We start from the raw sequence: 113,029 nt of genomic DNA, 5'->3' as shown, positions 1-113,029 counted from the left end.
TACTCGTCCGTGACCTGCTTGGCCTCCTGGCTGTTGCGGATGATGCGCGGCGTGATCAGCACGATGAGTTCGGTGCGGTCGCGGTTGCGATTGGTGCTGCCGAACAGGCGACCGATCAGCGGAATCCGGTTGAGGCCAGGTATGCCGGTATTGGTCACGCCCTCGTCCTGCTGGATCAAGCCGCCGAGCAGCACCGTCTGGCCACTCTGCACCGCCACCTGAGTGCTGAGCTGGCGCTGCGAGATCGACGGATTGCCGTTCACCAGCGGCTGCGACGAGTCGCGCTGACTCACCTGCTGGCTCACATCCATGTAGACCAGGCCACCGGGATTGATCCGCGGCCGCACGTTGAGGATGACGCCGGTGTTGAGGTAGTCGACCGAGTTGTACGTGTTGCCCGAGCCGAGGCCGGTACTCACCGAAGTCTGGTTGATCGGAATGCGGTCACCCACCTGGATGCTGCCGACCTGGTTGTTCATCACCACCATCGAAGGCGCGGACAGCGTCTTGGTATTGCCGCTGGTTTCCATCGCGCGGATGGCCACCTGCATGTTGTGATTGAGGAAGGAATAAAAGAACGGCTCACCGTTGAAGCCCGGACCACCCTTGCCAAGTGCGCCGTACTGGCTGGCGGTAGTGGAGCCGGGAATGAAGTTGCCGTTGTTGTCCACCGTGCTGCCGACAAGTCCCTTCAGGTACCACTGCACGCCAAACTGGAACTGGCCGGTGAGCTTGACCTCCAGGATGCGGGTCTCGATCTGCACCTGCAGTGGCACGTTGTCGAGCTTGTCGATGGCGTGCTTGATCTCCTCCCATTGCGACGGCCTCGCGCGCACCAGCAGCTGGTTGTTGCTGTCGACCGAGCTGATCCGCACGCTGCCATCGCTGGAGGCGTATTGCTGGCCACCAGCCTCGCCACCGCCCTGGTTGCTGCCGAAGGCCGAGCTCGTGCCGGTTGCCACGCTGCCGCCGATGCCGCTGCTGGTGCCACTGCTGCTGCCACTGCCGTCACGACTCTCGCCGCTGCTGCCGAGGCCGCCGTTCGAGCCACTGTTCAGCCCGCCGGAGCCGAACGAGCCTGCACCCGTGCCGGTGTTGCCGAAGCTGCCCGCGGTGCTGCCCATGCTCGCGGCATTCATGTTGTCGGCGCTGCCCAGCGTGCCGCTGCTGAGACCCGGCCCGACCTGGCCACCGCTGTCGCCGCCGCTGCCGGCGCCGTTGGTGTAGATCTGGGCCAGATACCTGGCGAGATCGGAGGCCTTCAGATTGCGCACGTCGTAGACGAACAGCTGGGGCTGGTTGCCGCCGCCGGCGTCGATCTTGCTGATCCACTCGCCTACCTCATGCAGGTAGTCGGGTTGGGTGCTGATCACCACCAGCGCATTGGTGCGCTCGATCGGGATGAAGCGCAGCATGCCCGCCAGCGGCGTGCTGCCGTGTTCGCCGAACAGGCCGTCCAACTTGGGCATCAGCTCGCCGACGCGTGCGTATTGCAGGTTGAACACGCCCACCGAGGTGCCGCGCAACCAGTCCACATCGAAGGTGCGCACCATGCGCTCGTCATCGGCCAGTTCCTGCGGCGTGCCGGCGAGCACGAGCAGGTTGCGCGCCGGATCGACCAGCAATACCGCATCCTTGCGCACGAACGGCTTGATCAGTTTCTGCATCTCGGTCGCCGAGATGTAACGCAGCGGAAACAGCCGAGCCTGCAGTCCACCCGCCGGCGCGGCGGCGCCGAGGCTGGGCACGAGGTTGCCCGACACCGCATCCTTTTCAGGCAATACGACGTAACCACCGGCGCGCTTGACCAGAGCGTTGTGGGTCCAGCTGAGCAGGGTTTCGAGAATCGGCAGCGCCTGCGCCTGATCCACCGGTTGGGAGGTTGAGAAGGAGATATTGCCCTCCACGCCCGGCACGATGGTGTAGTTCTCCTTCAACAGGTCGCCGAGGATGGCCTTGACCACCGCCTGCACCGGCTGGTTCTCGAAGTTGAAAGTCACCGCATCCTTGCCGCTGGCAGCCTTGTGCGGCGTGACCAGGGCGGTGGGCCGCACGAACTGGCCGCTGCCTTTGCTGATGGTGGCCTTGGCTGGCGCCGGCGTGGCCGTCTCCAGGCCCCGGTTCAGCGGCAGCGGCGCCGGCACCGGAGCGTGCGTGCCGGCCATGGCCTCGCGCTGCAACGCACCGTCATCGCGCGGCTGCGGCAGGCTGGCACAGCCTGCAAGCCACACGAAACCGGCAAGGGTGACGGTGCGCACGACGTGCGTGGTGAATAGACGGGCCATGGATCAATGATCTCCTTCGTGGGACGCGGCAGCGCGTTCTGCACGACGTTGCTGGACTGTGCGGCGAAGCCGTTCGAGCGCCGACTGGGGTTGCCGATCAAGCTCGGTTGGCCTCGCCGACTGGTCCCGACTCGGGGCCGGGCCCGTTTTGAATTCTTGCCCTGCCTGCCCGCCGCGCTGCACGCGCACCGAGGCGGCACCCGGAGTCGGCGGTGGTTGGTCGCGCCCCTCGCCGCCGCCGCGGGCCTGGTCGATCGGAGCGCCAGCCGGCAACTTCAGCTCGGTGCGGCCTGCCGACGAATCGAATACGGCCGAGCGTTGGTGCACCTCGACAAGAGTCACGCTGCCATCGGGCAAGGTGGCGCCCTCGCGCAGGCGTATTTCCGTGTTGGCATGCTTGTCGTGCAGCAAGGCCATGCGCATGGCGGGGGTAATGATGATGCCGGTCAGTTCCAGATCGCCCAGATTGCTGCCACCGGCGGCGGCATGCGCCATCGGCTTGCGATCGGGATTGAACAGCGGCTTTTGCCACACCATGCTGAACTGTTGCAGCGGTTTGGGCTGCGGCAGGTCGGCGCTGTTGCCCGGTGGCGGCAACGGCGGCAGGATGCGTGGCGACGACCAGTGCACATCGCGCCCCACTCCGCCCAGCAACAGCAGGAACAGCGCACCCAGCACCACGACGATACCGCCGAGCGCCGGAGTCAGTCGGCGTTGATGGGCCGCGTTCATGGCGACTCCCCGGTGTCGGCGTGCAGACTGGCAGGCGGCGGGTTGGCCGACGGACGCACATAGCCGGAGAGAGTGAATTGCACTTCCAGTGGCGCTCCCTGGTCGCGCTGCGCGGCAACCGGGTTGCGATAGATGCTGAGGTCATCGACGAACAGGTACGGCTTGCCCTGCTCCAGGGCCTGCAGCACCGCGGCCAACGGTTCGATGTCGCAGCTCAGGCTGATGCTCACGGCCGCCTTGCGGTACGGCTCGCCGGGCGGTGTCGGCGGGGCCGGCAGCGGCATTTTCTGACTCACCACACAGCGTCCACCCTGAGTGCTGCGCCCCACCACGTCGACCACCTGCTGCATCAGATCGGCCGCGGCGTTGTTCGGATCGTCGGCGGCAAGAAACGCGTCGCTGGCAGCCTGGCCAGCACCCAACGCGGCCAGGCGCTGCTCCAGCGCGGGCTTCTCCGCAATCGCGGCCGCATACCGGCTGTGAGTGTCCCGCAGCTGGGACATCTCGTCGCTGATCTGGTTGAGCGGCGCCACGAACCACCAGTGCACGAGCACGACATAGGCCAGCAGCACGGCGAGCAGAAGCAGGATGATCGCGGCAACGCGGCTCTCGCGCGGCTTGAGGGCGGCCATCTTCATGGCGCACCTGCCGTGTCGGCGGTAGCCGCGTTGGCCGGTGTGGTTCTCGATGCTGCCGGTTGCCTCACCTTGGCGGTCAGATAGAAACGCTCCTTGCCGGTGGTCGGATCGGGCTGGATGCTGCCCTGGAAGCCGGCATCGGTGATCAGTCGCGAATCCTTCAGCGAATCGAGCAGCTTTGCGGCTTGCTGGCTCTGGCCCTGCATGCCGATCTGGCCCGTGTTGTCGACGCTGAAACGTTCCAGCCAGGTGCCCTGCGGCAAGCGTGTGGTGGCGTCCTCCAGAAGGCTCAGCATGCTGACGGTATCTTTCTTGCGCTTGGCCAGGAAGCCGGCAGCTCCGGCATTGTCCTGCAGTTGCTGGCGCAGCGCAGCCACTTGCTGGGCATCGCCGCGCATGGCCGCTACCTCGGCCTGCATCCGCGCCAGTGCCGCGCCGCGGTTGTGCAGCCATTCGCCGGCGGTCAGCAGCAGCAACAGCAAAACCGCCGCACCCAGGATCAGGTTGAGGCGGCGCCGCGGGTGCGCACGCCGAGCCAGTTGTTCCGGTGGCAGCAGGTTCACGCCCAGGCGGTCGTCACCTTGCGCCACATCCACCGCATCGACTGCCAGGCCTTGCGCACGCAGCCGCGCCAGCAAGGGATCGAGGCTGGCGCGGGTGACCGCCACCAGTTCCACCTGGCAACGGCCGGCAGCCGCCGCCACGCCGAGTTCGCGCACGGCGTAATACACCTGACCCACGCTGAAAGGCGTCTGCCGGTCCATCTCGAAACCGACCACCTGCAGCAGGTTGTCGCGTGCAGCCAGCGGCAACTGCAAGCTGCGTCGCAGCGCCAGCGCGCCCGGCAGCAGCAGGGCCACACGCAGGTCCTCGCGATCAACCTTTTGCAACGCGGTCGCGAAAGCCAGTGTCGATGCCCCTTCGTCCGCCTCGTCCCAGCCTGCCAGCGGCTCGGCATGGCCGCGACGGCGCAGGGTCCAGCGCTCGCCAGCCACCTGCAACAGGTACCAGTCTGCGCCTGTACCAAACCAGCCGCGCCAGCGCAGCGGCAGCAGCGCACGCAACTCGCCGCCCCACCAGGCGAGGAAGGCGGGCATCGGCGAGCTCCGCCAACTGCGGCGTGCACGCTCCCACCACGGTCGCAGCGATTGCATCGCCGTGCTCATTCCTGCTTCCCCTCCTGCCAGCGCAATACGGCGTAAGGCTTCACCCCGGCCAGCCCCGGCTGCATGCGGATTGTCGCGCGCAGCACCGCGCGTGTCCCGTCGGCCAGGGTGGCCTGGGACTCGATACTATGCGTTGTTCCGTTGTTGAGAGCCAGACTCGGATCGTTCGCGTTCTTCTGGCGCGTGGCACGAATCATCGCCAGCTGCTGCGGTGTGATCCCCGGAATCGCCTGCAGCGCCAGCGGTGGCGCGGTGTTCGGGTTGGGGCTGGTGTTGCCGGCCCAGATCGTCAGTACCGGTGCGATCGTGCGATACAGCTCGGGGGTCATGCCAAGCACCATCTGCGCCTCCTCGATCGTGCCGAACGGACCGTGCCGGGGACCGTAATCGCGGCCAGCCGCGGCATAGGCCGCGCGCTGGTCATCTGCCTCGTTGGCGATGCTCGGGGTACTGCGCCAGTCGACCACGCGGTCGGCCAGTTGACTGGCCTTGTCCGGCGCCAGGCCGGCGGCCCGGAACAAACCCTGCAACGCCTCGGGTGTATCCGTGTTGAGGTCGACCTTGCCGCCCTCGTCGATCGCGCGCACCACTACGGTGGCCTGGTCGTAGGTGAAGGTATAGGGGCGGCCATCACCGATCCAGCGCTGCTTGATACGCGGATCCTGCAGACCGTAGATCGCCCGCATCAAGCCCGCTTCGGCGTCGTAGTGCGCCTGGGTCTGGGCGAATTGATAGCGTGCCTGCAGGCCCTCGGTGCGCGCCATGGCAGCATAACCACCCAGCAGGATCGCCAGCAACGTGCATGCCCAGAGCACCAGCAGCAGGGCAACCCCGCGCTGGCTGGCACGTTGCGGCAGCGTGCGGCAACTCATCGCTGCGCTCGCCGCGGCAGGCCCATGCGCAACAAGCCGGCGGCCTGCGCCGGGTTGACGCGCAGCAGCACATCGAGCCGCGGCCAGCTGCCACGCCCCTGCGGTTCCAATTCGATACGCACCAGCAGCGGGAGTACCCGGCCATCGGCCCACTGCGGCGACCACGGCACCGGTTGGCCCTGCGTATCGACGCCGCTATAGCTGAAACTGCCTTGCTTGATGTGATCGAACAATACCTGCGGTTCGCCCAGCGGCCGTGCCGGCTGGCCATCCGGCGGCAACAGCGCCAGCCGCAGCTCCAGCCGTTGGCCGCCCTGCCCGTCATCGACAAGCTGAAGCTGCTGCAATTGCGGCCCGAGTTTGCCCAGATAGCCCGGCAACGGTGCGACGTAGCGCATTTCCTGCGCGCTGCCGTGAAAATAGACCGGCTCGCCCCGATCCGTGTGTCCGATCGGTTCGGTCACGCTCTGCGCCAGCTCGCGGCGCAGGAATTGCTGCGCGGAGCGCATCTGGTCGGTCCGTTCAATCGCGGCGGTACCCGAGCGCACGCTGCGACTGGCGCTGGCAATCCCCGAGTACACGCCCACCAGCAGCAAGGCCAGCAGCACCAGGGCGGCCAGAACCTCCAGCAAGGTGAATCCGGCGGCGCGCTTCATGGCAAGCCCTGCCCGTTGCCGCCAGCGGGTCCTGCCGAAGCCAACCGCAAGGTGCGGAAATGTGCCGAGTGCGGATGCACCGGCGGACCCCACATCACCTCCAGGTCCAGTTGGTACAGCTGCAGCGGCGTGTTCGGCGGAGCGGCGGCGGGGCGCCATGGCGACACACTGAGTTGCCAGCGGAAACGCTGGTCGAACCGCCCCGACGTGCTGCCTGGCTGGATCGGCTCGGTGGTGAACGCCGTATCCAGCAGGCTGCGCGCCCACAACGCCGCCTCGCTGTGGTCACGTGCATTCTCGCTGAGCCGGATCGAGCCGCCCGCCACCCGCATCAATGCGGTGAAGGCAATCGCCAGCAGCATGATGGCGGCGATCACTTCGAGCAGGGTGAAGCCTTTTTGACGCCGGGATTCGGCAGACGGGATTGGGGATTTGCAAAAGCGAACAGCTGGCGGCGCCGCGCCCTGCCGCATCCCCAATCCCGTCTGCCGAATCCCGGGGTTCATCGAGAAGCCACCGTATCAACCACCCGCACCTGGCCGGTCAGCCACGAGACGTTGACGTGCCACTCGCGCTGGCCGGCCTTGAGCGTGATGCGCCCACCGGTGGAGCTGCCGTCGGGGAAAAAGCGGATGCGTCCGGTGTGGTTGTCGGGGCGGTCCTCCTTTGCGCTGGTGATACTCACCTTGAGGCCTTTGGGCAAGGCCACGTCGCGATGCTTCGCGCCGTCGTAGCTGTTGTTGCGGGTATCGACGTCGAACACCTTCTCCTCGCCTTGCACGATCGCCTGCGCGCGGGTGGCGCGCAGCGCGCCGGCCAGCTCGCTGCTGGCAGCCCGCACGCGCGCACTGGCCAGGCCATGCGTGACCGAAACCGATACAGCCACCGCCGCCAGTCCGATCAGGGCAATGACCACCAGCATTTCGAGGAGAGTGAAGCCGTTGGCGCGCGTAGCGCGCCGGGATGCGGGATTCGGGATTGGGGATTCGGAAGGACACGCAAGCGCGAAGGCTTGCAGGCCACTCGCCTTGGCTCGTGCGAATCCCGAATCCCGAATCCCGAATCCCGAATTCACTGCCAATTACCCGCATCCGCATTGAGCCCGTCACCGCCCGGCTTGCCGTCTTCGCCAAAGAAGATCAGGTCGTATTTGGCGTGCTGGCCAGGGTACTGGTAGCCGAAGTCATGGCCATAAGGGTCCTTGAGTTGCGATTCCTTGGCGTACGGCCCCTGCCAGTTCGCGGCGTTGGCCGGCTTCACCACCAGGTCCTGCAACTGCTGCGGCGGCGAGCCGTTGTCGAGCATGTAGTTGTCGATGTCCTGGCTCAGCGTGCTGAGCTGGATCTTGCCGGTCTTGTACTTGCCCTTGTCGAAACTCGGGATGACCTTGGTGATCACCGCCACGGCGACGATGCCGATCAGGGCGATCACCGCGAGCATTTCCAGCAGGGTGAAGCCGTTGGCGCGCATGGCGCGCCGGGAACGGGGAATGGGGAATCGGGAATGGTCAGAGCGCGCGCGCACTCGAATTCCCGGCCCCGACACTCCCGCTTCTGCGATTCCCGATTCCCGATTCCCGATTCCCGGCGTCATTTTCTCTCTCCATCCACAATCATTGAATACTGCTGGTCAAGGTCAGCAGCGGCAGCAGGATCGCCGCCATGATGATGCCCACCAGCACGGTCATCACGATGGTCAGCGTCGGCACCAGCGCGGCCAGCAGGCGATCGATCGAGCGGCGCGATTCCAGCTCGAAGGTGTCGGCTACTTTCAACAGCATGCCGTCGAGCAGGCCGGCCTCCTCGCCAACCTGCACCATTTGCAGGGCCAGGCGCGGGAACAGCTTCGACTGTCCCAAGGCCAGGCCCAGACCGGCGCCGCCCTTGACCTGTTCGTGCGCCGCGCTCAGCGCCGAATCCAGCGCGAGGTTGCCGGTGACCTGGCGTGCGATGGTCAGCGCGCTGAGCAGCGGCACGCCGTTCTTGAGCAGGGTGCCGAGCGTGCGCGCGATGCGCGCGGTCTCCACTTTCAGCAACAAGGGACCCACCACGCGCAACCCGAGCAAACGAGTGTGCCACGCAAGGCGCGCCTGGGGATCACGCAAGCGTGCACGCCAGACGAGGAAGCCGCCGATCATCAGCACCGCAATCAACCACCACCACCGCTGCATCACATTGCCCAGCGCCAGCACCGCCTCGGTGATCCACGGGATCGGCACCTGCATGTCCTGGAAAATCGGCACGAATTGCGGCACCACATAGGCCAGCAAAAGGATCAGCGAACCGAACACGCCAACCATCAGGAAGGCCGGGTAGATCAGCGCGTTGACGATGCTGCCGCGCAGCGCCTGGGCGCGCTCGAGATAATCGGCCAGCCGGTGCAAGGTGCCCTCGAGCGAACCGCCCGCTTCGCCAGCGCGCACCAGGCTGATGTAGAGCTTGGGAAACACGCCATGTTCCTCGTCCAGCGCCGAGGACAGCGTTGTGCCGCCGCGCACACGATCGCGCACGCGCTCGATCAGCTTCTTCGCGGACTCGCCCTCGGGCAGTTCGAGCAGGATGGTCAACGCCCGGTCCAGCGGCTGGCCGGCGCCGAGCAAGGTCGCCAGCTGATGGGTGAACTGGGCCAGCTGATCGCCGCTGAAGGGACCGCGCTCGAACAGCGCAGCCAGGCCGCGGCCACTTGCCGCGCCATCCGCCGGGCGCGCCTCCAGCGGCGTGTGACCCTGATCCTGCAACCGGCCGATCACTTCCTCGACGCTGGCCGCCTCCACCTGGCCCTGCATCGTCTCGCCGGCCTCGTTGACGGCTTTGTAGCTGAATTGGGTCATTGGGGAGCCGGGAATCGGGAATGGGGAATGGGGAATCGGAACAGCACGGGGGACCCGAAGCTGGCGGCAAGACCTGCTTTACGATTCCCGACTCCCCATTCCCGACTCTCAGCCTTCCTGCGTAACACGCAGCACCTCCTCCAGCGTGGTGATGCCGGCGACGGCTTTGGCGATGCCGTCTTCGTACATGGTGCGCATGCCTTCGCGGCGGGCCTGCTTCTCGATGTCACCTTCGTTGGCATGCTGCATCACCAGCCGGCGCAGCGGGTCGCTGATGGTGAGGAATTCCATGATCGCGCGGCGACCGTGATAGCCGCTGGGGTTGGCGGCGCTGCTGCCGGGCTTCCACAGCCTGATCGGGCGCTCGTCGGTGTACTTCTCCAGTTCGAACTGCGCGATGACCTCGGGCAGCGCCTCGTAGGGGATCGCGGTTTCCGGATCGAGCCGGCGCACCAGGCGTTGCGCCAGGATGCCATTGACAGTGGAGCCGAGCAGGTAGTCCTCCACCCCCATGTCGAGCAGGCGGGTGATGCCGCCGGCAGCGGAGTTGGTGTGCAGGGTGGACAACACCAGATGGCCGGTGAGCGCGGACTGGATCGCGATGCGGCAGGTCTCCAGATCGCGCATTTCGCCGATCATGATCACGTCCGGATCCTGGCGCACGATCGAGCGCAGGGCGCCGGCGAAATCCAGCCCGATCTGCGGTTTCACCTGGATCTGGTTGATGCCCTCGATCTGGTATTCGACCGGGTCTTCGACCGTGATGATCTTCACGTCCGGCGTGTTGATCTGTGACAACGCGGTGTACAGCGTGGTGGTCTTGCCCGAACCGGTGGGGCCGGTCACCAGCAGGATCCCGTGCGGCTTTTGCAACACGTCGATGAAGCGCTGCTTGAAGCTGTCGGTGAAACCCAGCGACTCGAAGTCGAACACGATCGATTCGCGGTCGAGGATGCGCATCACCACCGATTCGCCGAAGCTGGTCGGCACGGTGGACACGCGCAGGTCGAGTTCCTTGCCCTGCACACGCAGCTGGATGCGGCCATCCTGCGGCAGCCGGCGCTCGGCGATGTTGAGGCGGGCCATGATCTTCACGCGCGAGATCACCGCGGCGGTGGACGATGAAGGCGGCGCTTCCACTTCGTGCAACACGCCATCGATGCGGTAACGCACTTTCAGCCGGTTCTCGAACGGCTCGATGTGCACGTCCGACGCCCGCTGTTCGACCGCGCGCTGCAGGATCAGGTTGACCAGGCGAATGACCGGTGCCTCTGAGGCGAGATCGCGCAGGTGCTCTACATCGTCTTCCTCGGCGGCGCTGCCATCGAGGTTTTCCACGATGGTGCCCATCGCCGAACGGCCACTGCCGTAGTAACGCTCGATCAAGCCATCGATCTCCGAGCGCAGGCCCACGCGCAGCGCGACCGGCTGGCCGGCGGCCAGCTCGACGGCATGCAGCGGATAGGGGTCGGCCGGATCGGCGACCAGCAGCGCCAGCCCGTCCTTCTCGTCCTGCACCGGGACGACGTGCTGCTGCTTGAGGAAGCGCAGCGAAAGCTCGAGGTCGGCCGGCGGCAACTCCGGTGCATCGCGTGCCGACAGCAACGGCACCTGCAGCAATTCGGCCCAGCCTTCGGCCAGGTCACGCTCGGAAACCAGCCCGAGCCGCGCCATCAGCGTGGTCAGGGTACCCTCGGTCGACTCCTCATGCAGGCGCCGTGCACGGCCCAGGTCCGTGTCTTTCAGACGACCACGCGCAACCAGCCATGCGCAGACTTCCGCTTCACGGTTGTCCACGCCCATGCCCGCTCCACCGATCGCCGGCTCGATCGCTGCCGACATCCTCCACCCCGCTCAAAGTCATACTTGTGCCGCGTCGCCCCCCGACGTCGCGCGGCAATCACCATTGGTATCACATCCGGCCAGCGACAAGCGAGCATCGACCGCAACGAGGGCGTGCACCGTTCACGTTTCACGCAACATGTTGCGATGCGCGCTGAGGGTCAAGCCGCCATGAAACCGAGGTTGCGGGTGGAGAAGTTGGCGATCTGCGGCACGACGGTGGTGAGATCGGTGTCGGAAACACCCATCCAACTGCCCAGGGTGGCTGCCAGCTGATCGACGGCGGTAGTCGGCAGCAATCGACCCTGGCCGACGTCGTCCGGCCCGTTGACGCTCACATCGGGCAACTGGCCATAGAAGCGCCCGCCCTTGACCGCACCGCCCATCACCAGATGGTGACCGCCCCAGCCATGATCGGCGCCATCGCCGTTCGAGCTGAGCGTGCGGCCGAAATCGGAGGCGGTAAACGTGGTGACCTGATTGGCCACGCCCAGCTCCACCGTGGTGTCGTGGAAGCTCGCCATCGCATCGGCCAGCGCGGCCAGCAGGCCGGGGTGCTGGGCGACCAGGTTGTCGTGCAGGTCGAATCCGCCCATCGACACGAAGAATACCTGCCGGCCTGCACCCAGCGCGGTCCGTGCCGCGATCATCCGCGCCACCATCTGCAATTGCATGGCCAGGCGGTTCTGGGCGTCGTAGGGCGTCGTGAATGGCGGCACCGCGGCAAGTGCGGCGGACGACGATGCCTGTGCATCGATGGCGCGATTGGCGATCGCATTGAGGTCCTGCTCCAGCCACTGGCTGCGCGGACTGGTGATCAACGCACGCAGCGCCGAAGGCACGCTGCTGGAGTCGTAAATCGACTTGTTCAGGCCATTGATCGCGGTCGGCCCGGAACTCGACATCTGGTACGGGTTGACCTGCTTGCCCGCCATGAACACGGCATTGCTGGACACATTGACGCTGGAGAACGCGGGGTAGGTGTTCTGCCCCATCAGCAGATCGGCGATGCGCCCGCCCCAGCCGGTGTTCATGGTGTCGGGGCCACCGGTCTGCCATTCGGCCAGCTGGTTGGCGTGCGAGAACAACTTTGGCGGCAGGGGTACGTTCTTTGCCTTGTACTGCGCCAGCGTGGTCGGTTGCACCAGGTTGCCGATGTTGAGCATTACCGCCAGATGACCGGCATTGAAGATCGGCATCAATGGCGCCAGCTGCGGTGCGAGCGCCATGCTGCGCGAATCGGGCAGCGCCACCGACGGGTTCAGTGCGGTGGCGGCAAGCTGGTCGCGCGGCGTGGCCAGGCTGAGCCGGATCCTGGCGTAGGCGTCATAACTGGCCTGGTCATAGGGCACCACGGTATTGCCGTAGTCGTTGCCGCCAAACAGGAATACGCACACCAGTGCCTTGTAGTCCGAAGGCGCGCCAGCGGCAGACGCCGCGCCAACGAACCCGAGAGTGGAAACCAGCGGTGCCGCCAGGCCGTACGCGCTCAGCACCAGGCTGCGCCGCAGGAATTCGCGGCGTTGCATGTCGACGGATTTGTCCATGTGCATGATGGCCTCACTGCTGGATCAGGTAGTCGGGGGCGGCCATCACCAGAAAAATCGCCGCCCACACGCGATTGTTCAGGCCGGGATTGGGGTTGGCTGCATCTACCGTCACATTGCTCACGGCGTTGGTGATCGTGGCCACGGTGTCCGAACCCAGGCGCCCGCCGGCCAGCAACAGGTTGTAGCGGGCGACCAGGCTGTCCGGCTCGCTGGCAAAGGTCAGCTCGCCGCTGTAGACCGGCTTGCAGGTGCTCTTCGAGCCCATGGTGGTGCCGTAGGTGCCGCCGCCGAGGCCGTACTGGATCACGCTCTGCATGAAGTTGAGAAAGCCGGCCACCGTGGTTTCGTTGCAGATCTGGAACTCCGGTGCGGTGATGCCGTTGTCGCCCAGGGTCGAGTTGGACGGCACGAAGTCCGGCGCAAAGAAGTTGAACACCGACGGTGCCCGCAGCGGACTCTGTCCGAGTCGCCGGGCCGGGTCGGACTGGTCGCCGATCTCCCACGCGCCCGACGACGACGACAGGTTGAACGTGCGTGCCCACTGCACGAAACGCGCGATCGGCTCGCGCAACTTGCCGTTGGCCGGACCCGGTGGCGGGTTGCGCGCTTCGGTGTCCATCAGGATCGCGGTGATGACCGCCCGCAGGTCGCCGCGCACACCCTTGCCGTTGTTGTTGAACACCGCGGTAATGCGGCTCACATAGGCCGGGCTGGGATTGGAACTGACCAGCCGCTGGATCAACTGGCGACCGATGAACGGCCCATTGTTGGGATGGTTGCACAGCACGTCGAGTGCCATGCCCAGTGCGCTGGGCCCATCCGCACTCGCCGGGATGGTGGTGCCAAGCACATCCTTGTCGCCGTCGGAGAACTTCTTCGGGTCGTTGACCATGGGTCGGGTGGCGAAGGCCGGATCATCGGTCTGTTTCACGCCACTGGCCAGATCGAAGTTCCAGCCGGTCAGGACGGCGGCGAACGCGGTGACCTGCTCCTGCGTGTAGGTATAGATCTCCTGGCCGTTGGCATCCAGTTTCGAGCTGCCGTCGGGGTTGAGCTCGACCAGGCCAATGCTGAACAGCTGCATCACCTCGCGCGCGTAGTTCTCGTCCGGCTGACCGCCGGTTTTCGGATTGACCTTGACGCTGCCGCGCATGTTGAGGAACACGCCCATGCCGCAGGAAAGCGACACCGCCTCCAGCAGCTGGCGAAATGTACCGAAGGCGTTTTGCTCCAGCGTGTCCCAGTAAGCCGCCGCCACCGATCCCGAATCACTGACGCCGCTCAGCGACGACGCCGATATGACCATGATCTCCGACAGCGCCAGCACGACGCGCTGGCGCAACTGATCCGGCGAGGAAATCAATCGCCGCCAGAGGCTGAAATCCGGTCGTACCGTGTTGTCATTCACGCGCGGCTGGGACTGGATCCACGACCAGGCCGAAGGCTTCACCACCGGCATTGCGAACTGGTCATCCAGCCATCGCTGATACCCCAGGGTGGTGACCGTGCCCAGATCGGTCGAGCTTGCGGCGAAGCCGGCCTGGCCAAGGAAACGTGCCGCTTCCGCCTGCGTGGGCTTCGGCCCGGCTGGCGGCGGTGCTGGCGCGGGCGCGCCGCCGCCCCCGCCGGCTACCGGCGGTGGCGCCTCCGGGCCCGCACCGCCACCGCAGCCAGCCAGCGCGGCGAGGCCGAGCACGGCCGGCAACCGTGCGGCGCGACCAGTCGCCATCGGCAACGGCGCAGAACGTTCAGCGCTGCTGGCGGAGCCAGTCGGCACCACCTCCGGATCGAGCACTTCACTCATCGGTGTTCCCCTGCGCCAGCGCCGGCTGCACTGGTCTGTCGTGGCCGTTATCGATAGAACGGGAGCGTAGCCCGGTCGGTTGACCTCGGAACGTGCTGCACATAGCAGTTCAACCAGCCAGCAGGCGCCAAGGATACGGCTGTCCATTGGAAAATTCCCGGGGACCCGTCCACACTCCGCCACTGCCGTGCAACGACATCACCAACCTGAAAGGCAGACATGCAACTACTGGACATCGGCGCCAACCTCACCCACGAATCCTTCCGGCACGATCTCGACGCGGTGTTGCAGCGCGCACAGGCGCAGGGCGTGGATCGGATGATCGTCACCGGCGCCTCCGCCGAGGGAAGCCTCGATGCAGCGGCCCTGGCGCGCGACTACCCGGGCAAACTGTTTGCCACGGCAGGCGTACATCCGCATCACGCGGTGGACTACGACGACGACACCGATGCGCTGCTGCGCCAACTGGCTCGGGATCCACGGGTGCGTGCGGTTGGTGAAACCGGGCTCGATTACAACCGCAATTACTCGCCGCGCGAGGTGCAACTGCAGGTGTTCGAGCGCCAGTTGCAGATCGCCGTGGATCTGCAAAAGCCCTTGTTCCTGCACCAGCGCGATGCCCACGACGACTTCATCGCACTGTTGCGTCGCTACCGCGACAAGATTCCGGCGGCGGTGGTGCACTGCTTCACCGACAGCGGCGATGCACTGCGCGACTACCTGGCGCTGGATTGCCACATCGGCATCACCGGCTGGATCTGCGACGAGCGCCGCGGCACCCACCTGCGTGAGCTGGTGCGCGAGATTCCCGCCAACCGGCTGATGATCGAAACCGACGCACCCTACCTGCTGCCACGCACCGTGCGACCGCCACCACCACACCGACGCAACGAGCCGATGTACCTGAAACATATCTGCGAGGAAATTGCCCGCGACCGCGGCGAAAGCGCCGAAGTCACGGCGGCGAACAGTACCGCCACAGCCGAGAAGTTCTTCAAGATCCAAGATCGGGGACGGGGCACGTCAAGTTGCAACTTGACGTGCCCCGTCCCCTCCGTCCCCCAAGCAACTTGACGTGCCCCGTCCCCTACAAGACGCGTGACTCGCCGGGCGCCAGCCCATCCAGCGCGTGCTCGCCGATGCGCACGCGAACCAGGCGCAGCGTCGGGAAGCCCACCGCCGCGGTCATCCGGCGCACCTGCCGGTTGCGCCCTTCGCGCAGGGTGAGGCTGAGCCAGCTGGTGGGAATCGACTTGCGGAAGCGCACCGGCGGATCACGCGGCCACAACCATGCCGGCTCGGCGACGAGCTGCGCTTCAGCCGGCAAGGTGGGCCCGTCGTTCAGCACCACGCCGCGGCGAAGCACCTCCAACGCAGCCTGATCGATGCTGCCCTCCACCTGCGCAAGATAGGTCTTGGCCTGCTTGTGGCGCGGGTCGGTCAGTCGATGGGCCAACGCACCGTCGTCGGTCAGCAGCAACAAGCCCTCGCTGTCGCGATCCAGACGTCCAGCCGCATAGACGTCCTTTTGCTTGACGAAATCGGCCAGCGTGGCGCGGCCCTCGCGATCGGTGAACTGGCAGAGCACGCCATACGGCTTGTTGAGCGCAATGAGCATGGGAGACCGAGGATGGAGCACATCAAGCAGCTACTCAATGTGCTCCGTCTCCCGTCGAGGCCGCGCCCGCCGGCGCAGCCGGCTTGACGAAGCGCAGCGTCATCCGGTCCGACTCGCCGATCGCCTGATACTTCGCACGATCCTTGTCGCCCAGGGTAAGCGTGGGCGGCAAGGTCCACACCCCCTTGGGGTGATCGCGGCTGTCCTTCGGGTTGGCATTGATTTCGCTGCTGCCATCCAGCACGAAGCCGGCATCCGTGGCCAGCTTCACCACGTAGGGCGTGGGCAGGTAGCCGCTGCTCTTCACGGCCGCCAGGGTGGCATCATCCGCGGCCCGGTGATCGACCACGCCCAGCACGCCGCCGGGGCGCAAGACCGCGAAGAAGGCCTTGAACATCGCCGGCGCGGTGTCGGCCATGACCCAGTTGTGCACGTTGCGGAAGGTCAACACCATGTCGGCCGAAGCCGGTGCACCGAACACGGGCGCGCGCGGATCGAATTCGATGATCTTCGCGTGGTCGTAGTGCGCCGGATCGGCCGCAAACTTGCGATGCAGTGCGCTGTCATTGCGACTTGCCTCGTTGCCGGCCTTGGGCGCCGTCACGGCGGCGATGTAATGTCCGTTGTCATTGAGCAATGGCGCCAGTATCTCGCTGTACCAACCGCTGCCGGGAGTGATCTCGATCAGCGTCTGGTCCGGTCGCACGCCGAAAAACTGCAGGGTGGCCTTGGGGTGGCGATAGATGTCACGCGCACGATTGGCCTGCGAACGCCAGTCGCCGGCCAGCACGTCGTCCAGCTGCGACGCGGTGAAATCGCTGGCGCTGGTGGGCGGCACCAATTCGTCGGTCGGCTGATCCGGTGCCACCGAAGCGGTGGGTGCGGCCTGCCCGATCGCGACCGAAGGCAACGCCAGCGCGGCAACCAGCCACGCGGCCGCCAGCAAGCCCCGCGTACGGTGGGTTCGGGAACCGCCAACTTCGATCACAGGATTCATCGTTCGCTCCATGGCGCGCCGGCGATCCCGACGCAATGCAATATGGTGGAAAGAATGTGCAGGGTCGGTAGATGCGCGCGACGGACGGGCTCCAGCCGCAGCTGACGTCCATCGTTTCCTCAATCGCGTGCATTCTACGTCATGGCGTGTTGATGCAGAGGCATCGAGCAGTCACTTGATGTTCCGGGAGTGCTCAATAACGGATCACCGAACGAATCACCTTCCCCTGATGCATCAGGTCAAACGCGTCGTTGATGCGCTCCAGCGGCATGACTTCGGTGATCATTTCGTCGATCTTGATGTCGCCAGCCATGTAGCGCTCGACGTATCCGGGCAACTGCGAGCGACCCTTGACTCCACCGAACGCCGAACCGCGCCAGACCCGGCCGGTGACCAGCTGGAACGGCCGGGTGCTGATCTCCTGTCCGGCCCCGGCCACGCCGATGATGATCGACTCGCCCCAACCCTTGTGGCAACACTCCAGCGCCGAGCGCATCAGGTTGACGTTGCCGACGCACTCGAACGAGTAGTCGACGCCGCCGTCGGTGAGCTCGACGATCACCTGTTGGATCGGCGTGCCCGGATAGTCCTTCGGGTTGACGCAGTCGGTGGCACCCAGCAACCGCGCCATCTCGAATTTCGCCGGATTGGTGTCGATCGCGATGATGCGTCCGGCCTTGGCCATGACCGCACCCTGCAGCACCGACAAGCCGATGCCGCCCAGTCCGAACACCGCAACCGACGCGCCAGCCTCGACCTTCGCCGTATTCAGCACCGCGCCGATGCCGGTGGTGATGCCGCAGCCGAGCAGGCACACCTTCTCCAGCGGCGCGGCCTTGTTGATCTTCGCCAGCGAGATCTCCGGCACCACGGTGTATTCGCTGAAGGTGCTGGTACCCATGTAGTGCAGCAGCGGCTTGCCGTCGAACGAGAAACGCGAGGTGCCATCCGGCATCAGGCCCTGGCCCTGGGTCACGCGGATCTTCTGGCACAGGTTGGTCTTGCCGGAACGGCAGAACTTGCACTCGCCACATTCGGGCGTGTACAGCGGAATCACGTGGTCGCCCACTTCAAGCGAGGAGACGCCGTTACCCACTTCCTCGACGATGCCGCCACCTTCGTGACCCAGGATCACCGGAAACTGTCCCTCCGGATCGTCGCCGGACAAGGTAAACGCATCGGTGTGGCAGACGCCGGTGGCGACGATGCGCACCAGCACCTCGCCAGTCTTCGGGCCAGCGACATCCACTTCCTCGATGCTGAGCGGCTTGCCCGCTTCCCAGGCGACGGCGGCGCGTGACTTCATGATGTGGACTCCTCGGTGCGATGCGCAGGCATTGAATGATCCATGTTACCTCCCCGCGCCAGCCTCCTCGATCGCGCCGCACATCGCCATGCCTGGCAACTGTCGGCAATAGTCGTCGGCTTCGGCGAGCAGCCATTGGCGGAACACCTGGAATCCGCGATGTTCCAGTGAACGCGGCGGATAGACCAGCCAGTACGCCTCGTTCACCGGCAGGTAGTTTTCGCCCAGTACCTGCAGCCGGCCGGCATCGATCAGTGATTTCGAGGTGACCATCCGCCCGAGTATCACACCCAGCCCCTCCAATGCGGCATGGCGCAGCGCATCCATGCTGTCGAACTGGGCGACGTAGCGCTTCGGCCGTGTGCCACCGTAGCGGGCAAACCAGTCATCCCAACGCGTGGAAGGCGCCGGTTCGCCGATCACTGGCCAGCACGACAGGTCGCCTGGATCGACTGCGCCCATTCGCGCAACCAACCCGGGAGCCGCCACCGGCGCAATCCATTCGCCGAACAGACGCTCGCAGTGCAGGCCGACCCACTCACCGCGCCCGTAGCGCAAGCCGACGTCGACCGGTTCGCGCGCAAAGTTCACCAGGTTCGAACCCGACTGCAAGGTGAGTTCCAGCTCCGGATGCGTCGCCACCAGCCGCGGTAACCGGGGCACCAGCCAGCTCGACATGATGCCGGGGCTGGCGCTGAGCGTGAGCGCGTCATGATGGCGCGAGCGGTAGGCGTTCAAGGCGTATTCGATGCCGTCGAAATGCTCGCCCACCGCTTCCAGCAGGCTGCAACCGTCAACGGTCAGAGTCACACCGCGCGGGCCGCGCTCGAACAGGCGGCGCTCCAGCCGCTCCTCCAGTTGCTTCATCTGGTGGCTGAGCGCGCTCACGGTGAGATGGGCCTGCGCCGCGGCGCGCGACAAATTGCCCTGCCGGGCGACCAGCACGAACTGTTGCAGCAGGCCCAGCGGCAATCTGTTCATCTTGAATATTTCTCAAGTCAGGCTTGCGAATATATCGCTTTTTCAGGGTATCTGGCAGGCGTACCTTGAGCGCACCACAAACCAAACCCTCCCTGGAGGTTCCCATGGCATCGCTCTGGAAAGACTTGTTGTTCCTGCACGGTCATCTGCTGCACAAGGACGACCTGGACTGGCGCCGTGACGCGCAAGCGGCTCCCGCGCCACCCGAAAGCACTGGCACCGACGCACGTACCGCTCACGCCAAGGTCACCACCCTGGCCTGTTGTGCGAGCGTGTGGCCGCGCATCATGGCGCCGCGCTGAGCCGATCCCCGACTTGAATGCACGGGATCCGCGACCATCTAGATGGGATCACGCGCCGCCGTCGGGCAGCGCGTGATCTTTCGTCTTCGCCAAGCAGAGGTGTTTCATGCAACTGCGCCCACTCGGCAACTCGCCGCTCGCGATCGCGCCACTGGCCTTCGGTGGCAACGTATTCGGCTGGAGCGTCGATGAGAAGCGCTCGTTCGCACTGCTTGACGCCTTCGTCGACGCCGGCGGCAACCTGATCGACACCGCGGACATGTATTCGTCGTGGGCGCCCGGCAACCGCGGCGGCGAGTCCGAAACCATCATCGGCAAATGGCTCAAGCGCAGCGGCAAACGCGAGCAGGTGCTGATCGCCACCAAGGTGGCCAAGTGGGCAGAACATCCCGGCCTGTCGCCGGTGAACATCCGCCAGGCCGTGGATGGATCGCTGAAGCGCCTGCAGGTGGACTGCATCGACCTGTACTTCGCCCATCGGGATGATGCCAGCGTGCCGATGGCCGATACCCTGGGCGAGTTTGCGCGACTGATCGAGGCCGGCAAGGTTCGCGCGATCGGAGCATCCAACTTCAGCGCCCCTCGCCTGGCCGATGCGCTGGCCATTGCGAAACAGCACAACCTGCCGCGCTATGAATGCCTGCAGCCGGAATACAACCTGGTCAGTCGTGCGGGCTACGAGGCGGAACTGGAACCGCTGGCCCGCAGCGAGAATCTCGGCGTGATCAGCTACTACGGACTGGCCAGCGGCTTCCTCAGCGGCAAGTACCGCAGCGCGGCTGATCTGGCCAAGAGCACCGTCCGCGGCGCTGGCGTGAAGAAATACCTCGATCCGCACGGCCTGGGTGTGCTGGACGCGCTGGACGAAGTCGCGGCGGCGCACTCCGCCACGCCCGCCCAGGTGGCCCTCGCCTGGCTGATGGCGCGGCCCGGCATCAGCGCGCCGATCGCCAGTGCGACCAGCGTGGATCAGTTGCGGGAAACGTGGGCCGCCACCGCCTTGACCCTCAGCGCGGCGGATATCGCCGCGCTGGATCAGGCCAGCGCCTGAGGCTTGATTGTTGCCTGATTGCTTGCTGCCATGATGCAGACGAGGCGGCGGGCAGAGCCCGACCTACCGCCGCGCCGTAGGGCGGGCCCTGCCCGCCGCTTCTTGCGCCCGCCGCGCCCGATTACGCCGACAATAGCGCCAGCGCCGCGTTCAACGTGGCGCTGGGGCGCATCGCCTTGCTGACCTTGTCCAGGTCCGGATGGTAGTAGCCGCCGATCTCGACCGGCTTGCCCTGCACCTGGTTCAGCTCCTCGACGATCTTTGCCTCGCCCTGCGTCAGGGCCTCGGCCACCGGAGTGAATTTCGACTTCAACGCGGCGTCCTCGTCCTGCGCGGCCAACGCCTGCGCCCAGTACATTGCCAGGTAGAAATGGCTGCCGCGGTTGTCCAGTTCGCCGACCTTGCGCGAGGGCGACTTGTTGGTATCGAGGAACTTGCTGTTGGCCTGATCCAGGGTCTTCGCCAGTACCTCGATCTGCACGTTGTCATCGCGCTGCGCCAGGTGTTCCAGCGACGCGGCCAGCGCCAGGAACTCGCCCAGCGAATCCCAGCGCAGGTGGTTCTCCTCCAGGAACTGCTGCACGTGCTTGGGCGCCGAACCACCGGCGCCGGTCTCGAACAGGCCACCACCGGCCATCAGCGGCACGATCGACAGCATCTTCGCGCTGGTGCCCAGCTCCATGATCGGGAACAGGTCGGTAAGGTAATCGCGCAACACGTTGCCGGTCACCGAGATGGTGTCCAGTCCCTTGCGGATGCGCTCGAGCGAGAAGCGGGTCGCTGCGGTGGGATCCATGATCCGGATGTCCAGGCCACTGATGTCGTAGTCCTTCAGGTAACGCTCGACCTTCTTGATCACCTGCGCGTCATGCGCGCGCTGCGGATCGAGCCAGAACACTGCCGGCGTGTGGCGTGCGCGGCTCACCGCGAGCTTCACCCAGTCCTGGATCGGCGCGTCCTTGGTCTGGCACATGCGCCAGATGTCACCGGCCGCGACGTCGTGCTGCAGCAGCACCATGCCGGCTGCATCAACCACCTTGACCACGCCGTCGCCCGCGATCTGGAAGGTCTTGTCGTGCGAACCGTATTCCTCGGCTGCCTGCGCCATCAGACCCACGTTCGGCACGCTGCCCATGGTGGCCGGATCGAAGGCGCCATTGGCCTTGCAATCTTCGATGGTGGCTTGATAGACACCGGCGTAGCTACGGTCGGGGATCACCGCCTTGACGTCCTGCAGCTTGCCTTCGGCATTCCACATCTTGCCCGAGTCGCGGATCATCGCCGGCATCGAGGCGTCGATGATCACGTCGCTGGGCACGTGCAGGTTGGTGATGCCCTTGTCCGAATTGACCATCGCAAGCGCGGGACGCTTCGCATACTCCGCATCGAGATCCCGCTTGATCTCCGCCTGCTGCGTCTCGGGCAGCTGGCCCAGGCGGGCATACAGGTCGCCGATGCCGTTGTTCGGGTTGAAGCCGACCTGCTTCAGGGCGTCGGCGTGCTTCTCCAGCACGTCCTTGTAGAACTCGCTCACCGCCACGCCAAACATGATCGGGTCGGACACCTTCATCATGGTGGCCTTCAGGTGCAGCGAGAACAGCACGCCCTGCTGCCTGGCCTGTTCGACCTGCGCGTCGACGAACGCAGCCAGCGCCTTGCGGCTCATCACCGCGGCGTCGATGATTTCGCCGGCCTGCAAGGCGGTTTCCGGCTTCAACACGGTGTGGCTGCCGTCGTTGCCGAACCATTCGATGCTGACTTTGCCAGCCTGGTCGACCACCGTGGATTTTTCGCTGCCGTAGAAGTCGCCGCCGTCCATGTGTGCCACGTGGGTCTTCGAATCGGGACTCCACGCGCCCATCCGGTGCGGGTGCTTGCGGGCGTAATTCTTCACCGACACCGGCGCGCGACGATCGGAATTGCCCTCGCGCAACACCGGGTTCACCGCGCTGCCCTTGACCCGGTCGTAGCGCGCCTTGATGTCCTTCTCGTCAGCGTTCCCGGGTTCATCCGGATAGTCCGGCAGCGCGTAGCCCTGGCCCTGCAACTCCCTGATCGCGGCCTTGAGCTGCGGCATCGAGGCGCTGATGTTGGGCAGCTTGATGATGTTTGCTTCCGGCGTGGTCGCAAGCTTGCCCAATTCGGTCAGAGCGTCCGCGATGCGCTGGCTCTCCTGCAGCCGCTCGGGGAACAACGCGATGATGCGGCCAGCCAGCGAGATGTCGCGCGTCTCGACCTTGATCCCGGCCACACCGGTGAAGGAAGAAACGACGGGCAGCAACGACTGCGTGGCGAGAAACGGCGCTTCGTCGGTGAGCGTGTAGATGATCTTCAGCGTTTCGGACATGGTGGATACGAGCCTCTTTGGCGACAATATTGCGAAATGGGAATGGCGCCTTCCGCGCCGGACGTCCCGCCGCTGCCGCGCAAGCAGGAGGTCATTGGCCTCAGGCTTGCCACGTGGTGACCGGGGTGACGCTGCCTGCGTGGAGACGGCTGATGGACGCGCATGATTCCCGTCGTGGGTGACTTGTCGATCGCGACCCTGCCCCGAGGCGCGGCCGCCGATACATCCGGCCAAGTATATTTCGTCAGGCACGCCTTGTCTGGACGAGAAGTTCGCGTCGACGGCGCCGCATCACGTCGCTACAGTGACTCGCCGCCTCTGCGCGTACCGGCATGGCGGCATGCCGCGCAGTCCATCGCCCATGAGCGGCAGTGGGACATGTCTGCCCAACATCCGCATCGCCAGTCTCCGGAAATGGCAAGGGCGCGAATGAATCGCGCCCTTGCCAGGTCCCGCATCGCCGAATCGATTACTTGACGGAGAAGTCCTTGCTCGCGGCCGGGTGACCGTCGAGCGTGATCTCGACCTTGTAATTGCCAGCCGGGAACCCGTCGGGCTTGCTGATCATGAAGGCGGTGGTCTCCGCACCCATGGTGTCGAGCACCTTGCTGTCCTCGTGCACGGTCTGCTCGTGTGCAGCCTGGGTGCCGTCGTATGTCCATTTCGCAGCCAGGGTGGCGTGGCCGGTGCCGACGGTCTCGACCGACGCATAGATCTTGTCCTTCGGCGCGAAGGTGGTGCCTGTGGCGTGAATCTTGTTGTTCGCATCCACGCTGGAGCCGATCTCCACCGAACTGACGCTGACCGCCGCAGAGGAGTCAGCCGCCGGCATCGCGGTCGTGGAGGATGGCGGCGGGCTTACTGGCGGCGTCATTGGCGGCGCCATCGCGGTGGCGCTCGGCGGAGGCGCGGTCGGCACAGGAGAGGCAGGCTCGTTGCTCTTGCCACAGGCGCTCAACGCCAGTGCGGCGGCCAGTGCGGAAGCGAGTATCAGGGGTTGGCGTGTTGTTTTCATGGGGACGTCTCCTGCTTCAGGACTTGGGCGGGATTCTCAGGATCTGGCCGGGCTTGATGCGATCCGGGTCAGAAAGTTGATCGCGATTGGCTTCGAAGATCTGCCTCCATGCATTCGCGTTGCCATAAAAGTGCTTGGCGATCTTCGACAGGCTGTCGCCCGTCTCGACGATGTAGTTGGTAGCCCTGTCGACGGTGGAGCTCACCTGCGACTCCACGTTGCTGAAATCCGGCGAACCGGCCGGACTGGACGTCACCGTGCTCTGCACACTGGTGAAATCGGGCTTGTCAGTCTCTTTGCCCATCGCACGCATCTCCGCTTTCGGGAGGGCGCAGTGTTGCGCACGTTCGGGTTAACGACGCGTGAGTTGATGAATGTTCCGTTCAGCTGTCGCCATGACCTGCGCCGCGACGCGATTCGGCTCAGATCTGCACCAGCCGCTCTCGTTGGCGCAGCAGCCTGCGCTCGCGCCGTCGCGCGCTCCACGCCGCTCGGCGCTCGGCGAGGCAGGAGAAGATCACGTACAGCGCGGGCGTGCTGAGCAAAGTCAGGCTTTGCGAAATCAGCAGGCCGCCGATCAGGGCGATGCCGAGTGGACGGCGCAGCTCGCTGCCTTCGCCGAGGCCGATGGCAATCGGCAGCGCCGCCAGGATGGCCACCATCGTGGTCATCATGATCGGGCGGAAACGCACCAGGCAGGCCTCGCGAACGGCTTCGAGCGGGTTCTTGCCGTGCTCGCGCTGAGCGACCAGGGCGAAGTCGATCATCATGATCGCGTTTTTCTTGACGATGCCTATCAGCAACACCAGCGCGATCTGCGCCACCACCGACAGTTCCGTATTGGTCAACCACAACGCCAGCAGCGCGCCGACGCCGGCAGCCGGCAGGGTGGACAGGATGGTCACCGGATGGATCAGGCTCTCGTAGAGCATGCCGAGCACGATGTAGACAGTGATCACCGCCGCCAGCACCAGCCACAGCATGCCGCTCTGAGATTGCTGGAAGCGGCGGAAATCCCCACCGACGTTGAGTTTGATGTCGCCCGGCATGCGCATGTTGCCGACCGTGGACTGGATCACCTGCAACGCCTGGCCCATGCTTACGCCGGGCGCGAGATTGAAGCTCAGGTCCATCGTGGTGAACTGGTTCTGGTGGGTGATCTGCGACGGCGCCAGGCCCGGCTCCTGCCGGGTAAATGCGGTGATCGGCACCATCTGGCCCTTGTTCGATTTCACGTAGACGCGATTGAGCGCATCCGGCGTGGCAGTCTGCGAAGGCAGCGCGTTGACCACTACGCTGTACTGATTGATGTCGGAGTAGATGGTCGACACCTGGCGTTGGCCGAAGGCGTCGTACAGTGCGCCGTCGATCGCGCCGACGGTGACACCCATGCGCGCAGCCGTATCGCGGTCAATGACGATATTCTGGCGCAAACCGCCATCTTCCACGTCGCTGCCCACGTCGCGGAACATCGGGTTCTTCTTCAGCTCGGTCACCAGCCGCGGCAACCACAACTGCAGCGAGGCGAGATCGTTGCCCTGCAGCGAGATCTGGTATTGAGCGCCCTGACTGGTGCCGCCACCACCGCCACTGGGCAGATCCTGCACCGGGCGCAGGCGCAGATGGAGGTCGGGATACTTCGCGGCCTTCGCACTCAACCGGGCCAGTACCTCGAAGGTGTCGTCCTCGCGCCCCTGCGCGTGCGTTTTCAGGTCGATGTTGAACGAACCGCTGGTGCCGTGGCGGCTGCTGCCCAGGCGCGTGCCCACGGTGGCCACATCGGGATCGGCCAGCAGCATGGCGGTGAGCCGCTGCAGACGCTGCTTGCTCTCATCGAACGAGACGGTGGCACTGGACGTGGCGCGGCCCCAGATCAGGCCCGTGTCCTGCTGCGGAAACAGGCCAGCCTTGACCACCGTGAACAGGTAGAAAGTGATCCCGATCAGCGCCAGCGGGGTCAGCGCGAACAGCAGCGCGTGGCGCAGCGAAAAGTCCAGCGCGCGGCGATAGACACGCAACATGCCCGCGTGGAAGCGATCCAGCAGATGGGTTCTGGCGGGAAGGCTTCCCAGCTTCGCACGAGCCCGATGGCCGCTGAGGTAGCGCCCGCACAGTGCCGGCGTCAGTGTAAGCGACACCGCCGCCGACACCACGATGGCGGCCACCAGGGTCACCGCGAACTCATGCATGAACATGCCGGTGATGCCACCGGCAAACAACAGCGGAATGAACACGGCCACCAGCGACGCCGTGATCGAGACGATGGTGAAGCCGATCTCGCGCGCGCCGGCGAGGGTCGCCTGCATCCGGCTCATGCCTTCGTCGATGTGGCGGATGATGTTCTCGATCACCACGATCGCGTCGTCGACCACGAAGCCGATCGCGATCACCAGCGCGAGCAGGGTCAGGTTGTTCAAGGTGTAGCCCAGGATATACATCACCACGAACGCGCCCGCGAGCGACAGCGGCACCGCCACCGCGGCGATCAAGGTAGGCGCCAGCCGGCGCAGGAACAGCGCCATGGTCAGGATCACCATCGCCAGCGAGATCAGCAAGGTGGCCTGTACCTCGTGCAGCGATGCCCGGATGGTCGGCGTACCGTCGAAGAACGGCGTCAGCCTGGTCCCCGGCTCCAGGAATTCGCGCAGGGCCGGCAGTTGCGCCTTGACCAGGTCGACGGTGGAAATGACGTTGGCGTCAGCCTTCTTGTACACGTACATCAGAACCGCCGGCTTGCCACCGAACCAGGCCGCTTGATATGCGTCTTCGGTACCGGCATAGACATGCGCCACGTCAGACAGCCGCACCGGCGTGCCGCTGTGGCTGGCAATCACCAACTGCGCGAAATCCGAAGCGCTGTGCAGGGCGGTGGTCGCCGCGACCGCCATGCGGGTCTTGCCGTCACTGAGGAAGCCCTCGGGCGAGGTCACGTTGGCCGCGCGCAAAGCGTTGCGCAATTGATCCGGCGACAGGCCCATCGCATTGAGCGCACGCAGGTTCACGTCCACCCGGATCGCCGGGGTCGAGGCGCCGGCGATCTCCACTGAAGACACCCCCGGCAACTGGCGCAGGCGCTGCGCCAGCAGCGTGTCGGAGACGTTGTATAGATCGGCGGCGGACTGCGTGTCGGAGGTCAGCGCGAACGCGATCACCGGATCGTCATTGGGGTTCGCCTTCTGGTAGCTGGGCGCGCCATTCAGGCCGCTGGGCAGGTCGGGTGCCGCCGCGTTGATCGCCGCCTGCACGTCGCGTGCGGCGGAATCGAGATTGGTGCCGTTGCGAAACATCATGAAGACGAAGGTGCGCCCTTCGGAACTCGACGAACGCATCATGTCAATGCCGGGCACCTGGCCCAGATGACGTTCCAGCGGCGCGGCCACGGTGGAGGCCATCGTGCTGGCGTCGGCGCCGGCCTGACTGGCCTGCACGAAAATCGCCGGAAACTGCATGTTCGGCAGCGCCGCCACGCCGAGCAGGAAGTAGCAGATCATGCCTCCGACGAAGAGCCCCATGGCCAGCAGCGAGGTGCCGATCGGGCGGCGGATGAACGGGCCGGAGACATTCATGCAGCGAAGACAACCGTGATGCGGACGACAGCATGCCGTCCAGGACGTGAGCGGATCATCCCATCATCAACGCGCAAACTGCAAAACGGTTGATCGGCCAGCCGAATAACGCCACCTCCCCCGCAATCCCGGGAGAGGCGGAAGCAACTCAGAACGAAAGGATCACGCCGTACTGCCGATCCGCGCGTGGTTCAGGGCGCGCTGCTCGCGCCGCGCTGCCAGCCAGTCGGAGAAACGCTCCATGTAAAGGTAGATCACCGGCGTGGTGTACAGCGTCACCAGCTGCGACAACAACAGGCCGCCGACGATCGACACACCCAGCGGACGGCGCAGTTCCGATCCGATGCCGGTACCCAGCGCCAGCGGCAACGCGCCGAGCATTGCGGCAAAGGTGGTCATCATGATCGGGCGGAAACGCAGCAGGCAGGCACGACGGATCGCATCATGCGCATTGAGGCCGGCGCGACGCGCCTCGATCGCGAAGTCGATCATCATGATCGCGTTCTTCTTCACGATGCCGATCAGCAGCACGATGCCGACAATGCCGTCCACCGACAGGCTCATGCCGAACACCATCAGCGCCAGCAAGGCGCCCACACCGGCCGGCGGCAGGGTCGAGATGATCGTCAGCGGATGGATGTAGCTCTCGTAGAGCACGCCCAGCACGATGTAGATCACCACGATCGCCGCGAGCAGCAGCAGCACCTCGTCGCCCAGCGACGAATTGAATTCGGCCGCCTTGCCGATGAACTGGCCACGCACCTGCGGCGGGAAGTCCATCTCGTGCTCGACCTGGTGGATGGCATCCACTGCGTCGGACAGCGAATACCCCGGCGCCACGTTGAACGACAGCGTCACCGCCGGCAGCTGTTGCTGGTGGCTGACCACCAGCGGCGCGCTGGTCACCTCGGCGCTGGCCAGTGAAGACAGCGGAATGGTGCCGCCGCCGCCGAGGCTGATGCCGATATTGCCGGTGCTGCCGATGCCGGTGGGGGTGGCCGAATTGCTCGACTTGACCTGGCCGAAACTGGTCGCGTTGCTGCCGGTGAGCGCCCCCGAACCGTTGCCGCGCACGGTCAGCTTGTTGAGCAGGTCGGTGCTGTTGCGGAACTCCGGCGCTACTTCCAGCACCACGCGGTACTGGTTCAACTGGGTGAAGATGGTGGAGATCTGGCGCTGGCCAAAGGCGTCGTACAAGGTGTCGTCGATGGTCTGCACCGGCACGCCCATCCGGCTCGCCTTCTCGCGGTCGATGGTGAGCTTGAGTGCATTGCCGCGATCGGCCAGGTTGTTGTCCACATCGGCCAATTCCGGCCGCTGGCGCATCGCACGGGTCATCTGGTCGGCGAATTTGGCCAACTCGGCGGCGTTCACCTCCGACAGCGAATACTGGTATTCCGTGGCCGACACGGTGCTGTCCAGGGTCACGTCCTGCACCGGCTTCAGATACAGCGCCACGCCCGGAATATCCGCCACCGACTGCTGCAGTCGCGGCAACAACTTGGCCAGACCATCGCGGTCGCCGCGATCTTTCAGCACGATGCTGAGCTGACCCTGGTTCAAGGTGGGATTGATCGTGCCGGCGCCGATGAACGCGGCCACGCCGGCCACTGCCGGATCCTTGCGCAAGGCCTCGGCGACCGCCCGGGTGCGCTGCTCCATGGCCGGAAACGCAATATTGTCGTCGGCCTGGACCACGCCGGTGATCAAGCCGGTGTCCTGTTCGGGCAGCAGGCCCTTGGGAATGGCCATGTACAGGAACACGGTCAGCACCACCGCGGCACCGGCCACCACCATGGTCAGGCGCTGGTGATCGAGCACCCAGTCCAGCGAACGCTCGTACAGATTGACGGAGCGCGCCCACACCGTGCGCTTGCCGGCGGCCGCGCTGCGTTCGTGTGCGTCGTCCCCTTCGGGCAGTTGATCGGGCTTGAGCAGATAGGCGCACATCATCGGCGTCAGCGTCAGCGACACCAGCATCGAGATGCTCACCGCGATGGTCAGCACCCAGGCAAACTCGTGGAACAGGCGCCCGGTCACGCCGGGCATCAGCAGCAGCGGCAGGAACACCGCCACCAGCGACACGGTCAACGACAGCACGGTGAAGCCGATCTCCTTCGCACCGATTTCGGCCGCCTCCGGCCCGTCGTGGCCCTTTTCGATATAGCGCACGATGTTCTCGATCATCACGATCGCATCGTCGACCACGAATCCGGTGGCCACGGTCAGCGCCATCAACGACAGGTTGTCCAGCGACATCCCGGTGAACGACATCACCCCGAACGTGCCCAGCAGCGACAACGGCACCGCCGTGGCCGGAATGATGGTGGCCCACAACCGGCGCAGGAACACGAAGATCACGCCGATCACCAGGAACACGGTGAGGATCAGGGTGAACTCCACGTCGTGCACCGAGGCACGAATGGTGACGGTGCGGTCGGCGAACACGTCCAGGTGCACGTCGGCGGGCAGCGCACTGCGCAGCTCCGGCAGGATGCGGCGGATCTGTTCCACCGTGTCCACGATGTTGGCGCCAGGCTGGCGACGGACGTCCAGCAACACGGCGGGCTTGCCGTTGGCCCAGGCAGCGAGCTGGTCGTTCTCGACGCCGTCGACCACCTTGGCCACGTCGGACAGCCGCACCGGCGAGTTGTTCTTGTAGCTGATGATCGTGCTCTTGTACTGCTCGGCGTCGGCAAGCTGGTCGTTGGTGCCGATCGAATAGCTCTGCGTCTTGCCGTTGAGCGTGCCCTTGGGCGCGTTGACGTTGGCCTGGGTCAACGCCGAGCGCACGTCCTCCATGGTCAGGCCGAGGTTGGCCAGCTGCGCCGGGTTGACCTGGATGCGCACTGCCGGGCGCACGTTGCCGGCGATCGAGACCAGGCCCACGCCCTGCACCTGCGACAGCTTCTGCGCCAGGATCGAGTCGGCCAGGTCGTTGACATCGCGCAGCGGGCGGCTGTCCGACTGCAGCGCCAAAGTGAGGATCGGTGCATCGGCCGGATTGACCCGGTTGTACACCGGTGGGTACGGCAGGTTGCCCGGCAGCGTGCCCTTGGCCTGGTTGATCGCCGCCTGCACGTCCTGCGCGGCGACGTCGATGTCGCGACCCATGTTGAATTGCAGCACGATGGTCGACAGGCCGGCGGACGAGTCCGAGCTCATCATGCTCAGGCCGGAGATCTGCCCAAGGTTGCGCTCCAGCGGCGTGGTGATCAGGGTCGCCATGGTGGTGGCGCTGGCACCCGGATACTGGGTGGTCACCACCAGGCTGGGCGCCTCGATCTCCGGCAGCGCCGACACCGGCAGCTGGCGGAAACCGAGGATGCCGAGCAGCAGTACCGCCACCATCAGCAGCGAGGTGGCAATCGGTCGGCGAATGAAGAGCGTGGAGAATCCCATGGCTATCCGTGGAGAAGTGGAGCGGCTCGCACCGCGATCATGCTTCGCGTGGCTCCCCGGCAACGCGCCGGGGATGCGCGCTCATCAGTGACGACGACGGCCACCCGTGTTTTCCTTCTTCGCTTTCTGCAGATCCTCCGCCGTAGGCGCCGCCGGCACTTCACCGGGCTTGAGCGGAGTGACCTTGCTGCCGGGCTTGAGCCGGAACTGACCCTCGGTCACCACCTTCTCGCCGACCTTGAGCCCGCTGCCGACCATCACGTGGCTGTCGCCCACTTCGCCGGCGACCACGATGTTCTGCATCTTGACCGTGTTGTCGCCCTGCACCTGGTAGACATAGTCGCCGTCCGGCCCGCGCTGCACCGCCTGCGAGGGAATCACCAGGCCGCCATCGACCGTGTTCACCAGCAGTCGCACATTGACAAACTGGCCCGGCCACAACTCGTTGTGCTCGTTGCTGAACTCGGATTTCAGCCGGAACGTGCCGGTGCTGGTGTCAATCTGGTTGTCGATCACCTTGAGCACGCCGCCGCTGGCAATCGGGTGCGCGTCGACGCGATCGAGCGCCGTGACCTGCAGCGGCTGCGCGCCCTGGGCCGCGCGACGGACCATGTCCAGGTTCTGCTCGGGCAGGGTGAACATCACATTGATGGGATGCAGTTGGGTCAGCGTGACGATCGGCGTGGAGGTATTCACCACGTTGCCCGGGTCCACGGCGCGGATGCCGGCCAGGCCGTCGATCGGCGAGCGCACCTGGGTGTAATCCAGTTGCACCTTGGCATCACGCATCGCCGCCTCGTCGGCAGCCACCGCTGCCTCGTACTGGGCCACGGTGTTCTTCTGGGTCACCAGATCGCTCTTGGCCACGTACTGGCTGTATTTCGGATCCTGCGCGCGCGCGTAGTTGCTGCGCGCCGTGGCCAGCAGGGAGCGGTCCTGGTTGCGCCGGCTGACGGCCTGGTCATAGCTGGCCTGGAACGTGCGCGGGTCGATCTGGGCCAGCACCTGGCCTTTCTTCACCGGCTGCCCCTCGTCGAAATTGATGCTGAGCAGCTGGCCGCTCACCTGCGGGATCACCGTGACGGTATTGAGCGCCTGCACGGTACCCAGCGCGGTCAGGTAGACCGGCACATTCTGCTTGGCCACCGGCACCACCGTGACTGGCACAGGCTTGGCGCCATCCTTGCCGTTGCCACCGGCTTGGGCCGCGGCGCCGGCCGGCTTGTGCAACAGTCGGAAGCCGACTATGGCCAGGATGACCACAGCCAGTACGATCAACGCGATCTTCCAAAAACGCGACATGCAAAACTCCTGAATTGAACCCTGGCGTTCAAACCGCAACCAATCCGGCAAACCGGCGCGTGATCGTGGCAGCCACGACCACTCCATCCGCAACCGCGCAGACGAGCGCGCCCGCATGGTCGAAGCATAGGGGCACTTGAACAACTTTGAACAATGCCGGTTGACACGGGTAGGGCATGACCGATGGCAGGGTATGCGTCCCGTTTCAGCCCGAATGGAACCGGTCGGAGATCATTCCAGCCGGCAGGACAACAGAAACACCCGGCAGGCCTGAAACTTGCCGCACGCTTCGTTTATAATACCGGACTGGTTGTCTGGGCGCGCCGAGCGCGATCCGGCAGCCGACAACAGGGGTTGGGGACCATCGACGCGTTCGATCCTGGCCGCTGAGACGATTTCGCCAGACCGGCGTGACAGTGCAGTCAATCAGGCGGCCCAGCCCGCCCACTGAAAGGAGTACGTGCGTGAGCGGTTCCCTTAGCAATTCCGACAAGAGCTTCCTGCGCCAGTTTTCGGTGACGATCGGCAGCCTGATGGTACTCACCGTGATCCTTGTGCTGTCGGCCCTCGCGATCAACAACAGCGAGCCCAGGGAAACCAATCCCAACCAGCCGGCAAAAGTGGCCGAACGACTCGCCCCGGCCGGCGCTGTCTACGCTGGCGACACCGGTCGCGCCGCGATGCAGGCCGCCAAGGAAGCCGCGGCCAAGGCGGCAGCGTCGCAAGTTGCCTACGGTGGCACCACCGACGGCAAGGAGATCTACGACCATCTGTGCACCAGCTGCCACACCGCAGGCATCGCCGGCGCGCCGAAACTCGGCGACAAGGCCATGTGGGGGCCGCGCATCAAGGAAGGTATCGACACCCTGGTCAAGCACGCCATCGAGGGCTACCACGGCCCGGACGGCAACTTCATGCCACCCAAGGGCGGCAACCCGGCGCTCACCGACGAGCAGGTCAAGGCCGCCGTGCACTGGATCGTCGATCAGGCGAAATGATTTTCGCCTGATCCAACAAGCTTTCGCCAAATGCCGCCCACCGGGCGGCATTTTCGTTGGCTCCCTCCCCCGTTCACGGGGGAGGGTTGGGGTGGGGGGCCGCCCAGCCAGAACCTCTCCAGACCGCCACAAGCCAAACCGCACCAAACAACGCATCACGCACAGAAGCCACAGTGACCCCACAAGAGCGAAGCCAAAGCGCCCCCATCAGCCCTGCGGGCAGCTTCCCCCGCAAGCAGGGGAAGCGATCCGGGGACTCTGTGCACTCGAACAAGACCGATGCTGGGCGTTGTTCGCCTCAATAGAGCAAAGGCCAAAGCGCCGCCATCAGCCCTGCGGGCAGCTTCCCCCGCGAGCGGGGGAAGCGATCCGGGGACTCTGTGCGCTCGAACAAGACCGATGCTGGGCGTTGTTCGCCTCAATAGAGCAAAGGCCAAAACGCCCCCATCAGCCCTGCGGGCAGCTTCCCCCCGCGAGCAGGGGAAGCGATCCGGGGACTGTGCGCACTCGAACAAGACCGGTGCCGAGCGTTGTTCGCCTCAATAGGGCAAAGGCCAAAGCCCCCCATCAGCCCTGCGGGCAGCTTCCCCCGCTAGCGGGGGAAGCGATCCCTGGGGCCATCGACCTTCGTCTCTGAATTTCGGAGTCTCCCACAAGCACGGGGACTGGAATCTCAAGTCCGCCGAGACGCACCGCTTCAGCTCACCGATTTCCCGATCCACTCTCGCGCGAACTCTTGCACCTGCGGGAAGAATGCCTCGAACCGCTGCTGCAGCTCATCTTCATGCGCCACCAGTACCGGCAAGGCCGAATCGAGCGGGTTGGCCCGGCTGAGGCGCTGCCCGATCCCGGCCAGCGCCCGCCCCAGCACGGCACGGTCGGCGTAGCCGGCGGGCAGCTGGTTCGCGTCCATGTAGGTGCGAAACCGGCGCAGCTCTGGCGTCAGCAACGTGTCCCGCCGCCACAGCAGGAGGCGCAGCGCCTCGGAGTACGCGGACAATGGCTGCTTGCTCCAGCGGGAAAAATCCCGTGCCAGGCAGTGATCGAACCACATGTCCAGCAAGATCCCGGCATAACGTCGATACGGTGGCGGCAGTTGCGCCTTGGCCGCTCGCACCTCGGGATGGGCGTCGGTGTAAACGTCGATCGCGCGGTGCAGGCGCATGCCGGCGATCACCCGAGCCGACCATACGGCAGGGTCGGGCCGGCCACGCACGAAATCGCCAAGCATGCCGCCCAGGCGCAATGCCTCGTCGTCGCCAGCCAGCAAGGCGTGCGCCAGATGGTTCATCGGGCCATGCCGCCAAGCGGGCACGGGCGGCGAACGCGCATGGCGGTTATGATCCCTTGCATGAATCCCACCACACTCCCTGCCGACCCTGCCAGTTTTCCGGATGTCGCTGCCAGTTTCCTGCTCACCGGCCCGGTCGGCAAGCTCGAGGCGTCCAGCGACCTCGCCGAGCGCGCCGACGCCCGTCGCGGCGTGGCGGTGATCTGCCATCCGCTGACCAGCGAGGGTGGCACCATGCACAACAAGGTGGTGACCATGGCCGAGCGCGCATTGCGCGAGTCCGGGCTGGACACCGTGCGCTTCAATTTCCGTGAGGCGGGCAATTCCGAGGGCAGCTTCGACAAGGGTCGCGGCGAGCGCGAGGATCTCGCCGCCGTGGTGGCCTGGGTGCGCCGGGTACGCCCGGACGATGCCTTGTGGCTGGCCGGCTTCTCGTTTGGCAGCTTCGTGAGTATCGCCCAGGCGGTGCCGCTGCATGCCGATGCGCTGATCAGCATCGCGCCACCGGCAGGCCGCTATGAGTTCGGCACCATCGCGCTGCCGACCTGCCCCTGGCTGGTGGTGCAGGGCGAGGCCGACGAGGTGGTCGAGCCCCAGGCCGTGTTCGACTGGATCGACAGCCTGGAACACAAGCCCGAACTGGTCCGCATGCCCGACACCAGCCACTTCTTCCATCGTCGACTGATGGATCTGCGCGGCGCGATCAAGCATGCCGTCCGCGGCTGGCTGCCCCCGACACGCTTGGCCTGACTTGCTCCATGACTGAACCACCATTGCTCGCGCCGAGCGCGCGTTATGAGGAAGGTGTCGCCGCGCACCGCTGGGAATCGGATCCGACCCAACTGGCGCTGCTGCCCGAGTTCGACCGCATGCACGCCGCGTTGTGCGCCGAACCGGCCACCGGAAGCGGCCTGTTTGGCCGGCTGAAGTCGCTGCTGGGCGACGACCCGCCCGAGGCCGTGCCGGGACTCTACCTGTGGGGCACGGTGGGGCGCGGCAAGACGTTCCTGATGGACCTGTTCGCCGCCAGTCTGCCGCACGGCGTGGTCTTGCGGCGACACTTCCATCGCTTCATGGGCGAAGTGCATGCCCGCCTGCGCGAGCTGGGCGAACGACAGAACCCGCTGGTCGAGGTCGCCGCCGGCATCGCGGCGCGCTGCCGCGTGCTGTGCCTGGACGAATTCCTGGTCAACGACATCGGCGACGCGATGATCCTGTCCAACCTGCTCGATGCGCTTTTCGAGCACGGCGTGAGCCTGGTCACCACCTCCAACACCGCGCCCAAGGACCTGTATCGCGACGGCCTGCAACGCGCCCGCTTCCTGCCCGCCATCGCCCTGATCGAACAACGCTGCCATGTGGTCGAGATGGCTTCCTCGCGTGACTGGCGTCTGCGCGCGCTGACCCATGCACCGGTCTACCTCACGCCACCGGGTGTCGAGTCGCATCGCGCCCTGGAGCGCATCTTCACCAGCCAGGCCAGCGAGCCCGTTGAAGTCGATGGCACGCTGCACATCAACGGTCGCGACATCACGTTCCACAAGCGCGCCCCGAACGTCCTGTGGTTCGACTTCGCCGCGTTGTGCGAAGGCCCGCGCGCCGTCGCCGACTACATCGCGCTGGCCAAGGCCGGCCCGACCATCATCATCGCCAACGTGCCGCAGTTCACCATCTACAGCGAGGACGCAGCCAGGCGTTTCGTGCAGCTGGTGGATGAGTTCTACGACCGTCGAGTGAAGCTGGTGCTCACTGCGGCCGCACCGATCACCGAACTGTACGACGGTGAGCGCCTGCGCGCGGAATTCGGTCGCACCGAATCGCGGTTGATCGAGATGCAGAGCGAGGAATACCTGGCATTGCCGCACCTGCCGGAGTGATCGCGGCCAACGAGGCCCGGATGCGGCATGCAGCGTGCGGGTCTTCAGGCGCGCTGCAACTTCCGCCAGCGGCTTTCGAGCACCAGCATCGTGAACAGATAGATCACCACGATCACCGCCGGAATCACCACGAACCGCTGTGCCGGAAACAGATACCAGGCCGCCAGCACCGTCACCGTGCGCACCAGCGCATGCGCGACGCCGATCCAGTGCCGGATGATCCACGACACCGGCACCCACATCAGTCCCGCCAGGATTCCCACGCTGAGCGGCAGCGAGGTGTAGTCGCTCAGGAAAAACGGGATGGCGATCGCATAGACCAGCAGCGACATCAGCACGGTCAGCATGAACAATGCATCGAACGCGTTCTTCGGTCGCGACTTGTCGAGAAAGTTCTCGCCGGTGAAACGGGACAGAAACATGCCGAGATAGGCAATGGATCCGGTCGCGATGAACAGTGCCCACACGGCATACAGCGGTGCCAGGCATGCGCCGGCCACACCGGCGACCACCCATGCGATACAGCCGGCCAAGGGCATGGCCAGGAACCGCCGTCGCGCAAACTCTTCCCGCTGTTGGTCCAGCGAGCGGGGCGCAGCTGACACAGGCTGATTCATGTCTTCACCTTCCAGCTTATCGACGCCTCGGGCGTCATTCGACCTCGGAGGCCGTAGCGGCCGGATGCGACCGCACGAAACGCTGGTGATGAATCAGTACGCCGCTGTAGTAGACGATGTAATAGCCAATCAGCAGCCCGATCACCAACATGGTCAACGGACTCGAGGCGTAAGCCATCGGCTGCGCCTGCATGCCCGCCTGGGCGTGCTGCAGCTGCGGCCACGCCACCATCAACCGCCAGGCCAGCCGCCCCAGCAGCAACACGGTGAGCAAGGCACCGATCCACGGATTGGGCACATAGCAGTCACCCTTGATCGGATCCACCTCGAAGCGCGTCAGCTGCAGGCCGACCAGGCCGACCGCGCCGCCGACCAGCACGCCACCGAACAAGCCTTCGGCCAGCGCCAGATGATGGAAGCCGCTTAGCGCAAGCAGGCCGCCGATGACCGCGAAGATCGCGACACGGGCGATCATCCGCTTGCGCCTGATCCGCTGTCGACCGAAGGTGCGGCTGACCCGTCGCCACACGATCAGCGCAAGCACGGGCAACATGATCAGGTAACTGGTCAGATGGGCAGGCATGAGCGATCCACCGATGGCGAAGATGCGACCAGCTTAGCCGGCGACACGCGCGCTGACGACTGACGTTTGTCACCTCTTCGCCATGCCGCCCGGTTCAGACACCAGCAAGTTGCTGCGCTATCGTGCGGGTGCGGGCGGTGACCTGATGGCCACTGTGCAAGGTCGATTTGCGTTCAATCAGCAGGATCAGGCATTCGGCCGCGGCCACCGGGTTGTGGCGCACGCCTTTGGGCACCACGAACAACTCGCCTTCATCCAACTCCACCGCACCTGCTTCCAGCTCGATGCGCAAGTGGCCGGCGAGGATCATGAACAGCTCGTCCTCGTCGTCATGGCTGTGCCAACCGAACGTACCGAGCACCTTGGCGACCTTGAGATAGTTGTCGTCCAACTCGCCGATCACCCGCGGCGACCAGTACTCGGTCAGCGCCGCCGCCGCTTGCCGTGGCGCGATCGCCGTCGACATCAGCTACTTCGCCTTGCCCTGGTTGGCCACCGCCGCCATCTTGGCGGCGATCGCGTCCGCGTCGCCGAGATACTCGTGGCGCAGCGGCTTCATGGCATCGTCGAATTCGTACACCAGCGGCACGCCGTTGGGGATGTTCACGCCCACGATCTCTTCGTCGGAAATATCGTCGAGGTATTTCACCAGTGCACGCAGGGAATTGCCGTGCGCCACCACCATCACCCGCTGGCCGGCCTTGATCGCCGGTGCCAGCACCTCGTGCCAGTACGGCAGCACGCGGGCCACCGTATCCTTGAGGCATTCGGTGTCGGGGATGTCGTTCGGGTCGAGCGAGGCATAGCGCGGGTCGTGCACGGATTCATTCGCGCTGCGCTCCAGCGGCGGCGGCGGAATGTCGTAGCTGCGACGCCAGATCTTGACCTGTTCCTCGCCATATTCGGCTGCGGTCTCGGCCTTGTTGAGGCCGGTGAGCGCACCGTAGTGACGCTCGTTGAGGCGCCAGTCGGTCAGCACCGGCAGCCACATCAGGTCCATCGCGTCCTGCACGCCCCACAGCGTGCGCACCGCACGCTTGAGCACCGACGTATGCGCCACATCGAAGCTGAAACCCGCGGCCTGCAGCAGCCGTCCGGCCTCGCGCGCCTCGGCCATGCCATGCTCGGTGAGATCGACATCGGCCCAGCCGCTGAAGCGATTGTCGAGGTTCCACTGGGACTGGCCGTGGCGAATCAGTACGAGCTTGTGCATGGTGGTGTGCATCGTGGTGAGGTCAACTGCGCATGGTGAACGTCGGCTCCGCCAGCGTCAAATACCACCCCTGCCACAGGTCACGCTAAACCCCTTCGGCGTTTGGCGCATCCCAGATGGAGTCACCCAACCCGGGTTCACCAACCAAATGGAGACCACCATGCGTCGAATCCCGACCACATTCATGCTTGCCGCGCTGGCCTTGTGCCTGCCCGGCTTCGCCAGCGCCCATCAAGGCGACATCGACAAGGTCAACGGTTCCGTCCAGGTCGAAGCTGGCCAGCAGGCGGGCGACGTCAGCACCGTCAATGGCGCAGTACACGTCGGGAACGGTGCCACCGTGCAGAAAGCCGGTACCGTCAATGGCGCCATCGAGCTGGGCGACCATGCCCAGGCCGCCGCGCTGGACACGGTCAACGGCGCCATCACGCTGGGCAGCGCCAGCAAGGTCGGCGGCGACGTCAGTGCGGTCAACGGCAGCATCCGCCTGGACAAAGGGGCCGACGTCAGCGGCAAGCTCGGCAACGTCAATGGTGCGATCAGCCTGACCGAGGCGCACGTCGCCGGCGGCATCGAAACGGTGGGCGGCGACATCACGATCGGTGCGAATTCACGCGTCGAGGGCGGCATCCTGGTGAGCAAACCCGGCGGCTGGTTCCACTTCAACCGGCGTACACCGGTCGTGGTGATCGGCCCCCACGCCGTGGTGCAAGGCACGCTGGATTTCAGACGCGAGGTCGAACTGAAGGTCAGCGACAGCGCGCAGATCGGACCGGTCAAAGGGGCCACGGCGGTGAAGTTCAGCGGCGAAAACCCCTGACCGAACGTGTAGGAGCGCACCCTGTGGGCGAATGCTCTTCGAAACGTGACCAAGAGCATTCGCCCACAGGGTGCGCTCCTACAACCAGTCGCGGGGGCGCAGGTAGTCCGCCAGTCGAGCCTCTTCGGAACCGGGTTCGGGGGTGTAGGCGTACTCGAAACGCAACCGCGGCGGCAGGCTCATCAGGATCGACTCGGTGCGTCCGCCGGACTGCAGTCCGAACAAGGTGCCGCGGTCGTAGACCAGGTTGAACTCCACGTAGCGACCGCGCCGGTACAGCTGGAATTCCCGCTCGCGCTCGCCGTACGGAGCGTCCCTGCGACGCTCCACGATCGGCAGGTAGGCATCGAGAAAACCCTGTCCCACGTCGCGCGTGAAGGCAAAGCAGCGCTCGAAGCCGCCCTCGTTGAGATCGTCGTAGAACAGCCCGCCGACCCCGCGCGTCTCGTCGCGGTGCTTGAGATAGAAATACTCGTCGCACCATTTCTTGTAGCGCGGATAGACCTCGGCGCCGTATGGCTCGCACAGGTCGCGTGCCACGGTGTGCCAGTGGCGCACATCCTCGTCCTGCGGGTAGAACGGGGTCAGGTCGAAGCCGCCGCCGAACCACCAGACCGGCTCCACGCCTTCCTTGCTGGCCTCGAAATAGCGCACGTTGGCATGCGTGGTCGGCACATGCGGATTCTTCGGATGCAATACCAGTGAAACACCGGTCGCGATGAAACTGCCGCCGGCCAGCTCGGGGCGATGCGCAGTGGCGCTGGGCGGCAATTGGTTGCCGGACACGCGCGAGAAGTTGACGCCCGCCTGCTCGAACACGCCGCCATCGCGCAGCACGCGTGTGCGCCCGCCACCCCCAGCCGGCCGCGTCCACGCATCCTCGGTGAAACACGCGTCGCCATCGACCTGTTCAATGGCGGCACAGATGCGATCCTGCAATTCACGCAGGAAGGTTTCGGCGAGGTCGGCTTGCTGGCTCATCGTGGATTCCGTCAATGGGACAGCGCGAGCTTAGCAAGGCGCGCGCAGCGATTTGCTGCGACCCGGCGTCGCGGCGAGCTGAGCTGGATCAGGCGGCACCAGCTACACTGTCGGCGGCGCGTTGCCCCTCAGCTGATGCGCGCGGCCATGCGCCGGTGTCCGATCAGCTTGGCCCAGCGCATGCCCAGGTCGATCCACATCACGTAACTGGCCTCCATCAGCAGCCGGCCCAGGTAGCGCGGCTGCAGCGACAGGGCAACCTCGGCAGCCACCGGCACGCTGTCTAAACCCAATCGCTGCGCCAGCATCAGACAACGTGCCATGTGATAGCGACTGGTGACCAGCGCCACCGAGGGCAGCCCGGCGCCGACGGACGCCAGCTGCAGCAAGCAGCGCGCGTGACGCAGGTTCTCCAGCGAATCCATCGAATCCTGTTCCAACTCGACCCGGGTCCGTTGCGGCAGGCCGTTCTGCAGCAGCCACTCCAGGCCCGCCGCCGCTTCGCTGCGCTGGCCATCGCTGCAACCACCCAGCAGCAACAGATGGTCGGTCCGCGCGGCCTGCACCAGCGTCAGTGCGCGCCGCAGCCGTTGGCAGTAATCGTGCTGCGGCAGGCCGGCTTCCAGTCGACGTCCGAACACCAGCACCACCATGCGTCGCGGCGGCAGCAGCGGACTGCGCGCGGCGACCCGGCACACGTGGATCAGGTAGCCCAGCCATATCAGTCCGCCACTGAGCAGCAGCGCCAGCAAGCTCACCAATCCGGCGTGCAGCACGTCGAGATCGCGCAAATAGCGCCGATGGCGAGACGGAGCGAATGGCTGGCTGGACACGACGCGGCGGATCCTTGCAAGGGGCACCCAGCTTAACCGGCAAGCGCGCTGTTCGCGTCGCCTTCATGCCGCACTGGCCACGATGCCGTGACGTCCGACACGCCACGGCGGGGGGTCTGTCCCCACCCGGCCGAACATGCGGCGCGATCACCAAAGACTGACAGACTCCTAGGAGCCTGTCGGACTTTGGTGGTCGAGGCGAGAATTCGGCTGTGCGAGGATAGATTTTCGACGGTTCGCCGGCCCATGGTGGTTCCATGGGCCAAGAATCGGCGGAAATATAGACCGCGCAGGCGGATTCGCAGGCCGGCCAACCAACGTCCGACAGACTCCTAGGCAATGTCCGGCACCCCCGTTACGCTTTCCCGATGCCCATGCCCATGACACCACTCGCGGTCACCGCGTACACCGCCACCACCGCGCTCGGCCACGGCCTTGGCGCCCAGCATGACGCGCTGGCGCATGCGCGCACCGGCTTGCGCCCGAATGACTTCAGCAGCGAGGCGCTGGCGTGCTGGATCGGCCGGGTCGACGGCGTGGAAGCCGCACCGCTGCCCCCGGCCCTGATTGACTGGGAATGCCGCAACAACCGACTCGCGTGGATCGGTCTGCAGCAAGACGGCTTCATCGAGCAGGTGCGTGCAGCGCGCACGCGCTACGGCGCAGCCCGCATCGCCCTGCTGCTGGGCACCTCGACCGCCAGCATCGGTGCCACCGAGGAGGCCTATCGCCGGCTCGATGCCGATGGCGGATTTGCCGATGACATGCTGCGACCGGCCATCCACGCACCCCATTCGCTGGGAGCGTTCGTGGCCGCCGCACTCGAGTTGACCGGGCCGTGCCTGACCGTGTCCACTGCGTGCTCCTCCAGCGCCAAGGTGTTTGCCTGCGCCGAGCGGCTGATGCGGCTGGGCCTGGTCGATGCGGCGGTCGTCGGCGGCGTCGACACCTTGTGCGACAGCGTGCTGTTCGGCTTCAACGCGCTGGAGCTGGTGTCCACCACGCCATGCCGGCCATTCGATGTGGCGCGCGACGGCATCTCGATCGGCGAGGCGGCCGGCTTCGCCCTGCTTGAGCGCGTGGAGCGAGCCCCCGACACGCCCCGGTTGCTTGGCTACGGTGAAGCCAGCGACGCCCACCACATGTCCACCCCTCACCCGGAAGGTCTGGGCGCGGAACTGGCGCTGAAGGATGCGCTGGTCCGTGCCGGCCTGGAGGCGTCCCGGGTCGACTACATCAACCTGCATGGTACGGCGAGCCAGAAGAACGACGAAGTCGAGGCGGCGCTGGTCAACCGCAGTTTTCCTACCACGACGCGCGCCAGCTCGACCAAGGGCTACACCGGCCACACGCTGGGCGCCGCCGGCATCGTCGAGGCGGTGATCGCCTTGCTGGCGATCGAGCATGGGCTCGTCCCCGGCAATCTCGGCGGCGAATCGCCCGATCCGGATTGCGGCGGGTCGTTCGCCTGGCACAACGAGCAACGGCGCATCGATGTGGCGTTGAGCAACTCGTTCGGCTTCGGTGGCAACAACGCGTGCCTCGCCTTCGCTCGCGCGGGGTTCACCGCATGAGCACGTTGCGGGTATGGGTGGAAGGTGTGGGCTTGTGGTCGCCGGCGCTGGGCGATTTCGCCGCGCTGGGCAAGCTGCTTGACGGAGAATCCCCCGCGCCGCCGCCGAAGCGTCCGGCTGCCACCGTGTTGTCGCCCAACGAACGCCGCCGTGCGCCGGAGAGCGTGCTGCTGGCGGTCGAAGTGGCCGGCCAGGCGGTGGCCATGAGTGGACGCGATGCGGGCACCCTGCCCTGCGTGTTCGCCTCCTCCCACGGCGACCAGCCGATCACCGACTACATGTGCGCCACGCTCGCGCACGCGCCGGCTGAGCTTTCGCCGATCCGTTTCCACAATTCGGTGCACAACGCGCCGGTGGGTTACTGGACGATGGCCAGCGGCTGCCACGCGCCATCCACCGCCGTGGCCGCGCAGCGGGCCAGTTTCGGTGCCGGCCTGCTGGAAGCCGCAAGCCAGGTCTTGACCGGGCAGTGCCCCGTGCTGGTGGTGTGCAGCGACACCGCCGGCAGCGGGCCGCTCGGCGAAGTCACCCACTGCACCGAATCGTTCGCCATGGCGCTGGTGCTGGCGCCAACGGCCGGGCCCGCCAGCATCGCGACACTGGACCTGCAACTGCTTGCCGGCCACGCCGACACGTCGCTGCCCGAGCCGCTGGACGCATGGCGCCGCGGCAGCCCGTCGGCAACCAGCCTGGCTCTGCTGACGCTGTTGCACCAGGGCTCCGGTCGCTGCCAGCTCGCCGCGTCGACGGAGCTGAGCTTGCAAGTGGACCTGGCACGCACCGACCACCGGGGGCAGGCCGCATGAACACCGCTGCAGCACGCTGGTGCGTCCTTGTCCCCTGCCTCAACGAGGAGGCGGCGATCAAGTCGGTGCTCGAATCCATACTCGCCCTCGGCGCGCCGGTCATCGTGGTCGACGACGGCTCGGACGACCGCACCCCGGACATCGTCGCCACGCTGTCGGTGACCCTGCTGCGACACGCGCAGCGTCGCGGCAAGGGCGAGGCGCTGCGCTACGGCTTCCGCGAGGCCCTGCGCCAGGGTTACTCGGCGGTCCTCACGATGGACGGCGATGGCCAGCACCTGGCCAGCGACATCCCTCAAATCGTGGCTGCCGCCACGCGTCACCCGGATCACATCGTGATCGGCGCGCGCCTGCTGGACAAGGCGCAGCAGCCGAAGGGGCGCCGCCGCGCGAATGCGGTGGCCGACTGGGGCATTTCCTGGGCCTGCGCGCAGCCGGTGGCCGACACCCAGAGCGGCCAGCGCTGGTATCCACGCGCCGCGTTGGACCTGGTCGACCTGCCGGCCGAGAACTTCGTGTTCGAGGCCGCGATCCTGATCGCGGCCTCACGCGAGAAGAAGCTCGGCATCGTCTCGGTACCGATCGCCTCTCGCTACCATGGCCATTTCCGGGCCAGCCACCTCAGTCCGGTACGCGACGTCACCCGCATCACCACCTACACGATTGGCCGGGTCGTCCATTACGGCAACATCATCGCCAGCTACCGCCGCTCGCGCGCGCGGCCGCGCGTGATCGAGCCGGTGGCGTCCGTCGCCGTCGATTAGCGCCGAAGTGCAATACCTGCCCGGAACGTTGCACAATCGGAGCCTGACCAACGGAGCGCAGCGCTGATGAGCGGCACGACGCACGATGTGGTGATCCTGGGCGGTGGGCTGGCCGGGCTGACACTCGCGCTCCAATTGCGCGGTGAATGCCCCGAGCTGGACATCGTGGTGCTGGAACGACGCACCCATCCACTGCCAGTGGCCGCGCACAAGGTCGGCGAGTCGACGGTGGAGATCGGTGCGCATTACCTCGCCGACACGCTGGGCCTGCGCGATCACCTGGAAACCGCGCATATCCACAAATTCGGATTCCGCTTCTTCTTCTCCGACGGTTGCGATGACCTGGGCGCCGTCACCGAGCTTGGCGTCAGCAAGGTGCTGCCCACGCCGAGCTATCAGGTCGATCGCGGCATCCTGGAAAACTTCCTGTACGACGAAGCGCTTCGCCGCGGCATCGACGTGCGCGAGGGCACCCGCGTGCTCAGGTTCGAGCTTGGCCATGGCGGCGCGGCCCACCACACCGAGTGCGTGGACCAGGCAGGCGAAACCGCGCGGCTCACCGCGCGCTGGCTGCTCGATGCGTCCGGCCGCGCCGGCCTGATCCGGCGTCGCCTCGACCTCACCCGCGACAACGGCCATCATGCAAATGCGGTCTGGTTTCGCCTCGATGACCGCATCAAGATCGATGGCTGGTGCGGCGAGCCCGACTGGCAATCGCGATGCACTCCGCCGGAACGCTGGCGCTCGACCAACCACCTGTGCGGCCCGGGCTACTGGAGCTGGCTGATTCCGCTGGCCTCCGGCGCGCACTCGATCGGCATCGTGGCCGACGCCGCCATGCACCCGATCGCCTCGATGAACTCCTTCGAGCGTGCCTGCGACTGGCTGGCCACGCACCAGCCGGCGCTCGCCCGCCAGGTGCAGGGGCGCACGGACAAACTGCTCGATTTCGCCTTCTTCCGCGATTACTCCTACGCCAGCGCCCGCGTGTTCAGCGCCGACCGCTGGGCGCTCACCGGCGAGGCCGGCCCCTTCCTGGACCCGTTCTATTCACCCGGCACGGATTTCATCGCGATCGCCAACACCTACATCTGCCAGCTGGTGAAGCACGACCTCGCCGGCCGGCAACTCGCTCCGTACGTGCGCTTGTACGAGCGCCTGTTCGGGTCATTCTACGAAAGCACGCTGTGCCTGTTCCGCCATCAATATCCGCTGATGGGGAACGCGCAAGTGCTGCCGATCAAGGTGATCTGGGACTATGCCTACTACTGGGGCGTGCTGTGCCAGCTGGTGTTCCAGCAACGACTCACTGATGCACCGCTGTACGCCGACCTGGCCAGCGAACTGGGCCTGGCTCGGACCTTGAACGAACGCATGCAGGGTTTCTTCCGGCGCTGGCACGCACATTCGGCGAAACACAATCACCCGGTCATGCTCGACCAGCAGGACCTGCCCTGGTTCGCCGACATGAATGCCACGCTGCACGATCAACTGGACGACGCATCGCTACGCACGCGACTGCGCCAGAACGTGGCCTTGCTCGAGGGTCTTGCCGCCACCATCGTCGAGCGCGCCACCGCCGACGGCGGCAACGCGTTGCACGGCGACATGAGCGATCTTGCCCAGACACGGATGCGACCGCTGTTGTTTGCCGCCTGAACCTGCCCGCGGAAGCGAAGATCAGTCGGGCAGCAAGGCCTGCCCGGTCTGGCGCAACTTGACCGGGTCCAGCAGCTCCAGCTCGCGACCCTCGATGCGGATCAACTCCTGCGCGCGGAACCGACTCAACACCCGGCTCACCGTTTCCGCGGCCAGTCGCAGGTAGTTGGCAATATCGCCGCGCGACATGCTGAGGTGGAAACGGGTGGCGGAAAAACCACGCGCTGCGTAGCGACTGGCCAGATCCATCAGGAATGCGGCCACGCGTTCGTCCGCGCTGTGGTCGCCGGCCAGCAGGCTGGCGCTGCCCAGTTCCTTGCTCAGCATGCGGAACAGGTGTTTCTGCACGGCCGGCACACGCGACGCCAGCGCGCTCATGGCGGGGAACGAGAAGCGGCAGAAGAACGCGGTGTCCAATGCCACCGCGTCGCAAGGGAAATGCTCCGGGTAGATCGCGTTGAGGCCGATCACCTCGCCCGGCAGGTAAAAGCCGAGCACCTGCTCGCGCCCCTCCTTGTCGACCATGCGCGTTTTCACCGTGCCCGAGCGCACCGCGTAGATCGCCCGGAACGGATCGCCGGTACGGAAGATGTGTTCGCCTGCGCGGAACGGCCCCACGTGCTCGACCAGGCACTGCAGCTCGGCCAGCTCGGGCTTGCCATAGCCGGCAGCAAGGCACGCGCTGGAAAAGGCACAGGTGCCGCAGAAATGCGTCTCGTCGCCGTCGTCGGCAATCGGGTTGGGCGGCTCGGGCAGTCGGCCTGCCGGGTGCTTGGATTGCATGATGCTGGTTGCTTGCCTGGTCGGGGCTGCGGAAATCAGATCACGCGCGAGTAGCGCGCTGCCTGTGCCGCGTCGTCGAGATAGGCGTCGAAGCACATGGCGATGATACGCAACAGCAGCCTTCCCCGCGAGGTCACCTGGATCCGCCTGGCATCTTCGAGCACCAGACCGTCCTCGATCAGCGGCGCCAGCCGCTGCCGTGCCTGCACGAAATACTCGTCGAAGCGCAGCCGATGGCGTGCACCGAACTGTTGCTTGTCGACGGTGCCATGGCACATCAACTCGTTGATCAGCGCCCGCCGGATCAGGTCATCCTCGTCCAGCTCCAGTCCGCGCACGACGGGCAGGCGTCCCGCGTCGAGCGCCGCGTAGTAGCCGATCAGGTCACGCGCATTCTGGCTGTAGCTGTCGCCGACGCGGCCGATGGCGCTGACCCCAAGTCCCACGATGTCGCACTCGCCGTGGGTCGAATAGCCCTGAAAATTGCGCTGCAAGGTCCCGGCACGCTGCGCCAGCACCAATTCGTCGCTGGCCTTGGCGAAGTGGTCCATGCCGACATAGACGTAGCCCGCCGCCGACAGCTGCGCCACGGCGCAACCGAACAGCGCGAGCCGGGTCGCCGCATCAGGCAGGTCCGCTGCGGCGATTTGCCGCTGCGCCTTGAACATCTCCGGCAGGTGCGCGTAGCCATACACGGCCACACGATCGGGGTTGAGCGCCACCACCTGGTCCAGCGTGCGACTGAAGCCCTCGACGGTCTGGAACGGCAGACCGTAGATGAGGTCGACGCTGGCCGAGCCGAATCCCGATGCACTCGCCGCGTCCAGCACTTCGCGCGTCTGCTCGAAACTCTGGATGCGGTTGACCGCCTTCTGCACCACCGGGTCGAAATCCTGGATGCCCACCGAGATCCGGTTGAATCCCAGCTTGCCCAGGGCACGCACGTAGTCGCCGTCGGCGAAACGCGGATCGATTTCGATGCCGTATTCGCGCTCGGCCGCCTGGCTGAAACTGAAGTGTCGCGCCAGTGATTCCAGCAGCTCGCCCATCTGCGTGGCATCGAGGAAGTTCGGCGTGCCGCCGCCGAAGTGCAGCTGGCGTACCGGCCGGTCGCGGTCGAATTGCGGTGCGATCAGTTCGATCTCGCGATACAGGCGTTCGAGATAACGCTCGGCCTGGGTGAGGTCGCGGGTGATGATCCGGTTGCAGCCGCAGTAGAAGCACGGACTCATGCAGAACGGCACGTGCACGTACAGCGACAGCGGCCGCGGAATCGGCTCCTCGTTGGAGGCGCGGATGACGCCACGCAGGGCGGACTCATCGAACTCCGCGGTGAAGTGCGGCGCCGTGGGGTAGCTCGTGTATCGAGGCCCGGCGACGTCGTAGCGCGCGATCAGGGCCGCGTCGAATTCGGGGGGAGTGATGGCTTTGTTCATGGGGCGGAGTCTGTCGACTGCGCCTTGCGGCCGCCTTGATCCGTGTCAATTGCGGGATCACTAATTCGGCGTCTTGACCGGAAAGGCCGGCGGGCAGAGCCCGCCCTACGGCACAGCAATCGGGCGATGTACCTCCGACGATCGTAGGGCGGGCGCTGCCCGCCGATCTGCGCGGTCGACAGGTCAGGCGCGGTACGGCTCGACTTGCTGTTCGATCGAACCGAAAATGGACGCACCAGCCGCATCGGTGATGTCGATCTTCAGGTGGTCGCCAAATTTCAGGAACGGCGTGGTGGGCTTGCCGTCACGCAGGGTTTCGACCGTGCGCTGCTCGGCAAGGCAGGAGGCGCCCTTGCTGGTGTCCTCGTTGGCAATGGTGCCGGAGCCGACGATGGTGCCGGCGGTGAGCGGGCGGGTCTTGGCTACGTGGGCGACCAGCTCGGCGAACGAGAACTGCATGTCCACGCCGCATTCGGCTTCGCCGAACCACTTGCCGTTGAGCCAGGTGCGCATCGGCAGGTGCAATTTGTCGCCCTGCCACGCATCGCCCAGTTCGTCCGGTGTCACCAGCACCGGCGACAACGCCGAACGTGGCTTGGACTGCAGGAAGCCGAAGCCCTTGGCCAGCTCGCCGGGGATCAGGCCGCGCAGGCTGACGTCGTTGATCAGGCCGATCAGCTGGATGTGATCTGACGCCTGTGCCGGCGTCGCCGCCATCGGCACATCGTCGGTGACCACCACGACCTCGGCCTCAAGATCGATCCCGAAGTCCTCGCTCGGCACCACCACCGGATCGCGCGGACCGAGGAAGCCGGCGCTGGTGGCCTGGTACATCAGCGGATCCGTGTAGAACGATTTGGGCACCTCGGCACCGCGCGCGCGGCGCACGCGCTCCACGTGCGGCAGGTAGGCCGAACCGTCGACGAACTCGTAGGCGCGCGGCAGCGGCGACGCCAGTGCGGCCATGTCCAGCGCAAACGCACCGCGGGCCTTGCCGGCGTTGAGCTGCTCGGACAGCGCATTGAGTCGCGGCGCCGCGTTCGACCAGTCGTCCAGCGCCGCCTGCAGCGTCGGCGCAATGTCAGTGGCCTTCACCGCGTGGGTGAGCTCGCGATTGACGACGATCAGCGTGCCGTCGCGGCCGCCCTGTTTCAGTGATCCGAGTTTCATGGGGGAGTCCTCAGGTTGGTATCAGTTCGGCGACGTCGTCGTGCAGCGCCGCCAGGCCGCGGTCGAGCGTAACCAGGCGCCCGTGGTGTTTGCGCGCCAGGGCGGCGAGGTAGGCGTCGGTGACCTGCTTGTGGCCGAGCACGCCGTGCGGGCGAATATGCGCATACGACAGGTCGTCCGGCCAGAACCGATGGCGCGGATCGGCAGCAAGCTTGGCCAGTTCGCGCTGGGCATCACGCATGCCATCGTGTTCGCTGATGCGCACGATCCAGCGGGTCAGCGCACCCTCCACGACGGGACAGGTCGCGAATTCGCCGCGCAAGGCAACGAACCAGTTGCGCGCGATGGTGTGGTGCACGTGGTCGCCTGCGAACAGCGCGATCAATACATTGGCGTCCAGCAGACGTGTCACCATTCGTCGTCCAGCGCCCTGACCTCGTCGATGGTGACGGGTCGACCGGTGCGGAACACGCCGAGGCCGGTTTCGGGATCGACATCGTAATTGCCCGCCGCATCGCCCACGCTGGCCGGCGCCTTCAGTCCGCGCAGCGCCAACTCCACCACCAGCTTGCTGAAGCTGACGCCCTGCTGACGCGCCAGGCTCGTGAACAAGGCATGCTCGCGTTCGGGAATGTCCAGCGTGGTACGCATGAGGGCTTCCGGTCGATACGGTCGACTGCATCATGATGCGATCGCATCATGATGTCAATTTTCATCAAGGTTCCTTGAAATGCTTGCGCAGTCCCTGCCAGCACTGCTGGTAGTCGCCCTGCAACTGCGGCGCGTCCAGCGCCTGCCGGGTCGGACGGATCACCTTGCGGGTCTCGAACATGAAGGCCATGGTGCCGTCGATCACATCCGGTTTGGTCTGATCCGCGCTCGACGCCTTCTCGAAGGTGGCCGCATCCGGGCCGTGTGCGCTCATGCAGTTGTGCAGCGAGGCGCCGCCCGGCACGAAACCCTCGGCCTTCGCGTCGTACACGCCGGTGATCAGGCCCATGAATTCGCTGGCCACGTTGCGATGGAACCACGGCGGCCGGAACGTGTGCTGCGCCACCAGCCAGCGCGGCGGGAAGATCGCAAAGTCCATGTTCGCGGTGCCTGGCGTGTCGCTGGCCGAGGTCAGTACGGTGAAGATCGACGGATCGGGATGGTCGACGCTGATCGAGCCGATCGTGTTGAAGCGGCGCAGGTCGTATTTGTACGGCGCACAGTTGCCGTGCCAGGCGACCACGTCCAGCGGCGAGTGGCCGATCGATGCCGTCCACAGCCCGCCCTGGAATTTGGCGACCAGCTCGAAATCGCCTTCGACGTTCTCGAATGCCGCCACCGGCGTGAGGAAATCACGTGCGTTGGCCAGGCAGTTGGAACCGATCGGGCCGAGTTCGGGCAGGCGCAGCAGCGCACCGAAATTTTCGCAGATATAGCCGCGCGCCTCGCCATCGAGCAGGTCGACGCGAAAACGCACACCCCGTGGAATCACCGCGATCTCCTGCGGCTCGAGCTCGATCACGCCCAGCTCGGTGGCCAGACGCAGGCGACCCTGCTGCGGCACGACCAGCAGCTCGCCGTCGGCATCGTAGAAGAATCGACCCTGCATCGACCGGTTTGCCGCATACAGATGGATGCCGATGCCGCCCTGCTCGGCCGCGCCGCCATTGCCGGCCAGGGTCACCAGGCCCTCGATGAAGTCGGTCGGCGCCTCCGGCAGCGGCAACGGGTCCCAACGCAACTGGTTGGGCGTGGCTGGCGTTTCGTCGAAGCGATTGTGGAAGGTGGCGTGCGCCAACGGTTGGAACGGCTCGTGCACGGCCGCCGGGCGAATCCGGTACAGCCAACTGCGCCGGTTGAGATGGCGCGGCGCGGTAAACGCGGTGCCCGACAACTGCTCCGCATACAGACCATGCGCCACGCGTTGCGGCGAGTTCTGGCCGACCGGCAAGGTGCCGGCGATCACTTCCGTGGCAAATTCGTTGCCGAATCCCGACTGGTAACTGCGTACGTCCATCGCAGAAGCTCCTCAGAGGAAACCACGCTTCATCTGGTCGCGCTCGATCGATTCGAACAGCGCCTGGAAATTGCCTTCGCCGAAACCTTCGTTGCCCTTGCGCTGGATGATCTCGAAGAAGATCGGGCCGATGTTGTTCTGGGTGAAGATCTGCAGCAGCAGGCGCTTCTTCGTCTCCATGTCGGCATCGATCAGGATCTTGTTCTTTGCCAGCCGCGGTACGTCTTCGCCGTGGTTGGGAATGCGTTCGTCGATCACCTCGAAGTACGCATCCGGCGTGTCGAGGAACTCCACGCCCGCCGCGCGCATCTTTTCCACCGTGGCGTAGATGTCATCGGTGAAGCAGGCAATATGCTGGATGCCCTCGCCCTTGTACGCATCGAGATACTCGTTGATCTGGCTTTTCGGGTCGTTCGACTCGTTCAGCGGAATGCGCACGATGCCATCGGGCGCGGTCATCGCCTTGGACACCAGGCCGGTCTTGGCGCCCTTGATGTCGAAGTAGCGGATCTCACGGAAGTTGAACAGCTTCTCGTAGTAATCCGACCACTTCTGCATGTTGCCGAAGTGCAGGTTGTGGGTCAGGTGGTCGATGAAGGTGAGCCCGAAACCGGACGGATTCTGCTCGGCGCCTTCGACCGGCACGTAGTCACCGTCGTAGATGCTGCCGGCATCGCCATAGCGATCGACCAGGTAGAGCATGCAATCGCCAATGCCCTTGACCACCGGCGCGGACACGGCCTTGCTGGCCTCCTTGTGATCAACCGCCTCGCCGCCATTGCCCAACACCTTGGCCAGCACCTCGGCCGCGGGCTTGCGGAAGCGGATCGCGAAGCCACAGGCGCACGGACCATGCTTGTCGGCAAAGTCGGCGGCAAACGAATTGGGATCCTCGTTGACCAGGAAGTTGACACGGTTCTGGCGGTACACGGTGATCGGGCGCGACTTGTGCTTGAGCACCGCCGTGAACCCCATGCGTTTGAACAGATCATGCAACTCGCCGCCACGGCCTTTCGGCGCGGCAAACTCGACGAATTCGAAGCCGTCGATACCCATCGGGTTCTCGAACGTGGTGACCTGCATGCCAAGATTGGGCTGGGCGTTCATGGCGCTCTCCTGTGTGTCGGTGCACGTCGGCAGCTGCCAAGCGTGCCACCATCGAGGTAAGTCCCACGTTATAGTTACAAATGCAACTAATTGCAAGGAGTCCAGCCGCCATGCCTGCCACACGCAAGCCCGTTCCCGCCAGCGCCGAGCACGCGCCGCTGCAGCTGGAACACTTCCTGCCCTATCGTCTTTCGATCCTGTCCAACACGATCAGCCAGACCATCGCCAGCGACTACCAGAGCCGCTACGACATCTCCATGACCGAATGGCGGGTAATGGCCGTGCTGGCACGTTTCGAAGGCATGTCGGCACGCGAGGTGGCCGAACGCACCGCGATGGACAAGGTGGCCGTGAGCCGCGCGCTGGCACGCCTGGTGGAAGCCGGACGCGTGAACCGCGACACGCACGATGGCGACAAGCGCCGCTCGGTGCTCAGCCTCACCGACGCGGGCTGGGCCATGCACGACGAAGTCGCACCGATGGCTCGTGCGCGCGAACGCGAAGTGCTGGCCAAGCTGGATATCGAGGAGCGCGCATGGCTCACGCGCATCCTGGACAAGCTGCTGGAGCAGAAATGAGTGACCAGGAGTGAGCGGTGAGCAACAGCGGCTCTCTCTAACTCCTCACTCCTCTCCACTCACTCCTCGCTTCACCGCACCCCGTGCATCAGCCTGTTGATCAACGGCGCGATCAGGAACAACAGCACGCCGCCACCGAACAGGATCCAGAAGCCCATGGTGTAGCCGGACAGGGCCGAGGCCACGGTCATGCCTTCCTCCCCGCTGACGCTGGCGGCGAACAGGCCGGCCAGGTTGTTGCCGATGGCGGTGGACAGGAACCATCCGCCCATGCCCAGGCCGACCAGGCGCACCGGCGCCAGCTTGGTCACCATCGACAATCCGATCGGCGACAGGCACAGCTCGCCCGCCGTCTGCAGCACGTAGCACAGCACCAGCGTCCACAGCGGAATCAGGCCGTCGCTGCCAACCAGGCTGGACAGCGCATACATCAGCACCGCGAAGCCCAGCGCATTGCCGATCAGGCCCAGACCGAACTTGCGCGGAATCGATGGCTCCGCGCCGCGCTTGTCCAGCCAGCCCCAGATCAGGGCCACCAGCGGTGCCAACACCACGATCGCCACCGGGTTCACCGACTGGAACCACCCGACCGGGAACTCCCAGCCGCCCAGGATGTTCCTTTCCACGATGTTCTGCGCCAGGAAGTTGAACGAGCTGCCGGCCTGCTCGAAAAACATCCAGAACAACACGTTGAAGGCGAAGATGATCAGCATCGCGATCACCCGTTGGATCTGCACCCGGCCGGTGCGGATCGCCTCGATCACCAGCATCACGCCGACGCCGACGAACAGCAGCGTCAGCAACCACTGGATAACGACAGCGCCGGCGCGATCCATCAGCAGATAGACCAGCGGAACCGCCACCAGCACGCCGAGCGTCACGTAGACGACGCGCGCCTTGCTGGCAATCTCCGGCGCCGGTCGACCGACGTCTCCCAGTTGGCGTCGACCAAACCAGAACCAGACCAGGCTGATCAGCATGCCCACGCCCGACGCGGCGAACACCACGTGGTAGTTGTCCTGCTGCGGCGTGCCAAAAACCTGCTCGGCGAGGTAGCTGGTGAGGATCGGCGCAATCAGCGCGCCGGCATTGATGCCCATGTAGAACAGGGTGAAGCCGCGATCGCGACGTGAATCGCCCGGGGCATAGAGCTGCCCGACCATCGAGGAGATATTCGGCTTGAACAGGCCGTTGCCCACGATGATGGTGGCCAGGCCGAGCATGAAAATCTCCCGGTTAGGCACCATCACCATGAACAGGCCGGCGGCCATCACCACGGCGCCGAGCAGGATCGAGCGTTGGTAACCGATCACCTTGTCGGCGATGTAGCCGCCGAACACTGCGGTGGCATAGACCAGCGCCAGGTACGCGCCGTAGATGCGACTGGCATCGGCCTGCCCGGCATCATTGCCGCCGTGGAACTGCGCCACGATGTACAACGTGAGCGCCCAGCGCATGCCGTAGAACGCAAAGCGTTCCCAGAACTCCGACATGAACAGCATCCACAGCGGTTTCGGGTGACCGAGCAGCTGCGGGTATTCGGGTACCGGCCGACGGTCATCGGCGATGGTGGTATGGCTCATGCTGACCCCTGGTGTTTCGATTGATCGAAAGAAAATGCGACGCCAGATGTAACCGGAGCCCGCGCGATCGTCAAATGCGCTGCAGCAGCGTTCAGCTTCCCAGTACGGTGCGCACGTCCAGCAACTCCGGGAAAAACTCCAGGTCGAGGGCCTTCTTCAGGAAACTCACCCCGGACGAGCCGCCCGTTCCGCGGCGATGGCCAATGATCCGCTCCACCGTCTTCATGTGGCGGAAGCGCCACAGCTGGAAGCTCTCTTCGACATCCACCAGTTGCTCGCACATGTGGTACTCGGGCCAGAACGAGGCGCGCTCCTCGTAGATGCGCTTGAGCACAGGCAGCAGATGCTCGTTGCGCCGATACGCGCAGGTCCAGTCGCGTTCGAGCAGTTCGGCCGGCACCGCATGGCCGCGACGGGCCAGGTAGCGCAGAAACTCGTCGTACAGGCTGGGCGCTTCCAGCACCGCGCGCAGCTCGGCCTGCCCGGCCGGATCGTGGGCGAACACCTTGAGCATGTCGGCGTTCTTGTTGCCCAGCAGAAATTCGATCTTGCGGTATTGCAGCGACTGGAAGCCGGAAGACGGGCCCAGCACGCCACGAAATTCCAGGTATTCCGATGGTGTCAGTGTTTCCAGCACGGCCCATTGCTCAAACAGCTGGCGCTGCACCTGCTTCACCCGCGCCAGGATCTTCAGGCACGCATCCACGTCGTCGCGCTGCAAGTGCGCCAGTGCCGCGATCAGTTCGTGAATCAGCAGCTTCATCCACAACTCGGACACGTGATGCTGCACGATGAACAGCATCTCGTCGTGATGCGGTGGCTGGCTCAGCGGTTGCTGGGCCGACAACAACGTATCGAGCTGCAGATAACCGCCGTAGGTGATCTTTCCGTCGAGATCGGTCTGGATGCCTGCCTCGAGATCGCGCTGGTTGTCGCTCATGGGGTTCCGTCGCGTGGTTGGGAAACGCTGATGGTAGCGGCAGCCCGCCGCTCCGGGCCTTGATCCGTGACAATTGGATCGCTCCACCGCATTGAACGAGTTCGTCACCCGCGCGGCTGGACGGGTGGCGAAAGCTGCTGCGCCGCTTGATCGAGGACAGGGTGCCCGACGCACGGTTCAGTTACGATGGTGTCGTGAAAAGCCCACTGCAGCCGCGGGCTGGCGCGAATTTTCAGTGGCTGCGCGGCCCCCGCCGTACGCCTTCGAATGCTGCACTGTACCTTGCAGCGCAACATGCGCTCCTGTTATCAAGCGCGGTCTTGTGCAGTCGTTTGTGTCCCGCCGATCCGTGCGGGACACGCGCAACCAGGTTTCCCCTCTTGTCATCACCCCGGAGCGAGTCGTGACCATCGCCGCCAAATTCGAAATCGAATACCTGCAATACCTCGACACCGAGGGCAAGGAGGTCCGCAAGGACCTGCCCGCCTTCGCCAAGGATCTCGACCACATGGTCGAGCTGTACAAACTGATGATGTCGACCCGCGTGTTCGACGCCAAGTCGATCGCGCTGCAGCGCACCGGCAAGCTCGGCACCTATGCCAGCTGCCTGGGTCACGAAGCGGCCCATGTCGGCATCGGCAGCGCGATGAAGCCCGAAGACGTGCTGGCCGTCAGCTACCGCGAGTACGGCGCGCAGCTTTATCGCGGCGTGCAGCCACGCGAGGTCTACATGTACTGGGGCGGCGACGAGCGCGGCAATGATTACCAGACCGAGCCGGCGCGGCACGATTTCGCCTGGTCGGTACCGATCGGCACCCAGTGCCTGCATGCGGCCGGTTCCGCGCTGGCGTTCAAGATTCGCGGCGAGAAGCGCGTGGCGGTGTGCACCATCGGCGACGGCGGTTCGTCCAAGGGCGACTTCTACGGTGCGATCAACATCGCCGGCGCGCAGAACCTGCCGCTGGTGGCGGTCATCGTCAACAACCAGTGGGCGATCTCGGTGCCGCGCAAGATCCAGTCCGGCGCGCCGACGCTGGCCCAGAAAGGCATCGCGGCGGGCCTGTACTGCATCCAGGTCGACGGCAACGACATCATCGCCGTGCGCAAGGCGATGGAAGACGCGCTGGAGCGCGCGCGCAACGGTGAAGGCGGCAGCGTGATCGAGGCGGTGACCTACCGGCTCGGCGACCACACCACGGCCGACGACGCACGTCGCTACCGCGGCAAGGACGAAGTCGACGAAGCGTGGGCGAAGGAGCCGATGAAGCGCCTGCGCAACTGGCTGGTGAAGAAGAAAGTGTGGGATGACGCGAAGGAGGAAGCCTGGAAGGCCGAGTGCGACGAGTGGATGGACAACGAGGTCAACGCCTACCTGGAGACCAAGACCCAGCCGGTGACGGCGATGTTCGACTACATCTTCGCCGAGGTCCCGGCCGACCTCGCCAAGCAGCGCGACTACGTCCTGTCGCTTGAAAACCAGCCCGAATCCAACAAGGGTCACTGAGTCATGGCACAAATCACTCTCATCGAAGCAGTCACCCAGGCGCTGGCCTACGAGATGGCACACGACGAATCGGTCATGGTGCTGGGCGAGGACGTCGGCCTCAACGGCGGCGTGTTCCGCGCCACCCAGGGCCTGCAGGAAAAGTTCGGCGAACTGCGCGTACTCGACACGCCGCTGGACGAAACCACCATCGCCGGCGTCACCGTCGGTCTGGCCGTGCAAGGCATGAAGCCGGTCGCCGAAGCGCAGTTCGAAGGCTTCATCTACCCGATGATGGAGCAGATCGCCTGCCACGCCGCGCGCATGCGCAACCGCACCCGTGGTCGGCTGACGGTTCCGGCCGTATGGCGTGCGCCTTGGGGTGGCGGCATCCGTGCCCCGGAGCATCATTCCGAGGCGAACGAGCACCTTTTCACCAACATTCCCGGCCTGCGCGTGGTGCTTCCGTCATCCCCGGCGCGTGCCTACGGCCTGTTGCTGGCCGCGATCCGCGATCCGGATCCGGTGATCTTCTTCGAGCCCAAGCGCATCTACCGCCAGTACAAGGAAGATGTGCCGGACGACGGCGAGGCGCTGCCGATGGACGTGTGCTTCGTGCTGCGTGACGGTTCCGACGTGACCCTGGTGACGTGGGGCTCGCAGGTGAAGGAAACGCTGGAAGCTGCCGACGCGCTGGCCGAGCAAGGCATCAGCGCCGAAGTGATCGACGTGGCCACGCTGACCCCGCTGGACTTCGACACCATCGCCGAATCGGTGCAGAAGACCGGCCGCTGCGTGATCGTGCACGAAGCCCCCAAGACCGCCGGCTTCGGCGCCGAGATCGCGGCCCGCGTGGCCGAGGAATGCCTGTACGACCTGCTAGCGCCGGTCGAGCGCGTCACCGGTCCGGACACGCACATCCCGCTGTTCCGCCTGGAAATGAAATACCTGCCCAGCGTGGAACGCATCGTTGACGCGGCCAAGCGTACGCTGGCGGTCAGCTGAGCTGACCAACGGGATTCGGGATTGGGGATTCGGGATTTGTCAAAACAAAGCCCGCTCCGCACCTACCGAATCCCGAATCTCGAATCCCAAATCCCGGACAAAAAAATGGCTGACATCAAGACGTTCTACCTCCCCGACCTCGGCGAAGGCCTGCCCGATGCAACCGTGGTCGAGTGGCACGTGAAGGTGGGCGACACCATCAAGCTCGACGCCCCGTTGTGTTCGATGGAAACCGCCAAGGCGGTCGTCGACGTGCCCTCTCCGTACACCGGCAAGGTGACCAAGCTGCACGGTGCCGAGGGCGATGTGATCGAGACCGGCGCCGCGCTGGCGGAGTTCGAACCCGATCCGAACGCAAAACAGCGTGCCGAATCGCAGGACACCGGCCATCAGCATGGCCCCAAGAGAACCGAGGCCGCACCGGCCCCGGCACCCGCCCCCGCGCCGGCACCCGCTGCGACCAAGGCCGATCGCGAGGACGAAGGCACGGTGGTCGGCGCGATGGTCAGTGGCAACACCGTGCACGTGGAACAGGCGGCCAGCATCGGCGGCGTCAAGGCCGTGCCGGCCGTGCGAGCGCTGGCGAAGAAGCTCAAGGTCGACCTGACCCGCGTGCGCCCCAGCGGCGCCGATGGCGTGGTCACGATGAAGGACGTCAAGGAAGCCGCCGCGAATGGCACGGCTGCGCTGGGCGCCGCACCCGCGCGGGGCGTGCCGGCTTCCGCGGGTCGTCATCTCGCGCCGGAGCTGCCGCAGGCCGAACCGCAGCGCGGCCCGGTTTCGCTGGCCGGCAAGCCGGTGCGTACCGCGCCGCCGTCGCAGACCGCCAGTGGCCAGCCGGAACAGCTCAAGGGCGTACGCCGCAACATGGCCCGCGTGATGGCCGACGCCCACGCCCAAGTCGTGCCGACCACCCTGGTCGACGACGCCGACCTGCACGGCTGGATCGGCAAGCAGGACATCACCGCCCGGCTCATCCGCTCCATCGTCGCCGCCTGCAAGGCGGTGCCGGCGCTGAACGCCTGGTTCGACGGCAAGAACCTCAGCCGCACCATGCACCCGCAGGTGGACATCGGCATCGCGGTGGATACCGACGACGGCCTGTTCGTGCCCGCGCTGCGCAATGCCGACGTGCTCGATGCCGCCGGCATCCGCACCGCGATCAAGCGCCTGCGCACGCAAGTCGAGGATCGCACCATCCCCGCGTCGGAACTGTCCGGCTACACCATCAGCCTGAGCAACTTCGGCATGTTCGCCGGCCGCTACGCCACCCCGGTGGTGGTGCCGCCGACCGTCGCCATCATCGGCGCCGGCAAGCTCAGCCACGACGTGGTCGCCGTGATGGGCGGCATCGAAGTGCACCGGCGCATGCCGATCAGCCTCACCTTCGATCACCGCGCCGCCACCGGCGGCGAAGCGGCCCGTTTCCTCAAGGCGCTGCTGGACGATCTGTCGTTGCCGAACTGATGCGAACCATCGTGGTTCGATAGCATGGAGCGGGCGCCTTGCTGGCGCCCGTTCGTTTTGTGATCGAGCAAATTTGCGTGCACGGGCGCATTTCAATACCTGCAAGCACTTCGCATCCCGCAACTCGTCGTCTCTGCCCGCCTCTGGGCTACCTGAGACCGTCGCCCGTCGCCTGGCGTCTTCCGCGCTGATTCGCCGGAAACAACACTGTTCCGGAACGCACCCCGGAACAGGCCGCCATGACTCCTCCGCTCGACGCGACGACTCTCCCCACCGGCTCACGCCCCGCGGGCGCTCCGCGGGCGAGCCGACAACCGCCACTCACTGCCTCTCGGCGCAGTGTCTCGTCCAGCCGGGCAACCAAGGCGCTGAAATTCGCGGCCACAAGCTGGTTCGTGGTGGCCGCCGTGGGCCAGCTGATGTTTCTTGCCTACCTGTTCGGCTTCTACGGACGCACCGCGCTGCTGGGTCAGTTCGAAGCCTGGAACCAGGTGTTTCCACGCAGTCACATTGCAGGCGATCCCGTGCACAACGTCGTCGTGGCGATGCATCTGGCGTTCGCCGCGTTGATCACCGGCGGCGGATTGCTTCAGTTGACCACGGGAGTACGCCGCCTGTTTCCCCGCTTCCACCGCTTGAACGGCCGCGTGTATCTGGTCTCCGCTTTCGTGATGGGTCTCGGCGGCCTGGTCATGGTGTGGACGGGAACCCGCGTGGGCGATCTGTCCCAGCACATCGCAATCAGCATCAACGCCATCCTGATCATGTTGTGCGCCGTGATGGTCTTGCGTCATGCACTGGCCCGTCGCTTTGCGCTGCATCGGCGCTGGGCGCTGCGCCTGTTCCTGGTGGTGAGTGGTGTGTGGTTTTTCCGCATCGGGCTGACCTTCTGGATCATGCTGAACCAGGGGCCGGCGGGTTTCGACCCGCAGACGTTCACCGGACCGGCGCTGACCACCATCGCCTTCGCCCAGTACCTGCTGCCACTGGCCCTGCTCCAGCCCTACTTCCACGCGCAAGACCATGGCGGAACGCGCGGCCAGCTGGCCATGGCATCAGGCCTGCTTGCCTCGACGCTGGTCACTGCAGTGGGCATTTTCGCGGCAACGATGATGCTGTGGCTGCCGCATCTTCGCTAGGCGTCGCCCGTCGCTCGCAACCGCTGCAACGTGAACCTTTGCAGGGTCTCAATCGCAACGAAAAGCACGATCAGACTACAGGGAGACAAACACAATGCATCCGCTCGATCGAACGGCACGACTGGCGGGATTCCTGTACCTGCTGCTCGTGATCACCGGTTTCTACACACTCATGTATGTGCCCGGCAAGTTGTTCGTGCCCGGAGACTCAGCCGCGACGGCCAGCAACATTCTGGCGCACCAGTCGCTGTTTCGCGCCTATATCGCCATCGAATTCCTCTCGGAGCTGTTCTTCATAGCCACCGTCCTGGCACTGTCTCAACTGCTCAAATCGGCGGGCCCGCGGCTTGCCATCCTGATGGTGCTGCTGGTACTGCTCGACGCGCCACTCGCATTCGCGGGTGTCGCCAACGACATAGCCGCCCTCTCCTTCCTGCGCGGTGGCGATTTCCTCGCTGCATTCGACCCGGCGCAACAGCAGGCAGTGGCCATCCTGCTACTGAAGTTGAATGATCATGCGACTCTCGTATCCCAGATGTTCTGGGGGCTCTGGCTGTTGCCGCTCGGTTGGCTTGCCTGCCGCTCGGGCTTTGTACCCCGCCTGCTCGGCATCTGGCTGATCGTCAACGGCCTGACCTATGTCGTGCTGAGCGTCATGGGTTTGCTCTGGCCCGGCTACCCGGAGATAGTCTCCACGATTGCCACCCCGATACTCCTTGGCGAGGTGGCATTCACGCTATGGCTGTTGATCGCGGGCGTGCGTGTACCCGCGCCGGTCGCCGCCGTATCACCATAGCGCCGGCCCGACGCACCTCGGTCTGCGGAAGTGTGGCTCGGCGTGGCGCCAGATACGTCCTGCAACTCCTGCGGGCTTGCTATCGTTGCGCCATGACTGTCATGGACCTGCCACCCAAACCGAAGGGCTTCGCGCGCGTGCTCGGCTGGCGGCGCGTGCGCTATCCGCTCGGCGCGGCGGCGCTGCTCGGCTTGCTGCTGATGCCGGGGTGGGAGGACCACTACTGGGTCCTGTTCAGTCGCGTGTTCTTCATCGCCCTGTTCGGCACCCTCGCCTTCGGGCTGTTCGAGCAGTGGCCGGCGCACTTGCCGCGACGGATGGCGCGTTGGGTACTGCAGGTCGTCGCCGTGGCGATGGTGATTCCATTGGCGGCATGGGTGGCTTACTTCGCGACAACGCAAAGCGATCTCGTCCCCTTCTGGCACAACAATGATCGCCTGACGGGCTTCGGCTTCATGACCGTCATGGGCCTCCTGGTCGCCCCGTGGATGGCGGTGTCGGCACTGATCGGCCAGATCAACGGCGCGGCGCAGCGGCAGGCGCTCGCCTTCGAACTCGAGCGCAGCGAACTTGAACGCAAGGCGCTCGACGCGCGCATGCGCCTGCTGCAGGCGCAGGTCGAGCCGCACTTCCTGTTCAACACGCTGGCCAACGTGCGCGAACTGGTGGATTCCGGTTCACCGCAGGCCTCCCTGGTGCTGGGCAGCCTGATCGCCTACCTGCGCGCCGCCGTGCCGCGCCTGCACAACCCGGCTACCACGCTGGGGCAGGAACTTGAGCTGGTGCGTGCGTATCTCGAAGTGATGCACATGCGCATTCCCGACCGGCTGACCTACGTGCTGCATGTCGACGACGACGCCCTCGCGCTGTCCTTCCCACCGATGACGTTGCTGACCCTGGTCGAGAATGCCGTGCGTCACGGCATCGACCCCAGCGAGGATGGTGGCCGGATCGAGGTTCGTGTGGCACTGCGCAATGGCCGCTGCCTGGCACAAGTGGTCGATACCGGCGTCGGACTGCAGTCGGCGGGCAGCAGTCTCGGCACGGGGCTCGCGACACTCCGCGAACGCCTGCAGCTGGTTTTCGGACAGGATGCGCAGCTGCGACTGAGTGAGCTCGCGCCACACGGCGCATGCGCCGAGCTGGAATTCCCCGCCCGCAAGGACGTCGCATGAGCGCGCAACACCCGACCGCGCTGATTGCCGACGACGAACCGTTGCTGCGCAAGGCGTTGACGCGCCTGCTGGCGCAGGCATGGCCGAAGCTTGACGTCGTGGCGCAGGCGCGCAACGGCCGCGAGGCGGTCGAACAGTTCGAGGCCCGGCAGCCGGATGTCTGCTTCCTCGACGTGCAAATGCCCGGCATGTCGGGTGTGGAAGCCGCGCGCCACATCGGTCGGCGGGCCCACATCGTGTTCGTCACCGCCTTCGACCAGTATGCGGTGCAGGCCTTCGAGCACGGGGTGCTCGACTACCTGGTCAAGCCGGTGGAACCGGCGCGTCTGGCCGAAACAGTCACCCGCTTGCGCGAGCGGCTGCTCGCCGCGCAGCCCGCCCTCGACACCGAGGCGCTGATCGAACAGCTCGCGGTGCGTCTGCGCAAGGATAACGGCGCCGCCACGCTGCAATGGATTCGTGCGTCAGTCGGTCAGACCGTGCGCATGATCGCGGTCAACGACATCGACTTCCTGCGTTCCGACGAGAAGTACACGCGGATTGCCTGGCGTGACGAGGGCAAGCCCGCCGAGGCGCTGATCCGCACGCCGTTGAAGGAGCTGGTGGCACAGCTCGACACCACCCGCTTCGCACAGGTACACCGCGCCGTGGTGGTGAACCTGCGCGCGATCGACCACGTGGTACGAGGTGAGAACGAAACCGCCCAGATCCACCTGAAGGCGCGCAACGACGTCCTGCCGGTCAGCCGCAACTACCTGCACCTGTTTCGCCAGATGTGATCCGCACGTTCGCACGAAGTGCTTCATCGCGCGCGGACGGGGATGTCAGTAGTCGCGCACATCCAGCAGCATGAAACAGCGCGCGCTGTAGTCACCGGCCTGCGGCCAGGCGACCGCGTTCAATGCCAGCGTTCCGGCGGTCCACAGCTCGTTGTCGAGCAGCGCCTCGCAGCGCGAGTCACCCGCCGCGGCGTGGCTGTGCACCAGCCGCAGCCAATGCAGCTGCGGGGTCAGCGCCTCGCGTTTGAGCGCCGCCTCGATCGACTCCAGCGCATCGGCCGGCATGCTCGCCCCATGCGCCCCGCGCACGCTGAACGAGCCGATGAACACGTCCCAGGTATGCACGCCGATATCCCACGCGGCGATGCGCATCTTGCGGTCGTCCGTGACGTACCAGCACGCGGCCAGCAACGGATGGAACACGTGCTGCTCGAATGCGTGCAGCGCGTCGCGACAGCCGGCATCGCCGCCCCCGAAGCCGGCAAGGCTTTCCTCGATGCGACGCTCCTCGTCCAGCACCACGTCGATGTCGAGGCGGCCGGGATCGCCTGTCTTGCCCTCATGCCACTGCGCCCGGATCGCCGGGAATTCGTCGTCGGTGACCAGCCAGCCGTCCTCGTCGGGATCCAGCTCGACATCGTGGCGCGCGAACAACTGCATCAGGTATTTCTGGAGCGCGGCACTATCCATGATGATTTCCGGTGGCGGGTGTCGATGGCAGTTCGCGCCAGGTCAGATACATGCGCAGGTCGAATTCCCGCTGATGGTAGTCCGGCAGCATGTGGGTGCACAGCTGGTAGAACGCCTTGTTGTGCTGCAGCTCCTTCAAGTGCGCCAGCTCGTGCACCACGATCATCTGCAGGAACTCCGGCGCGGCAGCCTTGAACAGGCTGGCCACGCGGATTTCCTTCTTCGCTTTCAGCCGGCCGCCCTGCACCCGCGAAATCGCGGTGTGCAGACCCAGCGCGTTGCGCAGCACGTCGAGCTTGCTGTCGTACAGCACCTTGTCGATGGCAGGTGCATTTTTCATGTACTGCTGCTTCAGGTCGGCCACGTACGCATACAGCGACTTGTCGCTCTGCACGTCGTGGCGATCCGGATAACGGCTGGCCAGGTGCTCACCCAGGCGCTCTTGCGCGATCAGCTCGCGCACCTTGTTCTGCAAGGTGACGGGATAGGCCTGGAGGTACTTGAGCGGAAGCATCCGCGTATTCTCGCATTCCACCGGTCCGTGCGCGCAGCCGGGTTGAGGGAACGACGCATCACGGCAGCGGAACCACGGAAACTGAGTGCCTACATGTCGAAGCGATAGCTCAGCTTGATCAGCAATTGCTCGTCGTCGCGCAAGGCGAAGCTGTTGCCGAACACGTCCACACTGTGGCGCGCATAACCGTCCAGCGCATAGCCTCCGCGGCCATAGACCACATACAGATAAGACAATGGCGCGAGCTGGTAGCGGTAGCGGATCTGGAAGCCGAGGTTGCGCACGCTGAAGTCGTCGATCGGCTCGCCACTGACCATGGCGCGGCCGTTGCCGCCGACGCGGTAGCCGCCGCGCAAACGTGCCTGCAGGCCAATCGCCTGCAGCTTGACGCGCAGCTCCTGACGCGGATCGATGGCCCAGTCGAAACCGGCATCAAGCTGCAGCGTGTGCTCGTCGAAACGGCCGATCAGGTTGTCGTGCTGCCACACCAGCCAGTCGGGGATGTGCTCGTAATACGGGCCGGCATAAACGCTGAACGCATCGCTGATGAAATAGGTCGGCACGAACTTGATGTCGTAGCCAAGCCGCTGGTTGCCACCGAGGCCACCACTGAGCACTTCCGCCTCCAGCTTGAAGGCCCAGTTGCCATGTCGCGGGCTGACCCGCTCGTAAGTCATGTCCAGCGACGGCGGCAGGAACAGCGCACCGTGACCACGCGTCAGCAGGTCGTCCCAACCCGCACTGTTGACGTTGATCTGCACACGCTCGGTGGCGCCGTTGCGCAGGCCGCTCCTGCGACCGATCCGCAACTGGCGGCGCAGGCGCAGGCCGTGGTCGTTGTCCAGGCCATCGATGCGGAACTGCCAGTCGTGTGAGCTGTACGCCGAATCACCCGGCAGTGCGGTGTTGCGCTTGCGCACCTCCCAATGGACATAGTTGAAATTGTTGCGTGCCAGATAGCCGAAATCGTTGATCTGCAACTGATCGCCGAAATGCATGCCCAGCCATTGCTGGCGCCAGCCGCCGCCCATTTCGTAGTCGGCGACGACCGTGCCACCGCTGCCCCGCGTGCGCGTGCCCGACTGCAGGATATCGCTGCCGACCACGTTGCTGGCGATGGTCAACTGCGAGGTCGGTCGCCATTGATGATCGACGCCAACAACGGTGGCCTCGCGGTCAAGCCATGGCCGGTCAACCCGGGTCAGCAGCATGCCCAGGCTCTGTTCGCCGAAGTCATGAGTCAGCCGCGCAGCTCCGAAGAAGCGCCCGGCCTCGCCGTCTTCGTCTGCAGCGAGCACGCCATAGCTGGTCGTGCCGACGCTGCCGTTCAACTTGACCGCCGCATTGATGAGCGCGGCGCCCCTGCCATCATCGCCAAGTCCACCCACGCGACGGGTGTAGACCAATTGGCTGTTGTCGTCCAGAAGACTGAAATCGAAAATACCCTGGTTCTCGGTGAAGAACGGCCGCTTGTCACGGACATAGGTTTCGGTGGCGCCGAAGTTCACCACCAGGTCATCGCTCTCGACCTGGCCGAAATCCGGATTCAGCGCCGCGGTCAGCTGGAACTGGCCGTTCGGCTTCCACAGGATGTCGGCGCCCTGCTGGAAGTGGCTGCGGCCACGCACGTTGTCATACACGCCGGACACATACGGCGTGACCGCCAACAGTGACTGGCTGTACGGCGGCACCTCGATCGGCTCGAACTCGGACAGGAAGCGCGGGCGCTGGAAACTGGCCACCGGCCACGCCACGCGCTCGCCGGTCGAGCCGGTGACACGATCGAGGTAGATGCCGAGCATGCGCTTTCCGTCACTCGCCGCATGCATCGGCGCGGTGTACCAGGGAATCAGGATCTCCACACTCCAGCCGGCGGCATCCTCGCTCACCGCATGTTGCCAATTGCCATCCCAGTCCTTGTTGAAGGCCGTCTCGTTGGTGATGACGGCGTCGTTGATGCCACCGGTCGAGCTGACCACGAAGTCGTAGCCGGTACGCCCGTCGCCGTTGAAGTCGACCATCAGGTTGACCCGATCGACCTGGTCATCAAAGTCGCGTTGCACACGTTGGTGCGTGCGCGGCACGTCGGCCGGCTGCTCGCAACGGAACGCCACGGCCAGGCCCTTCGGCGTGGCCAGAATCCATGCTTCGGTGTGCAGCGACCCTGGCTTGCCGCTGAGCGGTTGCACCTGTCGGAAATCGGTGATGTGTCGTGCTCCCTTCCACTCGCCCGGCTGGATGTGGCCATCGATCTCGACGGCCTGCGCCACCGCCGGGGCGGTCGCCAGGGCGAACAACAACAGGCATGCCATGCGCATGTCGGATACTTCCTCGGGATTCGGCGCAGGATCGCGCCCGGGTGACATGTCTTCGTCACCGACGATAGATGCACAGCTTGCCGTCAACGCTTGAACGATTCGACGGCCATTGGTCACGCCATGACTTGTGCCAGCAGCGTGGGCCTGCATTCGCGAATCAGCAGCGCCGCCCCCATAGTGCATGCCGCAACAGCATCGCTGGCAGCAACACGAGAGTGAAGGCGCCATAGCCGTACAACGCGGGCAACACCTGCTGCCAGATGCCGCCGCTCACCTGCCCGAACTCGCCCACTTCAGGCACGGCGGCCGTGTCGAAACCGTCCAATGCCGCGAGCGTGGTCGCCACGGCCGCCAGGACCAGCACAAGCACATCGAAGGCGCGGCGACCCACGCTTCGCGGCAACGCTCTGGGGTAGGCCCAGTAGAGCCCGCACAGCACCAGCAACCACGGGGCCAGCAGCAGGATGGACAGATAGCGCACGAGTTTCTCCCTTCGATCTTTGCCGACGCGTCAATCCTGCGCAGCGAGTTGATCGAGCGCTTCTCGCAACTGCGTCAGTGCCTGTTCGCGCGCCGCTTCATCGCGGTACTGGGGTGTATTGGCTACCGCGTCGCCGTCGATTTCCAACGCCATGCCCAGCGCCCGTGTCTGCACCACGACACCGGTGGCCCCCAGGCTCTTGAGGCGTTTCTGCATGGCCCCGGCAGCCTTCGGATCGGCGAACGACACCGACAACAGCAACTCCTCGCCTTCGGCCGAAAACAACCGGAAACGGAAGTTGCCATCAGCATCGCGGAAACTGGCCAGGCGCGGCGAGCGGGCCTGCCTCGGTGAGGTACCCGCGTTGCCCGCCGACACCGGCGCCGTGCTCATCGGACGCAAACCCAGTACCTCGCGCAGCTCGGCCAGCTTCGGCGTCGCAATGGCGCGCGCCTTGGCGGCGCCGTCCCGCAGGATGGCCTCGATCGCCGCCGGATCTGCCATGAAAGCCTCGTAGCGTTCGCGCAGCGGTGCCACGTCCACTTCGATGCGGTCATACAGCACTTGCTTCGCCTCGCCCCAGCCCAGCCCGTCGAGCAGGCCCTTGCGAAACGCCGCGGTTTCCGCCTCGTTGGCAAACGCGCGGAAGATGGTGAACAGCGCGCAGTTGTCCGGGTCTTTCGGCTCGCCCGGCAGGCGCGAATCGGTCACGATGCGCATCACCGCCTCGCGCAGCCGCTTCTTGCCGCCGTCGAACAGCGGAATCGTGTTGTCGTAACTCTTCGACATCTTGCGTCCGTCGAGACCGGGCAGCGTCGCCACCTGCTCTTCGATCAACGCCTCCGGCAGCACGAAGAATTCGCGGCCATGCAGATGGTTGAACCGCTGGCCGAGATCGCGTGCCATCTCGATGTGCTGGATCTGGTCGCGCCCGACCGGCACCTTGTGCGCGTCGAACGCCAGGATGTCGGCCGCCATCAGCACCGGATACATGTACAAGCCAGCCGTGACGCCGGCATCGGGATCCTCCCCCGTCTCCGCATTGCGGTCCACCGCCGCCTTGTAGGCGTGCGCACGATTGAGCATGCCCTTGGACGCAACACAGGTGAGAAACCAGGTCAGCTCGGGAATCTCCGGGATATCCGACTGCCGGTAGAAGGTGACTCGCGCCGGATCGAGACCGGCAGCGAGCCAGCTCGCGGCAATCTCCAGTCGCGAACGCTCGATCCGCGCCGCATCATCGCTCTTGATCAGCGCGTGATAGTCGGCCATGAAGAAAAACGCATCGACATCGTCGCGCCGGCTGGCTTCGATGGCGGGGCGGATGGCGCCGACGTAATTGCCCAGATGTGGTGTACCGGTGGTGGTGATGCCGGTGAGAACTCGAGTCTGCATGTTGCGTCGCGCAAGTAAAAACCCAGTTTACGACATCGCCTGATCAAGGCAATCGCGCCCTTGTCCCGCACGATTCGTGATAACCCGCTTAAAGGGCCCACGGCCGATCTCACGGCGCGATCGACTCCGGCGCCGGACGAGACCGATTCACCGTCGCATCGGCTCGTGGCTTGCCGGCCCGTGGCACCCACGCCAGACGACATGTCTTGCTTCTGACAGCTTGCAAGGGTGCCAGCCGTCTGCCGATCAGGTCGCGCCGGCGGGGGAGTGCCCGGTGTCGGTGTATCCAGCCAGCGCGTGTTCGAGACTCACCTCAGGATTCGGCGTCGTGACATTCGTCGGTCCCTGCGCGCGAACCTTCTGCTGCTGCGCGTCAGTCAGTTGCTCGGTGCCACTGAGAGTATCGCGACTGTACTTTTCGTGGGCCGCGCCGGCTTGCGGAAGATTGGTGTTACCCATCGGTGCTCTCCTCGTGTCAGATCGCACTGTGCAGTATGGCCCAAATGTCGTATGTGACGCGTGGAAAGAAGGCAATCTTGCCGGGCCAACATCGGGCCCTGGATCAATTCCCGTTGGGCGAGGCTACCCACCAGGGACTGGTCCGGTCGCGGCGAAGCGTTCGCTCAACTCAACGCCGACGGTTCGTCAAACGGCAGTTGCGTGGCCCCGACATCGAGCAGAACGGCATCAACGCGATCAAGCAGATCGTCCTCGCCATCCACCGCCACGATGACCTTCCCGGCGCTGATTTCATCATGAAACTTGCGCCGCGCCGTGTCCGGGACCGAAGAGCCGGTAAGCATGCCCATCCAGCCACCCACCGCCGCGCCGGCTACCACCATGGCGGCAGCACCGGCGACGGGAATACTGATGGCCGGCACCAGCATGGCAACCAGGCCACATACGACGCCGGTGCCACCGCCCTGCAACAGGCCCTTCACGCCGCCACGACCGAAATCGCCGCTGGTGTCACGAAGATCATCCGGCACGGCCGTATGCTCGATATCGTCCCGCGCCATCACCCAGATATCGTCATCGGATACACCCAGCTCGCGCAGCGTACTGACCGCAGCGGCTGCCGTCTTGAGGTCGGGCGTGCTGAATACGTGCCGTGATTTCATGTCTGCTCCTGCTGTCGCGAACAAGTACCGCCTGATATTCGCGACCTCGCAGTGACCGGTGCGTGACGGAAAAACGTTGCGATTCATGCAGGATTTTCGCGAGTCGGCAGTCCTCAGCCACGGCATTCCGCCATCGCACAAGCCTCGTCACATTGTCTCAGTGGAGCAAGGTCAGCCGGCACGGTGCCGCGGGTGCCTCAGCGGATCAGAGTCGATTTGCCGAACAGCGATTCAAGCAGATCCACCGCGAGCTTGGCGGTGGCATTGCGCCGGTCATAGGCAGGATTGAGCTCGACCAGATCCAGCGAAGCCATGCGACCACTGTCCGAGATCATCTCCATGCACAGTTGCGCCTCACGATAGGTCGGCCCGCCGCGTACAGTCGTGCCGACGCCAGGCGCGATGCTGGGATCGAGGAAATCGACATCGAAGCTCACGTGCAGATGCGTGTTTTCGTCGACGCCGTCCAGCGCCTGCTCCATCACGCGTTTCATGCCGTCCTCATCGATCCGACGCATGTCGTAGATGCCCACGCGGGCTTCGCGTACCAGCACCTTCTCGCCATAGTCGACCGAGCGGATGCCGATCTGGCGGAACATGTCCGGCGTGGTGGCTGGCACGTGCCCGGCTAGTTCGACCAGAGCCTTGGGACCGCGGCCGCACAAGCACGCCACCGGCATGCCATGGATATTCCCCGATGGCGTCGCGTCGGCCGTGTTGAAATCCGAATGCGCATCCAGCCACAGCACCCGCAGCTGCTTGCCATTGGCACGGCAATGTTCCGCCACGGCATTGATCGAACCGATCGCCAGGCAATGGTCCCCACCGAGCATGATCGGCAGGTGTCCCGCCTTGAGCTCCTGCTTGACGGCTTGGTACACCGCCTTGTTCCAGGCCACTACCTGGTCAAGGTGGCGATAGCCGTCGGTGGGTGGCTGCCAGGGATTGAGCGGACCCTGCAGATTACCCTTGTCGATCACGGTCAATCCGCGCTGTTCCAGTTTGGCGCCGAGATTGGCAACCCGCAGCGCTTCGGGGCCCATCGAGGCGCCGCGATGCCCGGCGCCGATGTCGGTTGGCACGCCTATCAACGAAATGGTTTGCTTGCTCATGACTTGGATACCTGCTTTGACGTCCGGTCTGCACCAATCCAGGTCAATGCAGCGGCACGAAGATGGTGACGAAGCGCCTGCGGCTGTTGCCGGATTTCCCGCAATTTGCCGCGGTGGGCGCAAGAAAACGCACGCGACATCGTGATGCCGCGACCTTTCCAAGTCTAACGGATCGAGCCGAACGACTCTCTACGCAAGCTGTTCAAGAACTGAATGACGAAACGGCACGTGCGACATGCACGCCATGCCAAACCATGCTCCGCTGGCGGTTTGCGTCACGCTGCAGGCGTCACTCCAGCTGACGCCTGCGTTCCAGCTCGTCCTCCCGGCGCGAGCGCGCGCCAGAGCGCCATGACACCAGGTCACCCACCTGGGACAGCGCCGCTTCCGGCTTGGCCGGCTTGATGAACTTCCCCGTCAGCATCCCTGCAAACAGCAACAAACCCCGCCAGACGGCGGGGTGTGCAAAAGGCGTTTGCATATGATCACTCCCGGCTGCCCCCGTGCAGCCGTCGAGTCGATCGTAGCAAAATTTCACGCGGCATCCACACTGCGATGCCTGTCGCCAATCGACCTGGCCGCGAGAGGACCGCTGGACGGTCGGCGCTACCTCCGTACCGAGGGTGCCGCAGGGTCACGTCGACGCTTCGCACCCGGGGCAAAGCCGACATGCGACTTCCTGCGCAGCGAGGACCGGGCCCCTGCGTCCGCGCAGGTCACGACCCCTGACATTTCATCCGCTCAGGCGGCGCCCACCGCTCGGGACCTGCCGCTGTCAGCGTATTTCACCAAGGGGATGCTGAATTCGTTGCAGACCATCTCGACACACGCGGCGCTGCCCGAACCTTCATGCTCCTCGCGGGCAAGGCCCCGGCTCAGGCGGATTGCATGGGCGAAGTGCAGGCGGTCGAACAGAATCGTCGGGCCGCTGCAGATGCACCACAGACCATGGCTGCTTTCCTTGATCGTCAACACGACACCCATAACCGAACCCTCAACCGGAAGACACGGCCGGCCGCCTGCCCGCGCCTTCGGGGAGCGCATGCAGGCAACTCCGGATCATGCCCACTGTGAGACAAGCTGCGGCCCGCGTATGTCAGCGTTTGCCTACAACTCGTGTCCGTGGTTGCCATTGGTTGATCGCCAGAAGCCTGTCGGATTTCCGTGCAGCACCCGGCACTGAAGCCATCGCCGTCGCGAGTCGAACGACCCGATCCGAGCGTCACGGCGGACGCCCGACCCGAAGGACTTCGTGATCTTCTTTCGCCTGAACCACCACAACAAAAGGCCGCCAAAAAGACGGCCTGATCGCTTGTGGTTCATGGTGCCGGCAGCAGGAGTCGAACCCGCGACCTACTGATTACAAATCAGTTGCTCTACCAACTGAGCTATGCCGGCGAAGACCGGGGATTCTAGCAGGCACGCCTGCGGCTGTGCTCAGAAGCAACCCGTGCTGTGCGAGCCGATGCCGCTGTCGTTGACGTACTTGCGCCAGTCGAGGCGGCTGCCGTCGGCAATGACCAGGTCGAGCCAGTATTCGGGAACGCTGTCGCTGCGCTCGCCCAGGCGTGCGGGGAAGCCGGCCGCAAGGATCTGGTTCAGGCGCTTGCGCGCGTTGGCAGGGTCCCTGAACAGGCCCAGGGAAATGGTGTTGGCCTGGTCGCCCGAGCCGACCACGAAGTAGTCCTTGATGTCTTTCGCGCCGAGCTGCCGGGCTTGTTCCAGCGCCTGGGCCCGGTTGGCTGCGGCCGGCAGGTAGACCCACCAGCCGGTGGTCTGGCTGGTCTGCTCCTGGCGCGAGCGCGTGCGCGCGGCACGCGAAGCCAGCGCCTGGCGCGCATTGCGCAGGTCCTGGGGTGTATCGAATGGCCCCAACGTGATGCAGCTGTAGCTGCGTGCACCGTCAGCAGCCAGGCCACCTTCGGCATCGGGCTTCGCCGCGCTGGCGTCGGTTGCGGGCATTTCCGACAGGAGGCGCAGCTCCGGCACGCCGGGATCGGTCGGGCTGCCGACGTGTGTATAGGGCTGGCCCAGCAGCAGCCACGCCCCGACCGCGATATTCAGCGCCACCAGCAGGATGAACAGCAGACGCAGGAACATCAAACCCCCACCAACACGACCGGAGTCGTCATTCTAGACTGTCGGTGGCGACGCGGGCTGCGCGTCGACCCACACGGCCAGTCCTTGCAACACGCCGTCGCGAACCACCCGCGCGGGCAAGGACAGCATCGACGCCAGTTGTTCGGCGTCTCCGCCGTCCAAAATCAGGGTGGAGCCGGCGCCGAGACGGGCCAGCATCTGGCCGTGGAAACGTTCGATCAGGGCTGCGGCAGCCTGCCAGCAGCCCGAGGTCACCGCATCGGCGGTGTTGTCGGCCAACTCCAGGATGTCGCCCGCGCGCTGCGGCCGGACCTGCGCGGTCGAGTGCAGCAGCGATTGCTGCATCAACCGCACCCCGGGGGCGATCAGTCCGCCCAGATGCTGGCCCTCAGCGCTCAATGCATCCAGCGCCAGTGCGGTGCCGGCGCTGACCAGCACGCAGGGCGTGCGATGCACGGCATGGGCAGCGACCATAGCGAGAAACCGATCCACCCCGAGCCGCTGCGGTTCGGCATAGGCATTGCGCACGCCGCAAGCGCTGACCGGCGTGCGCAACCAGTGCGGCGCGGCACCGAATATCTGCTGCGTGATTTCGGCGATGCGATCCTCGCGCGCCCCATCGACGACCGACGCCGCGACTATCTGCGTCGGTCGCGGCAGACCCGCCCAGGCTTGCGCCAGGCTTCCGCCGATGTCGTCCTGCCAGTCCTGCGCACCACGCGCGAACCAGTCCGGGGACTGTGCCTGCAACGCCCACTTCAGCCGCGTGTTGCCCAGGTCGAGCAGAAGTTTCATGTGCGGCGCACCGTGACATCGGCGCTGTCGACGCTGCGCTGGCTGCCATCGGACAGCTGCACCTGCAACGCGCCGCGCGGGTCGACGCCCGCACCGATTCCCTCGAATGTGCCCAGCGCGCCGCTCAGCTGCAGGGGTTGGCCATGCAGCAAGTCGTGGCGCGCGTAATCGCTCAGAAAGCCGGTGAATCCCTCGCTCTCGAACTGGCGCAGTCCGTGCGCCAGGGCGCCGATCAACGCCGCCGCCACGCGATTGCGATCCGGCGGCTCTCCGGCGGCCAGGCTGGCCAGGTCGCAGGCGGGTTGTCCCGCCTGGCGACGCAGCGCCGGCGTCAGGCGCAAGTTGAGGCCGATGCCGATGACTGCCGCACACGGGCCTTGGTATTCGCCGTTCAGCTCCACCAGGATGCCGGCCAGTTTGCCGCGCACGCCTTCGCCGGCTGCGGCGAGCACGTCGTTGGGCCACTTCAACCCGGCGCCGGCGATACCCAGCTCATCCAGCGCGCGCAGCACCATCACGCCGACGGCCAGCGACAGTCCGCTCAGCGCGGCAAAGCCCAGCTCGAAGCGTTTCAGGCAGGACAGGTAGAGGTTCATCCCCGGCGGTGACAACCAGTCGCGACCCCGGCGCCCGCGCCCCGCACTCTGGCTTTCGGCCAGCACCATGCTGAGATCCGCCGCGGTGCCGATACGGCGCTGCAGTTCACTGGAAGTCGAGTCGAGCTCGCCATGCACCTCCAGCGCGCCCACTGATTGCACACGGGATGCCGGAAGCGCAGCGCGAATCTGCGCCGCATCGAGCATCTGCAACGGCCACGGCAGGCAATATCCGGCACTGCCGCGCGCCTCGATCGGCACCCCGCGCGCGCGCAGGGCCTCGACCTGCTTCCAGATGGCGGCGCGGGTCACTCCGGCCTGCGCGGCCAGCGTCGCGCCCGAAACCGGCTCGCCCGGGGCGAGCAAGGCCAGCAGTTGCAAGGGCCGCATCAGCGTTCCTTGCGCACTGTGGCGCGCGCAGGCGATGGGCCGCGACGCGGCGAAGCATGAAGATTGGACATGCGGCGATTCTAGCCCGCCAACGCTGCACTGCGACATGGGCAGCACTGGCACGCCCGTCCTGTTTCTGCGAGGATCAAGGTCTTCGCTTGCTGGTTCGGGGAGTTCGACTGCCATGCGTGCCACTCATCGGGTCATGGGTTGCGTCCTGTGCCTTGCCGTCATGGGCTCGGCGGCGGCGGCCAGCCTTGGCGCGCCTGGAGTGGACAATGCGCCGCACGCAGTGACCAGCCGAAGTTCGCAGAGCAGCACCAGCAGTGACAGCGACGCGATTGGCGTGAGCCGCGACACCACCACGACCGGCAGCGACGCGACCAACAGCACCTCAAGCAGCGGCAACGACCACTCCGGAGCCGCCTCGTCGGCGCCGACACCCACCCCCCGGCCGCATCTGGGCTGGCAATCCCTGCTGCCTGGATCCATCCAGTAAGCGTTCGAGGGCATGCCGGGCCACTGGTGGCAATCGCTGCGAGCACGATTTGAACCTGCGCCCATCGCGGACCCGCTGTGGCGACGCGCGCTGGTCGCCTGCCCGCTCGCACGTCGACTGGACCCTGCACGCCAGCAACAACTGCGGCGGCTGGCTGCCTTGTTTCTGGCGCGCAAGCGCCTCCATGCCCTCGCCGGCGCGGTGCTCGATGACTACTGGCGCTTGCTGATCGCCATGCAGGCCTGCCTGCCCGCCCTGCAGCAAGGGCCGGCGAGCCTGCGCGGGTGGCGCGACGTGCTGGTCTATCCGGGCGAATTCAAGGTGCGCCGCAACCACCATGACGATCACACGGGCGTGGTCACCGAAGGTGATCAGGTCCTGATCGGCGAAGCGTGGGAACACGGGCCACTGGTGTTGTCGCTGGCTGACGTGCAGCTGGACCTGGAGCAGCCCTGGGATGGCTACAACGTGGTCGTGCACGAGATGGCGCACAAGCTCGACATGCTCGACGGCCCGCCCGACGGCGTGCCGCCGCTGCGTGATATCCCGCGTCGCCGCTGGATCGAGCAGTTCCAGCTGGCGTTTGACCGGCTGGCCGGTGCCGCGCCTGGCCACGATTCGCCGATTGACTCGTACGCGAGTGAAAGCCCCGCCGAGTATTTAGCCGTGGTCAGCGAATTGCATTACTCGCAACCGGCGATGTTGCGGCGGGCCGAACCGGCGGTTGCCGAGCTGCTCGCTGCGTTTTACGGTCGCTCACCCGCCGACAACGAGGAATGTGCGGGAGCGCGCCGGCGCTGAGGCCCGGATCAGCTCGCCGCCAGTCGCACGCAGAACCGTGCGCCGCCGAGTTCGGGCGAGCGATCGACCACCAGTTCGCCCTGGTAGGCGTGCACGATGTCCTGCACGATCGACAGCCCAATGCCGTGACCCTGCACCCGCTCGTCGCCGCGCACACCGCGCTGCAACACTTTCTCGATCTTGTCCTCGGCAATACCGGCGCCATCGTCTTCCACGCAAAGCATCAGGCCGGGACGCTGGCGCCCTGCCTGCGGCTGCATCTTCACCACCAGCAGCACGCGGTGGCTGGCCCATTTGAAGGCGTTCTCCAGCAGGTTGCCGAGCAGTTCGAGCAGATCACCCTGCTCGCCGTAGAACATCGCGCCTTCCTCGATATCGAATTCGCACAGCACGTTTTTCGCGGCGTAGACCTTCTCCAGGCCCTGCACCAGGTCCTCCGCATGGGAGGCAATCGGCACGGCACTGGCAAAGGTCTGGCGACCCGACGTGGCCGCGCGCGCCAACTGGTAGGCGACCAATTCATTCATCCGGCGCACCTGGTCGAGCATGCTGGTGCGCCGTGCGGACTCGTCGGCGACGGTCGATTCCAGCTGCGAACGGATCACCGCCAGCGGCGTCTTCAGGCTGTGCGCGAGGTCGGCCAGGGTGTGCCGGTAGCGCGTGCGCTGCTCGCGCTCGTTGGTGATGAAGGCATTGATGCGCTCGGTCAGGCCAAGCAGCTCCAGCGGGTACTGGCCATCCAGTTGTTCGCTGTCGCCACGCTCGACCCGACTCATGTCGCTGGCCACCTTGCGCAATGGCGTGAGGCTCCAGCGCAGCAGCAGCAGTTGCAGCACGATCAGCATCACGCCGAGGATCGACAGCCACACCACCAGCGCGCGCCGATACGCCGCGTTGCCGCCTTCGAGCTGGTCCTCGGTCTGCGCCACCATGATAGTGAAGTGCACGGACTTGCCGCCACCGGTATCCCAGGCCACGCCATAGCTGTAGTAGTAGAGGCGGCCCATGCGCGTGTCGATCGGGCCGACGAAGCGACTGGCCCCCGGCTCCAGTGGTGCCAGGAAGCTGAAATCGCGCCCGATCGCGGAGGGCGACTCCCAATGGAAGCCCTTGTCGCCCACTGCCACCGCATACAGGCCGGAGCCGGGCCGCGAGAAATTCGGGTCCGGCGAGGTATCCGGCGGCAGGATCCTGCCGTAGCGGTTCACGTCGAAATTGGTGATGTAGGCGATCGCGAAATTCTGCAGGCGATCATGCAGCGCGCTCAGCGCGCGCTCCTTGTTGGCCTGTGACAGAGTCAGCCCGACCAGCCCCAGAAAGGCAGCCAGCACGAAGCCTGTCGCGACCGCCGCCCGTGCCGCCAGCGACAGCGGGCGGCGCGGCGGCGTCACCTCATTCGTCGTCGCCGTCGGTGCGCGGGATGGCAAAGCGGTATCCGCGTCCACGTACCGTCTCGATGGGTTTCAGGGTGCCTTCCGGATCGAGCTTGCGCCGCAACCGGCCGATGAACACTTCGAGCACGTTGGAATCGCGGTCGAAGTCCTGCTGGTAGATGTGTTCGGTGAGATCGGCCTTGGAGACCAGCTCGCCGGCATGCAGCATCAGGTATTCCAGCACCTTGTACTCATAGCTGGTGAGGTCGACCAGCTTGCCTTCCACGGTCACCGTCTGTGCGGTGGTGTCGAGCTTGATCACGCCACAGGCCAGGATCGGCTTGGACCAGCCGCTGGCACGGCGCACCAGTGCGTTGATCCGCGCCAGCAGCTCCTCGACATGGAACGGCTTGACCAGGTAGTCGTCGGCACCGTGCTTGAGTCCCTCGACCTTGTCCTGCCAGCTGCCGCGCGCGGTGAGGATCAGGATCGGATAGCGCTGGCCCGCCTCGCGCAGGGCCTGGACCAGGTCCATGCCCGACATCTTGGGCAGACCCAGGTCGATGATTGCCAGGTCGAACGGCACCTCGCGGCCGAGATAGATGCCCTCCTCGCCGTCCTGCGCCGCATCGACGGCAAAACCGTCGCGTTTCAGTCGCGCCGCCAGCGTCTCGCGCAACGGCGCCTCGTCCTCCACCAACAGGATGCGCATATCAATGTTTCTCCTTGTTGCCCGTATTCCGTCCGGGTGAATTCTTGGTTGACTGGGATGATGGTGGATTCTTGCTCGCCTCGGAGGAAATCGCCATCACCTTCACATGTCCGTCCGGGGTCAACACCTTGATGCGGTACTCCACTCGACGGCCGATGCCGCGTGACTCAGCCGAAAGCACCTTGCCGCCGGTCTCCTGCTGCACCTTGAGCACGGCCTGATCCAGCGTCACCGCCGGCTTGGGCGACTGCGCCGCAGCCGCGCCCGCGAGCGGGATCAGCGCGGCAAGCAACAAGCACTTGTACCTGATCATGCGTGAATATCCTGTCCGTCCGGGGTCTAAACGTCCAGACTAGGCGATCCGGCCTGAATACTGACCGGACAGCCGGCGCCTGTCACGCCGCCCGCCGACACGAAGCCTGCGCATGTTCCAGCAGGTCCCAGCCCGCGCCCGGCAGATGCGCGCCTTCGCTGATGGTACGGCGGAACGCGCGGGCGCCGGGTTCGCCCTGGTACAGCCCCAGCAGATGGCGACTGATGTGTTTCATCGCCGTGCCGCGCGCCAGCTCGGCCTCGACGTAGGGGCGCATCCGCGCCAGCACGTCCTCGCGCGTCGGCAGCGGTTCGCCGTACAACGCGTATTCGAGCTGGGCCAGCAGGTACGGATCGTGGTACGCCGCGCGCCCCAGCATCACCCCGTCGAGATGGGCCAGGTGCGTCTGCACCTGCCCGATCGTGGTGATGCCACCGTTGATCACCACCACCAGTTCGGGAAATTCGCGTTTCAGGCGGTACACCCGCGCGTAATCCAGCGGCGGGATGTCGCGGTTCTCCTTCGGCGACAGGCCCTGCAGCCAGGCCTTGCGCGCATGCACCGTCAGCACCTCGACACCGGCCGCCAGCATGGTCTCGGTGAAATGCTGCAGGCCGATGTAGTCGTCCTGGTCATCCACGCCGATACGGCACTTCACCGTCACCGGCACGCTCACCGCATCGCGCATGGCCTTGACGCAATCGCCGACCAGCGCCGGCTCGCGCATCAGGCAGGCGCCGAAGCGGCCGGACTGCACCCGGTCCGACGGACAGCCCACATTGAGGTTGATCTCGTCGTAGCCGGCCTCAGCACCGAAGCGTGCCGCCTGTGCCAGCTCCCGCGGGTCGCTGCCACCCAGCTGCAAGGCCACCGGATGCTCCTGCTGGCTATGCTCGAGCAGGCGCAGCTGACCACCGCGCACCAGCGCGGCACTGGTCACCATTTCGGTATACAGGCGCGCATGCGGCGACAGCAGCCGGTGGAAGTAACGGCAGTGCCGGTCGGTCCAGTCCATCATCGGCGCAACGCTGAGACGCCAAGGTGCGGCGGAAACACGATCGTTCATGGGCATAGTGTACGTGCTGTCGGCATCCGGCTCGCCGGATTGCAGGCATGCCGCCGCTTCAGAAGTCACCCAGGCAAGCGGCCGCGACCAGCATCGCCACGGCAAGCATCAAGCCCATCACCATCACCGTATTGCCGAGTCCGGGGGCGCGGCGTCGCCGGCTCAGAAGGCCGTGCGTTGCGTGGCCGAGCCAGAGAGCGGGCAGCAGCAGGGCCTCGATCAATGGCTGCACCGCGCCGTGCAACATGCAGAGCGGCAGCGCACCCAACGTCATGAAGCCCAGCCCGATCACCGAACGCATGTCGCGCAGGTGCAGCAACAGCAGCACCGCGACCAGGATGATGAAGGGCATCGGATTGACCGATGCGGGCCAGATCCAGCCCGTCACCAGTAACAACGCCGTTGCCGGAAGCGCCGTGCGCCAGCGCCGGTCCAGCGCACAGCGTTCGCGCAGGTCGTGCCAGCGCGCCAGCGTTTTCTGCAAGGGTCCCTGCTGCAACCCGCGCCATGCCAGCTGGATCACCTGCGGCAAGCCCACGAAAGCCACCACCGCCGCCCCGATCGTGGCCATGATGGCGACCGTCCCACTGAAGGCATCGACGGCGAAGCGCTGCCCCGGTTGGGTGGCGATCCAGGCCACGATCGCGCCCAGGATGACCCCGCTCACGACAAGCAGCATGCCAACCAGCAACGGGCGTACCGTGGCGATGAACCATTGCAGGCGACTCGGGCGCTGGCTGATCGCGCGCTCCCAGAACGCCATCACCTCAGTACCGAACACCTGCTCCACCGCGCGATATCCGTGGATCTGGATGATGTCGCGCAGAAGCTGCGGCACGGTGTACGGGGAACGCCGCACCAAGGCCAGCCACCACGCGCGCCAGCCCGTGCCGGCGCGGCGTATGGCATCGAGCCTGCATTCGTGCGGCGCTTTCCGTGCCACGCCTTTCGCCAGTTCCCGGCGCAGCTGGGCAGCCCGTACTTCAGTCAGTGCCGATTCAACCGGTACGCCGGCCTGCGCCAAACGGCGTTGCTCGACGCGATCGTCCCAGTGGAAGAACGCTTCGAGCTTGTCGAATGCCTCGGGCGCGGGAGTCTGGCCGCGCAGGATCCGCGCCAACACCAGGCGCGAGATCAGCGGCTTGCCATCAAGCAGCATCAACTCCGGATTCACCGCCAGCCATGCCGCGAAAGCCACGGTGGCGTCGTGACCCTGTGCCTGGCAGGCCCGTGTCAGCACCTCGGCTGCAACCTGTTGCGGCGCTCGTGACGCCGGCATCGGCATCGGCATCGGCATCGGCGGCGGCGCACTGGGTGGCGCGGCGGCGATCTCGATCGGCGCAACCGGCGAACCCGTCCCGGCGGGCGGCGACAGCTCGACGATGTTGGTGGTACCCGGCCTGCTGCTGCGTGACGCAGGGGCTGTGCCCAGATGGGCCAGCAGGAATTCATAGGCGCCGCGCAGCCGCGCGAAACCCTCCGCGTCGTCCTCCGGCCGGCAGCGCTTGAGGCACGCGGCATAGGCGCGCTTGAGCGCACGCAGGTCGTCGGTCGGCGCCAGGCCGAGGACTTGCCAGGCGTCCACGCTCAAAACGGCGATTCCGCCTCGATCTCGGCCAGCAGCTCCTGCATGCGCTTTTGCGCCGAGCGGATGCGCAAGGGTTCCTGCGATTCAAGCTCGTCGCGAAATGCCAGCAACCACTGCGCCAGCTGCTGGCGCAAGTCGCCGGAACGCTCCTCGTAAAGCCGCTCGGCGCGCGCGATGATCGCGATGTTGGCCTGGTCGTCGCGCGGATGCACTTTCAGGTATTGCAGGTCAGCCAGCCGCTGGGCAATCTGCTCCGGCGTCAACAGGCCGGGGTTCTGCTGGATGGTGAGTCGATGGCTGACCTTGTTGGCCAGCACCGTCGCCTCGACTTCGATCAGGCCATTGACGTCATAGGTGAAGCGCACCTCCACCGGCATGTCGACCGCCTTCGCCCGCGGCAGTGGGATCTCCAGCTCGCCCAGGAACACGTTGCTGGCCACCTGCATCGCTTCGCCCTGGTAGATACGCAGCTTGAGTACAGCCTGGAAGTCGGTCAGCGGGTTATACACGGCGCAGCGACTGGTCGGCACCACCGTGTTGCGTTCGATGATTGGCGAGTACAGACCTTCCTGCAAGTGTCCGGACGGCAGCGGCTCGGTGGTCTGGATACCCAGCGTATACGGGCAGACGTCGGTCATGACCACTTCGCCCAGGGCTTCCGCGCGTCCCTTCAATCCGGCCATCACGGCGGCCCCGCGTGCAATGGCCTCGTCCGGATTGATATGCCGCAACGGCAGCCGACCGAACATGCGGGTGACCAACCGGGTCACCATCGGCATGCGCGAGGCGCCGCCGACCAGGATGATCTCGTCGAGCTCGGATGCACCGAGCCGCGCATCGCGCAACGCCCGCTCGATCGGCGCGCGCATGCGCGCCAGCAGCAAGGTGGCCAGCTGCTCGAAGCGCGCCTCGTCGATCTGCCAGGCGTGGCGATGGCCGTCCAGGTTGACCTCGGTTGAGGCCTCGCCCTGACCCAGCTGGCACTTGAGTCGCTCCATCCGCGCACGCAGTTCCACCGTGTCGGCCAGACTCACGCGCGACTTCTTCACGCCGAGCTCGGCAAGGCATGCATCGACCAGCACGTCGACGAAATCCTCGCCGCCGAGGAAGTTGTCGCCGGCCGTGGCATGCACCTCCATCACCTGGTCGAACAGCTCGAGGATCGACACGTCGAAGGTGCCGCCACCGAGATCGATCACCAGGAAGCGCGACTCCGCATCACGCTGCTCCAGCCCGTAGGCCAGCGCCGCCGCGGTGGGTTCGTTGACCAGTCGTTCGACCGTGGTCCCCGCCAGCGTGCCGGCATTGCGCGTGGCCTTGCGCTGGGCATCGCTGAAGTACGCGGGCACACTGATCACCGCCTCGGTCACGCGCTCGCCCGTGACCGCCTCCACGTCGGCCAGCAGCGACTTCAGGACCAGCGCAGACAATTCCTCGGGCCGGAAACTGCGCTTGCCCAGCACGCTCTGCCGATCCGTGCCCATGTAGCGCTTGAACGCCGCCACCGCATGCTGCGGATGACTGCGCAGCCGCTCCTGCGCGGCAGCGCCCACCAGTACCTGACCGGCGTCATCGAGTGCGACTACCGAAGGCGTCAACACCGAACCGAGTGCATTGGGAATCAGGCGTGGGCCGTCCTCCCCCCAGACACCCACCAGCGAATGGGTAGTGCCCAGGTCAATACCAACCAACATCTTTTACGCTCCCCCGTCAACCAGCGCGAGCATAAACGATATGTTGCGCCGGTTGAACGGAACAGCGGTGCCTTGCCCGGAGCCCTGCCTTCGACCTGTCCAGTCGATGGCTGTCCGGGCGATCACCCCACCGCGGCAACCACTGGCTCGATCGCGGACGCCACGGGCGGCACTTTTTGCACCGCCAGGCGCAGCTGCCCCTTGAAGCCTTTTTGCGATGCCAGCGGGATTACATAGGCATCCCCATCCTGCGCCGCGAGCGTGCCAAGTGCCTCGCTGGAGCGATCGTCCGCGAACAGGTAACGCACATTCCAGCCATCGTCGCTTGGCGTCGCCTTGATCACCAGCGTATTGCGGAACAGGTACTCGCCCTCGATATGACTGTCCAGCCAGAGTTTGTTGTCGATGGTGTAGCCGGTGGTGGACACGGTCAGCTCCACGCTGAACACCATGGTGCGCCCGACGGTGATCTTGCTGGTGTCGAGGAAGGCCGAGAACAGCACCGGCGATCGCGGCGTGTCCCGATCCACGTTGTCCAGTCGCAGCAGTTCGTCGAAGCCGCGCAGGATGGCGCTGCAGGTATCCCGGCGCCGCTCGGTCAGCTTGAAGTCGTTGGCGCCACGCGGCGCCACGGTGGCTTCGAAATAGTAGGAGGCACGAATCTGCTTGCCGTTGTCCTTCGCCTTCTGCACCGAGGCCGGCAGCGGCAATGCACTGACTTCCAGCGTGCCGTCGACACGCACGTCGCCGAACAGGAAGCGCACCAGGTTCTGATAGCCGTCTTCGGAGTTGACCACGCCATAGGTGCCGCTGTGGCTGCGATAGGAGAACGCACGCGGCGCGCCGGCGACAGTCGCGTTCTCGATCCGCACCAGGCCATCACTCATTTCGCCGGCCAGCTTGCTCGAAAGTCCGTGCGCCACGTCGTAGTCGCGGTGGTTGGTGCCCACGAAACAGAAGAAGCGTTGCGGATCGAACTTGCCGTCCAGCGAATCCACGCGCGTCGGCGTGCCGGACATGCCAAGGAAGCCAGCCATGATCTTGCGGTTGAAATTGTTCATGTCCCACAGCCCCATTACCGCCGGGACGTTCATGCCGCCCATGTCGATGCCGTTGTGCGGCGTGGCGTAGGTGAATACCTTGTCGACCATGGCGCGGTCGGCCGGGCTGCTGACGGCGTCATTCTGCAGGAAACTGCGGCAGACCAGCCCGCCCATCGAATGCGCCACCAGGTACACCCGGAACGCCTGCAGCCGTTCTGCGTCCGTTCCGCAGACCTGGTCGCGCACTTTGCAGATCAGCGCCTTCAGGCCCTGCGCGGCTTCCAGGATCGACAGCGCCTTGCCATCGCCCAGGTCGCTGTCGGCCGGATCGTAATAGCGATAGATGATCACGCTGCGGGCCGGGATCGCCCCACTGATCTCGATGCCGTGGGTATAGGTGTCGCGGTAGCCATAGTCCTTCATCAGGCGCACCAGCGGCGACTCGAACACGTGCCTGCGCACGCTGCCATCCCATACCTGGCGCACCTTGGTGGAGCCAAGGTTGAAACCCATGTAGGGCGTGGCAACCGTCGCGGCGACCTCGCTCGCTGTCATCGCATAGCCACGGACGTAGATGATCGGAAAGTAGGGAGCAGCCAGCGAGTCCATGGGGTGATGTCCTGGTGATCGGATTCGGTCGGATGACGTTGCCCCGAGGCGACGCCGCGCGGTTCGGTGGTGCGCTCACGCCCGCTTGTCGGTCTTTGCCGGTTTGGTCCTGGCTTTCCGATTCTTCGGCTTGGCCACGTCGCTGCTGGCCTTGGCCGTGGCGGCGCGACTGTCCACGACCAGTCGATTCTTGCTGGCCCCGGCGATTCGCTGGCCCTCGGCATGAATCAGCTCGCACAGCGTGCCGAAGCGACAACAACATTCGTGATAGCCGTCGTTGTCACCGTCGCCGGCAATCCCCAACACGGCGTAGTGATGGCCGCCCCCCGGAGGCAGACTCACCGGCTTTCCCCCCACGGACGGCCAATCGAGCTGGCCGCTGCCGGCCACGCGAGCAGGGACCAACCAGTAGTCGCCGGTGGCGTAGACGCCACCCGGCGCAAAGGTCACCTGGATACCGTCCTCCAGGGTGATCGGCGTGTCCTCGGTCACCGCCATCACGCCTTGCGCGTCGACCGGATCGCGCTGGTCCCAGCGGCGCAACAGCGGATGCTTGCTCGAGTCGACCGAGATCGGATACGGCGTGACACCCGGCGGCACCGCCAGGGTGACGCGGCACTCGGCCACGTCGAGCGCGACCACTTGCAACAACGGAAGGGCACGCTGCGCCAGCGTGTAGTCGTCATCCACCAGCTCGACCCAGTCGTTCACCGCCAGGCCGAGTCGCGCATCGCGGCCAAGTCGCGCCAGCGTCACCACCTGCTGCGTGCCGCCGCCGTCCGCCGCCGTTCCCGGAACGTTGCCAAGCACCCGGAAGATCACCGAGCCGTTCTCGCGCGACCATTTGAAGCTGGCCCCGGCGCTCGTGCCAGCCAGACCCGGGTGGTGGATCTCGACCCGGTACAGCTGGTTCTCGCAACCGCGATAGCGCGCATCGGCGGCGATCAGACACGGATCGTCGTTGGCTGTTGATGCCTCCAGCTGCGCGCTCAGGTGCGGCAGTGCCCAGGTCGCCCTCGCGCCCAGCAAATCGCGCACTGCCACGCAGGGGACATCGTTGGCGTCGCCACTGGCGTCGCCCTGGCCGTCGAGGCTGTCGCGCAACTTGCCCAGATCGGCAATCTGCTGCTCGATCCGGGCGGTCTCCTCAGCACTGGTGCTCGCCTTCTGGCGCACCTTCAATGCCGTCTCGATGTCACCGAGCTGTTTCGCGGCGCCCGTGCCCTCGAGCAGGCGCACCTGCCACACCACCTGCGCACGCGAAGCGGTATCGACGCCATCCAGCGCCACGTCGGCGATGGCCGGCGCCTCGATCGAGGAAAGGTGCCGCTCCCACACGTCCAGCCACAGCGCAAAGCCATTCGGCGGAGTCTTCTCGAAACCGGTCTTGCCGTCGGCAACGCCGAAATCGGGGGTCGGCCGATACGGCTGATCCACCAGCGAGCAGGCCGCCTCGTTCACGCACAGGATGCCGTCGACGTAAAAATGTCCGGCGGCCAACTGCCAGTCGGCCAACAGCCGGGGCTTGACCTCGCCGTTGGCGTCGGTCTCGCTGATGCCCAGACTGAAACCGTCGCCTGCCGCCCAGCATGGCCCGATCAGGTCCTGCACCAGGGTGCGCAGCAACTGCTGCTGGATCTGTCCCTGTTCGTTCCAGTCCGCTTCCAGCAGGACGCGCCCCTGCTGCTGGAAGACCTGGCTGTAATGCCGGGTGGGATCGAAGGTGACACGTGCGAAGTCGCCTTTCATGGTTGATCTCCTAATTCGCAAACAAGATGCCGGCATCCGTGCCTGCCGGAACGTATTCGGCCAGCCGCGCAGCAAGATTCGCCTCGCGTTGCGGTTCGTACAGGTCGTGGTAGACACCCATCGCCGAGCCATCGGAGGCGCCACGACGAAGCTCCGCGCAGCACGCGTCGGCCAGGCGCAAATAGTGCGGAGCGGGATAGCGCCGAGCGGCAAACTGCGGCAGCACCCGCATCCGCTCGCGCGCACGCGCCGCCGCGTCGGCGGCGGGCACGGCGGCCAGCGCGAGGTCGGGCTGGCAATGGAATCGTTGCGGCGTGCGCGAACCGTCCGGCACATGGCAGAAGCGCACGCAGCCGAGCTGGCGGCGCAGCACACGCAGCGGACTGGCGAAAATGCTGTCCTGCGCCAGCCCGATCGCGTGCGCCTGCACCTCGCCGATCACGGTGCAACGCTGGAAGCTGGCCTCCACATAGGCCACCACCTCGTCGGGCGCGCCCAGCGCCACCCTCTCGGGACCGGTGGAGTCGAGGATGCTGTCGCACAGTAGTAGCGATGGCGCCTCGCCGCGCCGCAGCGGACTGATCACCGAGATTGCTCCGAGCATGCTGTGTTCGATGCGCAGCGCAGCGCGGCTGCCGTCCAGGGTGATGCTGGGCTCGCCCGGCCGCTTCGGATCGCAGTTGCACTGCAGCGCCCAACCCGGCACCAAGGTGCAGTGGCGGATCACCAGCTCGCAAAGGTCATCGGCTGGCGGCGCGCCTTCGCCATCGTCGCCAGGTCCCTGCACTTCGATGCCGCGTCCCATCACCAGCAAGCCGTCGAGCAGCACGCGGCTGCCGGCCTGCCCCGCGATGCTGAGCGCATCGGGCTGGCTGGCGCGCACGTCGAGCAGGCGCAGGATCGGTCGCGTGCGTTCGGCCGCGCGCAACTGGATCGCCTCGCCGGGCTCCAGCTGCAGGTCGAGACTGCCTTCGTACACGCCGCTTTCGGCCAGCTCGACGATCAGCGCGCGCGGGCGTTGCTGTAGCGCCCGCGCGTGCGCGCCGTCATCGGAAAGCTCCGGCTGCGCCTGCTTGATCGCGTTGAACGCCTGCGCCACGGCGGCGTCCTTGGCCTGCGCCCACGCCGCCAGCGCATCGGCGATATTCAGATAATGATCGGGCCGCAGCGGCGCAGTCGCCGGGTCGCTGCCCGGCAACGCGGCGTGCACGACATAACGCGTCGCGCCTTCGAGTTCCGGCGTGGCGCGCGCGTACTCGCCGCCGCCGAGATTGGCAGCAAAGCCGTACTGGTAGGACACCCACACGCCGCGCTTGGGCCGCTGGTTGGCCGGAAACATCAGCCGCCCCCGCTCGGGATCGACCGCCACCTTGCCGCGCGGCACCTGGTAGCGCCATCCCACCAGATCGGCCGGCAGCAGCAGCTCGCGCGGCAGCGGCGAACCCTGTCCTTTCGCGGGCCAGTCGGGCGCCCATATCTGCACGCTGCGACCGGCACCGTAGAGCGCGGCGGAGACGCTGGCGTAATCGGCCTGCGGTCCGCGTTCGGCGAAGCGATAGCGCCGCAATGGCACCGGCAGATTGATCTCCTCGGCGATATGCGTCGGCGCGCCTTCCGCCACCGGACGCTGGAACAGCGGCGTGTCGTTGCCCAGGATGCTGAAGCTGAAGCAGTGCGGTCCGGACTCCTCCACGCAATATGCCGACGTAGTGGTCACCGGATAACTGCGCAGACGGAACGCGAACACACCCACATCCGGGATCGCGTAGCGACCGCGTCGGCGCACACTGCCCATCCGCCGCACGTCCACGCTGTGGGCCAGGGAGTCGAACGCGCCGCCGGCCCAGCCGATCTGCTGCAGCCGGCCCGGCTCGCGCAGATCCGCGGTGCCACCGCGCTGCGGATGCTGATGATCCAGATGCTGCATCCAGCCGAGCAGGCGATAGAACTCCACCGCACGCGCCGGCCAGTCGGCCGCATCGCGGGCCAGGTCCTCGAGCAGGGATAGCGTGCCCTTGCGCCGGCGCGCGTCGATCGTGTTGGCGACATCGGCACGCGGCGCCAGCACGTGACCGAGACCCTCGCCACAACGACCGTCGGCCGCATCCAGCGTGGCCGCTTCGGGCAGCAAGCGGTAGCCGAGCAGGTCGCCGATATACGGCACCACCCAGGCGTCGCAGGTCTCGATGAACCAATTGTCGTACAGCCGCGCGATGTCGCGCTCCAGCACATTGGCCTGGGTTGCCAGCACGCGCAGGAAGTCGCGCAGCGGATAGCCCTGGTCGGCATCGCGCATGCGGTAGACCACCGGCAGCAAGTCGTACAGGCGATCCGGCTGCGCGCCGATGGCGCGGCCTCTCGCGGTTTGCGCGTTCATGGCGTGGCCTCCTGCAGCAGCAGCGTGTCGGGAATGGCCGGGGACAGATAGGCGATCTGCTGTAGCTCCACCTCGATGCGATCGAGCAGCCGCTGGCCGACGGTCGATGGATCCGGCTTGCCGGGCGGCTTCGATGTGTCGAGAAGCACGCTGTCGTCCGCCCCCTGCTCGCCGTCGCCAAAGCCGGCCAGCAGCGAGCTCCGGTCGACGCGATCGAAGACGTCGAGGTCGACCCAGGCCACACCACGCACGGCCTGGATGCAGGTCACCACTTCGCTCGGGTACACCGGCTGGCCCAGCGCTCTCTGGTCGAAGCCGAACGCATCGAGCAGCGCCGCACGCACGACCGGCTCCACCGATTCCCACGCATAGTCCGGCGCAAGGCCGACCTTCGCGCCCAGCGTCAGCGCCAGCCACTCGCGCTCGCGCAGGCGCACCAGCAGCGATGGATCGCCGTAGCGCCGCAGCGCCGCCAACAGGTTGCGATGGAGATCCGAGGCGGGATCGATCGGCGCGTCGTCGACGCCGGCAATGACGACCTGTACGCCGCTGCCCGACTTGATCGCCACCGCCTTGCCGACGCCGCCAAAAGTTCGCGCGAAGTCGGCATAGTCGACCACCGAGACCAGTCGATCCAGCGCCAGTACCGCCAGCGGCACGTTGCGGCGCGCCTGGTCGCGGGTCTCGGGATTGGCACCACCGGAAGCACGCAGCGGATTGATCACCTCCTTCACGCCAAGCGGCCTGGTCGCCAGCAGGCTGATCTGCCGCGCCTTCACATTGCCCGGCGCGCCGATGCCTTGGCGATAACTCGCCTTGATGTTCTCCACGCCCGTGGGCAAACGCGCGCCATGCACCCCATCACCGGAGCGCACCGACGTGGTGCCGCTGTCATCGGTGGCGGTGACGAAGCTGCGTGCGTCCTTGCCGACAAAGGCGAGATTGCGCGTCTCGTGCCACTGCACGTCGTTGACGCGCACGCTCAGCGAACTTTGAATGCCATCAGGCGTCGCCGCGGAAACCCAGGTCAGCGGCTTCTGCTTCAGCGCGAAGGCCTGCATCGGAAGTGCGCCGTTGCCACTGCCGAGTACCTCCAGACGGGTCTGGCCATGGGTGGCGCGCACCACGTTGGCATGCACCGCCACGCTGTCGCGGCGATAGCGGTAGGCCAGGCCCTGGTTGGCGAATACCAGGGTGCTGTGCACGATGTCGCCGGGCAGTTGCGCATCGGTGCCCTGCTGTACCGCCGCCAGCATCACCAGTTCGGCAGCGGCCACCGCGTCGGTACCCGGCACGTCGGTACGCTGGCCTTCGACGATCACCCAGCGACCGGCCTTGAGACCGTCGACGGCGCTGTCCAGCGTCAACCGGATGGCGCTGTCGGAAGTCGCGGGCGGCGAGGTGTCGTCCGCCGCTGCAGCGCCGACTGCATCGGTGATCGCCAGCTCGGCCAGGGTCAGCTGCTCGCTTTGCGCATACACCTGGGTGCCGCGCAGTGTCGCCATCGTCGGCGCCGTCCAGACAGGATGCTTGCCATCGGCGACAGGGTTGAACAGCGCGATGTCCGTGGTTTTGCCGCTGATCCCGTAGTCACTGCGCGGATGCGTCTGCACGCTGCGTGCCTGCGCCACCGTCCGGAGCGCCGTCGTACTGGCGGGTGGAACGAGCAGCAGATAGCTTCCGGCAAGTACGCCCTCGTACGCGTTGTCCAGCTGCACGCGATCGGGATCCTCCGAATCGGAAGTACCCCAGTCGCCATCAGGCCTGGATACATAGGGCACCGTGTCTTTTGTGTCCTGGTTGGTGTTCAGACCCAGCCCCATGATGGGTGGTGCGTTGTAGCCGAACAGCGGGGCGGCCAGCCGCATTGCGTACACCCCGTGCAGGGTCTGCGACGGCTGGCCTTGCGACACGCTGGTCCAGGCGCGGTAGAAGTTGCCGGCCAGCTCGGGCGCGAACTGCAGCAGCAACTGCGGTCGTGTATCGCTGGCAGTACCCAGTGCGGCGGCCACGCTGCGCGACAGATACAGACTGCTGGCCGGCTGCAACGTCGGCTTCAGCGTGAGCGCACCGAACAAGGCGCCAAAACCGACGGGTGCCATCACTACTGGCGAGCTCTTGCCGAATGCCGCCTCCACCGCGTGCATGAACGTATCGATCGCAGCTGGCTCATTGCCCTCTTTGAAACGATGCGCATACGGCCCCATCAATCCCTGGTAACTGCCGCCGTTGTCGCCACCGAGCAGGAGATTCCTGCGCACCGTCTCGAGCAGCCCGATCCACGCTTCCGCATCTTGCTCCGCGACTGAATCACGCAAGCTCCGGATCGCCACGTCGGCTGCGGCCACGATCTGAAGCGTGGCTTGATCCAGCGACTGCAGGACGACCCGGCTGCGCGCGTTGGCCTGCTGCACTTCGACCGATTGGACCAGGCGCAGAACCTGCGCACCGCTGGCCAGGTCGTCGCCAAACAGGAACAGCAGGCGATCGTTCGCCTTCAGTTGGGTGGCCGTGCCGGCGACCCACAACTCGCCGAGATGGAGCACGCTATCCAGCGATATGTTCTGCGGCCGGCTCAGCCGCGGCTTCAACGCATTCCACTCGAAGCGCGCGTCCAGCGGCTCGGCTGTCTCGAAGGTCTGCATCTGCTCGCCCGGAGCAGGGATCGACTGCGCAGCGGCGCCGGCCGGAATCGTGACCGGCGGCGAGTCCTTCTCCACCGTGTAGGCGAGATAGACGCTGGCGGCCACGCCGGGCCGCAGCCGGTAGTCGACCAGTCGCGCCAGCTCCAGCACCGAACGTCGCTCGGTGGCGGTATGCAGATAGCCCTCGTTGGCGATGCGCTCGTTGTAGAAGCTGAGTACGTCGGCGGTGACCGCCCAGGCGTCGAGCAGTGCCATCGAAGGATCGTCGCGCTCGCGCGTGCGCAGGCCGGCCAGCGCCGGCAGTGCGGCATCGCTGAGGTCGTCCTGCATGGTGGCGCGGAAATCCGCATACGTGCCCACGCGATACGCCAGGCTGTCCAGCCCGGGACGGTTGTAGAGAGGCAACGGCGTGCCGACGCGGGCGCCACAACCGCAGGCGCAGGCGTGCTTGCCACAGGCGCTACAGCAGCTCATCGGCCACCTCCCAGCGTGAACTTGATGGTGCCGTGATCGGGGTGATCCAGATCGTTGTCGACCTGCGCGATCTCGCGCGCGGCGATCGCCAGCACGCCACTGCCCGGCACCTCGCCGGAACGCCCGCCGTCGGCGCGCGCCAGCGTGGTTACGCCGACATGCGCCACGCCGGTGACCGCCTGCGCTTCGGCCAGCAGCGCGCTGATGGTTACCGGCGCACCCAGGCGCAGCCGGTCCGGGTGGAAGAAGCCGGGCGCCCCGTCGCGACGCAAGCCGGCGCTGAAGCGGTCGAGCAGTTCGGCCTTGACGTGGGCGACCAGGAAGTCCGGCAACACGCAGACGAACATTTCGATCAACAACGGTACGTAGCAGGCCGCGCGTACCTCGACGTCATGGCCGATGCGGCGGTAGCGTTCCAGCTGCGCGCGGATCCCCCGCGCCAGTCCCGCCGGCAGGGTCTCCCGGCCCAGCGGGTCGACCACCACGTCCGCGGCGTACCAGCTGCCGCTCCACTCGAGCGCGGCGGCGGCACCCTGCAAGCGCGGCTGCTGCGCGGCGAACATCGCATAGTCATCGGCGACGATGGCGCGCAGCGGCCTGGCGCGGAACGCGCCCGGCGCATAAAGCTTCACCTCGGCCACGCTTTCCGGATCGGTGCCGCCGCTGGCCGGCAGCGGATTGCGCGGCTTGAGGTCGGCGGAAAGTTCGCCTGACTTCAGCGCCAGCCACACGACGCTGTCGCGGCCGACGTTGCCGACACGGCCATTGCCGATGCGCGAAGCGGCGCGGAAGAAGTCGCCAGCCTGCGGTTGCGCACCCGACACGCCGTCGCCGAAGCGCAGGTGCGCAACGCTATCGTCGTCGACCTCGACCACGAAGTGGCGGTCGTCCGGGCCGCTCTCCAGCAGGTCATATACCGGCTGCCACTGCCAGCGCGGATCGGGCACGCCGTCAATCAGTACGGCGTCCAGCGGACCGCCACAGACGCGCAGCTGCGGCAGCACCTGGCGCGGATCGCGAGCCAGCAGCTGGCACACCGGCGCAGCCGGCGGCAACGGCTCGGCCCAGCTCAGCGGTCCGTCCGGCAGCACGTGGCCGGTGTCGGACGGCGGGCGTCGTACATCCTGCACCGCGCCCTCGCAGTGACAGCAACCCGGTTGCGCCGTGCCGGGTACCAGCCAGCAGTCCTCGGGCAAGGCCTGGCAGCGCTGGCACGCATCCGGCATCGCGGCCAGCGCGGCGGCCAGACCGGGATAGTCGCCATCGTCGCCGGCCGGCGCGCAGATCGGGGCGCAATCGCACTGCCCGCGCACCCATTCGCCGTGATCGACCAGCAGCACGTTGCCGCGAGCCAGGCTCACGTCGTGCAGCCACGCGCACTCCGGCGACGGCGTGCGCACCGACAGGCACAGGTCGAACGGCAGCGCATCGCAGGCGTCCCAGGCGACTTCCAGCAGCAAGCTGCCGTCCAGCGGATCGACGGACGTCTGGACGTCCGTCAGCCGCACCGCGTGCCGGTGTTCCGGATCGGCATCGGCCGGATTGCCGGTCTGCGGCCCCAGCACTTCCTCGAAGATCAACAAGTCACCGACCGCCAGCTTCAGCGCACGCGCCGGTTCGGCCGCGACGGTCGCCGCGTGCGTCTCGTCGCACGCGGGACCGCTCGGCTCCGGCACGGGAGGATTTGCGGGCGCGCCCGGCAACGGCGCATCGACCAGGGTGGCGCGCGTGCTGCCGCGCGGCAGACAGCACATCTCGTCGCCCCAGCGGTGCAATCGGATTGCACTGTGCGCAGCCACCACGGTCACTTCACTACGCTCGTCCAACCGCATCGGCTCGAAGATCAGCGCGCCGTGCGCCCGCGCCGCATCCCGCGCGACGGCGTCGAGTACGCCCGGCTGCGCGCCGCGATCGCCGGCTGGCGGTACCAGCAGCAACAGATTGTCCAGTGCCAGCGGCAGATCATCGTCGCCCGCATAGGCCAGCGTGACGAAGGCGCGCGCATTGCAGCCTTCGTGCATGCGGTAGTCGACCAGTCGCGCATGCCGACGCACCGAAATGCGCCGGCGCGCGGTGCCGAGATAGGCCTCGGTGGCCACCGCATCCTGGTAATAGCTGAGGTAGTCGGCGGTGTAGGCCAGCACCTCGACCAGCGCGATGCCGAGATCGGGCACGTGGCGTTCCTGCCACGCCGGCATGTCGAGCGCGAGGCGGTCCAGCAACAACTGACGGAAGCTCTGGTAGTCCTTGGCAAGATAGTTGATTTCGGGCGGCGGCAGCGGCGCCTGCACGCAGGCTGCCTCGTCCGCGCAGTCCAGATCCTTGCCGCAATCCAGCCGGAAACGCAGCGCGGCACAGGCGTAGCGCGGATCGAAGCCGGGGTACGCCAACCAGGTCGCCGGATCGTCACCCGCGTCGCCAACCACCAGGCACAGGCAGTACGCGCTGTGGTCGCCTTCGCGGTCCAGCCGCACGCGCAGGCAGGCATCGTCGTGCATTTCAGGCTCGTCCTCGACCGTGACGCTGAGCACGCGCAATCCACTGATGCGGTCGCCACCGCTGACCCGCACATTGGCCACGCCCAGTTCCGACGGAATCGCGCCAAACAGGTGTACGCACAGGCTCACGCCGTCGTCGCCGACCTCGACATAGTCGATGCCGTTCAGTACGCCCGCTCGACGCAAGCGCTCGCGCCGCGCCGGCACGCTGCAGCGCGGCAGCGGCGCGCAGCCGATCCGGCCGAGGCTGGCGCTGGCGTTCACGGCGTTCATGGCAGGCTCCGCGTGAAGCTGTCGCTGCGGGCTTCTCCGGTCGCCAGCACGGTGTAGTCCAGACGCACGGTGAGCGTCGCATCGTTGCTGCTGACATCCAGCGCGCCCACACCGATCACATCGCCGAGCCAGCGCTGCAGTGCCGCCTGCAGGGTGAACTGCAGCGCCGCGGCCAGTTCCGGGCTGTTCGGCGCGAACACCATCTGCAACAGACCGCTGCCGAAATCGGGTCGATTGACGCGCTCGCCGGGGCTGGTGAACAGCAACTGCTCGATCATGTCGCGCACGTGATCGTCATCGTCGGTGGCGGCCGTACGACCGCGCGGATCGAAATGGAACGGATAGTCGATGTCGAGCCTTGCATTCATGACGTCCTCACATCGCGGTGACGCGGGTCTGGCTGGCGACGATCAGCAGCGGCGTGCCGGTGGGCGCGCAGATCGCCTGGCTGTCGATGAGCAGCAGCGGCTGGCCGTTGGAGGTGACGCGGGTGGCGGCAGTGACGAACTGCGCGCTGACGCACGGTCCGTTGGCGGCCGATGGCGGCGGCAGGGTGCAGCCGGCAACCAGCCACGGCGAGGCCATCGTCACCGTCGGCTGGCCGCTGACCATGACCCGCGGATTCGGCGTGCTCGCCTGCGCCTGCCCTGCATGTGAGCAAAGCACGCTGGCGCCGACATGGATGAGGAAACCCGGCATCGCATCGCTCCTAGGTGATCACCAACGCGCCGTTGTTGATCGTCACCGTCGGGCCGGCAAGCACGACGGTGGCGCCCTGGCCGTTGGAGATCGTGATGCCGATCTCGTTGACCATGATCATCGCGCCGGTGGCGCTCTTCAAAAGAATGCCGCCGGTGGGGCCCGGCAGATCGCTGATCGAAACGGTGTTCTGCAATCCCGACTGCAGCACCATGCCGGGACTGGCCGGATTGCCGGCCAGCGCCAGCGCCGGCAGCTCCGCCGCGCTGCCCCAGAAACCACCCACCCAGATCGGATAATCCGGATCGCCCTGCTCGAACTCGACCCACACGCCCGCGCCGATCTGCGGCACCACGTACACGCCGCTCTGCTTGCCGGCGACCGGCACGCACGGCATCGCCCAGCTCGAGGGAATCAGCCCGGACACATCGGGCACCATCACCTGGATGCGGCCACGCTGTTCCGGATCCACGTTCTGGATCACGGTGCCGCGGTATTTGCCGTAGAACTTGTTCATGACGGCACCAGTGGCACGGTGGAGACCAGTCCCTTGCGCGACAGCTGGAAGCTCTGCTTGTACTGTCCGCGCTTGATCGTGTGGCGCACCTGGCTGACGTAATGCAGGCCGTCGAACGCGGGCCCCACGCCGCGCACACCGACCAGCTGGCGCGCCTTCAGCACGCGGCCGTAGCGCACCACGTCGAGGCTGCCCTGACCGCTCACGGTGTCGGCCGACTTCGCCGCCTCGGCCATGCCCAGCAGCATCGCGCGCTGCGGCGAATACTTTGCCGTCTCCGGCAACGGGTTGAACTTCTGCGGTGGCGGATCGATCAGGCCCAGCGGCGGATTGAGCGGGCCGATGTCCGGAATCGGGATCGGCAACGGCACCTTGGTCAGCTCGTTCTGGATATAGACCACCGGCAGCTGCCGCGCGTTGCCGTGGTAGCTGAAACTGAGCTGCTCGACGTTGCTGGCTGCGTCCATGTCCGCGTTCAACGCCGGCTGCGGCACGCCGACCTTCACCTTCGGCCCCCAGTACGCGATGCTGCTGCCCGGCGCGGGACCCGGATCGAGATAGAACACGTAACCGACGCGCGCGGCCAGCAGGCGGATGTATTCCAGGTCGCTGCCCTGCTGGGTCGGAATGCGGTTGGTCGGGATCGGCACGTCGATCGCGATGCTGGGAATCACCAGCGGCACGATGCCGAGGAACGCATACTTGGCCAGCAGCAGTGCCACGATTGCCTCGGCCGGCATCGCCGGGAACGGCAGGCCCGGCAACCCGGAGAATTCGAGCCTGGTCATTACCGTGGTGAGGTCGTCGCCGGTGACCTGCAGCGTGGTATGGCGCTGGTCCGAGCCCGGCAGCACTTCGGTCTTCGTCGCCACGCCATCGATCAACACCTGCGGCGTGCCGTTGACGGTAGCCACGATGATCACCCGCAGCAGCGGCACCACACCGCCACCGCTGAGCAGGAACAACGTGTGCAACGGCGAACGCACGCTCAACGTGAACTGCAGGGTGAACGCGGCGGCACCCTCGTCCGGCGCATCGACCTCGACCTGGGTCAGTGCATCGAGCACGACCTGCGGCACCGGCACCGGCACCACCGGGCCGACCAGCAGCGTCAGATGCACGCCCTCAAGCACTGGGCACCCCCGGTATGCCTTCGGGCAAGGTGATGCGCAGCTGCCGACCGATCGTTTCGGTCAGCTCCTGCGGGCGCAGTGCACGGTTGGCATCGCACAGCCGCCAGAACTGTTCGGGATCGCCCAGGTACTGCGCCGCGATGTTGTCCAGCCGCTCGCCCTGCACCACCCGATGCCACTGCAGCAGGGCCAGATGCTCCGGTGGCGGCACGAAGCGGCGCTTCAGGTACGTCACCATGCTGCCATCGGCGCGCACCAGGCTGGTGGTGGGCGTCAGTGCGTAGCGGCTGGTGGGTGGAAAATTCGTGGTCATGGAGGCATCTCCGTCGCGGGCGTGTCGATCGCCCCGGTGGCGTCAGGCGTACACCGCCTGGTCGTGGTCCTTGCGCGATCGCAGTTCGGCCAGCATTTGCTGCTCGCTCTCGTTGGCCGCCCACACGGGCCGCAGCTGGAAGTGCGGCTGGTCGACGATGGTCTTCCAGTTGCCGCCCCACTCCAGGCCCAAGTCCATGCCCAGCGCGCCCACGGCCTTGTACTTCGGAGACTCCGGGAGATACTTGCTGCCCTCGAACACGCCGATGTCGAACGCAATGCCGAAATTGTGGTTCGAGTAACCGGCCCGGGCGTTGGTCACCTTCTTGCCCGGAGCCGTGCGTCCCTGGGCGTACAGCGCCGCCTGCTCCTCGTAGGTGCGCAGCCCGCTGATCAGGCGAATGGTGATCCCGGCACCCGCCGCCTTCTGTACCAGGGCGCGCGCGATGGGCCGCAGTTCGGGCAGCAGGGTGGCGATCACCTTTTCACTGCGATTGTCGACCGGCGAAATGGCTTCGGACGGCTGCATCTGATCGATCTTCTTGCCGACCAGGCGCGCGTAGATCGCGCCCCAGGTTTGCGGACCCGCCTTGCCATCCACCTCCACGCCGAGCGCCTGCTGTACGGCGGCAATCATTTCCTCGATACGCATGTCGGTCTCCAAGTTGTTGGCGATGCCCGGCTCGTCACCGGCGCAAGTTCGATCCTGACGCCCGGGTCACGGCACTCCGCTCAAGCCGAGCGCTGACAACTGGCCGCCGGCGGCGCCGGCCAGTTGCTCCTTCTGCTGCAGATAGCTCATGAACAGGCTGGCGGCCTTGTGGCCAGACGGCACGTCGTCCACGGTCAGCACGCGCAGGCCCAGGCTGACCTTGGCGCGGATCGGGTTCAGCGCCGTGTCGAACGCCTCCTCGGTGATGCTGAACTCGGTGATACGCACGGGCAGGATGCGCGCCTTGCTCCACACGAACAGCGCCAGCGGCGTTTCCATCGGCACGATCTCCAGCGTGCCGATCTGCGCCAGCACATCGTTCGCCCGCAACTGCGCGCTGGTGGGGTAGACCATCGTTTCCAGCGCCGCCAGCTGGGCGAAGATGCCGGAGCTGACGACGCCGCTGTTCTGCTCCGGAAACTCCAGCTGATCGGTGGCGTCGATCTCGGCCTCGAGCTTCAGCGTCTCCACCGGCGGCCCCTTCAGGCGCAATGCCTCGGAGCGGTCGCCGCCGTCTGCGCTGACCGGCTGCACCTGCAGCGAGCGGGTCAGCGAATCGGGGTTGTACTGCAGCGCAATCACCCGCAACACGACCGAGCTGGCCGCATCGATCAGCACGATGCCACCCTTGAGGATGCGCGGCGAGCCGGGAAATGCGCTCATGGCATGCGTCCGTGGCAGGGCAGCTTGTCCATCCGGCCAAGCGCACAGGCGATGAAAGGCCTCGGGCCCCGCAGGCTCCCCCAGGCCGACGCATCGAACGTGCCGTCGACTGCTGGCGTCTGACGATGCTGATCGAGATGCCGCATATGCAGCGCGCGTATCACCGGCCTGATCCTGGTATCGAATTTGCCGGGGATGGCGGCGACGGCAATGCACCGAGCCAGCAGTTGCTGCAATGGCCGCGGCTGTGTGACCTCATTCGCTTTGCGCAAGTCATCCATCTTCAACGCTCCATCGGATTCCGGCTTTCGCTCAATGCCATCTCGATGCCGCGGTAGCGCTACGGGCGTGAATCGGCCGGAATCGCGCGCCGCCGAGGCGTCACTGCCGCCTCTCGCTGTCACTCGTAGTCGCATTGCGCGCGGTACTCCTCTGGATTGTGCGGTTCGCCACTGGGGCAATCGCTTTCCTGCGTCGGCTTGGGCTCTGCCGGACCAAAGCGCTGTTCGCGCTCCGCCTGCTGCGCCCAGCGATGACACAGCGCATCGCCCATGCGTCGTAGCGAGCCGCTGGTGCGCTGGTGTTCGGAGCCGTGTTCCTGGTGGGTCTCGGCCAGTTCGACGGTGGCGTAGCGCAGATAGCCGAACAGCCCCTCCCATGGCCTGCGTCCGCGCCCACGGCCGCGCTGGAACTGCTCGATGGCTGCCAGCAGCTGCGGCGCCATCGGCGAACTGGCGGCCACCCCGAACAGGCGCAGTCGATCGGCTGGTTCGGTGACGCGATCAAGCAAGGCCAGGAATTGGTCCGAGAGCTGCGAGTTGGGAATGGTGTCGCCAAACAGGAACGCGCTGACATCTTCCGGGTCGCCAAACCCGGTATCAAGCAACGCGTCGGCCAGGCGGCTGCCGGGTGCCGCCATGGCCACCTGGCCGAGCAATTCACCCCCAGCGATGGGCGCAGGCACGGCGCCGGGGGTCGTCAGGCGCGCGGCAAGCAGGTCATGCACGCGCTGCCCGCGCGACAACGTCAGTTGCTGATTCGGTGTGGGTTGCTCGCGGTTGTCCTCGGGCGAGGCATAGCCGGTAATCGAACGGATCGTGGCGCCGGCCGCAACCCGCCGCGTGACCTCGTCGAGCATCGCGATGGATTGTGCGTGCAAGGTCGCGTCGCGCGTGTCCTGATCACTGTCCAGGCGGAAGTAGTAGCGCAGGCGGCTGCGATCGACCACGTCATGGGTCACCGGGACGTCCTCGTCGCGCGGGGGGATATCCTCGTAGCACTCGTACGCCACCGGGCAGCGACAGATGCGGCAGGTCCGCGACTCCACCGTCTGTCCGGGCAGGTCGCCGCCGAAACCGATGATCACACCGCGCCGGTCGTCCTGCGGATTGGTGACGTCGACGGTGCCGCGAAGGCCGCCGTGACCTATACCGATTCCCACGCTGGTATCGAGCCGACCCGATTCCGTACCACGGAATATCTCGCCGCGAGCTCCAATCTGCGTGTCGTCCGGCAGGCGCAGGCGCACGCTGCCGCGGCCGCCCACCTCGGGCTCGCGGCCGGTATTGCGTGCCTCACCTTCAACGTGAACGTGTGCACCGACGCCGCGCTCCCCCCCCGCCACATTGAGGTCAGCGCCGACCGTCACGCGGCCCGTGCTGAAACTGCTTGGCACGACATCGCCGGAGAGACTGCCGGTAACACGACCGTGACAGAAGCCGACGGTGAAACCCGGCCCGGGCCGCAAATGCGTGCTCGCTTCGGTATGCGTGGCATTGCGGCCAGCGCATTGGCACAAATGACGGATGATCGCGACGCGCAGATGATCCGCACCACGCTGGCCTGCATCCAGCGAAGTGGCGCGCCCGCGACCGCCGCGTCGTTGTGGTGTACTGAAATCAGGCTCGGCTTCGTCTTCGCCGCTCCCCGCAGTCGGCGCCAGTTGGCGCTGCACCACTGGCGCCGCCGCAGCGATGACCCCCGGCGCGAACGCGCCAGCGCAGACCTGCGTGGCGACGTGATCAGCCTCGATCTCCTGCGCGGTATTCGCCGGGCCGGTCACCAGCTGGGGGCTGACCGCACCCATCGCGTGGCCCTGCTGCACCGTATGAGTGAGCTCATGCGCCAGCAGGTGACGTCCCGCAGGCGACTGCGGCGCGTAATGCCCCGTACCGAAGACGATGTGCTGGCCCACCGTGTACGCCAACGCACCGACCGCTGCGGCCGAGGTCGCCGCGCGGGCATCGGCATGCACGCGTACGGTGGAGAAGTCGCGCCGGAAGCGGTCTTCCATGAAGCGACGCGTACTGCGGTCAAGCAGCTGGCCGGGTGATCGCAGAACGTCGCGGACCACATCGGGCACTGGCGCGCCATCGGCCGCATCGGCATGCGCTGCGCGCTGCAGGGTATGCCGCTTGCGCGCGCAACTGCTGCAGGTGCCGCCGCCGGCATGCGTGCCGCAGGCACACTTTCGCTGTAGCAGCACGCCGTTGACGTTCGGCGACGGAACAGGCTTTGCAGCAATGCTGGAGGACCGCTCAGTCATGACTGCCCGCGCTCCTGTCGCGCACGACCGAAGGAATGCCGAGGCTCTGTCCCACCGCCACGGCAACACGCGGGCCAAGTCGATCGTTCGCATGTGTGGCGGCCGGCAGCAGTGCCGGAGGTAGCGCAGCCCGCGAGCCCAGACGGCGCAAGCCGACGACCGCGCCGGGCTGTGTCAGGGATTGCGCCAGCGCGCGCTCGATCATTGCCTGAACACTGCCGGCGCGCTCGCCGCCCAGCAGCCCTTCATCTATCACCAACCGCTCGATATGCAGCTCGATGCTCATGCCTTGTCTCCCGCACTTTGCAGCCCGCGGAAATCGGCTTCGTTGACCGGCTTGTCCAGCTTGCGGAACTCGACGCGGGCGGCGTCGAGCAGCAGCGGCATGTCAATCTGTACGCCGGTGGAGGCGGCCATGAAGGCGGCGTTGAGCGCGATGCCCTGGATGCTGCCGCCGCTGAGCGCGAGCCGAGCCAGCCGGTCCAGGTCCAGGGCGCCCACGTTCGCCTGTGCGGGAAACACCGAGGCCCAGATCGCGCGGCGCTCGGCCACGCCGGGGAACGGGAAGTTGACGACGAAGCGCAGCCGGCGCAGGAAGGCGCTGTCCAGCGCGCCTTTCTGGTTGGTCGCCAGGATCGCCAGGCCGCGGAAGGACTCCAGTCGCTGCAGCAGGTAGTTCACTTCGATGTTGGCGTAGCGATCGTGGCTGTCCTTCACTTCGCTGCGCTTGCCGAACAGGGCGTCGGCTTCGTCGAAGAACAGGATCGCCCCGCCGTCGTCGGCAGCATCGAACAGCTTGCGCAGGTTTTTCTCGGTCTCGCCGATGTACTTGCTGACCACCGCGGACAGGTCGATGCGATACAGCGACAGGCCAAGTTCCTGCGCGATGACTTCGGCCGCCATGGTCTTGCCGGTCCCGCTTTCGCCGGCGAACAGCGCGCTGATCGACAGGCCTCGGTTCATCCGCGCGCGGAAACCCCAGTCGTCGTAGACCGTGCTGCGCTGGGCGACCTGATCGGCGATCTGGCGCAGCAGCTGCTTCTCGCTGTCGGGCAGTTTCAGATCATCCCAGCCAGCCTTCGGCTCGATCCGTTGCGCGAGCTGGTCCAGCGCCGGGCGGGTGCGCGCGAGGGCGCCCTGCCACAAGGTCCGCGTCAGCGCCTCGGGTTTGTCGGCGGCGGCGGCCAGCGCCGCGTGCGCGATCTGCTCGATGTGCGCCAGGTTGAAATCGAAATGGCCGGCCAGGTGGTGCGGCTGCGCCCCGGCGGAATCGCCGAGCAGGTGTTGCCACGCCGAGCGCTGTTCGAGCGCGTTGGGCTTGGCCACATCGACGCTGATCACGTGGGCCGCGGTGCTGAGCAGGGGCTCGCGTGCGTCGGCAAAGACCAGTCCGCCGACACGGCCCACGAAACGCGCGGCCAGCGCTGCGCCGGCATCGCCGCGCTCGAGTCCGGTGGCGTCGAGATACAGTGCCAGCGGCAACAGCCGGCTCTCACGCTGCCACAGTCGCAACAGGGTTTCCTGCTCGCCGGCCGCGCCGGGCAGCAACTCCGCCGACAAGCGGTGCGCCTGCATGCCGACGGCGGCGGCAACGCACTGCGCGATCGCCTGCTTGCTGACGCTGTCGCTGCCGAGCAGCTGGATCACCGGCAGCGGCTCATCCGCGGGCGCCTGCTGCAGGCCGTTCAACAGGTGATCGACCACGGCCTGCTGCGATGGTGGCAGGTCCATCGACGGCAAGGGCGCAAGCAACGGCGCCAGCCGATCGTCCAGGTAATTCATGCCCTTGATGAAATTGACGATGCGCTCGTCGGCGCCGAGTGCCGCGCCGATCAGCGGTTGCACGCCGGGCTGGTGGATCTCCAGCAAACGCCACCAGCGCAACGGCCGCTGCGGCGACAGCGCATCCCAACCGGGCTGGTCGAGCACGGCAAACGCCAGCGCAAAGGTCGGGTACGGCTTGGCCGGATCGTGCTGCGCCTGCGCACACAGTGCGGGGAAGCGGGTATCCAGTTCCATGCCGATGCACAGCAGCAGCAGGTCGCGCTCGAACGCGGACAGTCCGAGGCGGTCCGCCAGCGCCATCAGCGCGGGCGTATGCTCGCTGCCGTCGTTGCCATGCATCGCTTCCGCCGCATCCTTGCCCGCCGCTTCAGTCGCGCGCGGCGACGGTGGTGCATCGCGCTCCACGGTTGTGCTCGTCTGCAGGTGAGGCGGTGCGCTGAACAAGCGCGCAAACAACGATGGCCTGGCCATGCCCGATGGCTCGACGGCCGGTGCGGACTCCATCAACGCCGTGGCTGCGGTCGCCGGATCCGTTGCCGGGTTCGCATGCACTTGCGCAGCCTGCTCCAGCCGCTCGCGCAGGGCCGCCAGCGCCGCGGCAAGGTAGCGGTCGTTCGCTTCCAGCCATGCGCTGTGCTCGTTCATGTCACCACCATCTGCTGGTCGCTGGCGAACACGGGCACGCTGCCGCTGAAGTCGACCGGGATGCTGTCGGCGCCGTCCACGCGCAGGCGCAAGGTGTAGGTGCCTGCGGCCACGCCGGTGAGCTGGAACACCAGCGCGCTCGGCTGGTGGGTGTCGATTGGATTGCTGACGCTGGTGGGTGACAGCAGCCGGTCACCGAACAGCAGCAGTACCCGCTGGCCGTCGCGGATGCGCGGCATGCAGCTCAGGTTTACCGTGATGTCGCGGGCTGCGGCGGTCAGTGCGCCCAGCGTGATCGTGGGCGCCAGCACCAGCGGCAGCTCGTTGCTGAGCAGCGGCGGCAGGCCTGGCGGCTGCAGCGACAGCGCCACCGTATAGACGCCCGGTGCCCAGCGTGAGGCGACATCCGCGTCTTCAGTGGGACTGGCCAGATGCGTGCTCAGCGTGCCGGCTTCGGTGCCTGCCGCGGGCGCAAGCTCGATCGGCGCATCCAGTCGCAAGCTGCTGAAGCGGACCAGGGCGTGCTCGCTGCCGAGCTGACGCCCGCGCAAGACCAGGTCCTGGCCCAGCCGCAGCGCCATCTGAGTGCGCGGATAGATCAGCGCGTCGAGCACCGGCGCGGCCGAGGCGGTGGCGATCACGCCGCGATCGGCAGCACCGCGTCGAAGCACCGGCAATGGCGCCCGCGTCACCGCCTGGCTGTCGATCAACACCACCGCCACGGCGTAGGCCGCCGAGACGCGGTAGTTGGCCTGAAACGCGGTCCACAATTTGGACAACTCTTCCACGCTCTGCGCCAGCGGCGTCACCCGCACCCGCTCCACCTGGCTTGCCAAATCGTTGCCGGGCAACGCGCCGGCGATATCGGCGCCATCCAGCAACGGATGGTCGTGCAGCGTACTCATCGCCGCGGCCAGCACACGGTGGCTCAGCGCCTCGCTGTCGACCTCGCCGCGACCCCAGGCGGTGATCAGGTAATGCAGGTCCAGGGCCAGCGCCGGCGCTGCCGTTTCGCCCGGCCGCACCCGACCCGGCATGTCCTGATTGCGCCAGGCGGCGTTGGTGACGGCCTGGTACAGGAACAGGTTGAGCTGCGTCTTGCTGACACCCTTGCGGGCGAGATCCGGCGGCTGCAAGGTGACCTCGAGGTCGGCCAACTCGGGGTCGAGCGCGGGTATCTGCGCCAGCAGCAGGTTGCGCAGCGTGCGCGTGGTGGCGGCGATGGCCAGCACGTTGCTCATGGCGCCACCTTGTCGCCGCGCTGGCGCAGGTAGTCGTCCAGACTCGACGGACGCGGACCCTCGCGGCGGCGCGGCGCGGCAGCGGGCGCGGCGGCGCGGACCTCAAGCCGGCCGATGCTGACGTGCACCACCGGTTCGCGGGCGACTTCGCCGCGACTGTCGATCCGCGCGGCAAGCCTTGGTTGCGCGGTGACCTGAGTGGAACGTGCTGGCGCGTTTGCTGCGTGTGCAGGCGTGGCGAACACCGGTGTCGGCGAGGGCAACAGACTGCCGACCGACGACGGTCGCGCGGCTTCGGACCAATCCGGTGCGACGCGCGTCTGGCGTGGCCACAGCGGCGCGGGGCTGTCGGGCTTCGGCTTCCGTGTCGGCGTCACCGAACCCTCGACGACGGGTGCTTGCGGTGGCGAGGAGGCTGCGGGCGGCGGTGTTTCGCGCAAGGAACTGGCCGCAACCGGGGCTGGCGGTATCGACACTTCCGCGCGCGCGTCCGGCGTGGCCCGGCTTCGCTCCAACTGCGACGGGACTGCAGGTTGCGTGGGCGCTGCCGGCGAGACCGTTTCGGCGGCGACTCCCGCCGACGGTGTCGCACGTTGCCGCGGCGGCGACGCGTCCTGCTCGCCGGCCGGCATCATCGGCAGATAGCGCGGCGACTCGAACAGCGACGGCAACCGCGGCGCCAGTGTCGTTTCACTGCCGATCGCTCTTGCCGCCAGCCGGTCGAGGAAATCGCTCATGACGTGCACAGCTCCAGATAGGCCTGGCGGCGACGCGGGCTCAAGTCGAGGATGTCGGCTTCGGCCCAGTGATAGACCTGCGCCAGCGTGTCCACTTCGCGCAGCATGTGCAGCGCCCAGGCATGCAGCTCCTGCCACAGGAAGCGCGCGATATCGAACGGCGGTTGCCAGTGGTGAGTGCACTCCGGGCAGCGAAAATCGAGTTGCAGGTCGGCCTGCGGGTCAGCCCGGGCCATGGCCTGCGCAAGCTCCGCCTGCATCGCAGATGACAGCACATGAGCGGGGCCATTGGCGCTGGTGTCGGTCACCAGCAGGCAGCGTTCGATCAGCCGTTGTCGTGCCGTGTCCACATCGACGCAGTGTTCCAGCGCCAACAGGTCATTGCTGTCGGGCAGGCGAAATGGAACTCGCCGACCGTCCACGGACAAGACAACTTCCGGCGTTGCGGTTGCTCCTTGCGCATCGGGCGACAGCAGCAGGTTCGCGCCGCGAAAGCTGGCTTCGACCGTCGCCGCGCATTGCGGACAAGTCGCCACCAAGTCGACATCCCCGCCAAACAGACGTTCGCGCAGTTGCAGCAGCAATGCATCGCGCGCGCCCAGCGGCAACGTTGCCAGCGTTTCGGTGGTGCCATCCTCGCAACTGCTGGCGAGCAGCAACAGGCTGCGCGCCGTGGCGGACAGCTCGCCACCACGTTCCCAGACCTGCAGCAATTGTGCGGGCGTGGGCGTGCGCATGATGCTTACCCGACAGCCGGTACGGTGAAGCTTGGCTCGGCCGGCTCCGCCACGCCGACGTCGCGCTCCCAGCCTTCGTTTTCCAGCTTCAGGTGCTGGATCGCCACCGCGTTGGCATTGGCGTCCAGATCCGGCACCGCCTGGTACTCCGACACCCAGCAGCGATACAGCTTGTAGGCCAGCGCCAGCTGGCCCGCCTCGTTGTAGATCTCCAGGATCAGATCCTTGCGGAAGTCCTTCAGCGAGACCTCGGCGCCGAGCCCCGCCCCGAAATTCCACACCTTGTTCGCCCACTGCTCGAAGGCGACGTCGTGGGTCACGCCGCGCTCGATCGTGATCGCCTCGTATTCGGTGCGTCCCGGCGACTTGCGCGTGCTGCTGGGGTCACCACCCTCGCGATGCTTGACCACTTCGGTGGTGCGCTTCAGGCCGGACACCTTGCTGATGCCGGCCACGTAGCGGCCGTCCCATTTCAGCCGGAACTTGAAGTTCTTGTACGGATCGAAACGCTGCGCATTGACACTGAACTGAGCCATGATGTTTTCCTCAGAGCCTGTTTGTGACCTTCGCGTAGCCCGCATCGGGGGCTGTTTGCGCGCAGATCGAGGAAGAGTGGAGGAGTGGGCGTCCGTCCACGACCGAACGATGACGAAGGAATGCGGGCAAACAGACCCGCCCCGGAGGGTTGTTGCTGACTGGCCACGTTCGGTGGCCAGTCAGCGGCAAGGCGAGCCACGTGGAGGTCATGAACAGGCTCTCAGGACTGGATCTGGCCGGCCATCTGCTGCAGCTGGATGACCACGAATTCGGCGGGCTTGAGCGGCGCGAAACCGACCACGATGTTGACGATGCCGAGATTGATGTCGTTCTGCGTGGTGGTTTCCTTGTCGCACTTCACGAAGTAGGCGTCGCTCGGCGTATTGCCCTGGAACGCACCCTGGCGGAACAGGTTGTGCATGAAGGCGCCGATGTTGAGCCGGATCTGTGCCCACAACGGTTCGTCGTTCGGTTCGAACACCACCCACTGGGTGCCCCGATACAGGCTCTCCTCGATGAACAGGGCGGTGCGGCGCACCGGCACGTACTTCCACTCCGAGCCGCGCTCATCGTTGCCCTGCAGCGTGCGCGCGCCCCAGATCACGGTGCCGTAGGCGGGAAAGTTGCGGATGCAGTTGATCGCCAGCGGGTTGAGCACGCCGTTCTCGTCGTTGGTCAGCACGGTGCTGACACCCAGGGCGCCGGTGAGGCTGGCTTCACTTCCTGCGGGTGCCTTCCACACGCCGCGCGCCGCATCGGTGCGGGCAAACACGCCGGCCACGAAACCACTGGGCGGGAACGCGCGCGGACGATTCTGCTGCAGGGGATCGGCGGCGGTAACCCAGGGAAAATAGAATGCCGCGTTGATCGCGTCGTTGCCGGTGATCCCGCCCGGCCCGTTCTGCAGCCCATTGACCGTGGCGCCGTCGACACTGTCGGCGATCAGGAACGCGCGCCGCTTGCGGCAGAACGCCTGCAACGTGGAGATCACGCCGGCGCCGGTTTCACCGGGCACGCACAGCAGGTTGAACAGGTCGACACGGTCGAGCTGGTACACGCCACCGCTGCCGGATACCGGCGTCAGCGCGGTCTCGAACGCTGGATCGTTTGGCGCCATCAAACTCCCGTCCGCCCCATTGATGAGTTTGGCCGCATCGGGGATGTTGCCGGGCGCGCCGGAGAAGGTATTCGCCGGCGGATCGGTAGCCCCGCCCAACACCGCGGCGGTGACGTAGGCGGACTGGTCGGCCAGCACGCTGGTGACGAATCGGGCATTGGCAGGATCCATCGACAGGTTGTCGAACACTTCCACCGCCACGCCGGTCGGATCGAGTTGCCAGTTCGCCACGGTCAGGCGGAAACAGCTCGGATCGAACGTGGATTGCTTGATCACGATCGCGAAATCGTTGGCCCACAGGCCCTCGTTGGCGGCCGTGACCAGCAGCTTGCCATCGAGAGTCACCTTGGCCGCTTTGGCACTGGCGCCGTCGACCAGCCGCACGATGTAGGCCTGCTGGCCACCGTTGGCAAAGAACTGGTTGACCGCGTAGCCGAGCACGCTGCGGCTGTCGATGCCGCCATAGGTGCGGGCAAAGTCGACGAAGCCGAGTACACGCCCGGCATGATCGGTCGGACCGCGCGGTGCCCAGCCGGCGAACGCCGCGATCGACGTGGCCACTCCGGTAATGGTGTGCACGCCGCTGGGAATTTCCTCGATGTAGACGCCCGGATAGGTGAGCGCAGATGGCATGAGTCGATCCTCCCTAGGTGGAAACTTGCGCCAAGGTCAGTGCTGCCGTGGCGACGTCGGATGCTTTCGTCGTGCGTAAAGAACCTCACCTCCGGGCAGAGAGCTGCGCTGCAGCTTGCCCCTTGCCACCAACGCGCCAAGCGTCTGTTCGATGCGCTGGCAATCACTTTCGTAGCGCTGTTGCGGAAGCCACCAGTTGACGATGCCCTGCAGCGTGTCCGCCGCTTCCGGATGGCCGTCCAGATAGGCAAGCACCGACTTTTCGACTTCACCATCTTCGTTGCTGAGCGCGTCACCGCCCGAATTCTTTGTCATGGCTCACCCTCTGAACTGGTGCCATAAAGGCTGCGCCGGTTCGGCAAGATTGCAGTCAGCTGGTTTCCCCGTTCCGATTGACTGCAGAGACATTTCCGAGACTTCTCCGGTAGACCGATCTGCTACCTCGACAACCCACTCACTCGATTTCCCTGCACGCCCGTGCGCCAGCTCGGCGGCAGTCTCCTCCTGCCATTTCGCCTGATGGACATCGCGTGGATGGACATCGACGTTGCTGATTGGCGAGCGTTGCCCTGCAGCTCTTCGTGGCCATCTCCGTGTCCGGGCCGGACCCGCGTGTCCCAACCTGCACACATCGCGTCATGCGATGAATGCAGACCGGGCTCGCAACAAGCGTGCCATCCGCAGCGCTCAGCGAAATGGCTTGCGGCAAGAGACCTGGGGCGAACGTGGACGCCGTGGTGGGGCAGCACTGACCCGCTTCACTCGCGGCATGGGTGTCGTTTCACCCAGTTGCGTTCATCGCGGCAAACCGCCTATTGCGGGCGGAAAGGCTTCGCTTCGATGCCGTGTTTGACCAGCAGTTTGCCCAATTGGCGCCGCTCGGTTCCGGACAGGCGTGCGGCGGCACTGACGTTGCCGTGCGCACGCCGCATCAGTTGCGAAAGATAGTCGCGCTCGAATTGATGGATCGCGCGACTCTTGGCTGCGCTGAAACCCATCTCCGGCTCGTTCGCGCGGCGGCGGGGCACCGGCTGCGGATCACCAAACGCCGGTTCGACCGCCGCCAGGTCGCCGAGGCTGATCACGTCGGCCTCGGTCGACACATAGGCACGCAGGGCAATGTTGTCCAGCTCACGCACATTTCCAGGCCACGCATACGCATTCAATGCCTGGATGGCGGCGTCGCCCCAGTGCTTGGTCGGGCCGCGCAAGCGGGTTGCCACCGAACACAGGAAATAGTCGGCCAGCAACTGGATGTCGCCATTGCGTGCACGCAGCGGAGGAAGCTCCAGATACAGGGCGTTCAACCGGTACTGCAGGTCGCGGCGGAAGCGACCGGCCTCCACTTGCCGCGCAAGGCAGGCGTTGGTGGCCGCGATGATGCGGGCATCCGACGTTCGTGTGGCGCCGCTGCCGACGGGCCGGTACTCGCTATCCTGCAGGAACCTCAGCAAGGCTACCTGGCCCTTGCTCGACAGAGCATCCACCTCGTCCAGGAAAAGCGTCCCACCGCGCGCGTGGTCGACCAGGCCTGCCTGCGCGATCTTAGCGTCGGTGAAGGCCCCGCGATCATGACCGAACAGTTCGTTCTCGAACAGGCTGTCGGGAATGGCGCCGCAATTGACCGGTACAAACGGGAGATCCCGCCTTGCGCTGGCGTAGTGGATCTCGCGCGCGGCGACTTCCTTGCCGGTGCCGGTCTCGCCTTCGATCAGGACTTGCACATCGCAAGCGGCGTAACGCTGCAGTTGTACCCGCACCGCTTCGATTGCCTGGGATTTGCCGAGCATGATCGGCATGATTCACCCCTGAAGTCACCAACAAGAACTCCGTCACGCCTCAACCGGCGCACCGAGGAATCCCCCTGGCTTCCTTCCCGGTTCGACCATGCTGCGATGCATCGAACCGAAGCTACAGTACAACTGTATGTCACAAAGGCGCTGTAGGACAAGGAAGTCCCGACTGCAGGCCGATGACCGGCCGGGATGTAGGCGGCAACCTACACTGACTTCATACATCGGCGCACTGACGCGAAAACAGCACTCCATCACAAAACCTCGCGACTGCGCGGCCAGCCCCATGGGAGCCTGCCAGCGCCCTTCGCGGGAATCGGCCGATGGCGTATGCTTGGCGATTGATCAACCAGCCACGCTGCGCTGTTCAAACGCCGCGGTTGCGACGCGTTGCCCTGCGGCACCCGCGTTCAAGGTTCAAGCGCGAAACCGGAAACTCTCGAGACATACCCCCATGGTGGCAATGGCAACCGAGCACGTGATCGACGTGCAGCACTGGAACGACAGCCTGTTCTCCTTCCGCACCACGCGGGACCCCGGATTCCGGTTCGACAGCGGTCAGTTCGTGATGATCGGCCTGGAGACCGAGGCGCGCCCGCTGATGCGCGCCTACTCGATCGCCAGCGCAAGCTGGGAGGAGCACCTGGAGTTCTTCTCGATCAAGGTCGCCAACGGCCCGCTCACTTCGCGACTGCAGCACCTGCAACCGGGCGATCCGTTGATCGTCACGCGCAAGCCGACCGGCACCCTGGTGCTCAATGACCTCAAGCCCGGCCGCCACCTGTACCTGCTGGGCACGGGCACCGGCCTGGCGCCTTTCATGAGCATCATCCGCGACCCGCACACCTACGAACGCTTCGACAAGATCGTGTTGGCCCATGGTGTGCGCCGCATCGATGACCTCGCTTACGCCGAGTACCTGGAGCACGAGCTGCCGCAGCACGAGTATCTCGGCGAACTGGTGCGCGAGAAGCTGATCTATTACCCGACCGTGACGCGCGAGCCATTCCGGCACCGCGGCCGCATCACCGATTCGATCGTCGATGGCGTGATGAGCGCAGCCACCGGCCTGCCACCGTTGAACCCGGCCACCGACCGCCTGATGTTGTGCGGCAGCCCGGCAATGCTGGACGATTTGTGCGCGCTGCTCGATGGCCGCGGTTTCCAGGCCTCGCCGCGCACGCGCGAGCCCGGCGACTACGTGATCGAGCGCGCCTTCGTGGAGCGGTAGGACCCCGCCCGCGGACGGTACTCTTCGCCGGGAATCGGGAATCGGGAATCGCAACAGGATTGCCGGCAAGCGCGGCTCCTACCGGATTTTCAGCGGGATACTCATTGACCGGAACCCCCATGCTCGATATCGCTTTGTACATCCTCGCCGGCTTGCTGATGCTTGGCGGCCTGGCGGGTTCGGTGCTGCCGGTGCTGCCGGGCATACCAATGGTATTCGGCGGGATCTGGCTGGCGGCCGCCGTGGATGGCTACCGCCACCTCGGCCTGTGGTGGTTGCTGATCATCGGCGCGATCGGCGTGATCGGCGTACTGGTGGATTTCGTGGCCGGTGCGCTGGGCGCCAAGCGTGTGGGCGCCAGCTCGGGCGCGCTGTGGGGCGCAACCATCGGCACCGTCGTCGGCATGTTTTTCGGCATTCCGGGACTGCTGCTCGGCCCCTTCATCGGTGCCCTCGTCGGCGAACTGGCCTCGGGCAACAGCGTGCTGCGATCCGCCCATGTCGGTATCGGCACCTGGCTCGGCCTGCTGCTGGGCACCTTGCTGAAGCTGGTGTTGTCGTTCCTGATGGTCGGCCTGTTCGGCGTGGCCATGCTGTTTGGCTGAGCTCGCGCGGATCAGTGCGCCGGTCCGGGCAGCACGTACAGCAGCACCGCGAGAAAATGCAGCACGCTGCCGGCAAGCACGAACACATGCCACAGGGCGTGGTGATACGGCAGCTTGCGCCACAGGTAGAACGGCACGCCCAGCGTGTACGCCAGCCCGCCCGCCAGCAGCAGCGCGGTGCCGCCAGTTTGCAGATGCTCGCTGAGCGGCTCGAACGCGACCATGCCGATCCAGCCCATGCCCACGTAAAGCAGGACCGCCAGCTTGTGGTAGCGCTTGAGCAGACCCAGCTCCAGCGCACTGCCGATCAGCGCCAGCGTCCATACCGCGGCAAACAGGCTCCAGCCCCAGGCACCAGGCATGGCGATCAGGGTGAACGGCGTGTAGGTACCGGCGATCAACACGTAGATCGCGATATGGTCAAGCGCGCGCAA

Annotated in this window: 105 protein-coding genes and 1 tRNA gene (2 of these 106 only partly in view); 24 read left to right on the top strand and 82 right to left on the bottom strand. The window is 65.9% G+C overall.

The features are described from left to right. From gspD to AC0L58_RS02535, 13 genes are all read right to left on the bottom strand, one after another. On the bottom strand, positions 1-2,285 hold the 5' portion of the coding sequence (gspD, locus tag AC0L58_RS02595) for a type II secretion system secretin GspD (protein WP_473686385.1). It extends 340 nt beyond the left edge of the window; 2,285 of the gene's 2,625 nt are visible here — the first part of the coding sequence; it begins with the start codon at positions 2,283-2,285; its stop codon lies beyond the left edge, outside the window. Positions 2,286-2,288: 3 nt separating this feature from the next. Beyond that, entirely contained in the window at positions 2,289-3,017 is a 729-nt protein-coding gene (locus tag AC0L58_RS02590; RefSeq protein WP_473686383.1) for a hypothetical protein, read from the bottom strand. Continuing rightward, the gene (gspM, locus tag AC0L58_RS02585) at positions 3,014-3,655 is read right to left on the bottom strand and encodes a type II secretion system protein GspM (RefSeq protein WP_473686381.1); all 642 of its coding nucleotides are present in this window, start codon (positions 3,653-3,655) and stop codon (positions 3,014-3,016) included. The genes AC0L58_RS02590 and gspM overlap by 4 nt, the downstream gene beginning before the upstream one ends. Next, entirely contained in the window at positions 3,652-4,821 is a 1,170-nt protein-coding gene (locus AC0L58_RS02580; RefSeq protein WP_473686379.1) for a PilN domain-containing protein, read from the bottom strand. The genes gspM and AC0L58_RS02580 overlap by 4 nt, the downstream gene beginning before the upstream one ends. Continuing rightward, positions 4,818-5,693 (bottom strand): type II secretion system minor pseudopilin, encoded by an 876-nt coding sequence (locus AC0L58_RS02575; protein ID WP_473686377.1) that lies wholly within the window; start codon positions 5,691-5,693, stop codon positions 4,818-4,820. Before AC0L58_RS02575 ends, AC0L58_RS02580 begins: the two co-directional genes overlap by 4 nt. Beyond that, a complete protein-coding gene (locus AC0L58_RS02570) occupies positions 5,690-6,349 on the bottom strand; it encodes a prepilin-type N-terminal cleavage/methylation domain-containing protein (protein ID WP_473686375.1) in 660 nt (219 codons plus the stop codon). The genes AC0L58_RS02575 and AC0L58_RS02570 overlap by 4 nt, the downstream gene beginning before the upstream one ends. Further along, positions 6,346-6,774: a type IV pilus modification PilV family protein gene (locus AC0L58_RS02565; protein ID WP_473688537.1), complete on the bottom strand. Its 429-nt coding sequence runs from the start codon at positions 6,772-6,774 to the stop codon at positions 6,346-6,348. Before AC0L58_RS02565 ends, AC0L58_RS02570 begins: the two co-directional genes overlap by 4 nt. A gap of 77 nt (positions 6,775-6,851) precedes the next feature. Then, the gene (locus AC0L58_RS02560) at positions 6,852-7,328 is read right to left on the bottom strand and encodes a GspH/FimT family pseudopilin (RefSeq protein WP_473688535.1); all 477 of its coding nucleotides are present in this window, start codon (positions 7,326-7,328) and stop codon (positions 6,852-6,854) included. 92 nt (positions 7,329-7,420) lie between these two features. Further along, positions 7,421-7,819: a type II secretion system major pseudopilin GspG gene (gene gspG, locus AC0L58_RS02555; RefSeq protein ID WP_473686373.1), complete on the bottom strand. Its 399-nt coding sequence runs from the start codon at positions 7,817-7,819 to the stop codon at positions 7,421-7,423. A 142-nt stretch (positions 7,820-7,961) separates the two neighbouring features. Beyond that, a complete protein-coding gene (gene gspF / locus AC0L58_RS02550; RefSeq protein WP_473686371.1) occupies positions 7,962-9,179 on the bottom strand; it encodes a type II secretion system inner membrane protein GspF in 1,218 nt (405 codons plus the stop codon). Between the two features lie 108 nt (positions 9,180-9,287). Then, a complete protein-coding gene (gene gspE, locus AC0L58_RS02545; protein ID WP_473686369.1) occupies positions 9,288-11,021 on the bottom strand; it encodes a type II secretion system ATPase GspE in 1,734 nt (577 codons plus the stop codon). A gap of 161 nt (positions 11,022-11,182) precedes the next feature. Further along, complete coding sequence (locus AC0L58_RS02540) at positions 11,183-12,574, bottom strand: DUF1501 domain-containing protein (RefSeq protein WP_473686367.1); 1,392 nt, start codon at positions 12,572-12,574, stop codon at positions 11,183-11,185. Between the two features lie 7 nt (positions 12,575-12,581). Next, entirely contained in the window at positions 12,582-14,375 is a 1,794-nt protein-coding gene (locus AC0L58_RS02535; protein WP_473686365.1) for a DUF1800 domain-containing protein, read from the bottom strand. 219 nt (positions 14,376-14,594) lie between these two features. Here AC0L58_RS02535 and AC0L58_RS02530 point away from each other — a divergent pair, with 219 nt between their 5' ends. Continuing rightward, positions 14,595-15,449 (top strand): TatD family hydrolase, encoded by an 855-nt coding sequence (locus tag AC0L58_RS02530; protein WP_473686363.1) that lies wholly within the window; start codon positions 14,595-14,597, stop codon positions 15,447-15,449. 13 nt (positions 15,450-15,462) lie between these two features. On the opposite strand, the gene AC0L58_RS02525 is transcribed toward AC0L58_RS02530, so the two are convergent. The 4 genes from AC0L58_RS02525 to AC0L58_RS02510 all read right to left on the bottom strand — a co-directional run bounded on the left by AC0L58_RS02525 (position 15,463) and on the right by AC0L58_RS02510 (position 19,277). After that, a complete protein-coding gene (locus AC0L58_RS02525; protein ID WP_473686361.1) occupies positions 15,463-15,993 on the bottom strand; it encodes an rRNA large subunit pseudouridine synthase E in 531 nt (176 codons plus the stop codon). 34 nt (positions 15,994-16,027) lie between these two features. Beyond that, positions 16,028-16,990, bottom strand: a complete 963-nt coding sequence (locus AC0L58_RS02520; protein ID WP_473686359.1) for a class I SAM-dependent methyltransferase — start codon at positions 16,988-16,990, stop codon at positions 16,028-16,030. A gap of 193 nt (positions 16,991-17,183) precedes the next feature. Continuing rightward, complete coding sequence (locus AC0L58_RS02515) at positions 17,184-18,296, bottom strand: S-(hydroxymethyl)glutathione dehydrogenase/class III alcohol dehydrogenase (protein WP_473686357.1); 1,113 nt, start codon at positions 18,294-18,296, stop codon at positions 17,184-17,186. Between the two features lie 45 nt (positions 18,297-18,341). After that, positions 18,342-19,277, bottom strand: a complete 936-nt coding sequence (locus AC0L58_RS02510; RefSeq protein WP_473686355.1) for a LysR substrate-binding domain-containing protein — start codon at positions 19,275-19,277, stop codon at positions 18,342-18,344. A 104-nt stretch (positions 19,278-19,381) separates the two neighbouring features. On the opposite strand from AC0L58_RS02510, the gene AC0L58_RS02505 reads away from it, so the two are divergent. Then, positions 19,382-19,579 (top strand): hypothetical protein, encoded by a 198-nt coding sequence (locus tag AC0L58_RS02505; RefSeq protein WP_473686353.1) that lies wholly within the window; start codon positions 19,382-19,384, stop codon positions 19,577-19,579. 106 nt (positions 19,580-19,685) lie between these two features. Further along, positions 19,686-20,630, top strand: coding sequence for an aldo/keto reductase (locus tag AC0L58_RS02500; protein ID WP_473686351.1), 945 nt, complete (start codon positions 19,686-19,688; stop codon positions 20,628-20,630). Between the two features lie 121 nt (positions 20,631-20,751). Here the strand turns inward: AC0L58_RS02500 and AC0L58_RS02495 are convergent, their stop codons facing one another. From AC0L58_RS02495 to AC0L58_RS02470, 6 genes are all read right to left on the bottom strand, one after another. Then, on the bottom strand, positions 20,752-22,977 hold the full coding sequence (locus AC0L58_RS02495; protein WP_473686349.1) for an NADP-dependent isocitrate dehydrogenase: 2,226 nt from the start codon (positions 22,975-22,977) through the stop codon (positions 20,752-20,754). Positions 22,978-23,446: 469 nt separating this feature from the next. Further along, entirely contained in the window at positions 23,447-23,992 is a 546-nt protein-coding gene (locus tag AC0L58_RS02490; RefSeq protein ID WP_473686347.1) for a hypothetical protein, read from the bottom strand. Positions 23,993-24,008: 16 nt separating this feature from the next. Then, entirely contained in the window at positions 24,009-24,296 is a 288-nt protein-coding gene (locus AC0L58_RS02485) for a LysM peptidoglycan-binding domain-containing protein (RefSeq protein WP_473686345.1), read from the bottom strand. Between the two features lie 118 nt (positions 24,297-24,414). Next, positions 24,415-27,558: an efflux RND transporter permease subunit gene (locus AC0L58_RS02480; protein ID WP_473686343.1), complete on the bottom strand. Its 3,144-nt coding sequence runs from the start codon at positions 27,556-27,558 to the stop codon at positions 24,415-24,417. Positions 27,559-27,720: 162 nt separating this feature from the next. Continuing rightward, entirely contained in the window at positions 27,721-30,960 is a 3,240-nt protein-coding gene (locus AC0L58_RS02475) for an efflux RND transporter permease subunit (protein WP_473686341.1), read from the bottom strand. Between the two features lie 84 nt (positions 30,961-31,044). Then, complete coding sequence (locus tag AC0L58_RS02470) at positions 31,045-32,262, bottom strand: efflux RND transporter periplasmic adaptor subunit (protein ID WP_473686339.1); 1,218 nt, start codon at positions 32,260-32,262, stop codon at positions 31,045-31,047. Between the two features lie 533 nt (positions 32,263-32,795). On the opposite strand from AC0L58_RS02470, the gene AC0L58_RS02465 reads away from it, so the two are divergent. Then, on the top strand, positions 32,796-33,260 hold the full coding sequence (locus AC0L58_RS02465; protein WP_473688533.1) for a c-type cytochrome: 465 nt from the start codon (positions 32,796-32,798) through the stop codon (positions 33,258-33,260). A 697-nt stretch (positions 33,261-33,957) separates the two neighbouring features. Here the strand turns inward: AC0L58_RS02465 and AC0L58_RS02460 are convergent. Further along, positions 33,958-34,551, bottom strand: coding sequence for an acyl carrier protein phosphodiesterase (locus AC0L58_RS02460; protein ID WP_473686337.1), 594 nt, complete (start codon positions 34,549-34,551; stop codon positions 33,958-33,960). A gap of 60 nt (positions 34,552-34,611) precedes the next feature. Between AC0L58_RS02460 and AC0L58_RS02455 the strand changes: the two genes are divergently transcribed. After that, on the top strand, positions 34,612-35,301 hold the full coding sequence (locus AC0L58_RS02455; protein WP_473686335.1) for an alpha/beta hydrolase: 690 nt from the start codon (positions 34,612-34,614) through the stop codon (positions 35,299-35,301). An 8-nt stretch (positions 35,302-35,309) separates the two neighbouring features. After that, positions 35,310-36,428 carry a cell division protein ZapE gene (gene zapE, locus AC0L58_RS02450; protein ID WP_473686333.1) on the top strand — a complete coding sequence of 373 codons (1,119 nt, stop codon included), beginning with the start codon at positions 35,310-35,312 and terminating at the stop codon, positions 36,426-36,428. Between the two features lie 44 nt (positions 36,429-36,472). Here zapE and AC0L58_RS02445 read toward each other — a convergent pair whose 3' ends face one another. From AC0L58_RS02445 to gpmA, 4 genes are all read right to left on the bottom strand, one after another. After that, a complete protein-coding gene (locus AC0L58_RS02445; RefSeq protein WP_473686331.1) occupies positions 36,473-37,045 on the bottom strand; it encodes a DUF7010 family protein in 573 nt (190 codons plus the stop codon). A 34-nt stretch (positions 37,046-37,079) separates the two neighbouring features. Continuing rightward, the gene (locus AC0L58_RS02440) at positions 37,080-37,628 is read right to left on the bottom strand and encodes a CcdC protein domain-containing protein (protein WP_473686329.1); all 549 of its coding nucleotides are present in this window, start codon (positions 37,626-37,628) and stop codon (positions 37,080-37,082) included. Positions 37,629-37,722: 94 nt separating this feature from the next. Continuing rightward, the gene (locus AC0L58_RS02435) at positions 37,723-38,094 is read right to left on the bottom strand and encodes a cupin domain-containing protein (RefSeq protein WP_473686327.1); all 372 of its coding nucleotides are present in this window, start codon (positions 38,092-38,094) and stop codon (positions 37,723-37,725) included. A gap of 3 nt (positions 38,095-38,097) precedes the next feature. Then, complete coding sequence (gpmA, locus tag AC0L58_RS02430; protein ID WP_473686325.1) at positions 38,098-38,841, bottom strand: 2,3-diphosphoglycerate-dependent phosphoglycerate mutase; 744 nt, start codon at positions 38,839-38,841, stop codon at positions 38,098-38,100. A 160-nt stretch (positions 38,842-39,001) separates the two neighbouring features. Here gpmA and AC0L58_RS02425 point away from each other — a divergent pair, with 160 nt between their 5' ends. Next, a complete protein-coding gene (locus tag AC0L58_RS02425; RefSeq protein ID WP_473686323.1) occupies positions 39,002-39,661 on the top strand; it encodes a DUF4097 family beta strand repeat-containing protein in 660 nt (219 codons plus the stop codon). A 78-nt stretch (positions 39,662-39,739) separates the two neighbouring features. Here the strand turns inward: AC0L58_RS02425 and hemF are convergent, their stop codons facing one another. Both hemF and AC0L58_RS02415 read right to left on the bottom strand, forming a co-directional pair. After that, complete coding sequence (hemF, locus tag AC0L58_RS02420; protein ID WP_473686321.1) at positions 39,740-40,642, bottom strand: oxygen-dependent coproporphyrinogen oxidase; 903 nt, start codon at positions 40,640-40,642, stop codon at positions 39,740-39,742. 128 nt (positions 40,643-40,770) lie between these two features. Further along, the gene (locus AC0L58_RS02415; RefSeq protein WP_473686319.1) at positions 40,771-41,475 is read right to left on the bottom strand and encodes a YdcF family protein; all 705 of its coding nucleotides are present in this window, start codon (positions 41,473-41,475) and stop codon (positions 40,771-40,773) included. A 380-nt stretch (positions 41,476-41,855) separates the two neighbouring features. On the opposite strand from AC0L58_RS02415, the gene AC0L58_RS02410 reads away from it, so the two are divergent. From AC0L58_RS02410 to AC0L58_RS02395, 4 genes are all read left to right on the top strand, one after another. Further along, positions 41,856-43,049 carry a beta-ketoacyl-[acyl-carrier-protein] synthase family protein gene (locus AC0L58_RS02410; RefSeq protein ID WP_473688532.1) on the top strand — a complete coding sequence of 398 codons (1,194 nt, stop codon included), beginning with the start codon at positions 41,856-41,858 and terminating at the stop codon, positions 43,047-43,049. Further along, a complete protein-coding gene (locus AC0L58_RS02405; RefSeq protein ID WP_473686317.1) occupies positions 43,046-43,855 on the top strand; it encodes a beta-ketoacyl synthase chain length factor in 810 nt (269 codons plus the stop codon). The genes AC0L58_RS02410 and AC0L58_RS02405 overlap by 4 nt, the downstream gene beginning before the upstream one ends. Further along, positions 43,852-44,619, top strand: a complete 768-nt coding sequence (locus AC0L58_RS02400) for a glycosyltransferase family 2 protein (protein ID WP_473686315.1) — start codon at positions 43,852-43,854, stop codon at positions 44,617-44,619. The genes AC0L58_RS02405 and AC0L58_RS02400 overlap by 4 nt, the downstream gene beginning before the upstream one ends. Positions 44,620-44,685: 66 nt before the next feature. Further along, on the top strand, positions 44,686-46,278 hold the full coding sequence (locus AC0L58_RS02395; protein ID WP_473686313.1) for an NAD(P)/FAD-dependent oxidoreductase: 1,593 nt from the start codon (positions 44,686-44,688) through the stop codon (positions 46,276-46,278). A 21-nt stretch (positions 46,279-46,299) separates the two neighbouring features. On the opposite strand, the gene AC0L58_RS02390 is transcribed toward AC0L58_RS02395, so the two are convergent. The 7 genes from AC0L58_RS02390 to hppD form a co-directional block, all read right to left on the bottom strand. Then, positions 46,300-47,061 carry a helix-turn-helix domain-containing protein gene (locus tag AC0L58_RS02390; protein WP_473686311.1) on the bottom strand — a complete coding sequence of 254 codons (762 nt, stop codon included), beginning with the start codon at positions 47,059-47,061 and terminating at the stop codon, positions 46,300-46,302. Between the two features lie 35 nt (positions 47,062-47,096). Further along, the gene (gene hemN / locus AC0L58_RS02385; protein ID WP_473686309.1) at positions 47,097-48,497 is read right to left on the bottom strand and encodes an oxygen-independent coproporphyrinogen III oxidase; all 1,401 of its coding nucleotides are present in this window, start codon (positions 48,495-48,497) and stop codon (positions 47,097-47,099) included. A 183-nt stretch (positions 48,498-48,680) separates the two neighbouring features. Beyond that, complete coding sequence (locus AC0L58_RS02380; RefSeq protein ID WP_473686307.1) at positions 48,681-49,667, bottom strand: fumarylacetoacetate hydrolase family protein; 987 nt, start codon at positions 49,665-49,667, stop codon at positions 48,681-48,683. A 10-nt stretch (positions 49,668-49,677) separates the two neighbouring features. Next, entirely contained in the window at positions 49,678-50,082 is a 405-nt protein-coding gene (locus AC0L58_RS02375; protein WP_473686305.1) for a TA system VapC family ribonuclease toxin, read from the bottom strand. After that, complete coding sequence (locus AC0L58_RS02370; RefSeq protein ID WP_473686303.1) at positions 50,076-50,318, bottom strand: hypothetical protein; 243 nt, start codon at positions 50,316-50,318, stop codon at positions 50,076-50,078. Before AC0L58_RS02370 ends, AC0L58_RS02375 begins: the two co-directional genes overlap by 7 nt. A gap of 64 nt (positions 50,319-50,382) precedes the next feature. Continuing rightward, on the bottom strand, positions 50,383-51,675 hold the full coding sequence (hmgA, locus tag AC0L58_RS02365; protein ID WP_473686301.1) for a homogentisate 1,2-dioxygenase: 1,293 nt from the start codon (positions 51,673-51,675) through the stop codon (positions 50,383-50,385). A 12-nt stretch (positions 51,676-51,687) separates the two neighbouring features. Beyond that, positions 51,688-52,782 carry a 4-hydroxyphenylpyruvate dioxygenase gene (gene hppD / locus AC0L58_RS02360; protein WP_473686299.1) on the bottom strand — a complete coding sequence of 365 codons (1,095 nt, stop codon included), beginning with the start codon at positions 52,780-52,782 and terminating at the stop codon, positions 51,688-51,690. 110 nt (positions 52,783-52,892) lie between these two features. Between hppD and AC0L58_RS02355 the strand changes: the two genes are divergently transcribed. After that, entirely contained in the window at positions 52,893-53,360 is a 468-nt protein-coding gene (locus AC0L58_RS02355) for a MarR family winged helix-turn-helix transcriptional regulator (protein WP_473686297.1), read from the top strand. A 71-nt stretch (positions 53,361-53,431) separates the two neighbouring features. Here AC0L58_RS02355 and AC0L58_RS02350 read toward each other — a convergent pair whose 3' ends face one another. Continuing rightward, positions 53,432-54,943: a peptide MFS transporter gene (locus AC0L58_RS02350; protein ID WP_473686295.1), complete on the bottom strand. Its 1,512-nt coding sequence runs from the start codon at positions 54,941-54,943 to the stop codon at positions 53,432-53,434. Positions 54,944-55,034: 91 nt separating this feature from the next. Continuing rightward, entirely contained in the window at positions 55,035-55,883 is an 849-nt protein-coding gene (locus AC0L58_RS02345; RefSeq protein ID WP_473686293.1) for a tryptophan 2,3-dioxygenase, read from the bottom strand. Positions 55,884-56,286: 403 nt separating this feature from the next. On the opposite strand from AC0L58_RS02345, the gene pdhA reads away from it, so the two are divergent. From pdhA to AC0L58_RS02310, 7 genes are all read left to right on the top strand, one after another. Beyond that, positions 56,287-57,387, top strand: coding sequence for a pyruvate dehydrogenase (acetyl-transferring) E1 component subunit alpha (pdhA, locus tag AC0L58_RS02340; RefSeq protein ID WP_473686291.1), 1,101 nt, complete (start codon positions 56,287-56,289; stop codon positions 57,385-57,387). Positions 57,388-57,390: 3 nt separating this feature from the next. Next, entirely contained in the window at positions 57,391-58,371 is a 981-nt protein-coding gene (locus tag AC0L58_RS02335) for an alpha-ketoacid dehydrogenase subunit beta (RefSeq protein WP_473686289.1), read from the top strand. Between the two features lie 105 nt (positions 58,372-58,476). Next, positions 58,477-59,838: a dihydrolipoamide acetyltransferase family protein gene (locus AC0L58_RS02330; protein ID WP_473686287.1), complete on the top strand. Its 1,362-nt coding sequence runs from the start codon at positions 58,477-58,479 to the stop codon at positions 59,836-59,838. Between the two features lie 239 nt (positions 59,839-60,077). Further along, on the top strand, positions 60,078-60,977 hold the full coding sequence (locus AC0L58_RS02325; RefSeq protein ID WP_473686285.1) for a DUF2306 domain-containing protein: 900 nt from the start codon (positions 60,078-60,080) through the stop codon (positions 60,975-60,977). A gap of 94 nt (positions 60,978-61,071) precedes the next feature. After that, entirely contained in the window at positions 61,072-61,773 is a 702-nt protein-coding gene (locus AC0L58_RS02320; protein WP_473686283.1) for a DUF4386 domain-containing protein, read from the top strand. Between the two features lie 92 nt (positions 61,774-61,865). After that, the gene (locus tag AC0L58_RS02315; protein ID WP_473686281.1) at positions 61,866-62,948 is read left to right on the top strand and encodes a sensor histidine kinase; all 1,083 of its coding nucleotides are present in this window, start codon (positions 61,866-61,868) and stop codon (positions 62,946-62,948) included. Beyond that, positions 62,945-63,727: a LytR/AlgR family response regulator transcription factor gene (locus AC0L58_RS02310; RefSeq protein ID WP_473686279.1), complete on the top strand. Its 783-nt coding sequence runs from the start codon at positions 62,945-62,947 to the stop codon at positions 63,725-63,727. Before AC0L58_RS02315 ends, AC0L58_RS02310 begins: the two co-directional genes overlap by 4 nt. A 45-nt stretch (positions 63,728-63,772) precedes the next feature. On the opposite strand, the gene AC0L58_RS02305 is transcribed toward AC0L58_RS02310, so the two are convergent. From AC0L58_RS02305 to AC0L58_RS02240, 14 genes are all read right to left on the bottom strand, one after another. Continuing rightward, positions 63,773-64,417 carry a DUF6348 family protein gene (locus tag AC0L58_RS02305; RefSeq protein ID WP_473686277.1) on the bottom strand — a complete coding sequence of 215 codons (645 nt, stop codon included), beginning with the start codon at positions 64,415-64,417 and terminating at the stop codon, positions 63,773-63,775. Then, on the bottom strand, positions 64,410-64,931 hold the full coding sequence (locus AC0L58_RS02300; RefSeq protein WP_473686275.1) for a YgjP-like metallopeptidase domain-containing protein: 522 nt from the start codon (positions 64,929-64,931) through the stop codon (positions 64,410-64,412). Before AC0L58_RS02300 ends, AC0L58_RS02305 begins: the two co-directional genes overlap by 8 nt. 89 nt (positions 64,932-65,020) lie before the next feature. Continuing rightward, a complete protein-coding gene (locus AC0L58_RS02295; protein WP_473686273.1) occupies positions 65,021-67,297 on the bottom strand; it encodes a DUF5916 domain-containing protein in 2,277 nt (758 codons plus the stop codon). A gap of 109 nt (positions 67,298-67,406) precedes the next feature. Then, positions 67,407-67,730 (bottom strand): hypothetical protein, encoded by a 324-nt coding sequence (locus AC0L58_RS02290; protein ID WP_473686271.1) that lies wholly within the window; start codon positions 67,728-67,730, stop codon positions 67,407-67,409. A gap of 30 nt (positions 67,731-67,760) precedes the next feature. After that, positions 67,761-69,125 carry a tryptophan--tRNA ligase gene (locus AC0L58_RS02285; RefSeq protein ID WP_473686269.1) on the bottom strand — a complete coding sequence of 455 codons (1,365 nt, stop codon included), beginning with the start codon at positions 69,123-69,125 and terminating at the stop codon, positions 67,761-67,763. Between the two features lie 246 nt (positions 69,126-69,371). Continuing rightward, positions 69,372-69,584 carry a hypothetical protein gene (locus AC0L58_RS02280; protein WP_473686267.1) on the bottom strand — a complete coding sequence of 71 codons (213 nt, stop codon included), beginning with the start codon at positions 69,582-69,584 and terminating at the stop codon, positions 69,372-69,374. A 164-nt stretch (positions 69,585-69,748) separates the two neighbouring features. Then, positions 69,749-70,246, bottom strand: a complete 498-nt coding sequence (locus AC0L58_RS02275) for a hypothetical protein (RefSeq protein WP_473686265.1) — start codon at positions 70,244-70,246, stop codon at positions 69,749-69,751. Between the two features lie 197 nt (positions 70,247-70,443). Further along, positions 70,444-71,358, bottom strand: a complete 915-nt coding sequence (rocF, locus tag AC0L58_RS02270) for an arginase (protein ID WP_473686263.1) — start codon at positions 71,356-71,358, stop codon at positions 70,444-70,446. Between the two features lie 289 nt (positions 71,359-71,647). Then, positions 71,648-71,839, bottom strand: coding sequence for a hypothetical protein (locus AC0L58_RS02265; protein WP_473686261.1), 192 nt, complete (start codon positions 71,837-71,839; stop codon positions 71,648-71,650). A 260-nt stretch (positions 71,840-72,099) separates the two neighbouring features. Further along, positions 72,100-72,342, bottom strand: a complete 243-nt coding sequence (locus tag AC0L58_RS02260; protein WP_473686259.1) for a hypothetical protein — start codon at positions 72,340-72,342, stop codon at positions 72,100-72,102. Between the two features lie 338 nt (positions 72,343-72,680). Then, positions 72,681-72,756 (bottom strand) — tRNA-Thr (locus AC0L58_RS02255). 39 nt (positions 72,757-72,795) lie between these two features. Next, entirely contained in the window at positions 72,796-73,458 is a 663-nt protein-coding gene (locus AC0L58_RS02250) for an SPOR domain-containing protein (RefSeq protein WP_473686257.1), read from the bottom strand. A gap of 33 nt (positions 73,459-73,491) precedes the next feature. Next, the gene (locus AC0L58_RS02245) at positions 73,492-74,253 is read right to left on the bottom strand and encodes a type III pantothenate kinase (protein ID WP_473686255.1); all 762 of its coding nucleotides are present in this window, start codon (positions 74,251-74,253) and stop codon (positions 73,492-73,494) included. Then, a complete protein-coding gene (locus AC0L58_RS02240) occupies positions 74,250-75,239 on the bottom strand; it encodes a biotin--[acetyl-CoA-carboxylase] ligase (RefSeq protein ID WP_473686253.1) in 990 nt (329 codons plus the stop codon). The genes AC0L58_RS02245 and AC0L58_RS02240 overlap by 4 nt, the downstream gene beginning before the upstream one ends. Before the next feature lie 184 nt (positions 75,240-75,423). Here AC0L58_RS02240 and AC0L58_RS02235 point away from each other — a divergent pair, with 184 nt between their 5' ends. Both AC0L58_RS02235 and AC0L58_RS02230 read left to right on the top strand, forming a co-directional pair. Beyond that, positions 75,424-75,738: a hypothetical protein gene (locus AC0L58_RS02235; protein ID WP_473686251.1), complete on the top strand. Its 315-nt coding sequence runs from the start codon at positions 75,424-75,426 to the stop codon at positions 75,736-75,738. Positions 75,739-75,750: 12 nt separating this feature from the next. Next, complete coding sequence (locus tag AC0L58_RS02230; RefSeq protein WP_473686249.1) at positions 75,751-76,539, top strand: M90 family metallopeptidase; 789 nt, start codon at positions 75,751-75,753, stop codon at positions 76,537-76,539. Positions 76,540-76,547: 8 nt separating this feature from the next. Here AC0L58_RS02230 and AC0L58_RS02225 read toward each other — a convergent pair whose 3' ends face one another. The 18 genes from AC0L58_RS02225 to AC0L58_RS02140 all read right to left on the bottom strand — a co-directional run bounded on the left by AC0L58_RS02225 (position 76,548) and on the right by AC0L58_RS02140 (position 98,989). Beyond that, complete coding sequence (locus AC0L58_RS02225) at positions 76,548-77,966, bottom strand: ATP-binding protein (RefSeq protein ID WP_473688530.1); 1,419 nt, start codon at positions 77,964-77,966, stop codon at positions 76,548-76,550. Beyond that, on the bottom strand, positions 77,932-78,624 hold the full coding sequence (locus tag AC0L58_RS02220; protein WP_473686247.1) for a response regulator transcription factor: 693 nt from the start codon (positions 78,622-78,624) through the stop codon (positions 77,932-77,934). Before AC0L58_RS02220 ends, AC0L58_RS02225 begins: the two co-directional genes overlap by 35 nt. Position 78,625: 1 nt before the next feature. Continuing rightward, positions 78,626-78,937: a PepSY domain-containing protein gene (locus AC0L58_RS02215; RefSeq protein WP_473686245.1), complete on the bottom strand. Its 312-nt coding sequence runs from the start codon at positions 78,935-78,937 to the stop codon at positions 78,626-78,628. A gap of 82 nt (positions 78,938-79,019) precedes the next feature. Further along, positions 79,020-80,003: a tRNA dihydrouridine(20/20a) synthase DusA gene (gene dusA / locus AC0L58_RS02210; protein WP_473686243.1), complete on the bottom strand. Its 984-nt coding sequence runs from the start codon at positions 80,001-80,003 to the stop codon at positions 79,020-79,022. A gap of 58 nt (positions 80,004-80,061) precedes the next feature. Continuing rightward, complete coding sequence (locus AC0L58_RS02205; protein ID WP_473686241.1) at positions 80,062-81,588, bottom strand: hypothetical protein; 1,527 nt, start codon at positions 81,586-81,588, stop codon at positions 80,062-80,064. Positions 81,589-81,590: 2 nt separating this feature from the next. Then, entirely contained in the window at positions 81,591-83,285 is a 1,695-nt protein-coding gene (locus tag AC0L58_RS02200; RefSeq protein ID WP_473686239.1) for an Hsp70 family protein, read from the bottom strand. Between the two features lie 122 nt (positions 83,286-83,407). Next, the gene (locus AC0L58_RS02195; RefSeq protein WP_473686237.1) at positions 83,408-84,937 is read right to left on the bottom strand and encodes an esterase/lipase family protein; all 1,530 of its coding nucleotides are present in this window, start codon (positions 84,935-84,937) and stop codon (positions 83,408-83,410) included. Between the two features lie 75 nt (positions 84,938-85,012). Next, positions 85,013-86,686, bottom strand: coding sequence for a DUF6519 domain-containing protein (locus tag AC0L58_RS02190; RefSeq protein ID WP_473686235.1), 1,674 nt, complete (start codon positions 86,684-86,686; stop codon positions 85,013-85,015). Positions 86,687-86,696: 10 nt separating this feature from the next. Then, positions 86,697-89,063, bottom strand: coding sequence for a hypothetical protein (locus AC0L58_RS02185; protein ID WP_473686233.1), 2,367 nt, complete (start codon positions 89,061-89,063; stop codon positions 86,697-86,699). Further along, on the bottom strand, positions 89,060-92,182 hold the full coding sequence (locus AC0L58_RS02180) for a putative baseplate assembly protein (RefSeq protein WP_473686231.1): 3,123 nt from the start codon (positions 92,180-92,182) through the stop codon (positions 89,060-89,062). The genes AC0L58_RS02185 and AC0L58_RS02180 overlap by 4 nt, the downstream gene beginning before the upstream one ends. Then, on the bottom strand, positions 92,179-94,953 hold the full coding sequence (locus tag AC0L58_RS02175; protein ID WP_473686229.1) for a putative baseplate assembly protein: 2,775 nt from the start codon (positions 94,951-94,953) through the stop codon (positions 92,179-92,181). Before AC0L58_RS02175 ends, AC0L58_RS02180 begins: the two co-directional genes overlap by 4 nt. Then, the gene (locus AC0L58_RS02170) at positions 94,950-95,321 is read right to left on the bottom strand and encodes a GPW/gp25 family protein (protein WP_473686227.1); all 372 of its coding nucleotides are present in this window, start codon (positions 95,319-95,321) and stop codon (positions 94,950-94,952) included. Before AC0L58_RS02170 ends, AC0L58_RS02175 begins: the two co-directional genes overlap by 4 nt. Positions 95,322-95,328: 7 nt before the next feature. After that, a complete protein-coding gene (locus AC0L58_RS02165; protein WP_473686225.1) occupies positions 95,329-95,652 on the bottom strand; it encodes a hypothetical protein in 324 nt (107 codons plus the stop codon). A 10-nt stretch (positions 95,653-95,662) separates the two neighbouring features. Next, positions 95,663-96,169 carry a phage baseplate assembly protein V gene (locus AC0L58_RS02160; protein ID WP_473686223.1) on the bottom strand — a complete coding sequence of 169 codons (507 nt, stop codon included), beginning with the start codon at positions 96,167-96,169 and terminating at the stop codon, positions 95,663-95,665. Further along, entirely contained in the window at positions 96,166-97,290 is a 1,125-nt protein-coding gene (locus AC0L58_RS02155) for a hypothetical protein (protein WP_473686221.1), read from the bottom strand. The genes AC0L58_RS02160 and AC0L58_RS02155 overlap by 4 nt, the downstream gene beginning before the upstream one ends. 4 nt (positions 97,291-97,294) lie before the next feature. Then, positions 97,295-97,615, bottom strand: coding sequence for a LysM peptidoglycan-binding domain-containing protein (locus AC0L58_RS02150; RefSeq protein ID WP_473686219.1), 321 nt, complete (start codon positions 97,613-97,615; stop codon positions 97,295-97,297). Between the two features lie 42 nt (positions 97,616-97,657). Then, complete coding sequence (locus AC0L58_RS02145; protein WP_473686217.1) at positions 97,658-98,266, bottom strand: M15 family metallopeptidase; 609 nt, start codon at positions 98,264-98,266, stop codon at positions 97,658-97,660. A 66-nt stretch (positions 98,267-98,332) separates the two neighbouring features. Then, positions 98,333-98,989, bottom strand: coding sequence for a hypothetical protein (locus AC0L58_RS02140; RefSeq protein ID WP_473686215.1), 657 nt, complete (start codon positions 98,987-98,989; stop codon positions 98,333-98,335). Positions 98,990-99,114: 125 nt separating this feature from the next. On the opposite strand from AC0L58_RS02140, the gene AC0L58_RS02135 reads away from it, so the two are divergent. Next, positions 99,115-99,327: a hypothetical protein gene (locus AC0L58_RS02135; RefSeq protein WP_473686212.1), complete on the top strand. Its 213-nt coding sequence runs from the start codon at positions 99,115-99,117 to the stop codon at positions 99,325-99,327. A gap of 62 nt (positions 99,328-99,389) precedes the next feature. Here the strand turns inward: AC0L58_RS02135 and AC0L58_RS02130 are convergent, their stop codons facing one another. From AC0L58_RS02130 to AC0L58_RS02085, 10 genes are all read right to left on the bottom strand, one after another. Next, positions 99,390-101,534: an eCIS core domain-containing protein gene (locus tag AC0L58_RS02130; RefSeq protein WP_473686210.1), complete on the bottom strand. Its 2,145-nt coding sequence runs from the start codon at positions 101,532-101,534 to the stop codon at positions 99,390-99,392. Beyond that, entirely contained in the window at positions 101,527-101,820 is a 294-nt protein-coding gene (locus AC0L58_RS02125; protein ID WP_473686208.1) for a hypothetical protein, read from the bottom strand. The genes AC0L58_RS02130 and AC0L58_RS02125 overlap by 8 nt, the downstream gene beginning before the upstream one ends. Continuing rightward, on the bottom strand, positions 101,817-103,964 hold the full coding sequence (locus AC0L58_RS02120) for an ATP-binding protein (RefSeq protein ID WP_473686206.1): 2,148 nt from the start codon (positions 103,962-103,964) through the stop codon (positions 101,817-101,819). The genes AC0L58_RS02125 and AC0L58_RS02120 overlap by 4 nt, the downstream gene beginning before the upstream one ends. Further along, positions 103,961-105,205 carry a Pvc16 family protein gene (locus AC0L58_RS02115; RefSeq protein ID WP_473686204.1) on the bottom strand — a complete coding sequence of 415 codons (1,245 nt, stop codon included), beginning with the start codon at positions 105,203-105,205 and terminating at the stop codon, positions 103,961-103,963. Before AC0L58_RS02115 ends, AC0L58_RS02120 begins: the two co-directional genes overlap by 4 nt. Then, entirely contained in the window at positions 105,202-105,942 is a 741-nt protein-coding gene (locus AC0L58_RS02110; RefSeq protein ID WP_473686202.1) for a hypothetical protein, read from the bottom strand. The genes AC0L58_RS02115 and AC0L58_RS02110 overlap by 4 nt, the downstream gene beginning before the upstream one ends. Then, complete coding sequence (locus AC0L58_RS02105; protein WP_473686200.1) at positions 105,939-106,679, bottom strand: T4 family baseplate hub assembly chaperone; 741 nt, start codon at positions 106,677-106,679, stop codon at positions 105,939-105,941. The genes AC0L58_RS02110 and AC0L58_RS02105 overlap by 4 nt, the downstream gene beginning before the upstream one ends. A 5-nt stretch (positions 106,680-106,684) precedes the next feature. Then, positions 106,685-107,215, bottom strand: coding sequence for a phage tail protein (locus AC0L58_RS02100; protein ID WP_473686198.1), 531 nt, complete (start codon positions 107,213-107,215; stop codon positions 106,685-106,687). Positions 107,216-107,436: 221 nt separating this feature from the next. Then, positions 107,437-108,966 (bottom strand): phage tail sheath family protein, encoded by a 1,530-nt coding sequence (locus tag AC0L58_RS02095; protein ID WP_473686196.1) that lies wholly within the window; start codon positions 108,964-108,966, stop codon positions 107,437-107,439. A 36-nt stretch (positions 108,967-109,002) separates the two neighbouring features. Then, positions 109,003-109,281: a hypothetical protein gene (locus tag AC0L58_RS02090; protein ID WP_473686194.1), complete on the bottom strand. Its 279-nt coding sequence runs from the start codon at positions 109,279-109,281 to the stop codon at positions 109,003-109,005. A gap of 497 nt (positions 109,282-109,778) precedes the next feature. Then, positions 109,779-110,765, bottom strand: a complete 987-nt coding sequence (locus AC0L58_RS02085) for a sigma 54-interacting transcriptional regulator (protein ID WP_473686192.1) — start codon at positions 110,763-110,765, stop codon at positions 109,779-109,781. A gap of 448 nt (positions 110,766-111,213) precedes the next feature. On the opposite strand from AC0L58_RS02085, the gene AC0L58_RS02080 reads away from it, so the two are divergent. After that, positions 111,214-111,990 (top strand): ferredoxin--NADP reductase, encoded by a 777-nt coding sequence (locus tag AC0L58_RS02080; protein ID WP_473686190.1) that lies wholly within the window; start codon positions 111,214-111,216, stop codon positions 111,988-111,990. A gap of 119 nt (positions 111,991-112,109) precedes the next feature. Next, a complete protein-coding gene (locus tag AC0L58_RS02075) occupies positions 112,110-112,595 on the top strand; it encodes a DUF456 domain-containing protein (RefSeq protein ID WP_473686188.1) in 486 nt (161 codons plus the stop codon). An 11-nt stretch (positions 112,596-112,606) separates the two neighbouring features. Here AC0L58_RS02075 and trhA read toward each other — a convergent pair whose 3' ends face one another. After that, on the bottom strand, positions 112,607-113,029 hold the 3' portion of the coding sequence (trhA, locus tag AC0L58_RS02070) for a PAQR family membrane homeostasis protein TrhA (protein WP_473686186.1). It continues 246 nt past the right edge of the window; 423 of the gene's 669 nt are visible here — the last part of the coding sequence; its start codon lies off the right edge, out of view; it ends in the stop codon at positions 112,607-112,609.

The sequence above is a fragment of the Rhodanobacter sp. G2-10 genome, from assembly GCF_055809185.1.
Note: the sequence above shows the minus strand (reverse complement) of the source record. Positions and strands in the feature narration are given on the sequence as shown.

What these genes read in the sequence shown, in the direction of transcription:
- AC0L58_RS02590 (WP_473686383.1), bottom strand. Translation starts at nt 3,017, where the DNA reads ATGAACGCGGCCCATCAACGCCGACTGACTCCGGCGCTCGGCGGTATC.
- gspM (WP_473686381.1), bottom strand. Translation starts at nt 3,655, where the DNA reads ATGAAGATGGCCGCCCTCAAGCCGCGCGAGAGCCGCGTTGCCGCGATC.
- AC0L58_RS02580 (WP_473686379.1), bottom strand. Translation starts at nt 4,821, where the DNA reads ATGAGCACGGCGATGCAATCGCTGCGACCGTGGTGGGAGCGTGCACGC.
- AC0L58_RS02575 (WP_473686377.1), bottom strand. Translation starts at nt 5,693, where the DNA reads ATGAGTTGCCGCACGCTGCCGCAACGTGCCAGCCAGCGCGGGGTTGCC.
- AC0L58_RS02570 (WP_473686375.1), bottom strand. Translation starts at nt 6,349, where the DNA reads ATGAAGCGCGCCGCCGGATTCACCTTGCTGGAGGTTCTGGCCGCCCTG.
- gspG (WP_473686373.1), bottom strand. Translation starts at nt 7,819, where the DNA reads ATGCGCGCCAACGGCTTCACCCTGCTGGAAATGCTCGCGGTGATCGCC.
- gspF (WP_473686371.1), bottom strand. Translation starts at nt 9,179, where the DNA reads ATGACCCAATTCAGCTACAAAGCCGTCAACGAGGCCGGCGAGACGATG.
- gspE (WP_473686369.1), bottom strand. Translation starts at nt 11,021, where the DNA reads ATGTCGGCAGCGATCGAGCCGGCGATCGGTGGAGCGGGCATGGGCGTG.
- AC0L58_RS02540 (WP_473686367.1), bottom strand. Translation starts at nt 12,574, where the DNA reads ATGCACATGGACAAATCCGTCGACATGCAACGCCGCGAATTCCTGCGG.
- AC0L58_RS02535 (WP_473686365.1), bottom strand. Translation starts at nt 14,375, where the DNA reads ATGAGTGAAGTGCTCGATCCGGAGGTGGTGCCGACTGGCTCCGCCAGC.
- AC0L58_RS02530 (WP_473686363.1), top strand. Translation starts at nt 14,595, where the DNA reads ATGCAACTACTGGACATCGGCGCCAACCTCACCCACGAATCCTTCCGG.
- AC0L58_RS02525 (WP_473686361.1), bottom strand. Translation starts at nt 15,993, where the DNA reads ATGCTCATTGCGCTCAACAAGCCGTATGGCGTGCTCTGCCAGTTCACC.
- AC0L58_RS02520 (WP_473686359.1), bottom strand. Translation starts at nt 16,990, where the DNA reads ATGAATCCTGTGATCGAAGTTGGCGGTTCCCGAACCCACCGTACGCGG.
- AC0L58_RS02515 (WP_473686357.1), bottom strand. Translation starts at nt 18,296, where the DNA reads ATGAAGTCACGCGCCGCCGTCGCCTGGGAAGCGGGCAAGCCGCTCAGC.
- AC0L58_RS02510 (WP_473686355.1), bottom strand. Translation starts at nt 19,277, where the DNA reads ATGAACAGATTGCCGCTGGGCCTGCTGCAACAGTTCGTGCTGGTCGCC.
- AC0L58_RS02505 (WP_473686353.1), top strand. Translation starts at nt 19,382, where the DNA reads ATGGCATCGCTCTGGAAAGACTTGTTGTTCCTGCACGGTCATCTGCTG.
- AC0L58_RS02500 (WP_473686351.1), top strand. Translation starts at nt 19,686, where the DNA reads ATGCAACTGCGCCCACTCGGCAACTCGCCGCTCGCGATCGCGCCACTG.
- AC0L58_RS02495 (WP_473686349.1), bottom strand. Translation starts at nt 22,977, where the DNA reads ATGTCCGAAACGCTGAAGATCATCTACACGCTCACCGACGAAGCGCCG.
- AC0L58_RS02490 (WP_473686347.1), bottom strand. Translation starts at nt 23,992, where the DNA reads ATGAAAACAACACGCCAACCCCTGATACTCGCTTCCGCACTGGCCGCC.
- AC0L58_RS02485 (WP_473686345.1), bottom strand. Translation starts at nt 24,296, where the DNA reads ATGGGCAAAGAGACTGACAAGCCCGATTTCACCAGTGTGCAGAGCACG.
- AC0L58_RS02480 (WP_473686343.1), bottom strand. Translation starts at nt 27,558, where the DNA reads ATGAATGTCTCCGGCCCGTTCATCCGCCGCCCGATCGGCACCTCGCTG.
- AC0L58_RS02475 (WP_473686341.1), bottom strand. Translation starts at nt 30,960, where the DNA reads ATGGGATTCTCCACGCTCTTCATTCGCCGACCGATTGCCACCTCGCTG.
- AC0L58_RS02470 (WP_473686339.1), bottom strand. Translation starts at nt 32,262, where the DNA reads ATGTCGCGTTTTTGGAAGATCGCGTTGATCGTACTGGCTGTGGTCATC.
- AC0L58_RS02465 (WP_473688533.1), top strand. Translation starts at nt 32,796, where the DNA reads ATGGTACTCACCGTGATCCTTGTGCTGTCGGCCCTCGCGATCAACAAC.
- AC0L58_RS02460 (WP_473686337.1), bottom strand. Translation starts at nt 34,551, where the DNA reads ATGAACCATCTGGCGCACGCCTTGCTGGCTGGCGACGACGAGGCATTG.
- AC0L58_RS02455 (WP_473686335.1), top strand. Translation starts at nt 34,612, where the DNA reads ATGAATCCCACCACACTCCCTGCCGACCCTGCCAGTTTTCCGGATGTC.
- zapE (WP_473686333.1), top strand. Translation starts at nt 35,310, where the DNA reads ATGACTGAACCACCATTGCTCGCGCCGAGCGCGCGTTATGAGGAAGGT.
- AC0L58_RS02445 (WP_473686331.1), bottom strand. Translation starts at nt 37,045, where the DNA reads ATGAATCAGCCTGTGTCAGCTGCGCCCCGCTCGCTGGACCAACAGCGG.
- AC0L58_RS02440 (WP_473686329.1), bottom strand. Translation starts at nt 37,628, where the DNA reads ATGCCTGCCCATCTGACCAGTTACCTGATCATGTTGCCCGTGCTTGCG.
- AC0L58_RS02435 (WP_473686327.1), bottom strand. Translation starts at nt 38,094, where the DNA reads ATGTCGACGGCGATCGCGCCACGGCAAGCGGCGGCGGCGCTGACCGAG.
- gpmA (WP_473686325.1), bottom strand. Translation starts at nt 38,841, where the DNA reads ATGCACAAGCTCGTACTGATTCGCCACGGCCAGTCCCAGTGGAACCTC.
- AC0L58_RS02425 (WP_473686323.1), top strand. Translation starts at nt 39,002, where the DNA reads ATGCGTCGAATCCCGACCACATTCATGCTTGCCGCGCTGGCCTTGTGC.
- hemF (WP_473686321.1), bottom strand. Translation starts at nt 40,642, where the DNA reads ATGAGCCAGCAAGCCGACCTCGCCGAAACCTTCCTGCGTGAATTGCAG.
- AC0L58_RS02410 (WP_473688532.1), top strand. Translation starts at nt 41,856, where the DNA reads ATGACACCACTCGCGGTCACCGCGTACACCGCCACCACCGCGCTCGGC.
- AC0L58_RS02405 (WP_473686317.1), top strand. Translation starts at nt 43,046, where the DNA reads ATGAGCACGTTGCGGGTATGGGTGGAAGGTGTGGGCTTGTGGTCGCCG.
- AC0L58_RS02400 (WP_473686315.1), top strand. Translation starts at nt 43,852, where the DNA reads ATGAACACCGCTGCAGCACGCTGGTGCGTCCTTGTCCCCTGCCTCAAC.
- AC0L58_RS02395 (WP_473686313.1), top strand. Translation starts at nt 44,686, where the DNA reads ATGAGCGGCACGACGCACGATGTGGTGATCCTGGGCGGTGGGCTGGCC.
- AC0L58_RS02390 (WP_473686311.1), bottom strand. Translation starts at nt 47,061, where the DNA reads ATGCAATCCAAGCACCCGGCAGGCCGACTGCCCGAGCCGCCCAACCCG.
- hemN (WP_473686309.1), bottom strand. Translation starts at nt 48,497, where the DNA reads ATGAACAAAGCCATCACTCCCCCCGAATTCGACGCGGCCCTGATCGCG.
- AC0L58_RS02380 (WP_473686307.1), bottom strand. Translation starts at nt 49,667, where the DNA reads ATGAAACTCGGATCACTGAAACAGGGCGGCCGCGACGGCACGCTGATC.
- AC0L58_RS02375 (WP_473686305.1), bottom strand. Translation starts at nt 50,082, where the DNA reads ATGGTGACACGTCTGCTGGACGCCAATGTATTGATCGCGCTGTTCGCA.
- AC0L58_RS02370 (WP_473686303.1), bottom strand. Translation starts at nt 50,318, where the DNA reads ATGCGTACCACGCTGGACATTCCCGAACGCGAGCATGCCTTGTTCACG.
- hmgA (WP_473686301.1), bottom strand. Translation starts at nt 51,675, where the DNA reads ATGGACGTACGCAGTTACCAGTCGGGATTCGGCAACGAATTTGCCACG.
- hppD (WP_473686299.1), bottom strand. Translation starts at nt 52,782, where the DNA reads ATGAACGCCCAGCCCAATCTTGGCATGCAGGTCACCACGTTCGAGAAC.
- AC0L58_RS02355 (WP_473686297.1), top strand. Translation starts at nt 52,893, where the DNA reads ATGCCTGCCACACGCAAGCCCGTTCCCGCCAGCGCCGAGCACGCGCCG.
- AC0L58_RS02350 (WP_473686295.1), bottom strand. Translation starts at nt 54,943, where the DNA reads ATGAGCCATACCACCATCGCCGATGACCGTCGGCCGGTACCCGAATAC.
- AC0L58_RS02345 (WP_473686293.1), bottom strand. Translation starts at nt 55,883, where the DNA reads ATGAGCGACAACCAGCGCGATCTCGAGGCAGGCATCCAGACCGATCTC.
- AC0L58_RS02335 (WP_473686289.1), top strand. Translation starts at nt 57,391, where the DNA reads ATGGCACAAATCACTCTCATCGAAGCAGTCACCCAGGCGCTGGCCTAC.
- AC0L58_RS02330 (WP_473686287.1), top strand. Translation starts at nt 58,477, where the DNA reads ATGGCTGACATCAAGACGTTCTACCTCCCCGACCTCGGCGAAGGCCTG.
- AC0L58_RS02325 (WP_473686285.1), top strand. Translation starts at nt 60,078, where the DNA reads ATGACTCCTCCGCTCGACGCGACGACTCTCCCCACCGGCTCACGCCCC.
- AC0L58_RS02320 (WP_473686283.1), top strand. Translation starts at nt 61,072, where the DNA reads ATGCATCCGCTCGATCGAACGGCACGACTGGCGGGATTCCTGTACCTG.
- AC0L58_RS02315 (WP_473686281.1), top strand. Translation starts at nt 61,866, where the DNA reads ATGACTGTCATGGACCTGCCACCCAAACCGAAGGGCTTCGCGCGCGTG.
- AC0L58_RS02310 (WP_473686279.1), top strand. Translation starts at nt 62,945, where the DNA reads ATGAGCGCGCAACACCCGACCGCGCTGATTGCCGACGACGAACCGTTG.
- AC0L58_RS02305 (WP_473686277.1), bottom strand. Translation starts at nt 64,417, where the DNA reads ATGGATAGTGCCGCGCTCCAGAAATACCTGATGCAGTTGTTCGCGCGC.
- AC0L58_RS02300 (WP_473686275.1), bottom strand. Translation starts at nt 64,931, where the DNA reads ATGCTTCCGCTCAAGTACCTCCAGGCCTATCCCGTCACCTTGCAGAAC.
- AC0L58_RS02295 (WP_473686273.1), bottom strand. Translation starts at nt 67,297, where the DNA reads ATGTCACCCGGGCGCGATCCTGCGCCGAATCCCGAGGAAGTATCCGAC.
- AC0L58_RS02285 (WP_473686269.1), bottom strand. Translation starts at nt 69,125, where the DNA reads ATGCAGACTCGAGTTCTCACCGGCATCACCACCACCGGTACACCACAT.
- AC0L58_RS02280 (WP_473686267.1), bottom strand. Translation starts at nt 69,584, where the DNA reads ATGGGTAACACCAATCTTCCGCAAGCCGGCGCGGCCCACGAAAAGTAC.
- AC0L58_RS02275 (WP_473686265.1), bottom strand. Translation starts at nt 70,246, where the DNA reads ATGAAATCACGGCACGTATTCAGCACGCCCGACCTCAAGACGGCAGCC.
- rocF (WP_473686263.1), bottom strand. Translation starts at nt 71,358, where the DNA reads ATGAGCAAGCAAACCATTTCGTTGATAGGCGTGCCAACCGACATCGGC.
- AC0L58_RS02265 (WP_473686261.1), bottom strand. Translation starts at nt 71,839, where the DNA reads ATGCAAACGCCTTTTGCACACCCCGCCGTCTGGCGGGGTTTGTTGCTG.
- AC0L58_RS02260 (WP_473686259.1), bottom strand. Translation starts at nt 72,342, where the DNA reads ATGGGTGTCGTGTTGACGATCAAGGAAAGCAGCCATGGTCTGTGGTGC.
- AC0L58_RS02250 (WP_473686257.1), bottom strand. Translation starts at nt 73,458, where the DNA reads ATGTTCCTGCGTCTGCTGTTCATCCTGCTGGTGGCGCTGAATATCGCG.
- AC0L58_RS02245 (WP_473686255.1), bottom strand. Translation starts at nt 74,253, where the DNA reads ATGAAACTTCTGCTCGACCTGGGCAACACGCGGCTGAAGTGGGCGTTG.
- AC0L58_RS02240 (WP_473686253.1), bottom strand. Translation starts at nt 75,239, where the DNA reads ATGCGGCCCTTGCAACTGCTGGCCTTGCTCGCCCCGGGCGAGCCGGTT.
- AC0L58_RS02235 (WP_473686251.1), top strand. Translation starts at nt 75,424, where the DNA reads ATGCGTGCCACTCATCGGGTCATGGGTTGCGTCCTGTGCCTTGCCGTC.
- AC0L58_RS02230 (WP_473686249.1), top strand. Translation starts at nt 75,751, where the DNA reads ATGCCGGGCCACTGGTGGCAATCGCTGCGAGCACGATTTGAACCTGCG.
- AC0L58_RS02220 (WP_473686247.1), bottom strand. Translation starts at nt 78,624, where the DNA reads ATGCGCATCCTGTTGGTGGAGGACGAGGCGCCGTTGCGCGAGACGCTG.
- AC0L58_RS02215 (WP_473686245.1), bottom strand. Translation starts at nt 78,937, where the DNA reads ATGATCAGGTACAAGTGCTTGTTGCTTGCCGCGCTGATCCCGCTCGCG.
- dusA (WP_473686243.1), bottom strand. Translation starts at nt 80,003, where the DNA reads ATGAACGATCGTGTTTCCGCCGCACCTTGGCGTCTCAGCGTTGCGCCG.
- AC0L58_RS02200 (WP_473686239.1), bottom strand. Translation starts at nt 83,285, where the DNA reads ATGTTGGTTGGTATTGACCTGGGCACTACCCATTCGCTGGTGGGTGTC.
- AC0L58_RS02195 (WP_473686237.1), bottom strand. Translation starts at nt 84,937, where the DNA reads ATGGACTCGCTGGCTGCTCCCTACTTTCCGATCATCTACGTCCGTGGC.
- AC0L58_RS02190 (WP_473686235.1), bottom strand. Translation starts at nt 86,686, where the DNA reads ATGAAAGGCGACTTCGCACGTGTCACCTTCGATCCCACCCGGCATTAC.
- AC0L58_RS02185 (WP_473686233.1), bottom strand. Translation starts at nt 89,063, where the DNA reads ATGAACGCGCAAACCGCGAGAGGCCGCGCCATCGGCGCGCAGCCGGAT.
- AC0L58_RS02180 (WP_473686231.1), bottom strand. Translation starts at nt 92,182, where the DNA reads ATGAGCTGCTGTAGCGCCTGTGGCAAGCACGCCTGCGCCTGCGGTTGT.
- AC0L58_RS02175 (WP_473686229.1), bottom strand. Translation starts at nt 94,953, where the DNA reads ATGAACGCCGTGAACGCCAGCGCCAGCCTCGGCCGGATCGGCTGCGCG.
- AC0L58_RS02170 (WP_473686227.1), bottom strand. Translation starts at nt 95,321, where the DNA reads ATGAATGCAAGGCTCGACATCGACTATCCGTTCCATTTCGATCCGCGC.
- AC0L58_RS02165 (WP_473686225.1), bottom strand. Translation starts at nt 95,652, where the DNA reads ATGCCGGGTTTCCTCATCCATGTCGGCGCCAGCGTGCTTTGCTCACAT.
- AC0L58_RS02160 (WP_473686223.1), bottom strand. Translation starts at nt 96,169, where the DNA reads ATGAACAAGTTCTACGGCAAATACCGCGGCACCGTGATCCAGAACGTG.
- AC0L58_RS02150 (WP_473686219.1), bottom strand. Translation starts at nt 97,615, where the DNA reads ATGACCACGAATTTTCCACCCACCAGCCGCTACGCACTGACGCCCACC.
- AC0L58_RS02145 (WP_473686217.1), bottom strand. Translation starts at nt 98,266, where the DNA reads ATGCGTATCGAGGAAATGATTGCCGCCGTACAGCAGGCGCTCGGCGTG.
- AC0L58_RS02140 (WP_473686215.1), bottom strand. Translation starts at nt 98,989, where the DNA reads ATGAGCGCATTTCCCGGCTCGCCGCGCATCCTCAAGGGTGGCATCGTG.
- AC0L58_RS02135 (WP_473686212.1), top strand. Translation starts at nt 99,115, where the DNA reads ATGCTGATCGAGATGCCGCATATGCAGCGCGCGTATCACCGGCCTGAT.
- AC0L58_RS02130 (WP_473686210.1), bottom strand. Translation starts at nt 101,534, where the DNA reads ATGACTGAGCGGTCCTCCAGCATTGCTGCAAAGCCTGTTCCGTCGCCG.
- AC0L58_RS02125 (WP_473686208.1), bottom strand. Translation starts at nt 101,820, where the DNA reads ATGAGCATCGAGCTGCATATCGAGCGGTTGGTGATAGATGAAGGGCTG.
- AC0L58_RS02120 (WP_473686206.1), bottom strand. Translation starts at nt 103,964, where the DNA reads ATGAACGAGCACAGCGCATGGCTGGAAGCGAACGACCGCTACCTTGCC.
- AC0L58_RS02115 (WP_473686204.1), bottom strand. Translation starts at nt 105,205, where the DNA reads ATGAGCAACGTGCTGGCCATCGCCGCCACCACGCGCACGCTGCGCAAC.
- AC0L58_RS02110 (WP_473686202.1), bottom strand. Translation starts at nt 105,942, where the DNA reads ATGAGCGATTTCCTCGACCGGCTGGCGGCAAGAGCGATCGGCAGTGAA.
- AC0L58_RS02105 (WP_473686200.1), bottom strand. Translation starts at nt 106,679, where the DNA reads ATGCGCACGCCCACGCCCGCACAATTGCTGCAGGTCTGGGAACGTGGT.
- AC0L58_RS02100 (WP_473686198.1), bottom strand. Translation starts at nt 107,215, where the DNA reads ATGGCTCAGTTCAGTGTCAATGCGCAGCGTTTCGATCCGTACAAGAAC.
- AC0L58_RS02095 (WP_473686196.1), bottom strand. Translation starts at nt 108,966, where the DNA reads ATGCCATCTGCGCTCACCTATCCGGGCGTCTACATCGAGGAAATTCCC.
- AC0L58_RS02090 (WP_473686194.1), bottom strand. Translation starts at nt 109,281, where the DNA reads ATGACAAAGAATTCGGGCGGTGACGCGCTCAGCAACGAAGATGGTGAA.
- AC0L58_RS02085 (WP_473686192.1), bottom strand. Translation starts at nt 110,765, where the DNA reads ATGCCGATCATGCTCGGCAAATCCCAGGCAATCGAAGCGGTGCGGGTA.
- AC0L58_RS02080 (WP_473686190.1), top strand. Translation starts at nt 111,214, where the DNA reads ATGGTGGCAATGGCAACCGAGCACGTGATCGACGTGCAGCACTGGAAC.
- AC0L58_RS02075 (WP_473686188.1), top strand. Translation starts at nt 112,110, where the DNA reads ATGCTCGATATCGCTTTGTACATCCTCGCCGGCTTGCTGATGCTTGGC.